The 115,343-nt window shown below is 69.7% G+C and carries 80 protein-coding genes (1 of these 80 running past the window's edge); 35 read left to right on the top strand and 45 right to left on the bottom strand.

Going from position 1 to position 115,343, the window contains the following annotated elements; translation table 11 throughout:
• Positions 1–1,590, bottom strand: partial view of a type I secretion system permease/ATPase gene (locus ACRWK7_RS16770; RefSeq protein WP_431857413.1) — the 5' portion only. 558 nt of this gene lie to the left of the window's left edge; 1,590 of the gene's 2,148 nt are visible here — the first part of the coding sequence; it begins with the start codon at positions 1,588–1,590; its stop codon lies beyond the left edge, outside the window.
• A 387-nt stretch (positions 1,591–1,977) separates the two neighbouring features.
• Between ACRWK7_RS16770 and ACRWK7_RS16765 the strand changes: the two genes are divergently transcribed.
• From ACRWK7_RS16765 to ACRWK7_RS16755, 3 genes are all read left to right on the top strand, one after another.
• Positions 1,978–3,231 (top strand): glycosyltransferase family 4 protein, encoded by a 1,254-nt coding sequence (locus tag ACRWK7_RS16765; protein ID WP_431857412.1) that lies wholly within the window; start codon positions 1,978–1,980, stop codon positions 3,229–3,231.
• Positions 3,232–3,378: 147 nt separating this feature from the next.
• Entirely contained in the window at positions 3,379–5,640 is a 2,262-nt protein-coding gene (locus ACRWK7_RS16760) for a S8 family serine peptidase (RefSeq protein WP_431857411.1), read from the top strand.
• A gap of 90 nt (positions 5,641–5,730) precedes the next feature.
• Entirely contained in the window at positions 5,731–6,588 is an 858-nt protein-coding gene (locus ACRWK7_RS16755) for a hypothetical protein (RefSeq protein WP_431857410.1), read from the top strand.
• A gap of 66 nt (positions 6,589–6,654) precedes the next feature.
• Here the strand turns inward: ACRWK7_RS16755 and ACRWK7_RS16750 are convergent, their stop codons facing one another.
• Positions 6,655–10,851, bottom strand: coding sequence for a DUF4347 domain-containing protein (locus ACRWK7_RS16750; RefSeq protein WP_431857409.1), 4,197 nt, complete (start codon positions 10,849–10,851; stop codon positions 6,655–6,657).
• A 658-nt stretch (positions 10,852–11,509) separates the two neighbouring features.
• Here ACRWK7_RS16750 and ACRWK7_RS16745 point away from each other — a divergent pair.
• Positions 11,510–12,727 carry a glycosyltransferase family 61 protein gene (locus ACRWK7_RS16745; protein WP_431857408.1) on the top strand — a complete coding sequence of 406 codons (1,218 nt, stop codon included), beginning with the start codon at positions 11,510–11,512 and terminating at the stop codon, positions 12,725–12,727.
• Here ACRWK7_RS16745 and ACRWK7_RS16740 read toward each other — a convergent pair.
• A complete protein-coding gene (locus ACRWK7_RS16740; RefSeq protein WP_431857407.1) occupies positions 12,612–14,138 on the bottom strand; it encodes a flippase in 1,527 nt (508 codons plus the stop codon). The two genes, ACRWK7_RS16745 and ACRWK7_RS16740, sit on opposite strands and share 116 nt — an antisense overlap.
• Before the next feature lie 398 nt (positions 14,139–14,536).
• Here ACRWK7_RS16740 and ACRWK7_RS16735 point away from each other — a divergent pair, with 398 nt between their 5' ends.
• Both ACRWK7_RS16735 and ACRWK7_RS16730 read left to right on the top strand, forming a co-directional pair.
• On the top strand, positions 14,537–16,084 hold the full coding sequence (locus tag ACRWK7_RS16735; RefSeq protein ID WP_431857406.1) for a matrixin family metalloprotease: 1,548 nt from the start codon (positions 14,537–14,539) through the stop codon (positions 16,082–16,084).
• Between the two features lie 133 nt (positions 16,085–16,217).
• Positions 16,218–18,893 (top strand): right-handed parallel beta-helix repeat-containing protein, encoded by a 2,676-nt coding sequence (locus ACRWK7_RS16730; protein ID WP_431857405.1) that lies wholly within the window; start codon positions 16,218–16,220, stop codon positions 18,891–18,893.
• Positions 18,894–18,911: 18 nt separating this feature from the next.
• Here ACRWK7_RS16730 and ACRWK7_RS16725 read toward each other — a convergent pair whose 3' ends face one another.
• The gene (locus ACRWK7_RS16725; protein WP_431857404.1) at positions 18,912–19,874 is read right to left on the bottom strand and encodes a glycosyltransferase family 2 protein; all 963 of its coding nucleotides are present in this window, start codon (positions 19,872–19,874) and stop codon (positions 18,912–18,914) included.
• A gap of 172 nt (positions 19,875–20,046) precedes the next feature.
• Between ACRWK7_RS16725 and ACRWK7_RS16720 the strand changes: the two genes are divergently transcribed.
• Positions 20,047–21,843: a beta strand repeat-containing protein gene (locus ACRWK7_RS16720; RefSeq protein WP_431857403.1), complete on the top strand. Its 1,797-nt coding sequence runs from the start codon at positions 20,047–20,049 to the stop codon at positions 21,841–21,843.
• An 11-nt stretch (positions 21,844–21,854) separates the two neighbouring features.
• Here the strand turns inward: ACRWK7_RS16720 and ACRWK7_RS16715 are convergent, their stop codons facing one another.
• On the bottom strand, positions 21,855–22,736 hold the full coding sequence (locus tag ACRWK7_RS16715; protein ID WP_431857402.1) for a hypothetical protein: 882 nt from the start codon (positions 22,734–22,736) through the stop codon (positions 21,855–21,857).
• A 217-nt stretch (positions 22,737–22,953) separates the two neighbouring features.
• Here ACRWK7_RS16715 and ACRWK7_RS16710 point away from each other — a divergent pair, with 217 nt between their 5' ends.
• Positions 22,954–24,534, top strand: a complete 1,581-nt coding sequence (locus ACRWK7_RS16710) for a hypothetical protein (protein WP_431857401.1) — start codon at positions 22,954–22,956, stop codon at positions 24,532–24,534.
• 200 nt (positions 24,535–24,734) lie between these two features.
• Here the strand turns inward: ACRWK7_RS16710 and ACRWK7_RS16705 are convergent, their stop codons facing one another.
• The 3 genes from ACRWK7_RS16705 to ACRWK7_RS16695 form a co-directional block, all read right to left on the bottom strand.
• Entirely contained in the window at positions 24,735–25,658 is a 924-nt protein-coding gene (locus ACRWK7_RS16705) for a class I SAM-dependent methyltransferase (RefSeq protein WP_431857400.1), read from the bottom strand.
• Positions 25,659–25,744: 86 nt separating this feature from the next.
• On the bottom strand, positions 25,745–26,314 hold the full coding sequence (locus tag ACRWK7_RS16700) for a CatB-related O-acetyltransferase (protein WP_431857399.1): 570 nt from the start codon (positions 26,312–26,314) through the stop codon (positions 25,745–25,747).
• An 88-nt stretch (positions 26,315–26,402) separates the two neighbouring features.
• Positions 26,403–27,293: a radical SAM protein gene (locus ACRWK7_RS16695; RefSeq protein WP_431857398.1), complete on the bottom strand. Its 891-nt coding sequence runs from the start codon at positions 27,291–27,293 to the stop codon at positions 26,403–26,405.
• 593 nt (positions 27,294–27,886) lie between these two features.
• Between ACRWK7_RS16695 and ACRWK7_RS16690 the strand changes: the two genes are divergently transcribed.
• From ACRWK7_RS16690 to ACRWK7_RS16655, 8 genes are all read left to right on the top strand, one after another.
• Entirely contained in the window at positions 27,887–28,336 is a 450-nt protein-coding gene (locus tag ACRWK7_RS16690) for a hypothetical protein (RefSeq protein WP_431857397.1), read from the top strand.
• A gap of 52 nt (positions 28,337–28,388) precedes the next feature.
• On the top strand, positions 28,389–31,133 hold the full coding sequence (locus ACRWK7_RS16685) for a M10 family metallopeptidase C-terminal domain-containing protein (RefSeq protein WP_431857396.1): 2,745 nt from the start codon (positions 28,389–28,391) through the stop codon (positions 31,131–31,133).
• 181 nt (positions 31,134–31,314) lie between these two features.
• Positions 31,315–32,754 (top strand): mannose-1-phosphate guanylyltransferase/mannose-6-phosphate isomerase, encoded by a 1,440-nt coding sequence (locus ACRWK7_RS16680; RefSeq protein WP_431857395.1) that lies wholly within the window; start codon positions 31,315–31,317, stop codon positions 32,752–32,754.
• A gap of 123 nt (positions 32,755–32,877) precedes the next feature.
• A complete protein-coding gene (locus tag ACRWK7_RS16675) occupies positions 32,878–33,222 on the top strand; it encodes a hypothetical protein (RefSeq protein ID WP_431857394.1) in 345 nt (114 codons plus the stop codon).
• Positions 33,223–33,235: 13 nt separating this feature from the next.
• Positions 33,236–35,407 (top strand): peptidase domain-containing ABC transporter, encoded by a 2,172-nt coding sequence (locus ACRWK7_RS16670; RefSeq protein ID WP_431857393.1) that lies wholly within the window; start codon positions 33,236–33,238, stop codon positions 35,405–35,407.
• 5 nt (positions 35,408–35,412) lie between these two features.
• Complete coding sequence (locus tag ACRWK7_RS16665; RefSeq protein ID WP_431857392.1) at positions 35,413–36,783, top strand: HlyD family type I secretion periplasmic adaptor subunit; 1,371 nt, start codon at positions 35,413–35,415, stop codon at positions 36,781–36,783.
• Positions 36,784–36,854: 71 nt separating this feature from the next.
• Positions 36,855–37,661 (top strand): hypothetical protein, encoded by an 807-nt coding sequence (locus tag ACRWK7_RS16660; protein ID WP_431857391.1) that lies wholly within the window; start codon positions 36,855–36,857, stop codon positions 37,659–37,661.
• A gap of 201 nt (positions 37,662–37,862) precedes the next feature.
• Complete coding sequence (locus tag ACRWK7_RS16655) at positions 37,863–38,822, top strand: class I SAM-dependent methyltransferase (protein ID WP_431857389.1); 960 nt, start codon at positions 37,863–37,865, stop codon at positions 38,820–38,822.
• Positions 38,823–38,846: 24 nt separating this feature from the next.
• Here ACRWK7_RS16655 and ACRWK7_RS16650 read toward each other — a convergent pair whose 3' ends face one another.
• From ACRWK7_RS16650 to ACRWK7_RS16615, 8 genes are all read right to left on the bottom strand, one after another.
• Positions 38,847–39,800 carry a UDP-glucuronic acid decarboxylase family protein gene (locus tag ACRWK7_RS16650; protein ID WP_431857388.1) on the bottom strand — a complete coding sequence of 318 codons (954 nt, stop codon included), beginning with the start codon at positions 39,798–39,800 and terminating at the stop codon, positions 38,847–38,849.
• 42 nt (positions 39,801–39,842) lie between these two features.
• A complete protein-coding gene (gene rfbA, locus ACRWK7_RS16645; protein WP_431857387.1) occupies positions 39,843–40,706 on the bottom strand; it encodes a glucose-1-phosphate thymidylyltransferase RfbA in 864 nt (287 codons plus the stop codon).
• A gap of 32 nt (positions 40,707–40,738) precedes the next feature.
• Positions 40,739–41,629 carry a dTDP-4-dehydrorhamnose reductase gene (gene rfbD, locus ACRWK7_RS16640; protein ID WP_431857386.1) on the bottom strand — a complete coding sequence of 297 codons (891 nt, stop codon included), beginning with the start codon at positions 41,627–41,629 and terminating at the stop codon, positions 40,739–40,741.
• On the bottom strand, positions 41,626–42,681 hold the full coding sequence (gene rfbB / locus ACRWK7_RS16635; RefSeq protein ID WP_431857385.1) for a dTDP-glucose 4,6-dehydratase: 1,056 nt from the start codon (positions 42,679–42,681) through the stop codon (positions 41,626–41,628). Before rfbB ends, rfbD begins: the two co-directional genes overlap by 4 nt.
• 30 nt (positions 42,682–42,711) lie before the next feature.
• On the bottom strand, positions 42,712–43,263 hold the full coding sequence (rfbC, locus tag ACRWK7_RS16630) for a dTDP-4-dehydrorhamnose 3,5-epimerase (protein ID WP_431857384.1): 552 nt from the start codon (positions 43,261–43,263) through the stop codon (positions 42,712–42,714).
• Positions 43,264–43,266: 3 nt separating this feature from the next.
• Positions 43,267–46,644 (bottom strand): glycosyltransferase, encoded by a 3,378-nt coding sequence (locus tag ACRWK7_RS16625; protein ID WP_431857383.1) that lies wholly within the window; start codon positions 46,642–46,644, stop codon positions 43,267–43,269.
• A gap of 240 nt (positions 46,645–46,884) precedes the next feature.
• Positions 46,885–48,258, bottom strand: a complete 1,374-nt coding sequence (locus tag ACRWK7_RS16620) for an ABC transporter ATP-binding protein (protein WP_431857382.1) — start codon at positions 48,256–48,258, stop codon at positions 46,885–46,887.
• Positions 48,248–49,066, bottom strand: coding sequence for an ABC transporter permease (locus ACRWK7_RS16615; RefSeq protein ID WP_431857381.1), 819 nt, complete (start codon positions 49,064–49,066; stop codon positions 48,248–48,250). The genes ACRWK7_RS16620 and ACRWK7_RS16615 overlap by 11 nt, the downstream gene beginning before the upstream one ends.
• Before the next feature lie 219 nt (positions 49,067–49,285).
• On the opposite strand from ACRWK7_RS16615, the gene ACRWK7_RS16610 reads away from it, so the two are divergent.
• The gene (locus tag ACRWK7_RS16610) at positions 49,286–51,700 is read left to right on the top strand and encodes a glycosyltransferase 61 family protein (protein WP_431857380.1); all 2,415 of its coding nucleotides are present in this window, start codon (positions 49,286–49,288) and stop codon (positions 51,698–51,700) included.
• A gap of 46 nt (positions 51,701–51,746) precedes the next feature.
• On the opposite strand, the gene galE is transcribed toward ACRWK7_RS16610, so the two are convergent.
• The 3 genes from galE to ACRWK7_RS16595 form a co-directional block, all read right to left on the bottom strand.
• Positions 51,747–52,739, bottom strand: a complete 993-nt coding sequence (galE, locus tag ACRWK7_RS16605) for a UDP-glucose 4-epimerase GalE (protein ID WP_431857379.1) — start codon at positions 52,737–52,739, stop codon at positions 51,747–51,749.
• A gap of 37 nt (positions 52,740–52,776) precedes the next feature.
• Positions 52,777–53,613: a hypothetical protein gene (locus ACRWK7_RS16600; protein WP_431857378.1), complete on the bottom strand. Its 837-nt coding sequence runs from the start codon at positions 53,611–53,613 to the stop codon at positions 52,777–52,779.
• A gap of 331 nt (positions 53,614–53,944) precedes the next feature.
• Positions 53,945–54,514, bottom strand: coding sequence for a methyltransferase domain-containing protein (locus ACRWK7_RS16595; protein WP_431857377.1), 570 nt, complete (start codon positions 54,512–54,514; stop codon positions 53,945–53,947).
• 170 nt (positions 54,515–54,684) lie between these two features.
• Here ACRWK7_RS16595 and ACRWK7_RS16590 point away from each other — a divergent pair, with 170 nt between their 5' ends.
• Positions 54,685–55,365 carry a class I SAM-dependent methyltransferase gene (locus ACRWK7_RS16590; protein ID WP_431857376.1) on the top strand — a complete coding sequence of 227 codons (681 nt, stop codon included), beginning with the start codon at positions 54,685–54,687 and terminating at the stop codon, positions 55,363–55,365.
• A gap of 16 nt (positions 55,366–55,381) precedes the next feature.
• On the opposite strand, the gene ACRWK7_RS16585 is transcribed toward ACRWK7_RS16590, so the two are convergent.
• Both ACRWK7_RS16585 and ACRWK7_RS16580 read right to left on the bottom strand, forming a co-directional pair.
• Entirely contained in the window at positions 55,382–57,808 is a 2,427-nt protein-coding gene (locus tag ACRWK7_RS16585; protein ID WP_431857375.1) for a beta strand repeat-containing protein, read from the bottom strand.
• Positions 57,809–57,917: 109 nt separating this feature from the next.
• Positions 57,918–58,622: an AbiV family abortive infection protein gene (locus ACRWK7_RS16580; RefSeq protein ID WP_431857373.1), complete on the bottom strand. Its 705-nt coding sequence runs from the start codon at positions 58,620–58,622 to the stop codon at positions 57,918–57,920.
• Positions 58,623–58,942: 320 nt separating this feature from the next.
• Between ACRWK7_RS16580 and ACRWK7_RS16575 the strand changes: the two genes are divergently transcribed.
• From ACRWK7_RS16575 to ACRWK7_RS16565, 3 genes are all read left to right on the top strand, one after another.
• Positions 58,943–59,983: a glycosyltransferase 61 family protein gene (locus tag ACRWK7_RS16575; protein ID WP_431857372.1), complete on the top strand. Its 1,041-nt coding sequence runs from the start codon at positions 58,943–58,945 to the stop codon at positions 59,981–59,983.
• A 111-nt stretch (positions 59,984–60,094) separates the two neighbouring features.
• Entirely contained in the window at positions 60,095–61,246 is a 1,152-nt protein-coding gene (locus ACRWK7_RS16570) for a class I SAM-dependent methyltransferase (RefSeq protein WP_431857371.1), read from the top strand.
• A gap of 103 nt (positions 61,247–61,349) precedes the next feature.
• A complete protein-coding gene (locus ACRWK7_RS16565) occupies positions 61,350–63,356 on the top strand; it encodes a tetratricopeptide repeat protein (protein WP_431857370.1) in 2,007 nt (668 codons plus the stop codon).
• A gap of 13 nt (positions 63,357–63,369) precedes the next feature.
• On the opposite strand, the gene ACRWK7_RS16560 is transcribed toward ACRWK7_RS16565, so the two are convergent.
• On the bottom strand, positions 63,370–64,275 hold the full coding sequence (locus ACRWK7_RS16560; protein ID WP_431857424.1) for a GDP-L-fucose synthase family protein: 906 nt from the start codon (positions 64,273–64,275) through the stop codon (positions 63,370–63,372).
• A 303-nt stretch (positions 64,276–64,578) separates the two neighbouring features.
• Between ACRWK7_RS16560 and ACRWK7_RS16555 the strand changes: the two genes are divergently transcribed.
• From ACRWK7_RS16555 to ACRWK7_RS16540, 4 genes are all read left to right on the top strand, one after another.
• Positions 64,579–65,049 carry a hypothetical protein gene (locus tag ACRWK7_RS16555; protein ID WP_431857369.1) on the top strand — a complete coding sequence of 157 codons (471 nt, stop codon included), beginning with the start codon at positions 64,579–64,581 and terminating at the stop codon, positions 65,047–65,049.
• Positions 65,050–65,124: 75 nt separating this feature from the next.
• Positions 65,125–66,297: a RuBisCO large subunit C-terminal-like domain-containing protein gene (locus ACRWK7_RS16550; protein ID WP_431857368.1), complete on the top strand. Its 1,173-nt coding sequence runs from the start codon at positions 65,125–65,127 to the stop codon at positions 66,295–66,297.
• A gap of 1 nt (position 66,298) precedes the next feature.
• Entirely contained in the window at positions 66,299–66,628 is a 330-nt protein-coding gene (locus ACRWK7_RS16545; RefSeq protein ID WP_431857367.1) for a hypothetical protein, read from the top strand.
• Positions 66,616–67,353, top strand: a complete 738-nt coding sequence (locus tag ACRWK7_RS16540; protein ID WP_431857366.1) for an NTP transferase domain-containing protein — start codon at positions 66,616–66,618, stop codon at positions 67,351–67,353. The genes ACRWK7_RS16545 and ACRWK7_RS16540 overlap by 13 nt, the downstream gene beginning before the upstream one ends.
• 190 nt (positions 67,354–67,543) lie before the next feature.
• Here ACRWK7_RS16540 and ACRWK7_RS16535 read toward each other — a convergent pair whose 3' ends face one another.
• The 11 genes from ACRWK7_RS16535 to ACRWK7_RS16485 form a co-directional block, all read right to left on the bottom strand.
• Positions 67,544–68,398, bottom strand: coding sequence for an FkbM family methyltransferase (locus ACRWK7_RS16535; protein ID WP_431857365.1), 855 nt, complete (start codon positions 68,396–68,398; stop codon positions 67,544–67,546).
• A 50-nt stretch (positions 68,399–68,448) separates the two neighbouring features.
• A complete protein-coding gene (locus tag ACRWK7_RS16530) occupies positions 68,449–69,423 on the bottom strand; it encodes an SDR family NAD(P)-dependent oxidoreductase (protein WP_431857364.1) in 975 nt (324 codons plus the stop codon).
• Positions 69,420–70,754 carry a class I SAM-dependent methyltransferase gene (locus ACRWK7_RS16525; protein WP_431857363.1) on the bottom strand — a complete coding sequence of 445 codons (1,335 nt, stop codon included), beginning with the start codon at positions 70,752–70,754 and terminating at the stop codon, positions 69,420–69,422. Before ACRWK7_RS16525 ends, ACRWK7_RS16530 begins: the two co-directional genes overlap by 4 nt.
• Positions 70,755–70,872: 118 nt before the next feature.
• Positions 70,873–73,596 (bottom strand): FkbM family methyltransferase, encoded by a 2,724-nt coding sequence (locus ACRWK7_RS16520; RefSeq protein WP_431857362.1) that lies wholly within the window; start codon positions 73,594–73,596, stop codon positions 70,873–70,875.
• 87 nt (positions 73,597–73,683) lie between these two features.
• Entirely contained in the window at positions 73,684–75,072 is a 1,389-nt protein-coding gene (locus tag ACRWK7_RS16515) for an FkbM family methyltransferase (RefSeq protein WP_431857361.1), read from the bottom strand.
• A 55-nt stretch (positions 75,073–75,127) separates the two neighbouring features.
• On the bottom strand, positions 75,128–75,994 hold the full coding sequence (locus ACRWK7_RS16510) for a hypothetical protein (RefSeq protein ID WP_431857360.1): 867 nt from the start codon (positions 75,992–75,994) through the stop codon (positions 75,128–75,130).
• A 41-nt stretch (positions 75,995–76,035) separates the two neighbouring features.
• On the bottom strand, positions 76,036–77,973 hold the full coding sequence (locus ACRWK7_RS16505; RefSeq protein ID WP_431857359.1) for a tetratricopeptide repeat protein: 1,938 nt from the start codon (positions 77,971–77,973) through the stop codon (positions 76,036–76,038).
• A 105-nt stretch (positions 77,974–78,078) separates the two neighbouring features.
• The gene (locus tag ACRWK7_RS16500) at positions 78,079–79,416 is read right to left on the bottom strand and encodes a tetratricopeptide repeat protein (RefSeq protein ID WP_431857358.1); all 1,338 of its coding nucleotides are present in this window, start codon (positions 79,414–79,416) and stop codon (positions 78,079–78,081) included.
• A gap of 80 nt (positions 79,417–79,496) precedes the next feature.
• A complete protein-coding gene (locus ACRWK7_RS16495; RefSeq protein WP_431857357.1) occupies positions 79,497–80,957 on the bottom strand; it encodes a tetratricopeptide repeat protein in 1,461 nt (486 codons plus the stop codon).
• Positions 80,954–82,360 (bottom strand): HlyD family type I secretion periplasmic adaptor subunit, encoded by a 1,407-nt coding sequence (locus ACRWK7_RS16490; RefSeq protein ID WP_431857356.1) that lies wholly within the window; start codon positions 82,358–82,360, stop codon positions 80,954–80,956. The genes ACRWK7_RS16495 and ACRWK7_RS16490 overlap by 4 nt, the downstream gene beginning before the upstream one ends.
• A complete protein-coding gene (locus ACRWK7_RS16485; RefSeq protein WP_431857355.1) occupies positions 82,357–84,522 on the bottom strand; it encodes a peptidase domain-containing ABC transporter in 2,166 nt (721 codons plus the stop codon). Before ACRWK7_RS16485 ends, ACRWK7_RS16490 begins: the two co-directional genes overlap by 4 nt.
• A gap of 619 nt (positions 84,523–85,141) precedes the next feature.
• On the opposite strand from ACRWK7_RS16485, the gene ACRWK7_RS16480 reads away from it, so the two are divergent.
• The 7 genes from ACRWK7_RS16480 (at position 85,142) to ACRWK7_RS16450 (ending at position 92,799) form a co-directional block, all read left to right on the top strand.
• Positions 85,142–85,438 carry a hypothetical protein gene (locus tag ACRWK7_RS16480; protein ID WP_431857354.1) on the top strand — a complete coding sequence of 99 codons (297 nt, stop codon included), beginning with the start codon at positions 85,142–85,144 and terminating at the stop codon, positions 85,436–85,438.
• Between the two features lie 120 nt (positions 85,439–85,558).
• Positions 85,559–87,415: an asparagine synthase (glutamine-hydrolyzing) gene (gene asnB, locus ACRWK7_RS16475; RefSeq protein ID WP_431857352.1), complete on the top strand. Its 1,857-nt coding sequence runs from the start codon at positions 85,559–85,561 to the stop codon at positions 87,413–87,415.
• Between the two features lie 23 nt (positions 87,416–87,438).
• On the top strand, positions 87,439–88,416 hold the full coding sequence (locus ACRWK7_RS16470) for a glycosyltransferase family 2 protein (RefSeq protein ID WP_431857351.1): 978 nt from the start codon (positions 87,439–87,441) through the stop codon (positions 88,414–88,416).
• Complete coding sequence (locus ACRWK7_RS16465) at positions 88,394–89,464, top strand: glycosyltransferase family 4 protein (protein WP_431857350.1); 1,071 nt, start codon at positions 88,394–88,396, stop codon at positions 89,462–89,464. The genes ACRWK7_RS16470 and ACRWK7_RS16465 overlap by 23 nt, the downstream gene beginning before the upstream one ends.
• Positions 89,465–89,583: 119 nt before the next feature.
• On the top strand, positions 89,584–90,375 hold the full coding sequence (locus ACRWK7_RS16460; protein ID WP_431857349.1) for a class I SAM-dependent methyltransferase: 792 nt from the start codon (positions 89,584–89,586) through the stop codon (positions 90,373–90,375).
• Positions 90,376–90,382: 7 nt separating this feature from the next.
• Complete coding sequence (locus ACRWK7_RS16455) at positions 90,383–91,663, top strand: WavE lipopolysaccharide synthesis family protein (RefSeq protein ID WP_431857347.1); 1,281 nt, start codon at positions 90,383–90,385, stop codon at positions 91,661–91,663.
• A gap of 236 nt (positions 91,664–91,899) precedes the next feature.
• Positions 91,900–92,799, top strand: a complete 900-nt coding sequence (locus ACRWK7_RS16450) for a methyltransferase domain-containing protein (protein WP_431857346.1) — start codon at positions 91,900–91,902, stop codon at positions 92,797–92,799.
• A gap of 66 nt (positions 92,800–92,865) precedes the next feature.
• On the opposite strand, the gene ACRWK7_RS16445 is transcribed toward ACRWK7_RS16450, so the two are convergent.
• The 4 genes from ACRWK7_RS16445 to ACRWK7_RS16430 all read right to left on the bottom strand — a co-directional run bounded on the left by ACRWK7_RS16445 (position 92,866) and on the right by ACRWK7_RS16430 (position 98,705).
• Positions 92,866–94,809 carry a tetratricopeptide repeat protein gene (locus ACRWK7_RS16445; protein WP_431857345.1) on the bottom strand — a complete coding sequence of 648 codons (1,944 nt, stop codon included), beginning with the start codon at positions 94,807–94,809 and terminating at the stop codon, positions 92,866–92,868.
• A 43-nt stretch (positions 94,810–94,852) separates the two neighbouring features.
• On the bottom strand, positions 94,853–96,142 hold the full coding sequence (locus ACRWK7_RS16440) for a nucleotide sugar dehydrogenase (protein ID WP_431857344.1): 1,290 nt from the start codon (positions 96,140–96,142) through the stop codon (positions 94,853–94,855).
• Positions 96,143–96,193: 51 nt separating this feature from the next.
• On the bottom strand, positions 96,194–97,375 hold the full coding sequence (locus ACRWK7_RS16435; protein WP_431857343.1) for a glycosyltransferase family 4 protein: 1,182 nt from the start codon (positions 97,373–97,375) through the stop codon (positions 96,194–96,196).
• A 178-nt stretch (positions 97,376–97,553) separates the two neighbouring features.
• Positions 97,554–98,705: a glycosyltransferase family 4 protein gene (locus ACRWK7_RS16430; protein WP_431857342.1), complete on the bottom strand. Its 1,152-nt coding sequence runs from the start codon at positions 98,703–98,705 to the stop codon at positions 97,554–97,556.
• 131 nt (positions 98,706–98,836) lie between these two features.
• Between ACRWK7_RS16430 and ACRWK7_RS16425 the strand changes: the two genes are divergently transcribed.
• Complete coding sequence (locus tag ACRWK7_RS16425) at positions 98,837–100,975, top strand: tetratricopeptide repeat protein (RefSeq protein ID WP_431857341.1); 2,139 nt, start codon at positions 98,837–98,839, stop codon at positions 100,973–100,975.
• On the opposite strand, the gene ACRWK7_RS16420 is transcribed toward ACRWK7_RS16425, so the two are convergent.
• Positions 100,954–101,673 carry a hypothetical protein gene (locus ACRWK7_RS16420; RefSeq protein ID WP_431857340.1) on the bottom strand — a complete coding sequence of 240 codons (720 nt, stop codon included), beginning with the start codon at positions 101,671–101,673 and terminating at the stop codon, positions 100,954–100,956. The genes ACRWK7_RS16425 and ACRWK7_RS16420 overlap by 22 nt on opposite strands.
• 191 nt (positions 101,674–101,864) lie before the next feature.
• Between ACRWK7_RS16420 and ACRWK7_RS16415 the strand changes: the two genes are divergently transcribed.
• Complete coding sequence (locus ACRWK7_RS16415) at positions 101,865–103,454, top strand: glycosyltransferase family 9 protein (protein ID WP_431857339.1); 1,590 nt, start codon at positions 101,865–101,867, stop codon at positions 103,452–103,454.
• On the top strand, positions 103,451–105,118 hold the full coding sequence (locus ACRWK7_RS16410) for a glycosyltransferase family 9 protein (protein ID WP_431857338.1): 1,668 nt from the start codon (positions 103,451–103,453) through the stop codon (positions 105,116–105,118). The genes ACRWK7_RS16415 and ACRWK7_RS16410 overlap by 4 nt, the downstream gene beginning before the upstream one ends.
• Here ACRWK7_RS16410 and ACRWK7_RS16405 read toward each other — a convergent pair.
• The 7 genes from ACRWK7_RS16405 to ACRWK7_RS16375 all read right to left on the bottom strand — a co-directional run.
• Positions 105,029–105,931: a methyltransferase domain-containing protein gene (locus ACRWK7_RS16405; RefSeq protein ID WP_431857337.1), complete on the bottom strand. Its 903-nt coding sequence runs from the start codon at positions 105,929–105,931 to the stop codon at positions 105,029–105,031. The two genes, ACRWK7_RS16410 and ACRWK7_RS16405, sit on opposite strands and share 90 nt — an antisense overlap.
• The gene (locus tag ACRWK7_RS16400) at positions 105,921–106,688 is read right to left on the bottom strand and encodes a class I SAM-dependent methyltransferase (protein WP_431857336.1); all 768 of its coding nucleotides are present in this window, start codon (positions 106,686–106,688) and stop codon (positions 105,921–105,923) included. Before ACRWK7_RS16400 ends, ACRWK7_RS16405 begins: the two co-directional genes overlap by 11 nt.
• A 31-nt stretch (positions 106,689–106,719) precedes the next feature.
• The gene (locus ACRWK7_RS16395; protein WP_431857335.1) at positions 106,720–108,627 is read right to left on the bottom strand and encodes a tetratricopeptide repeat protein; all 1,908 of its coding nucleotides are present in this window, start codon (positions 108,625–108,627) and stop codon (positions 106,720–106,722) included.
• A gap of 26 nt (positions 108,628–108,653) precedes the next feature.
• Positions 108,654–109,094, bottom strand: coding sequence for a hypothetical protein (locus tag ACRWK7_RS16390; RefSeq protein ID WP_431857334.1), 441 nt, complete (start codon positions 109,092–109,094; stop codon positions 108,654–108,656).
• A 42-nt stretch (positions 109,095–109,136) separates the two neighbouring features.
• On the bottom strand, positions 109,137–109,730 hold the full coding sequence (locus ACRWK7_RS16385; protein WP_431857333.1) for a D-sedoheptulose-7-phosphate isomerase: 594 nt from the start codon (positions 109,728–109,730) through the stop codon (positions 109,137–109,139).
• A 97-nt stretch (positions 109,731–109,827) separates the two neighbouring features.
• The gene (locus ACRWK7_RS16380; RefSeq protein ID WP_431857332.1) at positions 109,828–111,600 is read right to left on the bottom strand and encodes a tetratricopeptide repeat protein; all 1,773 of its coding nucleotides are present in this window, start codon (positions 111,598–111,600) and stop codon (positions 109,828–109,830) included.
• Positions 111,601–111,756: 156 nt separating this feature from the next.
• A partial coding sequence (locus ACRWK7_RS16375) for a beta strand repeat-containing protein (protein ID WP_431857331.1) occupies positions 111,757–115,343 on the bottom strand: 3,587 nt, incomplete at its 5' end.

Raw genomic sequence — 115,343 nt, 5'->3', positions numbered from 1 at the left:
GTCCACCAGGATGCGGCCCCGCTCCGGCACGTAGAAGCGTTGCAGCAGCTTCGACAGCGTGCTCTTGCCCGAGCCGGAGGAGCCGACGATGCCGACCACTTGGCCCGCCGGGATGTGCAGCGTCACGTCGCTCAGCGTCTCCGGCCCGTCGTGGCGGTAGCGGAAGGTGACGTGGTCGAAGACGACGTCGCCCTTGATCGCCGGCATGGCCCCGCGCCCGGCGATCTGCAAGGGCTCCGGCGCGGTGTTCAGGATGTCGCCGATGCGCTGCACCGACAGGCGCACCTGCTGGAAGTCCTGCCAGAGCTGGGCGATGCGCAGCACCGGTTGCGCCACGCGGCCGGCGAACATGTTGAAGGCGACCAGTTCGCCCACGGTCAGCGTGCCGTCGATGACCAGCTTCGCCCCCAGCCACAGCACGACCATGGTCGAGAACTTGGAGACGAACTGCACCGACTGGCTGGCGACGTTGGTCAGCACCCCGGCGCGGAAGCCGGAGCGCACGTAGGCGGCCAGCTGGTCCTCCCACTTGCGCTGCATGCGCGGCTCGACCGCCATCGCCTTGATGGTCTCCACGCTCGACACCGCCTCGACCAGGAAGCTCTGGTTCTCCGCGCCGCGGGCGAATTTTTCGTCGAGCCGGCGGCGCAGGATCGGCGTGGCGACCAGGCTGATGGCGACGTAGAGCGGGAACGACGCCGCCACCACCGCCGTCAGCACCGGGCTGTACAGCAGCATGACGCCCAGGAAGACCACGGTGAACAGCAGGTCCAGCACCAGCGTCATGGTCGAGCTGGTGAGGAAGTTGCGGATCGTCTCCAGTTCGCGCACGCGCGCCACGCTGTCGCCGACCCGGCGCGCGCCGAAATACCCCAGCGGCAACGACAAGAGGCGGCGGAACAGCTGCACGCCCAGCTCCACGTCGATGCGGTTGGCGGTGTGGGCGAAGGTGTAGGTGCGCAGGCCGCCCAGCACGCCCTCGAACACCATCACCGCGAACATGCCGAGGATGAGCACGTCGAGCGTGCTGGCGCTGTGGTGCACCAGCACCTTGTCGATGATCACCTGGAAGAACAGCGGCGAGACCAGCGCGAAGAGCTGCAGGAACAGCGAGGCGGCCAGCACCTCGCCGAGGATGCCGCGGTACTTCCACACGGCCGCGCCGAACCAGCCGATGTCGAAGCGCGGCACGCCCATGCCGAGCGTCCCCTTGCGCCCCAGGCACAGCAGCCGGCCGTCCCACAGCGGCTCGAAGGCGGCGCGGTCGAGGATCTTCGTTTGCCCGGACACCGCGTCGTGCACCAGCACCCGGTCGCGGCCGGCCTTGGCGAGCACCAGAAACGATCCGTTCGGCCCCGGCACCACGGCGGGCAGCGGGGTGCGCTCCAGGCGCTCCCAACTGGTCTTCACGACGCGCGCCTTGGCGCCGACCCGGCGCGCCTGACGGATCATGTCGCGCAGTTCGGCCCGTTCGCCGCCGCAGTCGTGGCGCATCGCCTCGTAGTCGGCCGGCACGCCCAGGATGCGCAGCGCGGCGGCCACGGCGGCAATGCCCGCGTCACGATCCGATTGGCCCGTTGTCTGTTCCATTGACACTTCCTGGCTGTCTGTCCGCGCACGACGCCGTCCCGTGCGCCCCACCGCAAGTAATGTCTGCGTCACCCGCAAATCTACCCCGTAAGATGGGTTAACTCCTCAGCCGCCCGATTGAAGTGGGGTGAAGCGCGGTCTGTGGAACGGCGAATATTCCGCGGAACATCTCCGAAAGGTCTTTTGGTCTATAGGGGGTAATACGAGACGCATCGGGCGGGAGACGGCGCGGCGGGGTGGAAAAGGTTCACCGTGAACCGGACACCGGGCGCGGCGTGCGGCCGCCGGCCTGCAATTTCGCTGTCAATCACCCGTAGGATCGCGCACAGTGTCGCCCGGTATCCGGCCGTGATTCCGATTATCCAAGGACCTGTACGGACCCGCGACATGAAGCTGCTTTTCGTTCACCAGAACACGCCCGGGCAGTACAAGCATCTGGCGCCGTACATGGCCTCCATCCCGGGGAACGAAGTCGTCTTCATCGGCAAGGCGAAGCGCGAGCTCACCAACGTGCTTTCCGTCGTCTACGCGCCGAGCCGCAAGCCGGCGAAGGAGACGCACCATTACCTGCGCGGCTTCGAGGATCAGGTGCTGCACGGACAGGCGGTGGCGCGCGTCGGGATCGACCTGCAGCGGCGGGGCTTCGTGCCCGACGTCATCTGCGCCCATCCCGGCTGGGGCGAAGCCCTGTTCCTCAAGGACGTCTTTCCATCCGCCAAGCTGCTGGCGTTCTGCGAATTCTTTTACCGCAGCCGCGGCTCGGACGTCGGCTTCGACCCGGCGCACGAACTGACCATCGACGCCGCCTGCCGCATCCGCTGCAAGAACGCCACCTTGCTGACCAGCCTCGACGCGGCGGACTGGGGGATCAGCCCGACCGAATGGCAGCGCAGCCAGCATCCGGACGGCCTGCATTCCAAAATCTCGGTGGTTCACGACGGCGTCGATACCGAGGTGTGCCGCCCCGACGAGAGCGCCACGGTGACGCTGCCGGACGGCCGCGTTCTGTCGCGCGCGGACGAGGTGGTGACCTACATCGCCCGCAACCTGGAGCCCTACCGCGGCTTCCCGACCTTCATGCGCGCCGCCGAGGAGATCTGCCGGCGCCGCCCCAACGCCCAGATCCTGGTCATCGGCGACGACGACGTCAGCTATGGCGCCCGCCCGACCGGCGCGCCCAACTGGCGCACGAAGATGCTGGAGGAGGTGCGGCTCGACCCCGCGCGCGTCCATTTCCTCGGCCGCGTGCCCTACACCATGTTCCTGCGCGTCGTGCAGGTGTCGCGCGCCCACATCTACCTGACCTATCCGTTCGTCCTGTCGTGGTCCATGCTGGAGGCGATGGCCTGCGGCGCGCTGATCATCGGTTCGAACACCCCGCCGGTCACCGAGGTGATCGAGGAGGGGCGCAACGGGCTCCTCGTGGACTTCTTCGATCCCAAGGGCGTGGCGGACCGTGTGGACGAGGCGCTCGATGCGCCGCACCGCTTCGAAGCGGTGCGCGCGGCGGCGCGGCGCACCGTTCTGGAGCGCTACGACCTGCGCTCGGTCTGCCTGCCGGCGCAGGTCCGCCTGATCGAGGACCTGTACGCCGGTCGGACGCCGCCGCTGCACCCGACCGTCGGCGTGCCGGTGCCCTGAGCGCGGGGCGGCGGCGCAACCGGTGGCATTTTAGCGATATTCAACTGATCACAACCCCGCGTCGGCCGACGCGGCAGGATGGCGGTCCGGCCGTCCGCCCGCGCTTGCGCGCGCGGAGGGCCCGTTCCACCAACCGGGCCACCGGCAATGATGTATCCCCAGTACAACGCGGACCGCTCCACCGTCGTGGTGGTCGATAGCGGCTGGTCTCCCGACTGGAACACCGGGACGCTGCTCTACCAGTACGACTTCAGCAACGGCGACGCCGACGCCCGCAGCGCGCAGGTGAACACGCACGGCTCGCTGGTCACGGCGACCGTGCTGAAGGACGTTCCGGCGGTCGATGTGATCGTGCTGAAGGTGTTCCCGGACAGCGGCGGCGGCACCGGCTACGCCCCCATCGAGCGGGCGCTGCAATGGGTGGTCGCAAACGCCCAGGCCTACAACGTGACGGCGGTCAACCTGTCGCTCGGCGGCGGCAACGTCACGGCGCCGGTGGTCACGCCGCTCAGCGACGAGTTCGCCCGGCTGGCCGGGATGGGCGTGCTGTGCACGGTCGCCGCCGGCAACGCCGGCAAGGGGGATGGCTATCCGGGCGTGTCCGAGATGGCCGCCGATCCGAACGTGCTGTGCGTGTCCGCCTCGACCGGAAGCGGCACGCTGGCCACGTGGTCGCAGCGCGCCCCCGGCCTGACCGACATCGCCGCCGACGGCACCGACATCGCGGTGACCAATCGCTATGGGGCGTCCTACACGGTCAACGGCACCTCCTTCGCCGCGCCGCAGGTCGCCGCCGCCGTCGCCCGGGCGCAGGACGCCGCGGTGCACCAGCTCGGCCGCCGGCTGACGCTGGGCGAGTTCACCGACCTCGCGCAGCGGACCGGGACGCCCCTGGCCGACCCGGCCTACCGGCAGCTCGACGCCGACGCGCTGATCGGCCGGATGGTCGCCACCTACACGACGGCGCCTGCCGGCAGCGCGGCGGCGGAGACGCTGGGCGGAACGGCGGGCAGCGATACGCTGGCCGGCCTGGGCGGCGACGACACCCTGGCGGGCGGCGCCGGCGACGACTTCCTGGACGGGGGCGACGGCGCCGACACCGCGGTGTTCACCGGCAACCGCGCCGACTACGCCATCGGCCGCTGGGGCGATCTGGTCTTGATCACCGACCGCGTCGGCGGGCGCGACGGCGGCGACCGCCTGCTCGGCGTCGAGTACGCCCGCTTCGCCGACACCCGGATCAGCCTGCGTGCCCCGGTGGTGGCCGCCGCCGGACGGGCGCTGACGCCCGGCGCCGCGCTGGCGGCGGCGGCCATGGTCTCCGCCAGCGACCCGGCCGGCGGTGCGCTGGACTCATACGAGTTCATCGACGGCGGCCCGGACGCCGCGAGCGGCGCTCTCACCGTGGGCGGCGGCCGGGTTGCGGCCGGACAGCCGGTGGCCGTGTCGGGCGCGGCGCTGTCGGGCGTCGTCTACACCGCCGGCACCGACGCCGGCACCCACCGCCTGTCGGTGCGCGCCTTCAACGGCGTCCTGTGGAGCGACTGGACGTCGTGGACGATGACGACCGCCGCGCCCGCGCCAACTCCAATGCCCACGCCGACGCTGGTGGCTCCGGCACCGCCCCCGGCGCCGACGCCAGCCCCGCCCACCACCGCCCCGACTCCCACGCCAACCCCGCCGCCCCCTTCCCCGGCTCCGGGGCCGGCGCAGCCCGGGCCGGACCTGCCGGCCGGCTTCGACGGGCTGGTCTATCTCGCCTCCAACCCGGACGTCGTCGCCGCCGTCGGCGCCGACGAGGGCGCGGCGCGGGCGCACTATCTCAGCTATGGACGCTTCGAGGGCCGCGCGGTGTCCGGGTTCGACGCCCTCGGCTACCTCGCCCGCAACCTGGACGTTGCCGACGCGCTCGGCACCGGTGCGCGGGGGGCGGCCGGCCACTACGTCGCCTACGGCCGTCTGGAGGGGCGGCGGAGCGACTTCGCGGCGTTCGGCTACCTCGCGTCCAACCCCGACCTCACCGCCGCCTTCGGCGCCGACCGCGTCGCCGGGCTCACCCATTACCTGACCTACGGACGTCGCGAGGGGCGCACGACGACCGGCTTCGACGCCATGAGCTATCTGGCCTGCAACGCGGACGTCGCCGTGGCGGTCGGCCCGGACCGCGAGCGGGCGGCGGAGCACTACCTCGCCTTCGGCCGCCGCGAAGGGCGCGCCACCCGCTTCGACGCCGGCGCCTACCTTGCCGCCAACCGCGACGTGGCGGCGGCCTGCGGCGCCGACCTCGCCGCGGCGGCCGAGCACTACGTCCGCTACGGCCGCGCCGAGGGCAGGCCGCTCACCTCCGCCGGGTTGGCGACGGAGCCGTTGCGTGCGGCGCCCTTCGGCCTGCTGGCCGCGGGCGGGTAACGGGCGCGGCGGGCCGAGTGCGGCAAAGTTTGCGGTTGAGTATTTTCGCGCGCTGCTGGATCTGAGGGGCATGACCAGCTGGATCGCGTCATGCCGATGATCCGGGGTGTTCTTCTTCTCGGGCTCCTGGCCCTGCTGCCCTGGTGGGTGTCCTGGGGCCTCGACCGCCTGGGGGTGCGGATTCCCGTCGCCGCGACGGTCTCCGGCTGGGTGAAGGGCCCGCCGGAGGAACGCCCGCCCGTCCGCCCGCCCGATTGGCGGGAGGAGCGCTATCTGGCGCGCAACCCCGATGTGGCGGCGGCCGTCCGCGCCGGCGCGGTGAGCAGCGGCTACGCGCACTACGTGGCCTTCGGCCAGGCCGAGGGGCGGGCCGGCGGCTTCGAGGCCGCCGCGCCGGCGCCTCCCCCGCCGGAGCCGCCGCCGGTGGCGGCCGTATCCCCGCCGGCGCCCGCCCCAGCCCCGGCTCCGGTCCCCGACCCGGTTCCGGCGGCCGTCGCGGCCGCACCTCCACCTCCGCCGGTGCCGCTGCACGCCCCCGTGCCCACGGTCAAGCCGCCGGTTCCCGTCGCCGCAGCGGCGGCCCCGCCGCCTGCGGCGCAGGTCTCCGCGATCCGGCTGGGAACCCACCAGGGCTTCACCCGCGTCGTGCTCGACGTGGACGTGCCGGTGCGCCTGGACCGGCCGTCGTCGGCGGCGGCGCGGTCCGTCGGCGTCGACCTGCCGAACGCCGCGTGGCGCGCCGCGCGGCAGGGGCAGCTGATCGAGCGGATGCTGGCCTATCGAGTCGAAAGCACCGGCGCGGGCGCCAGCCGCCTGATCCTGGACGCCGGGACGCCGGTCCAGGTGAAGTCGCTGTTCCTGCTGTCGCCGAAGGGCGAGCGCCGGCACCGCGTGGTGCTCGATCTCGTGCGCGCCGACACCGGCGGCCCGCTGCCGGCCAAGCGCTAGGAAAAAACGGCCGGCACTCTCGTGCCGGCCGTGTCCAGTCTTACCGTTCGCTTCGCTGGTGCGGGATCAGCCTCCCGTCTTGTGTTCGCTCGCGGCCGCCAGGTCCACCGAGGCCTGCGACCAGGAGTCCTGCACCGCCATGCCGGCCATGCCCTGGCCGCCGCCGGACAGTTCCGCCCCCATCATGGCCACCGACACCGGTGCGAGGTCGCCGTAGGCCATCTGGACGCGGCGGTCCTCGATGAACTGCAGCTCGATCTGCTCGGCGCTCATGCCCGGGAACGCCGCCTGCTGGGCGCTCGGGTTGAAGCCGTCGAGCGACCGCCCCTCCCTGTACCCGTACTCGACGTAGTGGCGGGCCGCCGCATGCTCGTCGGTGCCGAAGGCCAGGATCAGGTCCGGGTTGCTGGCGATGTAGCGCAGCGCGTCGAAATTGTCCGGGCTGCGGCCTTCGGTCGAGCCGTAGGTGAGGTAGTGCCGGGTCGCCGCGTCGGCGTCGGCGCCGTACGTCTGCAGCAGGTCCCCGTACGAGGCGAGGTAGCTGTACGGGTCGAAGGTCACCTGCCGACCCTCGGCCCGGCCCATCTCGATGTAGTGGCGGGCCGCCGCGTCGCCGTCGGTGCCGAAGGCCGCCGTCAGGTCCCGGTAGGACGCCGCGTAGGCCAGCGGATCGAAGGAGACGCTGCGCCCCTCGGCGCGGCCGTGCTCGATGAAGTGGCGCGACAGCGCGTCGCGGTTGGTGCCGAAGGCCGAGGCCAGGTCCGGGTAGGACGCGGCGTAGGCCAGCGGGTCGAAGCTCACCTGCCGCCCCTCGGCCTGCCCGTACTGCTGGTAGTGCCGCAGGCCGGCTTCAGCGTTCGCCCCGAGGCTCGCCGACAGGTCGGCGTACGAGGCGATGTAGGCCAGCGGGTCGAAGGGCGTCTGCGTCTCGATGGCCGGGGTGATCGGCGGCGACGGCGGATCCACCACCGGCGTGGTCGCCGGGGTCACCTCGAAGCTGACGCTCTGCTGCGACGTGCCGCCGCGGCCGTCGGAGACGGCGTAGATGAAGCCGCCCGCGTTGCCGGACCCGCCCGCCGCGGCGACGAAGCTCAGCCCGGCCAGATCGCCGACGGACAGCGCCGTCGTCCCGTCCACCGCGCTGCCGTCGGCGCGCAGAACCGTGCCGCCCGAGGGCAGGCCGAGGACGCGCACGCTCAGCGGGTCGCCGTCCGCGTCGGTGGGCACCCCGATGCCGAGCGGCATGGACGCGCCGGCCTGCACCGTGACCGTCTTGTCGGCCTCCACCGTGGGCGCGTGGTTCACCACCGGCGGCGGCGACGGGGGAGACGGCGGCGAGGGCGGCGAAGGCGGAGCCGGCGGGGTGGGATCCTGCGTGGCCGGCGGCGGCGGCGGCGGGGCCGCGTCGTCGTTGGTGATGACGCCGGTGGCGCTCGCCGTCGCGCCGAGGGTGGCGCCGGTGGCGTTCGAGAGGGTGACGGTGAAGCTCTCGTCGCTCTCGACCGCATTGTCGCCGGCGACCGACACCGTGATGGTCTTGGTGGTCTCGCCGTCGGCGAAGGTGACGGTGCCGCCCGGCAGCGTGCCGCCGAAGTCGGCCGCGTCGGCCGGGTTGGCGCCGGAACCGGCGACCGCCCACTGCGCCGTGGATTCGCCCGCCGTGTTTCCCGAGCGGGTGACGGTGAAGGCATACGCGGTGGTGGCGCCGGCCGTGCCCTCGGCGTGCGTCACCGTGCCGGCGGTCATGGCGATCTCGCCGGGCACCGGCGGCGCCTCGGCGTCGTCGTTGGTGATGACGCCCTGCGCGCTCGCCGTCGTGCCGAGGGTGGCGCCGGTGGCGTTCGACAGGGTGACGGTGAAGCCCTCGTCGCTCTCGACCGCGTTGTCGCCGGCGACCGACACCGTGATGGTCTTGGTGGTCTCGCCGTCGGCGAAGGTGACGGTGCCGCCCGGCAGCGTGCCGCCGAAGTCGGCGGCGTCGGCCGGGTTGGCGCCGGAACCGGCGGCCGCCCACTGCACCGTGGATGCGCCCGCCGTGTTGCCCGAGCGGGTGACGGTGAAGGCGTAGGCGGTGGTGGCGCCGGCCGCACCCTCGGCGTGCGTCACGGTGGCGCCGTCGATGGCGATCACGCCGGGGGCCGGCGGGGGCTCCCCCGCCTGGCCGGCGAAGCGGAAGTTGGCGGCGGTCAGGTCGGCCAGCTTGATGCCCGGCAGGATGATGCCGCTGGAGTAGTCATTGACCGGGTAGACGAACGTGCCGGTCTCGTCCTCCTGGGTGATCAGGTCGGCCATGCCGGTCAGCGCCGTGAAGGCCCGCAGGTCGATGACGTCGCCGCCGATCTGGAAGTCGGCGATGGTCGAGTAGCCGTTGCCCGGCCCGAAGACGAAGGTGTCGTTGCCGGTGCCGCCGGTCATGTAGTCGCTGCCGCCGGCCCCAATGATGGTGTCGTTGCCGGTGCCGCCGGCCAGCGCCTCGCTGGCCGTCGTGCCGGTGATCGTCTGGTTGCCGGTGCCGGTCGGATCACCGCCCGTGTTCCCACCGGGCTCACCACCCGTGTTCCCGCCGGTGTTCCCGCCATTATTGCCGCCGGCCGGCGGCGCGCCGCCGTAGCCGATGGCGTTGTTGGCGACCACGAACTGCGTGGTGTCGTAGGTGCCGGCCAGCGTCAGGGTCAGCGCGCCGGCACCGCTGCCGACGTGCAGCAGGGTGTTGCCGTTCGCCACCTCGGCGGTGACGTCGCCGGCGCCGATGGCCAGACCGGCGATGCGCAGCACGTCGCCGGCCTTCAGCCCGGTGACGCTGGTGAAGCCGGCGGCCTGCGCCGCGGTCATGGTAACGTCGTGGGCGTTGGCGCCGGTGAACGCCAGCGTCTCGACGCTGGTCAGCGTCATGCCGGTGATGTTGACCGCCGCCGAGGCCTGGGCGGTGTTGTACTCCCAGTCGGTCAGGTTGGCCGAGGAGATCTCCAGCGTGTCGGTGCCGACGCCGCCGTTGAAGCTCACCGTGCCGGCGTCGGCCTGGTTGACGATGACGTAGCGGTCATTGCCGGCCCCGCCGTCGATGATGTCGGACTGGGTTTCCGAATAGGTCCCGGCCACGTCCATGCCGGCGATGATGGTGTCGTCGCCGTCGCCGCCGTAGATGGTGTCCTGGCCCCAGTCGCCCTTCATCAGGTCGTTGCCGTCGCCGCCGTACATCACGTCGAGGCCGCCGCCGCCCGCCATCGAATCGTTGCCGCCGTCGCCGTACATCAGGTCGTTGTCGGCGCGCCCGTAGATCAGGTCGTCGCCGGCGCCGCCGTACTGGGTGTCGTCGCCGTCGCCGGCCTCCAGCGTGTCGTTGCCGGCGCTGCCGTGCTCGACGTCGTTGCCCGCATGGCCCCAGAACCACACCGCGTCGCTGCCGGCGGTCATGGTGTCGTCGTAGCCGGTGCCGATCCAGCGCTGGATGTTGACGAAGACGTCGCCGGCCGCGTCGCCGGTGCTGTTGCCCGGCGTGCCGAGGTCGAGCGTGATGCCCGCGGTGGAGTGCTCGTAGGTGGCGTTGTTGAAGCCGGCGCCGCCGACCAGGGTGTCGGCGCCCGCACCGCCTTCCAGCACGTCGCCGGCCTGGCCGTCGACGATCAGGCCGTCGTTGCCGCCGGCCACCAGCGAGTCGTTGCCGGCGCCGCCCATCAGGAAGTCGTGGCCGGTGCCGCCGATGATGGTGTCGTTGCCGCCCTGGCCGTCGATGGTGTTGCCGGTGTCGTCGCCGACGATGGAGTCGTTGCCGTTCGTCGGGGTGCCGGTGTAGGCCAGCAGGTGCGGCCACGCCGGTGCGCCGGCAAACGGAGACGAGGCGTGCACGGCGGCGGTCGCGACGTCGAGCGTCCAGCGCCCGCCGAGGGCGGCGTCGCCCACCGGGTGCGAGGCGGCCGCGACCCGCGCGCCGGTCGCCGCGGCCAGACGGTCGAGGAAGCGGCATCCGGCCTCGCCGGCGCCGACGCGGCAGGCGTGGATGAGGATCTCGGTTCCCGCGGCGTCCGGCCAGGAGCGATCGGCCAGCGAGGCGGCGTCGAGCGGGTTCGCGCCCAGCAGCACGCGGCCCGGCTCGCCGTGCGCGAGGATGTGCAGGGCGGCCGGCCGTTCGGCGAGCGCGGCGGCGAGGACGGCGTGCGCGTCCTCGGTGGCGGAAACCATGATGGTGCGAATGCCCGGACGCTGCTGCGCGGCCAGGACCTCGACGTCCTCGAGACCGACATCGACGATCAGTATTTCGCGCACTTCTCTGTCTCCTTTTGCGATGTCGCCGGCCATCAAAGGGCTCGGGCAAGAACGGGTCGGTACCGGCCAGAAAAGACGGCCGGAACGACGGCTGATTTCACCAATGAAGCGAAGTTGGTGTGGCTAATTTGGCAAATGATCCGCCGGCCACAATCCGAAATTTCGGGCTATCGGCCGCGCTGCCCAAGAGTAATGCTGCCAGTAAATTCGGATGATTCGACGGTGTTCTTTATGCTTCTTGATTAATCGTCGGTATCGGCTGGTTAAGCTGAGATGATGAGCGGCCTCCGCCGCCTGGAGGGAACGGCGATCCGGAATCGCTCCGTACGCTGCGGAGGTGTTGGCCGGCGCACCTCCACCGCATGCCCGTTCGGCGCGGGCCGCCGTCGAGTTCGGCCGAGGCCGGCCGGGCGCTCTAGGCCGAACAGGGGGCGTCGCCCGCCCATAAGGAGTTGCGGTGACACCCTGCGTCCGCCCGCGCCGCCCGGCCGTCGTACCCACCCCGCCGGGAAAGCCCGGCTGAGCGGGGCACCGATGCCCCGGACCCGGTAGACGGTTCGGGGGCGCGCCAGGGAGGGCAAGCCGTTTGCGCCGATTGCCCCCGGCGGTCGCCCTACCCATCCTGGGAAGCGCACTTCCGTTGGATTGGAACGGCGGCATGACGCACGGCGACAGACCCTCGAAGACCTTTCACGGCGGCGCTGCCGGCGTGACGGCGACCTATGCGACCATCGAGCAGTGCGGCACCCGCCTCGCGCAGCTGGCCGCGCCGGTCCGACTGCCGCCGGGGTACGGCGCCGCAGCCCTCGACCCGGCCCTTTTCCGGCTGCGGAACGTGGTGGCCCTGCCGCTTCCCGGCGACTGGCGCTTCCTCACGCAGGACGGCCGTCTCGTCCTGGGCGGCGTGTCCGTGTGGCCGGGCAAGCCGGCGTGGGCCGTCAACCCCGCCGCGCCGGTGGAGGAGCGGGTGTTTCGCGTCGCGCTGCCGGAACCGCTGGCCGAGATCGAGGAGGAGTACCTGTGGCTCGGCGGCCCGTCACCGGCCAACTACTATCATTGGGTCATCGACACCCTGCCCCGCCTGCTGGCCTTCCGGTCGTGCGCGGAGCTATGGCGGCGCCCGCTGCTGGTCGGCGCCGCGTGCGTCCGGTACATGGCGGAAGCGTTCGATCTGCTCGCGGTGCCGGCCGGCGACCTGCGGCCGCTGGCGCGGCCGGTCCGGTTGCGCAGCGTGTGCGTGGTGTCGAACCTGTCGAGCTATGGCCACATCCACCCGGTGGCCATCGCCGCGCTGCGCCACGCCTTCCTGCCGCTCGCCGGGGAGACGGCTGGGCCGTCGCGCCGCATCCTGGTGCTGCGCCGCGACGCCGGGCGCCGGCGCCTGCTGAACGAGGACGAGGTGGCGCGGTGGGCGGCGGCGCGCGGGTTCGAGGCGGTGTCGCTGTCGGGAATGGGCTTTCTGGAGCAGATCCGGCTTTTCCGTCAGGCACGGATCGTTCTTGGCGCCCACGGGGCGGGGCTCACCAACCTCGTCTGGGCCCAGCCGGGCGGCTGCGCGCTCGTCGAGATGGCCCCGGATGCCCCCAGCCTGAACCACTTCGAGCGGCTGGCGGCGCGGATGGCCCTGCCCTACCGGCGTGTGGTGTCGGGCCGCACGCTGCGGCGCGGCGACCGCGACGGCGACTTTCTGGTCGGGTGCGACGCGCTGGACCGCGCGCTCGCCGCCGTCGAGGCGGCGGTGGAGGCGCCGCGGGGCGCCGTCATCGGCCGGCGTGGTCGCCCGCTCCGGGAACGGCCGACGGCAGGAAATAGCGGGCCGCCACCGGCGAGCAGCGTTGCCACAGCCACCGCATCCCGTCCTCGTGGCGCAGCTTGAGCAGCCGCGAGCCGACGGTGACGATGCTGCCGGCAACGGCGAAAAACCGCACCGCGGCGCCGGTCTCGCCGCCGATGGCGAGGCCGAGGGCGACCGCGGCGCCCGATAGCCCGACCGTCCAGCCGATGGTCACCGCGGCCGAGCGGGTGTTCGGCGCCAGCGTCGGCAGCATCAGCAGCAGAAGCAGCAGGTCGGCCCCGGTCCGCAGGCTCCAGGCGATGGCGGCGCCCATCGGGCCGTACAGGGCGACGAGCGCCCAGAGCACGCCCAGGTAGACCGGCAGCTCGATCAGCTGGAGCTTGGCGGTCACGTCCACGCGCCCGATCCCCTGGATCAGGGCGTGCGGCACGAAGGCCACGGCGTTGAAGAGGACGCCCAGCGCCAGGACCGCCAGGATCGGTCCGCCCTGCGCGGCGAACGTGGGACCGAGCCACAGCTCGAGCGCCGCGCCGCCGCTCACCACGACGGCGGCCTGCACCACCAGGAAGACGCCGAAGATGGCATAGCCGCCCGCCGTCAGGATGCGCCCGAGCGCCTGCGGGTTCCTGGCGAAGAGCCCCGCGACGATGGGGAACAGCACGGCCGACAGCGCGCCGGGGATGAACAGCAGGCGCGACAGGACCTCCAGCGTCGTGGTGTAGAACACCACCGTCGCGGCCGGCACGAGGCTCGCCAGGATGAAGCGGTCGCCGTACACCATCACCGGCCCGGTGAGATTGTTGAGCATCATCCACCCCCCCATCCTGAACAGGGGGCGCAGCGGCACACGCGGGTACCGGGACGGGGACAGGAGATCGGGCATGACCCGGAGGCACAGCCAGCCGAACGCCAGCAGCCCCAGCACGCGGCCGAAGGCGATCGCCGCGATGATCCACACCAGGCTGCCGGAGAAGGGCAGCACGCACAGCGGGCTCAGGTAGTTCATCACCCCGACCACCATGCGCACCAGATTGACCGGGCGGAACTGCTGATACGCCTCCAGCATGCCGCGCAGGGCGGCTGAGACCAGCGCCACGGGCACGATGAGGCCGACGATCATCAGGCTCGTGCGGATCTCCCCGGCGGCGGCGCCGGGCGTGTGGAGGACGTAGTCGGTCAAGGGGCCGGCCGCCGCGACGACGACCCCTCCGGTGACCAGCCCCAGCACGGCCATGACGCCAAGCGCCGGCCCGGCGATGCCGATGTCGCCGGCCCCGTCCAGACGGCTGCGCCGCTCGGCCAGGATCTGCACAAGCGACCGCACGAGCCCGAGGTCGAGCAACGACAGGTAGCCGAGCAACGCCCAGATCAGCGTCAGGAAGCCGAAGTGCTCCAGGCCGATCGTCGCGATCATCCAGGGAATCGACAGCAAGGCGGCGGCCATCGGCAGCCCCTCGCCAAGCAAATTCCAAATCGTGTTGCGGAGCAACATCAGCAGCCGCTCACGTGCGAGGGTTCCGATGGCGCCGCAAGGGCAGCACTCCAGGCCCAAGGGCCAATGAGCGCGTTCGGTTGACGCACGGGAGCCGACCTCACGACGAGTAGGGTTACATGCAGAAGCGTAGCTTGGTTCTAGCAGTTATATGGCATTTAGCAAATGGCGAGTTCTATTTGCGGTGCAGCATTTGGCGGCTCCCGTATCGCCCGACGCGTGCATTTCGGGGCCGCCGGGCGGAACGGCGGCCCTGGGCGAAAGTTGGGACATGAGCCGAAAGCGGCCATCCGTCGGCGCCCGCCGTGCAACCGACGCACCCCGGAGGCGTTCTACTGCCATCGCCGGCGCGCCCGCGCCGCCGGCCGGAGTTCCCTTTCGGAGAGAGCACGCGCGCGATGGCCGATCTTCCCTACTACGTGTCCGCCCTGCTGACCGCGAACGCCGCCCACTGGGGACCGGGCGGGACGGTGGTCGGGAGCGACCGGGCCGGCCAGCCGGCCACCGTCCGCTTCGGCTTCCCAAGCAGCGCCGCCGGGCTGACCGGCAGCGATGCCGCCGGCTTCGCGCCGATGACCGAGACGCAGAAGACCGCCGTCCGGCAGGCGCTGACGGCGTGGGCGTCGGTGGCGAACCTGGGCTTCGTCGAAACGGCGGACGCATCGTCCGCGGAGATCCGCTACGTCACCAACCGGCAGGGCGGCTCCTCGGCCGCCTACACCTACTACCCCGGGCCGGCGCCCGGCGGCGGCGTGTTCCTCGCCAACGACGTTCCGGCCAACGCCGCGCCCACGCCCGGCAGCTACGCCTTCCTGACGCTGCTGCACGAGACCGGTCACGCTCTCGGCCTCAAGCACCCCGGCAACTACGACGCCCGGCTCAACGCTTCGGAGGGGCCGTTCCTGCCGGCCGCCGAGGACAACCGCGCCTTCAGCGTCATGTCCTACAACCGCGGCCCGCTGCCGCCGACCGTCATGCCGGCCGGACCGTCCATCGACGACGTCGCGGCCATCCAGTACCTGTACGGCGCCAACATGGCCACCGCCCCCGGCAACGACGCCTACGCGCTGGAGCCCGGCCGTTACCGCACCGTCTGGGACCCCAACGGGATCAACGCGCTCGACGCCGGCGCCCTCTCCGCCCCGGTCAGCCTCGACCTGCGCGCGGGCGCGCTCAGCACGGTCGACGGGACGCCGGTCCTCGGGCTGGCGCACGGCACCCGGGTGCAGCGCGCCACCGGCGGCAGCGGCGACGACACGCTGGTCCCCAACCGCCTGGGCGACGCGCTGGACGGCGGCGGCGGTGTCAACGTCGCGGTGTTCGACCGGCCCCGCGGCGAGGTCGCGCTGCTGCGCACCGAGACCGGCGCCGTCGTGGCCGCCGCGGCGGAGGGCGGCACCGTGCTGACCAACGTGCAGCGCGCCCAGTTCACCGACGGCATGATGACGGAGCTGCAGGCCGCCGTCCTCGATCCCTTCGACACGCTGCGCTACCTGTGCAGCAACCCCGACCTGGCCCTCGCCTTCGGCGCGGACGGCCACGCGGCCACGGCGCACTACCTGGAGCACGGCGTGTTCGAGGCGCGCGCGCTCACCAGCTTCGACCCGTACCGCTACGTCGCCGGCTACCCGGACCTGATCGCCGCGATCGGTCCGAACGTCCAGGCCGCGGAGGTCCATTACCTCTCCGACGGCGTGCGCGAGGGGCGCACGCCCGCCGGCTTCGACCCGAACGCCTACCTCGCCGCCAACCCCGACCTACAGGCGGCGTTCGGCGCCAACCTGCAGGCGGCGGAGGTCCACTACATCGAGCACGGCTACCGCGAAGGCCGGCTGACCGCCGTGGCCGCCGCCGCTCCGCTCGCGGGCGGCGATCCGATCCTGCCCGGCGGCGGGATGCGCAGCGACCCGCTGGTGACCATGGCCGGGTTCCTGCCGACCGGATAGGCGGGCGGTCCGCCTCCGGGCGCCGTGATCCCAATTTTGTCACGGCGATGTAAACAATTCGCCGAAAAATCGCCGGATATCCTGTGCGTCGCGACCCGTCCGCCGGTCGTTTCGAAGCACAGGCATTCCATCGATGACCCAGGCGAGCAGCGCAGCCTTCTTCGTCTCCCCCAACGGAAACGATTCCTGGTCCGGCCGGCTGGCGGCGCCGAACGCCGACGGCACCGACGGCCCCTTCGCCACGCTGGCGCGGGCACGCGACGCCATGCGCGGCTCCGACGTCAAGGTCACCTATCTGCGCGGCGGCACTTTCCAGCTCGCGTCCACGCTCGAACTGGGCGGGGCCGACAGCGGGGTGGCCTTCTACGCCTTTCCCGGCGAAACGCCGGTGATCAGCGGCGGCGAGCGCGTCGGCGGCTTCGTGGACGAGGGCGGCGGCCGCTACTCGGCGGCGGTGTCGCGCGCCACCGGGCTCGACCTGTCGATCGGCGGTGTGCGCCAGACGGTGGCGCAGAGCGGCGACGTGACCCCCGGCGACCCGCGCTCGGGCTGGCTGGTCCTCGACCAGGCGGCGTCCGGCCCGAGCACGACGGCGATCCGCTGGCGCGACGGCGACGTCGACCCGGCCGTCCTGCAGGCGGGCCTGAAGATCCAGACCTTCAGCACCGACCGTCTGGCCGACAGCATCGTCGACGTGCGCGCCATCGACGCCGCCAGCCGGACCATCAGCTTCCAGCAGGCGGTCTGGTACGCGCCGAAGACCGGCGGCACCTACCGCCTGCTCAACGCTCCCAACCTGATCCGCGACGCGGGCGAGTTCGCGTGGCGGGCGTCGGACGGCCGCCTCGTGGTCAAGCCGTCGGATCCCGGCGCGCTGCTGGCGCAGGGCGCCGTGGTGGCGCGGCTCGGCACGCTGGTGGCGCTCAACGGCGCCAGCGGCGTCACGCTGTCCGGGCTGACCTTCGCCGACGGCGTCTACACCGGCGCGGCACTCACCCTGACCGGCGGCGGCGGCAACGCGATCACCGGCAACCGCTTCGTCAACGTCGGCACCGCTGTGCGGCTGGCCGGCTCCTCAGGCAACAGCCTGCTCGGCAACCGGATGGAGCAGCTCGGCGCCAGCGGCGTCGAGCTGACCCCCGGCAGCAACGCCAACCGCGTCGAGTCCAACATCATCCGCGACATCGGCCGGGTTTCCAAATACGTCGGCGGCGTGATGGCGTCCGGCGCGGCCGACAACGTCATCGCCCACAACGACATCGCCGGCAGCCCGCGCTACGGCATCTCGTTCAAGAACTGGGACGGCAACACCGTCAACACCGGCAATCAGGTGCTCTACAACCGCATCTCCAGCACGCTGCAGGAGACCGGCGACGGCGCCGCGATCGAAGTGCTCGGCCGCTCCAACGTCGACACCCGCATGCTGATCCAGGGCAACTGGATCGACGGGGTGGGCGGGCTGGGCACCGACGGCAACGGGGGCTGGTACAACCGCCACAAGAGCTTCGGCATCTACCTCGACGACCAAGCCAACGGCGTCACCGTGCGCGACAACTTCATCCGCGACACCGGCTGGGCCAGCGTCTTCGTGCACGGCGGCGACAACAACACCATCGACAACAACATCGCCGTCACCGCCAACCCCGGCGAGCGCTTCATCCGCCTGGAATGGCAGCCGAACGCCGGCGACGCCGGCCGGCTGTCCAACAACGTCGTGACGCGCAACGCCGTCCAGACCAGCGCCGGCAACGACTACTGGACGCTGCTGACGCCCGGCAGCTTCCAGCTCGACGGCAACGTGCTGAGCGGCGGGCGCGCCTACGGCGGCGGCGACCGCGTTGCCGACCCCGGCTTCCTCGACGCCGGCGGCGGCAACTACGCGCTGCGCGCCGGCGGCCTGGCCCTGGCCATGGGGCTGCACGACCTGGCGTGGGCGAACATGGGCGTGCAGTGGGCGGGGCCGTCCATCCCCACGCCGCAGGTTCCGCCGGCGCCCGTGGCGCCCGGCCCGGCCACACCGGGCGACCCGGCGGGACTGAACGCGGCGCTCGCCAGCTTCGACGCGCTCTCCTATCTGGCCGTCAACCCGGACCTCGCCGCCGCCTTCGGCACCGACACGCAGGCCGCCCGGCAGCACTTCATCGCCTACGGCTACCGGGAGGGCCGCGGCACCTCCTTCGACGGCCTCGGCTATCTCGCCTCCTACGCCGATCTGGCGGCCGCGTTCGGCACCGACACCGCCGCCGCCGCGCGCCACTACATCGGCAACGGCCGGGCGGAGGGGCGGGCCATCCGCTTCGACGGCTACGCCTACCTCGCCACCTACCCCGACCTGATGGCGGCGTTCGGCGCCGACGCAGGCGCGGCGACGCTGCACTACATCCGCTACGGCCGCGCGGAGGGGCGCGGCATCGGCTTCGACGCCTACGGCTATCTCGCCTCGAACGGCGACCTGGCGGTGGCGTTCGGCACCGACGCCGCCGCCGCCGCGCGCCATTACGTCACCTTCGGCCAGCGCGAGGGCCGCGCGACGCACAGCTTCGACGCGCTGCGCTATCTCGCCTCGAACCGCGACCTCGCGGCGGTGTTCGGCACCGACGCGACGGCGGCGGAGCTGCATTACCTGCGCTATGGGCGGAGCGAAGGGCGCACGGCGACGGCGTTCGACGCGGGGCGCTATCTCGCCGCCTACCCGGATCTGGCCTCCGCCTTCGGCGGCGACCAGGGGGCGGCGACCCGGCATTTCCTGGAGTACGGCCGCGCCGAGGGCCGCACCGCCGGCTTCGCCGCGCTCGCCGGCCCGGCCTGACCGCCGGGAGGCGGCGCCTCAGAGGCGCCGCTTGACGGCCATCGGGCTCCAGGTGATGACCCGCATCAGGGCGGCCAGGGTGACGTTGCGCGACGCCTGGATGGCGCGGCGCTGCCTCAGCACCTCCGGCAGGCCGCCGATGGCGTCGCGCATGGCGCGCTCGGCGGTGCCGGGATTCGACCACCGCCAGCGGAACAGCGCGAAGTAGCCCATGGCTGCGGCGTGCAGCGGCACCACCAGGACGATCAGCGGAAACGGAACGTTCTTGATCAGCGTCCAGACGATGTTCCGGATGCCGTGGTACAGCGAGAAGTCGCCGTACCGCTTGCTGACGCCCGAACCGACGTGGTGCACGACGGCGTCGCCGACCTGGAGGCAGCGCGCGCCGCGCAGGCGCATGCGGAAGCCCAGATCGATGTCCTCGCAGTAGCAGAAGAACCGCTCGTCGAAGCCGCCGACCTCCTCGAACAGCGCGCGCCGGTACATCGCGGCGGCGGCGCAGGGCGAGAACACCTCGCCGGTGAAGTAGGGCCGCCGCCCGGCGCGGCCGCAGCCGGCCCGCCACGCCAGCCCGAAGATCGAATAGCGGTCCCCCTCGCCGTCGAGCAGCGACGGGTCGGCGGCCGAAAGCTGCGTCGAGCCGAACATGGCGACGCCCGGATTCGCCGCGGCCGCGGCGTGCAGCCGCTCCAGCCAGTCGGGTTCGGGGAAGGCGTCGGGGTTGAGCGTGACCAGCCACGGCGCCTGGGCGCCACGGGCGCCGAGGTTGTTGCCGGCGGCGAAGCCGACGTTCTCGCTCAGCGCGACCAGCGTGAAGCGCGCGTCGTCCGGCATCGCCACGCGGTCGAGGTCCTGCGACGCGTTGTCGACCACCACCACCTCGAAGTCGGTCGCGGTCTGCGCCAGCAGTGCGGCGAGACAGCGGTTCAGGTAGTCTGCGCAGTTGTGGCTGACGATGATGATGCGGCAACGCGGTGTCACGTCGGGATTCCGGCGGGCAGGGAGTCAGGCGTGCCCCGTGGCACGGCGGCAGAGCATACCGGCATGACCTTCGCCTTGTCATCAGCCGGACGGCGGATATTAGTTGGTTTTAAGCATTTTGTTGCTACGGTGCGGCCTTTGCTCGCCCCGGCCACCCTGGAGTTTTTGGGACATGTCTGACCGTGACCTGCCGCCGTCGTTCGCCGCGACCGCCGCCCTGACGCCGGAGGCGGTCGCCGACGGGACGACGGGTGTCATGACCCTGGGCAACGCCGGCAACACGGTGATTCTGTCCACCATATCGACCCTCGTCGGCGGCGCCGGAACCGACCAGATCACCCTGTCCGGCACCGGCAACACCATCCTGGTGAGCGCCGTCGAGGTGCTGTTCGGCGGGGCGGGCAGCGACGTGGTCTTTCTGGCCAGCAGCGGCGCCACGACCACCGTGGAAGGGGTCGAGATCCTGGTCGGCGGCAGCGGCGCCGAAGCCGTCACGCTGGGCACGGGCGGCCAGACCATGCTGCTGCGCGGGCTGAGCACCCTCACCGGCGGGCTTGGGTCGGACGTGGTGTTCATCGGCGACACCGGGACCACGATGGGCATCCAGTCGGCGGTGGAAATCCTGGTCGGCGGCGCCGGCACCGACATGATCGCGCTGGCCGGCGGCGGCAGCACCATGCTGCTGCGCGGCCTGGAAACCCTGTCCGGCGGCGCCGGCACCGACATCATCACCATCGGCGACACCGGCACGACCATGATGGTGAACCTGCTGGAAACGCTCGTCGGCGGTGCTGGAAGCGACGTGATCTTCTTCGGGTCGGGCGGCGCCACCACCGTGGTGGAGGGCGTGGAGATCCTCGTCGGCGGCAGCGCGGCGGAGACCGTGACGCTTGGCGCCGCCGGCGGGCAGACGGTGCTGCTGCGCGGGTTGAACACGCTCATTGGGGGGGCGGGCTCGGACTTGGTGTTCATCGGCGACACCGGGACCACGATGGCGCTGGAAACCGCCGTGGAAATCCTCGTCGGCGGCGCCGGGACCGACCTGATCAGCCTGGGCGCGGGGGGCGGCACCGTCCTGCTGCGCGGCCTGGAGACGCTGGCGGGCGGCGCCGGCACCGACGTCATCACCATCGGCAACACCGGCACGACCATGCTGGTGAGCGGCCTGGACGTGCTGGTGGGCGGCACGGCGAGCGACCTTATCTTCACCAGCGGTTCGGGGGCTCTGCTCCTCGACCGCGTCGAGATCATCGTCGGCGGGACGGGAACCGACGTGGTGTCGCTGGCGACGGGAGGCCAGACGATCCTCCTGCGTGGGCTGGAGACGCTCGTCGGGTCCGCCGACAAGGACGTGATCACCCTTGGCGACACCGGCACGACCATGGCCGTGGCAGCCCTGGACACGCTGATCGGCGGCGCCGCCGCCGACGCGATCACGCTCACCAGCGGAACGGTCCGGTTCTGGGGCAGCACCGGCGCGGACACCCTCGCGCTGACCGCCACCGTCGCGACGGACGTGGTGATCTACAACTCGGACAGCGAAGGCGGCGTGATCGGCGCCGTCACCGGAAACGACGTGGTCTCGGGCTTCCAGGCCGGCACCGACCAGATCATCATCGCCAGCAGCTTCCGCAGCCTGGTGGACCGTGACGGGAACGGCTCCTTCGCGATCGCGTCCCGCGCCGCCAACGCCGTCGACATGGGCTCGGACGAGGTCGTCATCGTCACCACGGCGGCGGCGGCCCTGGCGGATGCCGGCTTCGCCGGCGTGCGCGCCGCCATCGGGACCCTGGTCAATCCGAAAACCGGCGCGTCGTTGCTCGTCTTCGCCAGCGACGGCGCCAACACGGGCATGTACGTCGCCACCGACATCAACGGCAACGCCTCCATCGGCGCCGACGAGATCAAGATGGTGACGCTGTTCAGCGGCACCGCCACCATGAACGCGCTGTCGATCGTGCCGGGATAGACGGTCGGGGGTCACGAACCCGCGAAGGTGATCCAGGAAGGCGACACGCTGGTCTGCCCGATCAGCACCACGTGCGCCGGGGCATTCGGCGCCGGGCCGGTCGCCATGCTGTAGGTGATCCCGGCCCCTTCGGCGCCGGTCGAGACGGTCAGGTCGGCCAGGGTCAGCCCGGCCGGGAAGCGGAGGACGTCCACCCCCGGCTCGAAGTCGGTGACGATGTCGCGGTCGTTGAAGTAGGTCGGCACGCTGAATTCGAAGACGTCCGCCCCGGCGCCGCCGGACAGCGTGTCGCTGCCGCCGCCGCCGCCCAGCGTGTCGTCGCCGCTGCCGGCCTCGATGCGGTCGTCCGCCCCCATGAAGGACCCGGCGAAGTAGCCGGAGCCGCCGAACAGGCTGTCGTTGCCGCCCGCCCCCATCAGCGCGAAGGGGATGCGGTTCCAGCTGGTGTAGCGGTCGTCGCCGTCGCTGCCGTGGTAGAGGATCCGGGTGTTCATCGGCCGGTCCTCCTGCCGGCCGAACAGCGCGTAGTGCTGCCAGCCGGTTGCGAATTCGCCGCGCGCCACCGCCGCCGCGACGTCCGGGTTTGCCGACAGGTAGGCGCTCTCGGTGGCGAAGGTCGTGAAGCCGACCAGCCCCGGCGAGCGGCCCTCGTGCTGGCCGAAGGCGATCCAGTGGTCGTAGCCGGAGGCCACCCGCCCGACCGCCTTCGCCGCGGCCACGTCGGCGTTCAGCGCCAGGTAGCCGGACTCGTCGAACGCCGCGTTCGGCGAACGCCCCTCGAAGCGTCCGTGGCGCTCGTAGTGCTCGTCCGGATGCAGGCGGTAGTACGGGTCGGCCGCCACGTCGGCGTAGGTCTGCAGGTAATAGGGCGCGTCGAAGAGGCTGGTGGTCATCGAAGGCTCCGGTACTGGCCTGCCGTTCGGCCATTCTAGCCCCGCGCGCAACCCGGACGGCATGCCGCGTCGGCATACCACGGCACCAAAAGTTGCGTCCCCAACAGGTCGGCGCGTCGGCGCGGACGGCATAACACCTATTTCAGGGTGCGGCCGGCGCGGTTGTCGGCTACCTTCGGGTGTTCGATCCGGGAGCAACCTCAGAAGGCCGCCCACCGTGCAATACGTCTACCGTTTCTGGAACGCCACGACCGGCGGGCACTTCTACACGCGCGACACCGCGGAACGGAACAGCATCCTCGCCAACCTGCCGAGCTTCCGCTACGAGGGCGTCGCCTACGGCGTGCCGGAGGCGACGAGCACCACGGTGTGGCGGTTCTACCGGATGGACACCGGGACGCACTTCTACACCGCCAGCGTCGAGGAACGGGACCAGATCAACCGCACGCTCGGCCATCTCTACCGGTACGAGGGGGCGGCGTTCGACGCGTCGTCCACGGCGTACTCCGGAGCGCCGCAGGCGGTCTACCGCTTCTACAACACGCGCAACGGCACGCATTTCTTCACCGCCTCGGACGCCGAGCGCGAGGCGGTGGCGCGCACCCTGCCGGAGTTCCGCTACGAGGGCATCGCCTACTACGCGCCCAGCCCGCCGACCCGCCCCTTCACGCCCGGCCCGTTCGCCGAGGCCTGGTACCTCTCGGCCTACCCCGACGTGGCCGCGGCGGTGCAGGCCGGCCTGACCACCGCGCTCGGTCACTACATGGCGTTCGGCGAGGCGGAGGGGCGCCTGCGGCACGCGCCGACGTCGCTCGCCGGCAACGACGTGGTGACGAGCGCCTACAGCGCGCCAGGCTATGGCGACGCGGTCAACGGCGGGGAAGGCAACGACACGCTGAGCGGCGGCGACGGCGACGACCGCCTGTACGGCGAGACCGGCAACGACACGCTCTACGGCCAGCAGGCGGACAACCTGAACGGCGGCTCCGGCGACGACACCTACTACATCTCGTCGCCCAACGCGGTGGCGGCCGAGGCCGCCGACGGCGGAACCGACACGCTGTGGCTGAGCGTCACCAGCTACGCGCTGCCCCGCAACGTCGAGTATGTCCGCCTCAACTTCGACAACAGCTGGGTCACCACCACCACGCGGATCTCCCTGAGCGGCAACGAGCAGGCCAACTGGGTCGGCACGATCGGCTCCGCCGACGCCCCGATGTCCTACCTGGACGCCGTCCCGCAGCTCGTCGAGATCCACGGCGGGGCGGGCAACGACACGCTGAACGGCGGGCGCGGCGACACCCTGCTGTACGGCGACGCGGGCGACGACCTGCTGACCGCCGGCGCCTGGCAGGCGCGCTCCGGCATCGCCGGGGTGGCGTCCGGCAACGACACGCTGGCGGGCGGCGCCGGCAACGACACCATCGAGGCCTCCAACGGCAGCGACGTGCTGACCGGCGACGCCGGCAACGACACCTTCCTCTTCGACCTGGCGACGAACCGGGTGCGCAACGGCACGCTGGCCTATCCGTACCTCGTCGGCAGCTCGCTCATCACCGATTTCACGCCCGGCGAGGACGTCATCCGCATCCGCGGCACCAACCTGACGGCGCAGCAGGTCTACGACCGCTTCCAGAGCTCCCCCTCGCCGACGCGGACCTGGAGCACCGCGCTGCGCGCCACCTTCACCTACGCGGATTTCACCGCGCCGAACACGGAAGCCAACTTCGACATCGTCCTGGACGGCCTGTCGCGCAGCAGCCTGTCGGCCGGCTCGTTCGTCGTCTCGTCGAGCTGACGCGCCCTACCCCGCCGCCGGCCGGCAGCAGTGGCGGCCAGCAAGCACGGCAGCCAACGGGCGCTGCCGTGCTCGGAGGTGTTTCGCCCCCGGCCTGTTGGTGCCGGTCGCTCCCGGATCGCCTGAAATGGGCCGCTGATCACCGGCCATCGACCTAAAAACAGCGGCTTCGTTAAGATTGCACTCGGTCAGGCGTGGTTTCAGCCGCACCAGTCGACCAAGCCGGTTCCCGACCAGTGCCCGAAGGACGTGACGTCGAGCTTTGGACGGTCCAGCTGGTGCCAGATATCCACCATGTTCAGCAGCTTGGTGTCGTCGAACATGATGATCGGCTTCGTCTTGAACGTGACACTGTCCAGCAGGGCTAGGAGGCTCTTCTCGGTATGATGGTCCTTCGGACCGTCAATGAAGATAAAGTCGGCTTGTTCGATCAGCGCCCGGTGCTCCTCGAACTTTGCCGGCCGCGAGAGGTCAGCCAGGATCTGCGTCGTGTGCTTCCCAGCAAAGTCGGACTCACACAGCCAGCTGTTATCGATCTTACGCCAATCGACGATGTCGAACGTGAAGACTCGCCCGTCCGCCGGCATATTCTCGGCCATTACGAGCGTCGCCATCCCCGTGAAGGTGCCGATCTCGATAGCGATCCTGGGCTTCAGTACCTGGAGCAGCCCAACGATGAGCGCGTAATGCTCCCCCGGCCAGAACCGGTACCACCGCTCGCCATTGACTTGCCGGGCATCCAGACTGTCGAAGCGGGCGCGGCGGGCGAGCGGAAAGGCGCTCATCACCAGATCGAGGAGCCGGTCGTTCGGGCGCCCCCGCTCGTCGTTCGTGCTGACGAGGTATCCCGGCTGCTTGTGCCCGGACGGAAGATCGCGCTCCAGCCGGAACATGTGCGTCAGAGCGTCGACAAGCCCCGGCGGCACGGGTTCGCCGGGGAAGGTGAATCGCAGTGCGCTCCGCAGGACCTCCAACTTGCCGTTGATCTCACGCAGGCGGGATTCGGCTACGGGCTGCGACGGCGCGACGGTGAGGACGCTGCGGAAGATCTCTGTCGCAATAGCGAAACGTCCGGCGTTCTCGTGCTCGAACGCTATCTTCAGCGCATCTTCGAGGGTGTACATGCGGCGGCCTTGCTCGGAGTGGCGGGCAACGCAGAAACGCGCGCCCCGCGATATCGGACCTCTCTACAATAGCCCGTCGGTCCAGGTCAAACCGGAGTGGAGGGGCCGTGGTCGAGGGCGGACAGTCTGGAATGGTGCAAGGCGTAGAGCGCGTCAACGTCACCTGAGCAAAGGATTTTTGTGTGCTTTTCGATTTCCGGGTCTGGCCAATCCCACCAGCGGATCTCGGATAATTTCCGGACGTCTTCGGCCGGGAAGCGCAGCCCCCTGTCTACGGCAGGGTTGCCAGCGGCAATATGATACGGCTCGACATTGCGGGAGACGACTGCCTTGGATGCGATCACCGCGCCGTCACCGATCGTGACGCCCGACATGATGGTGGCGCCGATGCCGATCCACACGTCGTTCCCAATGACGACGTTACCACGCGTGCTGGGATGGCCGGTAATATCGGTAGCGCTTTTCCAGGTATCATTAAATGCCATGAACGGATAGGTCGATATCCAATCAACCCGATGATTTCCGCCCAAGTATATTTCGACATAACCTATGGAGCAAAATTTCCCAATCAAAACCTTCGCGTTTTCACCCCAGGTCTTAATCTCTAAATTGCCGTAGGAGTGAGCTCCTACATGACCGCGCACCACGCCATTCATAACCAAATCTCGTGGGGCGGCACTTGGTGAGATGCTTAAAATCATTTTTGGTATCTACCAAAACACAACGCATGATTTAAATTTATTGTCAGCTTGACAGGACAATATTTCCATTTGTTACCGATGCGCGCGCGTACGGAATGTTCATTTTCTGGATAGACTTGACGAGCCACGCCCACTCATCTTCGCCGATAATTGATTTTTCTTTCCATTCCTCATCAGCAATATAGTTGATTGGTTCATATGGACGTCGGACTTCATGACTAGTGCCAGGAAACATTTCTTGAGCATCATGGATCAACGCCGGTATTTCCCTCAGGTTTTGCCGAAGGACAACGGTCGTTAACAAGACATTGTTGCGCCCCGCTTCTTTGATCTTCGCGCTTAAAGCGCGAATGTTGTGCTCGAAGAAGTCGAACTTGGCGTTAACACGAATTTCCTCGAAATGAAGTTTCGACAAGCTGTCGATCGAAATGCGGATGTGGTCGATGCCCGCGGCGACAATCCTCTCGAAGAACTCATCCTTCAACTTCCGCACAGCGAAATTGGACGTAAAGGAGGCGCGGCGGCGCACGTGCTCCGGCAGGCTTTCCACAAGGTCTATGAACTCAGGGTGCAGAAGGGGCTCCATACGGCACGAGAGACCGAAGCTGTTGTTCCCAAACAGCGGAAGCAAGCTCACATACTTGTCGAGTTCCCGCAGAGTCATGCGCTTGGACGTCGCGATGGACCAATCCGGATTGATGCAGTGGCGGCACCGAAGATTGCAATTGTTCGTAACGTCGCCGAACACAATGTAAGGGTAAAGATCATCGCCCGGCTCGACCCGCTCAATTGCAGCCAGCTGCTCCCGGATGAAGGAAATCGGATCTTCCAGGGGCACTAGGTCAAACCAGCCCTCGTTGCTTTGTTCCGAAAGCCGTTCGATTTTAGCACGGCAAGCCGCATCAACGTACACATATCTGCTGGAGACGCGCATCGACCGACTCATCGTTTGAAACGCGAGCGCTGTGGCCCGCCAGGTGGTGGCGCAGGCACACTTGTGCATTGGAGAATATTCGCAATGCAAGCCCTTTCGCGCACACTCATCCAAGAGGAGGGCGGAGTCGCCAAATCCGGAAGCAGAATGGAACCTGACGCAATCTCCGGTCTGGTGAGATGGCAACGCGCGTAAACAGTCGTCGTCCTCGGCGGCGGCATCGCCCCATCGAAGCGTTGCCCCGAACCGGTCCAGAAAATGTCACAGCGGCCGCGCATGCCCAGCCCGTCATCAGCGGGCTCGCCCCAATTGCTCATTGACGCTGCACGGACTGATTCGTAGAATTTTGCGCGCATTGTCAGCGACAACAGAGATTCTTGAAAATTCTTGCAACACCCGGCTGTTGGGTTTGATTTGACCGTAGATTCCGTAGGCGAACGGACGCGCGGGTCGTGAATCGGCTCAAGGCAGGCTAGGAACGCACGGTCGCTATGGATGCTCTCCAGCGTTTTTATTTCACCCATTTCAGGACTTTTTTGCGATACTGCGGCGCCTTTCTGGCAACCATGCTCTTCCTCACGCAGGCCGCGGCGATGTCTCCGGTTCTTTTCTTTCGACAGGTGGAGCGCGTCGGCGTCCTGTGCACCGTCGACGCGGAGCCGGCGGCGGCCCACGCCGCGCCGGCCGCCGACCGGCTGTGCGACGCCGCCCGCGCGGTGCTTGCGTCACTGCTGGGCGCGGATGGTCCGCCCGTGCTGACGCTGACGCCCAATGACGAACGGATCGCCGACCCGGCGACGCTGGTGGTCCTCCTGCACGCCCAGACGCGCACCGCCGCGGTGCCCGGCGCCGCCGACGCGGCGGTGACGGCGCTGGCCGCGACACTTCATCGCAGCCGCCCGGACCTCGGTGCACCGCCCTTCTTCCTGACCCCGCCCGAGGCGGTCGTCGCCGCAGGCGGCCCGGCCCCGCCCGACACCGTCGACGGAGCGCTGCGCCGCCTGCTGGCCGGCGTCGCCCGGCCGCTCCGGGCCAACCCATGACCCGCCTTTTCCGCCGCACGACCGCACGAGCAGGCGCAATGGAGATCCCGCGATGACGACGCCCGCCGACGCCCCGGCCGACAGCCCCGCCGGCTCCGGCTGCCGGTGCGCCCTGTGTTCGGGCCAAGCCGCCCTGGGCCCCGCCGCCTGGGACGGCGGGACCGCGCCCGCAGCCGCGGCGTCCGACCTGCCCTATTACATCGCGGCCCTGCTGCCGACCGGCGCGCCGAAGTGGGGCACGGCCACGGCCGGCACGGCGGCGGCGGTGACCTTCAGCTTCATGGAAGCCGCGCCGTCCTACGCTGGCACCGACGACCGCAACGGGTTCGCCCCGATGTCCACGGCGCAGCGCGCCGCGGTGCGCCAGGCGCTCGCCGCGTGGGCGGAGGTCGCCAACATCACCTTCACAGAGGTCGCCGACGCCGGTTCCGGCGGCCTCGTCCGCTTCGGCACCAACCGGCAGAACGGGACGTCCGTCGGCTACGCCTACTATCCCAGCCCGCACTTCGCCGCGGCGGGCGACGTCTACATCGCCAACGACTCGGCGGGCAACACGAACCCGCCGCCCGGGTCCTACGGCTTCAAGACGCTGCTGCACGAGATCGGCCACGCGCTCGGCCTGAAGCACCCCGGCGACTACAACGCAGGCGGCGGCGGCACCGAAGGGCCGTACCTGCCCTCGGCCGAGGACAACTACCAGTACACGCAGATGGCCTACAACAGCCATCCGACGCTGGGCTATTCCGGCCTGTCCATAGTGCCGGCGCTGTACGACGTGGCGGCCATCCAATACCTGTACGGCGCCAACACGCAGACCCGGACGGGCAACGACGCCTACGCCTTCAACAACACGGCGGCGGCGTTCAGCAGCACCATCTGGGACGCCGGCGGCAGCGACACCATCGACGCCAGCCAGCAGACGCTGGGCGCCACCATCGACCTGCGCGCCGGCGCCTTCAGCTCGATCGGCACCAACGGAGCGGGCGAGCTGGCGGTGCACAACGTCGCCATCGCCTACGGCGTGACCATCGAGAACGCGGTCGGCGGCGCGGGCGGCGACACCCTGATCGGCAACGCGTCGGCCAACATCCTGATCGGCGGCGGCGGCGACGACACCCTGACCGGCGGTGCGGGCAACGACACGCTGGACGGCGGCCCCGGCATCGACACCGCCGTCTATTCCGGGCCGCGCGGCGCCTACGACATCACCCGCTCGGGCAGCAGCTTCATCATCACCCACGCCGGCGGCAGCGACGCCATCGACACGGTGACCAGCGTCGAATACCTCCAGTTCGCCGACCGCCGCGTCGGCCTGCGCCCGCCCACCGTCGCGCCGGCCACGGTGTCGGTGGTGATCGGCGCGTCCGTGCTGGGCTCGTCGCTGTTCACGGTGTCCGATCCCGACGGCGCGGCGATCACCGCCTACGAGCTGGTCGACACCACGAGCGGCGGCGGCTACTTCTCGCTCAACGGCAACCAGCACGCCGCCGCGGCGACCCTTCCGGTGTCCGCCGCCAGCCTGCCCGACCTCCGCTTCGTCGGGGGCGCGGCCGAGGGCTCCGACCAGATCTCCGTGCGCGCCTACAACGGAACGGTGTGGAGTGAGTGGACGAGCTGGAGCGTCGCCACCAAGCGGCCGAACCAGGCGCCCGTGCTGCAGGCCGACAAGGCCGTGTCCCTCCAGGAGGGGGCGCCGACCACGTCCCTGGCGATCCCGCTGCCGGTCGACCCGGACGGCGACGCGATGACCGTGACGCTCCTCGGCCTGCCGAACGGCGGCACGGTGCGCCTGTCCAGCGGCGCCGCCGTCACCGCCGGGACCCACCTGTCGGTCGGCGACCTCAGCGGGCTGACCTTCACGCCGGGCAACGGCTTCGCCGGCGCCGCGGGCGGCTTCGCCTACAGCGTGTCGGATGGCAAGGGCGGCGTGGCGCAGCAGTCGGTGTCGCTCAGCGTGATCTCGCTCGCCTCGCAGCTGGCGACCTTCGACCCGCTGGTCTACCTCGCCAGCAACCCCGACCTGATCGCCGCGTACGGCAACAACGCCGCCGCCGCCCGGCAGCACTTCATCTCCAACGGCCGCTTCGAGGGGCGCGGGGCCGGCAGCTTCGACCCCTACGCCTATTTGGCCCTCAACGAGGACGTGGCCACCGTGTTCGGCATCAGCCGGGAGGCCGGGCTGAACCACTACATCCAGTACGGCTACCGCGAGCACCGGCCGTCCACCGGCTTCAGCGCGACGGCCTACCTCGCCGCCAACCCGGACCTGGCGAGCGTCTTCGGCACCGATCAGGCGGCGGCGGTGCGGCACTACCTGCAGTTCGGCCGGCGCGAGGGGCGCAGCACGAGCTTCGACGCGCTGGGCTATCTGGCGGCGAACCCCGACCTGGCGGACGCGTTCGGGGCCAACGAGACCGCGGCGCTCAACCACTACCTGCAATACGGCCTGCGCGAGGGGCGCAGCGCCAGCTTCGACGCGGCGTCGTACCTCGCGGCCAACAGCGACCTCATCCCGGTGCTGGGAACCAGCACGGTCGCGGCGGAACGGCACTACATCCAGTACGGGCGGCGCGAGGGGCGCAGCGCGGTGTTCGATGCCCAGTCCTATCTGGCGAGCAATCCGGACGTGGCGAGCGTCGTCGGCTCCAACATGGCGGCCGCGACGCTCCACTACATCCAGTACGGCTTCGCCGAGCGGCGCACCGTGACCCGGACCCGGCCGAGTTCGGCCATGATGGAGCCGCTGGCGGCCGGTTCTCCGTCGTCCGCCTTCGGCATGCTGGCCGGCGCCGCCTGAGCGGCGGCCCCGGCAAATTCGCACGGCCCGCCGCGGTCCGGCTTGTGGCGAACGAGGACGGCGGTTATAGGTTCTCTTCCTAAACAACGGGTCCGGCCGGCCGGCCAGCGACCGCGGGCGCACACGCGCGGGCTTCCGGAACCGGGGGCGGCGCCGGGCGTCCGTTTGGGGTGAGAGAATCATGAGCGCTGTTGCCGTTAGCCAGAAAATCCTGCCGGTTCTCCTGTCCGGTGGCGCGGGGTCCCGTCTGTGGCCGATGTCGCGGGAGCTTTATCCCAAGCAGCTCCTGAACCTGTGCTCCGACCGGTCGATGCTCCAGGACACGGCGCTGCGGGTGACCGATCCGGCGGCGTTCGATCCACCGCTGGTCATCTGCAACCAGGAACACCGCTTCGTCATCGCCGAGCAGCTGCGGCAGGCCGGCGTGCCGTTCCGCAACATCGTGCTCGAGCCGGTCGGCCGCAACACCGCCGCGGCGTGCGCCGTCGCCGCCCTTATGGCGGCCGAGCAGGACCCCGACACGCTGCTCCTGGTGCTGCCGGCCGATCACCTGATCCGCGACATGCCGGCGTTCCGCCGCGCGGTCGATGCCGCCGCCGCCGCCGCGCGGTCCGGCCACCTCGTCACCTTCGGCATCGCCCCGACCGGGCCGGAGACGGGATACGGCTACATCCACAAGGGCGCGGCGCTGCCCGGCCTGGACGGGGTCTTCGCGGTCGCGGCGTTCGTCGAGAAGCCGGCGCGCGAGGTGGCCGAGGGGTACGTCGCCGGGGGCCAGCACGCCTGGAACAGCGGCATGTTCCTGTTCTCCGCCGGGCGCCTGCTGGCCGAGATGGAGCGGCACGCCCCGGCCGTGGTCGAGGCCTGCCGGGACGCGCTGGCCGCCGGCCAGTCCGACCTCGACTTCTTCCGCCTCGACGCCGGCGCCTTCGCACGGGCGCCGAACATCTCGGTGGATTACGCGGTCATGGAACGGACCTCCACCGCGGCGGTCGTCCCGTGCGACCTCGGCTGGACCGACGTGGGCGCCTGGCCGGCGCTGTGGGAGGTCGGTGCCAAGGACGCCGACGGCAACGTCGCCATCGGCGACGTGGTCATGGAAGGCGCGCGCAACTGCTATGTGCGCAGCGAGGGACACCTGGCCGCCGTGGTGGGGCTGGAGGACGCCGTCGTCGTCGTCGCCGAGGACGCGGTCCTGGTCACCAGCAAGGACCAGGCGCAGAACGTCAAGCGGATCGTCGAGCGGCTCAAGAAGGACGGCCGGAGCGAGCCGGTGAGCCACCGCAAGGTGCACCGCCCGTGGGGCGCCTTCCAGTCGGTCCACGCCGGCGACCGCTTCCAGGTCAAGCTCCTGTCCATCGCGCCGGGCGCCCGGCTGTCGTTGCAGAAGCACTACCACCGCGCCGAGCACTGGGTGGTGGTGAACGGCACCGCGCTGGTCACCCGCGGCGACGAGCAGGTCATGGTCTACGAGAACCAGTCCATCTACATCCCGATCGGCACGGTCCACCGCCTGGAGAATCCCGGCAAGGTGCCGCTCAACATCATCGAGGTGCAGTCGGGGTCCTACCTCGGCGAGGACGACATCGTCCGCCTCGAGGACTCGTACGGCCGCGGTTGAGGTGACGGCCGGGTCTGTGTCTCTTTTGGATCAACACCGGCCCGGCATGGCCTGAACGGCCGATTTGAGGTACAAGCTCCCGACGATGGAGGCCGATGCGCCTCCCCCTTGCCGAGAGCCATCATGAGCCCTGTTCCTCCCATCCTGACGGAACCCCAGGTTCCCGAGGTCTTTGCCGACGGCGTCCTCGACGTCGGGTTCGGCAACGGCATGGTCCGTATCGATCTGTTCAGCCTGTCGGCCGTGCACAAGGACGAGCAAGGCCAGCCGCTGCCGGTGATCCGCCAGCGGGTGGTGATGAGCCTGCACGGCTTCCTCAGCAGCCTCGCCGCGATGGACGGCATGCGCCAGCGCCTGGAGGCGGCGGGCGTCCTGGTGCCGGCCGCCGCGGCCCAGGGTCAGGGCGCGGCCGCGGCCGGCCGGCCGGCGGAACCGCCCAAGGCGCCGACCTCGCCCAATTTCGCCTGACACCGGCCGCGCCATGTCCGAAGCCCTCGCCCGCCCCGTCCCGGAACCGGAGGCGCCGCCGCCGGAGACGGCGCTGCAATGCCTGATGCTGGTGGCGCGGCACCACGCCGTGCGCACCTCGCCGGCGGCGCTGCGCCAAGCCCTTCCCGCCGACGGGCGCGAGCCGACGGCGGCGGAGCTGGTGCGCGCCGCGGCCGGCGTCGGCTTCAAGGCGACGGTGCGCCGCCTCGACTGGGACGATCTGGCGGCGCTGCCGGCGGTCTTCCCGCTGCTGGCGCGGCTGAACAACGGCAACACCGTCATCCTGGTGGGCATCGACCGCGCGGCCGGCATGGCCGGCGTCGTCGATCCGCTGGCCGACCGGCCGGGGGTCATCGACGTGCCGCGCGACACCTTCGCCGGCCGCTGGAGCGGCGAGATCATCTTCCTCAAGCCGCGGCACGGGCTCGCCGACCCCAACCAGCCGTTCGGGCTGCGCTGGTTCCTGCCGGAGATCCTGCGCCAGGGCCACGCCTTCCGCGACGTCGTCGTGGCGGCGCTGGTGCTGCACGCGCTGGCGCTGCTGGTGCCGGTCTACTTCCAGATCGTCATCGACAAGGTGCTGGTGCACGAGGCGCTGACCACGCTGCAGGTGCTGACCATCGGCGTGCTGACCGCCCTGCTGTTCGAGGCGGTGTTCCGCTTCCTGCGCCAGTTCATCCTGCTGTCGGCCGCCAACAAGATCGATATCCGGCTCCTCAACCGCACCTTCGGCCACTTGCTCGACCTGCCGATCACCTTCTTCGACGCCACCTCGGCCGGCGTCACCGTGCGCCACATGCAGCAGGTCGAGCGCATCCGCGAGTTCCTCACCGGCAACCTGTTCTCCACCGCGCTGGACAGCCTGGTGCTGCTGGTCTTCCTGCCCTTCCTGTTCTCCTATTCGGTCAAGCTGACGCTGATCACGCTGCTGTTCGCGGCGCTGATCGCCGGCGTGGTGGTGGGGCTGGTGCCGGTGTACCGGGCCCGCCTGCGCGAGCTGTACAACGCCGACGCCGAGCGGCAGGCCATGCTGGTGGAAACCATCCACGGCATGCAGACGGTGAAATCCTCGGCGCTGGAGCCGCAGCAGCGCCGGCTGTGGGACCGCCGGGCGGCGCGCGCGGTGACCACCCACTACCGGGTCGGCCGCATCTCGATCACCGCCCGCGCGATCACCGAGTTCCTGGAGAAGGCGATGATGGTGGCGGTGGTCGCCGTCGGCGCCTTCGACGTCTTCGACCGTGAACTGACGGTTGGCGCTCTGATCGCCTTCCAGATGCTGTCGGGCCGCGTGGTGACGCCGCTGGTGCAGATCGTCTCGCTGATCCACCAGTACCAGGAGACGGCGCTGTCCGTGCGCATGCTGGGCGAGGTTATGAACCACCCGGCCGAGCCGCGGCGCGAGGGCACCGGCGCCTGTCCGCGCCTGACCGGCCGCATCGAGATCTCCGACGTCGGCTTCCGCTATTCCCGCAACCGTCCGCCGGCGCTGGAGGGGCTGTCGCTGTCCGTCGCCGCCGGCTCGGTGGTCGGCGTGGTCGGGCGCAGCGGTTCGGGCAAGAGCACGCTGATGCGCCTGCTTCAGGGCTTCTATCCGCTGCAGGACGGCCACATCCGCTACGACGGGGTCGACATCCGCGAACTCGACCTCGGCTACCTGCGCCGCTCCATCGGCGTGGTGTTGCAGGAGAACTTCCTGTTCCGCGGCAGCATCCGCGACAACATCGCGGTCACCCGCATGGAGGCCTCGCCCGAGGAGATCATCGAGGCGGCGCGGCTGGCCGGCGCGCACGACTTCATCCAGGACCTGCCCGAGGGCTACGACACGCTGATCGAGGAAGGGGCGAGCAACCTGTCCGGCGGGCAGAAGCAGCGCATCGCCATCGCCCGCGCGCTGCTGCCGCAGCCGCGCATCCTGATCCTCGACGAGGCGACCTCGGCGCTCGATCCCGACAGCGAGGCGGTGGTGATGACCAACCTGCGGCGCATCGCCCGCGGCCGCACCGTGCTGATGGTGACGCACCGGCTCTCCACCCTGACCGGCTGCGACACCATCGCCTTGCTGGAGAAGGGCCGGTTGTCCGACCTGGCGCCGCACGGCGTGCTGCTGGAACGCTGCGCCGAGTACCGGCACCTCTGGCAACAACAGAACCGGCAGCGGTGACGCCCATGGCCTGGCCGACCCTCCTGTCCCGCCGCTCGCGCCTCCCCGCCGGCTTCGCCGTCGATTACCTGCCGGATGGCGAGGCCATCGAGCTGACGCCGATGCACTGGACGGCGCGCTCGACGCTCTACGTGCTGGCGGCGCTGCTGGCGGCGGCGGTGCTGTGGGCGGCGCTGGCGCAGGTCGACCGGCTGGTCTCCGCCGGCGGCCGGCTGGTTACCACGGCACCCCTGGTGATGGCGCAGCCGCTGGAGACCGCGGTGATCCGCTCCATCGACGTGGAGGTCGGCGATCTGGTGCGCGCCGGCGACCGGCTGGCCACACTCGACCCGACCTTCGCGGCGGCCGACCTCGCCGACCTCGCGGCCCGGCTGGCGAGCGTCGAGGCGCACCTCGGCCGCCTGCGCGCCGAACTGGACGGCGGCGCCTTCGACCCCGCCGGCCGCGGGCCGGACGCCGTCATGCAGGCGTCCATCCTCGAGCGCCGGCGCGCCGAGTACCGCTCCCGGCTGTCCCAGCTCGACGAGCGCGCGGCCCAGCTGCAGGCCGGGCTCGCCACCAGCCGCAAGGCGCAGGCCGGGCTGGCCGAGCGGCTCGCCGTCATCGAGGAGGTGGAGGGCATCCGCCGCCAGCTGCACGAGAAGCAGACCGGGTCGCGCCTGACCTACCTGGAGGCCCGCAACGAGCGGCTGCGCATGCGCGACGAGCTGGCCAACCTCAAGGACCGCGAACGCGAGGCGGAGCACGAGCTGAAGGGCGTGCAGGCCGAGCGCGCCGCCTTCATGGACGAGTGGCGCCGCAAGACCGCCGAGGAGCTGGTCGAACAGCAGCGCCAGCGCGCCACCCTGGTCGAGCAGATCGCCAAGGCCGAGCGCCGCCGCTCGCTGGTCACCTTGACGGCGCCGGTCGATGCGGTGGTGCTGGAGGTGGCCAAGCGCTCCGTCGGATCGGTCATCAAGGAGGCCGAGCCGCTGGTCACCCTGGTCCCGGCGGCGGTGCCGCTTGAGGTCGAGGTGGAGATCCCGTCGCGCGACGTCGGCCTGGTGCGCACCGGCGATCCCGTCCGCGTCAAGCTCGATGCCTTCCCCTTCCAGCGCCACGGCACGCTGAGCGGCGAGGTGCGCACCATCAGCGCCGACGCCTTCCAGCGCGAGAGCCAACCTGAGGGCAAGGGTGGCGCCAAGGCGGGCGGCGAGGCGGTCTTCCGCGCCCGCGTGCGGCTGACGGCGACCCGTCTGGAGGGGGTGCCGGAGGGCACGCGGCTCAGCCCGGGCATGCTGTCGACGGCGGAGATCCGCATCGGCACCCGCTCGGTGCTGTCCTATTTCCTCTACCCGGTGATCCGCGCGCTGGACGAGAGCATCCGCGAGCCCTGACGCGGCGGCCGGGCTTGTCTGGCCGCCCCCGCCGTCGTACAGCTTCCCTCCCCGAGAGCAGGGATGCAGCGATGTCCGGACACGCCCCCATGCGCAGCCACGTCGATCAGCGGCTGCGGCAGTTGCTCGAAAGCGACGCCCCCAACGAGAAGCGGTCCTACGACCTGCTGCTGCTGGGCGCCGCCTACCGCATGGAGATCCTGAAGGCGGTGCTGGTCGAGCGCACCCAGCGGGTCGTCGCCGGCGGCCCCTTCGCCGGCATGCGCCTGCTCGACGAGGTTTCGGATGGGTGTTACCTGCCGAAGCTCATGGGAACCTACGAGGGCGCGCTGCACCTCCACTTCGATGCCGCCTGCACGCGCGGATACGACGCCGTCGTCAACATCGGCTGCGCCGAGGGCTATTACGCCGTCGGCTTCGCCCGGCGTCTTCCGCAGGCGCAGGTCCATGCTTACGACATCGACCCGAACGCGCGTCGCCTGTGCGCGAACATGGCGCGCCTGAACGGGGTGGGCGAGCGGCTGCACATCGCCGACCGTTTCGACGGCGCCATGTTCGCCGGGTTCGCCGGCAAGCGGACGCTCGTCGTCTGCGACATCGAAGGAGGCGAGGTCGACCTGATCCGGCCCGACCTTTTTCCGGCGCTGCGCGGGATGGATCTGATCATGGAACTGCACGACTGGGGCGGCAACCCGGCGTCCACCATCGTGCCGCCGCGCTTCGCCGCGACGCATGAGGTCGTCGTGCTGGACGGCCGCTCCCGCGCCGGAAGGCTTCCGGACGCTCTGAGCACGCTCAGCGAGCTGGACCAGATGGTCGTGACGTGGGAAGGCCGTAGGGAGCAGACCCCCTGGGCCGTCATGACGGCCCGCGCGTAAGCGCGCCCCCACGTCCGCCGTATTATGGCGATTGGCCGGGGAGCGGGTGTGCGCTCGGCACTATGTGCTATGCAGCAAAGCCGGCTGGAGTCCATGCCGTCCGAGCACTTAGGTTGCGGGGGAGCGCACGCTCGGCCCCCTGCGGTTGCCGCCGTTCCGGCCCGCCCCGCCCCGCCCCGCAACCCCGGATGCATCGCGCGCATGATTTCCTTGCCACTGGCCCTGGTCCTGCCCTGGGGCATCCTCGACACCGCGCAGATCGACCCGCTGGGGCTCGTGCGCCTCGTCGGCTGGTCGCAGCAGCCGACCTGGACCATCGAGCCGCCGCGCCTCGCGCTGGATGACCGGGCGCTGCAGCACACCGCGGCCTACCGCTTCGCCCGGCCCGACGTGCCGCCCGGTGATGGACAGCTGGTGCCGCAGGCGGGGCTCGTGCTCGAATACCGGCTGGTCGACGGCTTCGGCGGCGATCCGCAGGCGCTGACGAGCGTGAGGATCGGCGATCGCGACTTCCCGCTCGACGCCCGGGTCGGCTTCGTGGAGCCGCATTACGGCACCCTCTTCGACACGGAGAGGGTCCTCACCCGCGACGACATCTACGGCTTCGGGCCGCCCAACCCCGAGGCGGACCCCGAGGTGGCGGAGCTGGTCGCCGGCACCGAAGGGCCGGTGCTCGACTTCGGCTGCGGCAGCGGCGCGCTGGTCCGGGCCATGCGCGGGCGCGGCCTGGACGCCCGGGGGCTGGAGATCGACCGCGAACCGGTCCGGCAGGCTCTGAGGCCGGATGTGGCGCCTTACGTCACGCTCTACGCGGGTGATTTTCCCAGCCCGTACGGGAGCGGGGCCTTCGACACCGTGATCGCGTCGGAGGTGCTGGAGCACATCCCGGACCACGCGGCGGCCATCTCGGAGATGGCGCGCCTGACGCGGCGGCGGCTGATCCTGACGGTGCCGGACATCGCCGCCATCCCGCTGGGCACCCGCCACCGTCTGGTGCCGTGGCACCTGCTGGAATCGACGCACGTCAACTTCTTCAACCAGCGGAGCCTCGGCCGCGCGCTGGCGCCCTTCTTCCCGAAGGTGGAGTTCGGCCGCATCTCGCCGTGCGCGCTGAACGACACGGCCTTCTACGTCAGCCTCGTCGCGGTCTGCAGCAAATAGCCGCAGCCGTCGCCGGACCCGGCGTCAGGCGAAGAAGCGGTTGCGGAAGTAGGCGATGGTCCGTCCCAGCCCGTCTTCCAGCGGCACCCTCGGCTCCCAGTTCAGCAGGGCCTTGGCCTTGGTGATGTCCGGGCGGCGCTGCTTGGGGTCGTCCTGGGGCAGCGGCCGGTGCTCGATGCGCGAGGCGGAGCGGGTCAGGCGGATCACCATCTCCGCCAGCTCGATCATGGTGAACTCGCCGGGGTTGCCGAGGTTCAGCGGACCGGTGACCCCGGCCGGCGCCGCCATGAAGCGCAGGAAACCCTCGATCAGGTCGTCGACGTAGCAGAAGGAGCGGGTCTGGCTGCCGTCGCCGTAGACGGTGATCGGCTCGCCCTTCAGCGCCTGCATGATGAAGTTGGACACCACGCGCCCGTCGTTGGGGTGCATGCGCGGTCCGTAGGTGTTGAAGATGCGGATGACCTTGATCGGCAGCCTGTGTTGGCGGTGGTAGTCGAAGAACAGCGTCTCTGCGCAGCGCTTGCCCTCGTCGTAGCAGGCGCGCGGGCCGATGGTGTTGACGTTGCCCCAGTACTCCTCCGGCTGCGGGTGGACGGCGGGATCGCCGTACACCTCCGAGGTCGAGGCCTGGAAGATCTTCGCGTTCAGCCGCTTGGCCAGCCCCAGCATGTTGATGGCGCCGTGCACCGACGTCTTGGTCGTCTGCACCGGGTCGTGCTGGTAGTGGATCGGCGAGGCCGGGCAGGCGAGGTTGTAGATCTCGTCCACCTCGACGTAGAGCGGAAACGTCACGTCGTGCCGCATCAGCTCGAAATGCGGGTTGCCCAGCAGGTGGGCGACGTTGTCGCGGCTTCCGGTGAAATAGTTGTCGGCGCACAGGACGTCGCAGTCCTGCTCCAGCAGGCGCTCGCACAGATGCGATCCGAGGAAGCCGGCGCCGCCGGTGACGAGGACGCGCTTCTTGTTGAGAGCCCGCATGGAGACCTGTCCTGCCTTGGTGGATCGTGGCCGCGGCCGAACTCAGTCGAGCAGACCGAGCAGATAGCGGCCGTAGTCGTTCTTCTTGAGCGGTTCAGCGAGGCGGCGCACCTGTTCGGCGTCGATCCAGCCGGCGTGGTAGGCGATCTCCTCCGGGCAGGCGATCTGCAGGCCCTGGCGGTTCTGCACGGTGCGGACGAACTCCGCCGCCTCCAGCAGGCTGTCGTGCGTGCCGGTGTCGAACCAGCCGTAGCCGCGGCCCATCTGCTCGACCTCGAGCTTGCCCATCGCCAGATAGGCGGCGTTGACCGAGGTGATCTCCAGCTCGCGGCGCGCCGACGGCTTCACCGCCGCCGCGATGTCCAGCACCTGGTTGTCGTAGAAGTACAACCCCGTCACCGCCCACTTGGAACGCGGGTTGGCCGGCTTCTCCTCGATGCTGAGCGCGCGGCCCTGGGCGTCGAACTCGACGACGCCGTAGCGCTCCGGGTCGCGCACGGCGTAGGCGAAGACGCGGGCGCCGCTCGCCTTCTCGCCGGCCGAGCGCAGCAGGTTGGTCAGGCCGTGGCCGTAGAAGAGGTTATCGCCGAGCACCAGCGCGCAGCTGTCGTTGCCGACGAAGTCGCGGCCGATGATGAAGGCCTGCGCCAGCCCGTCGGGCGAGGGCTGCACGGCGTAGGTCAGGTTGATGCCCCACTGCGCCCCGTCGCCCAGCACCGTCTGGAACAGCGGCTGGTCCTGGGGCGTGGTGATGATCAGGATGTCCTTGATGCCCGCCAGCATCAGCGTGCTGAGCGGGAAATAGATCATCGGCTTGTCGTAGATCGGCAGCAGCTGCTTGCTGATCGCCCGGGTCACCGGGTAGAGCCGCGTGCCGGAACCGCCGGCCAGGATGATGCCCTTCATGGTCGCGTCGCCTGCTGAGCGTTTCTTTGGGTTTACGATGCCGTCGCCGGGGAGAGCAGCGCGTCGAGCACGCGCTCCAGGCTGTCCCCCCAGCGGGGAGGCTCGATGCCGAAGACGGCGCGGATCTTGGCGCAGTCCAGGCGCGAGTTGGCCGGGCGGCGGGCCGGGGTGGGGTAATCGGCGGTGCCGATCGCCTTCAGGCGCGGCCGGCGGCCGGTCTCCCGCTCCAGGCGCTGGAAGATGCGGTCGGCGAAGCCGTGCCACGTGGTCTCGCCGGCGCCGGTGAAGTGGTAGGTGCCCCAAACGCCGGCGGGATCGCTGTCGATGCGACGCGCGATGGCGACGATGGCGTCGGCGATGTCGGCGGCGGCGGTCGGCGCGCCGTGCTGGTCGGCGACCACGCCCAGCTCCTCGCGCTCACGCCCGAGGCGCAGCATGGTCTTCACGAAGTTGGCGCCGTGCACGGCGTAGACCCACGAGGTGCGCAGGATGACGTGCTGCGGCAGCGCCGTGCGCACCGCCGCCTCGCCGGCCTCCTTGCTGGCGCCGTAGACGCCGAGCGGGCGGACCGGGTCCTCCTCGGTGTAGGGGCCGGGCTTGCTGCCGTCGAAGACGTAGTCGGTGGAGATGTGGATGAGCGGGATGCCGCGCGCCGCGCAGGCCGCCGCCAGCCGGCCCGGGCCGTCGCGGTTGACCGTGAAGGCGGCGTCCCGGTCGCTCTCCGCCTTGTCCACGGCGGTGTAGGCGGTGGCGTTGACCACCAGGTCGGGGGCGTGCGCCGCGACCGCCGCCTCGACGGTCTCGGGCCGCAGCATGTCGATGTCCGGGCGGGAGAGCCCGACGAGGGCGCTGTCCTGGGGCCAGGCCGCGCGCATCAGCGCGTCGCCGACCTGACCGCTGGTGCCGAGGATCAGGACCTTCATGCCACCTCGAGCCCCAGACGCTCGCCGCGGTAGGACCCGTTCAGGATGGCCTGCCACCAGTCGCGGTTGCCCAGGTACCATTCGACGGTCTTGCGCAGGCCGGTCTCGAAGGTCTCCTGCGGCGTCCAGCCCAGCTCGCGGGTGATCTTGCCGGCGTCGATGGCGTAGCGCTTGTCGTGGCCGGGGCGGTCGGCGACGAAGGTGATCAGCCGCTCGTGCGGCGCGCCGGCGGGGTTCATCTCGTCCAGCAGGGCGCAGAGCGTGCGAACCACCTCGAGGTTGGTGCGCTCGTTGTTGCCGCCGATGTTGTAGCTCTCGCCGATGCGGCCCTTCTCCAGCACGAGGCGCAGCGCGCGGGCGTGATCCTCGACGTACAGCCAGTCGCGCACGTTGTCGCCCTTGCCGTACACCGGCAGCGGCTCGCCCTTGAGACCCTTGAGGATCATCAGCGGGATGAGCTTTTCCGGGAAATGGTACGGGCCGTAGTTGTTCGAGCAGTTGGTCAGCACGACCGGCAGCCCGTAGGTCTCGTGCCACGCCCGCACCAGATGGTCCGAGGAGGCCTTGCTGGCCGAATAGGGCGAGTTCGGGCTGTACGGCGTGGTCTCGGTGAAGAAGCCCTCGTCGCCCAGCGAGCCGAACACCTCGTCGGTGGAGATGTGGTGGAAGCGGAAGGCGGCGCGCTGCTCGGCCGGCAGCGACAGCCAGTAGCCGCGCGCGGCCTCCAGCAGGCGGAAGGTGCCGACCACGTTGGTCTGGATGAACTCGCCCGGCCCGTCGATGGAGCGGTCGACGTGCGATTCCGCCGCCAGGTGCATGACGGCGTCCGGCTTGTGCTGGGCGAAGACGCGCTTCAGCGCCTCGCCGTCGCAGATGTCCACCTTCTCGAAGACGTAGCGCGGGTTGCCCTCGGCGCCCGGGATCGACGCGAGGTTGGCCGCGTAGGTCAGCTTGTCCAGGTTGACGACGAAGGCGTCGGTCTCGGCCAGAAGCTGACGGACGACGGCGGAGCCGATGAATCCGGCCCCGCCGGTGACGACGATACGCTTCATCAGAATACCTTTGCCCCTGTCAGATCCACATCAGAACACGTCGGTCAGGTCGGCGAGGCGCGGCGCCTTGCGGTCCTTGTCCGAGAGCTGGGCCTTGTCGGCGGCGACCGGCCATTCGATGCCCAGCTCCGGGTCGTTCCACAAGAGGCCGCGGTCATGCTCGGCCGAATAGAAGTTGGTCACCTTGTAGATGACTTCGGTGTCCGGTTCCAGTGTGCAGAATCCGTGCGCAAAGCCGATCGGCACCAGGATCTGGTTCCAATCCTTGGCGCTGATCACCGCGCTGACGTGCCGGCCGAAGGTGGGCGAGCCCCGGCGGATGTCCACGGCGACGTCGAGGATCGCCCCCTTCACCACGCGCACCAGCTTGTCCTGGGCGAACGGCGGCAGCTGGAAGTGCAGGCCGCGCACGGTGCCCACCTCGGCCGACAGCGACTGGTTGTCCTGCACGAAGTCGTAGTGCAGGCCGGCGGCCTCGAACGCGCGCTTGCTGTAGGTCTCCGAGAAGAAGCCGCGGTGGTCGCCGAACTTCTTCGGGCGGATGATCTTGACGTCGGGAATGGCCAGTTCGGTGACTTCCATGGGTCAGGCGCTTTCCTTCTGAAGCCAGGGCCGCACGACGCGCGGCGGGAAGGCCAGCCCGAAGTCGGCGGCCTCCAGCGTCAGGTTGGGGTTGTAGAACGGATCCTCGATCAGCGCCTTGCCCCAGCGGCCGTGCATGTAGCGGATCTCGCGCATGAAGCGGGCGATCTTGTCGGGCGCCATGTCGGACCCGCGCGAGGCGGATTCCAGGTGGTACAGCTCGGCGTGCGGCGTCCACACCAGGAAATAGCCCTTCTCGCGGATGCGCAGGCACAGGTCGACGTCGTTGAAGGCGACGGCGAGGTTCTCCTCGTCCAGCCCGTCGACCTCGTCGAACACCGCCCGGCGCATGATCAGGCAGGCGGCGGTGACGCAGGACATGTTCTGCACCAGGCGCAGCCGGCCGAAATGGCCGGGATGCTCGCGCGGCAGGTTCTTGTGGATGTGGTTGGCGACGCCGTTGATGCCGGTCACCACGCCGGCGTGCTGGATGGTGTCGTCGCCGTAGTACAGCTTGGCGCCGACCGCGCCCACCTCCGGGCGCACCGCGTGGCTGACCATCTCCTTCAGCCAGCCGGGCTCGATCACCTTGATGTCGTTGTTGATCAGGCCGATCAGCTCGCCCCGGGCGTGCTGGACGCCGTAGTTGTTGATGGCCGAGAAGTTGAACGGCCCCTCGTAGCGCAGCACCTTGACCCGCTCGCGGCCTTCCAGCGACGCGAAGTAGGCGAGCGTCTCCGCCTCCTCGCTGTTGTTGTCGAGGATCAGCACTTCCAGGTTCGGGTAGTCGGTCTCGCCGAGCAGCCCTTCGACGCACTGGCGCAGCAGGTCCAGCTTGTCGCGCGTCGGCACGATCAGCGAGACCAGCGGCGCCGGGTCCGGCATCGGGTAGGTGATGCGCGAGTACCACTCCGCCCCCGGCGCGGCGCCGACCCTGGCCGGCACGCCGATGCGGTCGAAATGGTCTTGCAGCGCGCGCCGCGCGGCGTCCGTCGCGGTCGGCAGCGCCACCGTCGAGAAGGACGAGGACGCCGAGAAGACGCGCCAGTGGTAGAGGATCATCGGGATGTGGCGGATGCGCGTCCGGTCGGTCTTCTCGACCGCGCGCAGCACCAGATCGTAGTCCTGGCTGCCCTCGTAGCCGACGCGGAAGCCGCCGATCGCCTCCAGCAGCGTCCGGCGGAACACGCCCAGGTGGCTGACCATGTTCTGCCCGCAGAACAGGTCGGGGTTCCAGTCCGACTTGAAGTACGGGTCGTAGCGCCGGCCGTTCTCGTCGATCTTGTCCTCGTCGGAGTAGATCACGTCGGCGTCGGGGTGCCGGACGATCTCCTCCGCGACCACGTACAGGGCGTGCGGCGGCAGCTCGTCGTCGTGGTCCATGAGGGCGACGAAGGTGCCGGTCGCCAGCTCCAGCGCGGTGTTGCTGGCCGCCGAGATGTGGCCGTTGGTCTCGCGCCGCACCCATTTGATGCGCGCGTCGCGGCCGGCGTATTCCTCCAGCACGCGGGCGACGTGCGGCGCGGTGGACGCGTCGTCGGCGATGCACAGCTCCCAGTCGGGATAGAGCTGCTCCAGCACCGTGTCGATGGCGCGGCGCAGGTAGGGCTCCGGCGTGTTGTAGACCGGCATGACGACCGAGATCATCGGGCGCTGCGGCATCCGCGCGATCGACGCCGCGATGGCCTGGCGGTCCGCCGGGGTCAGGGTGTCGTACAGGCCGACCCAGGTGTCGTAGTCGGCGGTCACGTTGCTGGGCAGCAGGCCGTGCAGCAGGCGCGCCTTGGCCGCCCCCCAGCCGTGCCGGCGCAGGTAGTCGAGGCCGCGCCCGGTCTGGCCGCGGTACTGCTGCAGCGCGCGCTGCAGCACCTGGACCTTGCCGATCTCGTGGATCGTCAGCTCCTCGATGACGAAGCTGGCCGGCCGGTCGGTGGGGTCGAGGCGCAGGGCCTTGGCGTCGTTCGGCAGCAGGACCAGCGTCTCGGCGCTGCCCTCCAGCAGCGGCGGCAGGCGGATGATCCCGCCCTCGCCGAAGCCGGCACCGCAATCGACGTAGAGCAGCGGCGACAGCGGCACCGACGAGTCGGCGACGCGGTAGGAGACCACGCACCAGCCGGTCGGGCAGCGCCCCTGGTCGGAGACGAGGCGGAGCGCCGGGTCGACACCGGTGCTCTCGAAGCCGCGCCCCTGGACGACGACGTCGTGCATCGGCTCCAGCGCCATGCGGTGCCGGCGCGAGCGGTGGTAGCGGCGCAGCGACTGCACCAGCCGCCCCAGCTTGCGCACCGGCGCCGACACCTTCCAGGAGGTCGAGCTGTACAGGCCGCGCAGCCGCTCGTCGCGGTTGCGGATCACCGCGTCCTGCTCGGCGTTGGCGCCGCGCAGCGCCTCGATCTCGCCCTGGAGGATGAGGATGTCGCGGTCGCGCGCCGCGATGGCCTGCTCGCGGTCCCGCTGCACCGCCTGGAGGTCGAGGATGATCTGGTCGCGCGACGCGACTCCGCCCTGGAGTATGGCGATGTCGCGGTCGCGCTCGGCGACCGTGGTCATCACGCTGCGGATCTCGTCGACCTTGCCGCGCACCGCCTCGTGCAGGCCGGCGATCTCGCCCTGAAGGGCCAGGATGTGGTCGGCGCGTGCCTGCGCCTGCTGGGTCTCGATCACCCCGCTGCCCAGCCGGTCGAAGAAGGCGCGGATCTCGTGCTCGCGCTCGCCGCCACGGGCGTCGAAGAGCCACTGCGCCGCCTCCGGCAGCTCGCCGCCGACGCCGAGCACGCCCAGGCCGTTGGAGTGCAGGAACCCGAAGGACGGGTAGGCGGCCGACAGCTCGTCCCACAGCTTCCAGACGCCGAAGTCGTCCTTGCGCACGTTGCTGTCGTGGAACAGCACGACCCCGCGCGGGCTCATCTTCGGCAGCCACGTCTCGAAATCGTGGCGCACGGCGTCATAGGTGTGCAGGCCGTCGATGTGCAGCAGATCGACGCTGCCGGGCGAGAAGTGCCCGGCGGCCTCGTCGAAGGTCATGCGCAGCATGCGCGAGAACGCCCCGTAGCGCAGGTCGTGGAAGTCCGCGAGCCTCCGGTACACCTCGTCGCCGTAATAGCCGGCCTGCGGGTCGCCCTGCCAGGTGTCCACGGCGTAGCACGCGGTGCCGGTGCCAAGCTGCTTCACCGCCTGGCAGAAGGCCGAGTAGGAGTTGCCGGTGTGCGTGCCCAGCTCGACGAAGGTCTGCGGGCGCAGCGCCTCGATGCTCCACAGCGCGAAGGGCGTGTGCCCGAGCCACGACGGCGGCGCCGTGATGAGATCCGGGGTGAGGAAGCTGATGGGTCGGCAGAGACGGCTGAGCGTGTCGGATCCCGGGTCCTTCAAAAACGAATCCACCTGTCGCCTCTTGCTCTGTCTGGCACGGCGCGGCGCGCGCCCGTGCCCGCCCGCCGTGCTGCTGTATTCGGAGCCCCGATCGCCCAGGGCACGGCGCGCCGTCTTAGCCTGTGCATCTGACCGGCTGCAATGGCCGCACGCCGTTCGCATGACGGCGACAGACATACGCTGAGCATTTATGGAATGCAAGCCGCTGTCCCGGCCGCCGCTCCGCGGACCGGAGCTGCTGCGCGCCGCGTCCTATCGCCGTCCGGCTCCAGCCGGGCTGACGGCTTGCCCGGAGCCGGTCTCCAGCGAGATCGCCAGCATGGGGATACCGACGAGGCCGCGGACGACATGGCTGGCGTGCACCTTGAAGAACAGCGCGTCGTCAATCCAGTGGTGCTGCACGTGGTCGGTCTGCGTCCCCTCGGCCACGGCCACCGTGACGGAGAAGTCGCCGCTCGGCAGGTACGGCATCTGGAAGCGGAAGCGGGCGGCGAAGTCCTGCCCCGCCGGCACGGTGATCGTGTCGAGCTGATAGGTGAGGTAGGTGTTGTCGCCGAACAGGTTCTGGCCGAGCTTGTCCTTGACGTAGAAGCCGACGATCGGCCGGTGCACGTCCTGCTCGGCGCGGCAGGTCACCTTCAGCGTGATGACCTCGCCGCCTTCCAGCACCGCCAGCCGCTGCTCGGAGGCGTCCAGCAGCTCGACGCCCAGGATGCTGGCGCCGCGCTGGCCGAACCACGGGCCGGCGTCGTTGAAGTCGAACAGCTCGATGGCGTTGCGGTGCTCGGACGCCTTCAGCAGCTCAGCGCGGGCGTCCTCGACCGGCTGCTCCGGCGGCGGGGTGCGGCGGCTGCCGCCGATCCGGAAGGTGCTGGAGGTGTCGCGCTCGGCGTAGAGGTCGGCGAGGTAGTCGTGGCAGACGTCCTTGGCCGGGCCGATGGCGCGCACCGACCCGTTGTCGAGCCACACCACCCGGTCGCATAGGTTCACCACCTGTCCGGTGTCGTGCGACACGAAGAACAGCGTGCCGCGCTCCTTGAAGCGGTGGATGAAGCGCATGCACTTTTGCGTGAAGGCAGCGTCGCCGACGGCCAGGATCTCGTCCACGATCATAATGTCGGCGTCCACGTGCGCCGCGACCGCGAAGGCGAGGCGGGCGTACATGCCGCTGGAATAGAGCTTGACCGGCTGTTCGATGAAGTCGCCGATGCCGGCGAACTCGGTGATGGCGGCGTAGCGCTGGGATATCTGCTCGTTGGACAGGCCGAGCACCGAGGCGGCGAGGTAGACGTTCTCACGCCCGGTGAACTCGGGATTGAAGCCGGCCCCCAGCTCCAAGAGCGCGGCGACGCGCCCGGTGACGGCGATGCGGCCCGTGGTCGGCGTCAGCGTGCCGCACAGCAGCTGTAGGAAGGTCGACTTGCCGGAGCCGTTGCGGCCGATCAGCCCGACGGTCTCCCCCTTGCGCACGCTCAGCGACACGTCCTTGAGCGCCCAGTACTCGTCGTAGTACTTGCGCCGGCCACGGACCAGCATCTGCTTCAGCCGGTCCTGCGGGCGCTTGAAGATGGCGTAGGCCTTGCCCAGCCCTTCGGCGTCGATGACGATCTCCGGTTCAGACGACATCGGCGAAGCCCCTGCGGGTCTTCATGAACCACGCGTAGCCGAGCCAGGCCACGCCCCAGGCGGCGAGCGTGGCGACCCCCCACTCCAGCGGCGCGGGCACCCGGCCCCAGAACAGCAGGTCCTTGGACTGCTCCAGAATCGGCGTCAGCGGGTTGAGGTGGATGAGGCCGCGGAAGCGCTCGGGCACCGCGGTCAGCGGATAGAAGATCGGGCTGAGGAACATCAGGACGGTCACCGCGACGCCGACCACCTGCCGGATGTCGCGCAGGAAGACGCCGGCCGACGCCAGGAACCAGGAGATCCCCAGCGTCATCAGGCACAACGGAAGCAGCACCAGCGGCAGCAGCAGCACCGTGAGGGGCGGCAGGCCGAGCGCCGCCGCGTAGAAGACCAGCAGGATGGCGAAGCCGATCGCCGCGTTGAACAGCGCCACCACCAGCGTGACCAGCGGCAGGATCTCCAGCGGGAAGACGACCTTCTTGATGTAGCTGACGTTCTCCAGGAGCAGGCCGGGCGCCCGGTTCACGCCGTCGGAGAAGACGGTGAACAGCACCAAGCCGGAGAACAGCAGCAGCGCGAACTCCACGCTGCCGGTGCCGGCCGCGCCCCAGCGGGCCTGGAACACCACGGTGAAGACGAAGGTATACACCGCGAGCATCAGCAACGGGTTGATCACCGCCCAGACGATGCCCAGGACGGAGCCGCGGTAGCGCGCGTCGATCTCGCGCCTGGCAAGGCGCAGGATGAGGCTGCGGTGCCGCCACGCTGTCCGGAAAAGCGCCAGGGGACCGGCACCGGAATCCGCCACACCTGGCCTAGAAGTCTGCGATTCCAGCAACTTAGAATAATCCCCCGCTTCGGCCGGCCGACCATAGCGCCCGCCCCTGCCCCGTTCAAGCGAAACCGCCGGGCGGTGCCGTGGCCGAAGCACTCCCCGCCGCCGCATCCGCACTGCGCCGTTGAACCGTTGAGGGGGGGCGAATAGAGTGGCGCCCACCTTTCGTTCCGGCCGCCCAGCGCTGTTCCTATGATCCCTGACGACGCCCCACCGCAACGGCCGCAAGCCGCGGACGATCCGCACCGTGCCGGCCAGCTGGCGGAAACCGCGGAACACTGCGCGGCCGTCCTGGCCACCGAACCGGAGAACGCCGCCGCGCTCTACCGGATGGGGACGCTGGCCTGGCAGCACGGCCGTCATTTTGAGGCGGCGACGCGGCTGTCGCGCGCCGTATCGCTCGACCCCGAGATCCCGGACGGCCACACGCAGCTTCTGCGCCTGCTGGAAGTGTTCCTCGCCAGCGCCGAAGCCGAGCGCGCCCGCGGCGGCCTCGACCGGTGCGCCGCGCTCTACGCCTTCGTCCTCGAGCGCAAGGTGACGTCGATCTGCGCCTGTGTGGTGCGCGAGTGGTATCCGCTCGCCGCGGCGGACGGCCTCAAGCAGGCGCTTCAGCGCGTCGAGCAGGCGGTGCGCGAGGCGCGGGAGCGCGGCGCGCCTCTGCCGGACGCCGATCGCCTGCAGGGGTTGATCGATCTGGAACTCGGCCGCCCGCGACAGGGCACGCGGCTCCTGCAGGCGGTGGCCGACCGCGGGATCGCCGACGCGGAGCAGCAGCAGGCCATCGGCCTGATCCTGCTCGCCCACAAGCAGTACGATGAGGCCATCGCGCTGCTCCGCCGCGCGCTCGTCCTGGAGCCGGGGCGGGTGGACGCCTGCCACGGGATCGGCAAGGCGTTCTACCGGCTGGGTCGTTTCGGCCGATCAGCGGCGGCGTTGGAGCGGACGGTCGCGATCAGCCCGCGCCACGCGGCGGCGTGGGTCGATCTCGGCTACGCACGGCACGCCCAGCGCCGGCACGACGACGCCGTCGCCAGTTTCGACGCCGCGCTGCGCTGGCATCCGACGTCGGCTTGGGCGGTGCTGGGCATCGCGGCGGTGCATCTGGTGCGAGGCGCACAAACGCAGGCGGCGGAGGCGTTCGAGCGGGCCAAAGCGCTGGCGCCGGCGCTGGCGGAGCCCTACATCGGCCTTGGCAGCCTTCTGATCGGCACCGACCGCGGCCGGGCTCTGTCCTTCTTCACAGAAAGCGTCAATCGCAAGTTCGGCCAGCAGCATTCGCCGCTGCCCCGCGGGCCGGGGATGTACGAATCGCTCCGCGGCTATTTCGACGCGCTCTACGGCGTGCTCGCCGAGGCCGCGCGGTCGCTGCCGCCGGCGGTCGAACCGGCGGTGCGCGAGATCGGCGGCGACACCTTTGCGGACCATCAGCCGGTGGTCGGGCGCCTGACGCCGTTCGCCGCGGTGCCGAACGACGGACGCTTCCACCCGCGCGACCCGGCCGGCCGGATCTCCACCCTGCGGCTGGAGCCCGCGCGGGTGATCCCCCTGGCGCCGCCCTTCAACTACGAGCCGGAGGTCCACGACAGCCGCTTCTACGAATGCGTGATGCTCCAGATCGCCGAGCGGGTTTACGAAAGGGCCGCCTGGCACCAGCGTTACCCGTTCCCGCGCTACGCCGGGTCGGAAGGCGTGTTCCTGTCGCGCATCGACGGCTGCCGCTTCCGCAACGCGTGTTCGCTGTACTCCACCGCGGGCGACTTCTTCGAGGAGTCCCGGCTGTTCGACGAGGGGTTCCTGCCCTCCGGAAGCGGCAGCCTCGGGTTCCGTTGGGATGAGGACCGCTACCGCATCCGCATGCCGCATCCGCCATCGCGGATCATGGCGCCGCACAACGTGCTGGGTGGCATGCACGCCCACCACTACGCGTCCTGGCTGGTGTGCATCGCCGCGAAGCTGCACATCTACCAGACGCATGAGGAGACGCGCGACCATCCCTTCGTGCTGAACCGGCGCGTCTACGAGGAAGCCCGCTTCGCCCGCGAGATCCTCGAAGCCTTCGGCGTCCCGCGCGAGCGGCTGCTGCTGGTCGGCAACGGGACCTTCGAACTGGACCGTGCCTATTGTGCCTCCACCACCGAGTGGTACTATTCCCCGTTCGGGACCGAGGCGGTGCGCCGGCGGCTGCTGGAGGCCTACGGCATCCCCGAGAAGCCGCGCGGATCGAGGATCTTCTACGTGTCCCGCCGTGACGCCTACGCCCGGCAGATCCTGAACGAGGACGAGATTATCGAGTACCTGTCGCGCTACGGCGTGACGGTGGTGACGAATTCCGAGCTGTCCGTCCGCGAGATCGCCGAACTGTTCTCGGACGCGCGCTGCGTCATCGGCGCCGCCGGGGCCGGGCTGGCCAACGTCCTGTTCTCGCCGCCGGGGACGACGGTCATCGATCTCACCAACGACACCATGATCGAACCGATGTACTGGATGATGTGCACCCAGCTCAGGCACCGCTACGGCATCTTGATCGAGGATCGGCTGAACCGGCTCGGCGACTACGTGGTGCCGCTAAGCCGGTTCAGGGCGCTGTTCGAGGCGATCGCCTGACCGGCCGCTCGGGAGCGCGCGGCTGGCCTGTCCCGGATGCCTCGGATCACACGTCTACAGCCTGGTCGCCGGCACCGGTGTGCCAGTCCCAGGCCGTGCGGACGATGTCGTCGATGCCGCGGTAGCGCGGTCGCCAGCCGAGCACCGCGTTGGCGTGGCCGGCGTTCGCCACCAAACTGGGCGGATCACCGGGCCGCCGCGCGGCGTGCGCGACCGGCACCCGGCGACCGGAAACGCGCCCCACCGCGGCAAGCAACTCCAGCACCGAGGTGCCAACCCCGGTGCCCAGGTTGACCGCCTCCCCGGAGTGTCCGGATTCCAACCGCTCCATGGCCGCGCAGTGCGCCTCGGCGAGGTCCCAGACATGCACGTAGTCCCGCACCGCCGATCCGTCGGGTGTGTCGTAGTCGGTGCCCAGCACTTGAAACCGGGGAATGCGCCCGCGTGCCGCCTGAATCGCCAGCGGCACCGCGTGCGGCTCCGGATCGTGGCGCTCCCCGATCTCGCCCTCGGGGTCGGCACCGGCGGCGTTGAAATAGCGCACGATTAACGGGCGCGTGCCATAGGCGGCGGCGAAGTCGCGCAGCATGCTCTCGACCATGAGCTTGCTGCGGCCGTAGGGGTTGATGGGCCGCTGCGGATCGGTTTCCTCAATGAGCGGCCGGACCGGCAGACCGTAGGTGGCGCAGGTGCTGGAGAAGACGATGCGCTCCACCCCGGCGTCGCGCATGGCTTCCAGCAGCGACAGCGTGCCGACCACATTGTTGCGGTAGTACAGCCCCGGATCGCCAGTCGATTCCCCGACATAGGCCAGGGCCGCGAAGTGGAAGACGCCGTCCGGCCGCCAGCGGTGCAAAACCTCGCGCAGGCGCGCGGCGTCGTTCAGGTCCCCCTCTTCGAGCGGCCCCCACCGCACCGCGCCGCGATGGCCGCGCGACAGATTGTCGTATGTGACGGGGCGATGACCGCGCCGTGCCAGCAACTTGCAGATATGGCTGCCGATGTAGCCCGCGCCGCCGGTGACTAGGAATGTTGCCATCGTTGTATCGAATCGCTGCCGGATGTCGTGGACGAGGTCAGACCGGCCCGCCCCCGACCTTTCCGATGTGCGTCTGGTAGCGGTCGATGTTCTGGCGCAGCGTCACCGGAAAGCGCTCGTCCACCGGCCACAGCTCCCAGCGATACCCGGAGCGGTCGAACAGGTCGGCCCCCCGGCGGATCAGATCGTCGACGTCGATGCTCTGCAGAAAGCTATCGACGTTGAATTCCTGATGGGAGAAGTTGCGCAGCTTGTTGACGACGTGCGCCGTGTTGCCGATGTAGGAGAAGTGCCAGCCGGCGTTGTCGATCGCCCCCACCTGCCCGTCGAAGGCGCCCGACGCCGCCTTGGCGTGGATGCCGAAGCGGGAGTCGCGGATCTTCTGCGGTGAGGTCTGCGCCACCACGGGCTGCTTCGCCGCAATTGCCCAGACCATGTGTTGTTCCGGCCCCGCCACGTTGACGTAGTTGAGCCGGAAGTACGAGAACTGCAGACGCATTCCGACCAGCAAGCGCGGATCGTTGCGCAGGTCCCGAAGGCACTCGCGCCGGATGATCTCATCGACGTCCGCGATGATGATGGTGTCTTCAGCCGTGGTATCCGCAAGACCACGCGCAATCGCGTTGCGCTGAAAAAACTCCATCTGCCACGAATCGGCGCCAGCGGGCATGTCATCAACGACGACGTGTATGATCTTGTCGGCGAAGCGTTGGAATCTTGAACGGTTGTCGGCGTAGTACAAAGGCTTCGGAACATGCATATGCGTTTCCGTCGCCTCGACGATCACGAATTTATCAACGTAATCATATGTCTCTTCAAGTTGCAGCTCAAGGATATCGAGCTCATTGAAAAAGATGAAGCAGTTGTAAATCATTGCTTCCGATTACCTCTGCGGCCGCACGCGATTCCGCACGCCGAAGCACCGCAATCCCTTCAGCGCGCCTAAAGTGGTGTGGCGTATCAGTTCGCGCCTGGGCTGTCAAGAAGAGCCAATTCCCAGCGGCGGGGGAAAGACGAAGGCGCCCACCCACGAAGGATTCGGTCTGTCCGGTCTTAAAATTATTACAGCGTGCCAGGACAATGTCCGCCGCGGCTGATTGTCAATACTATCCCAAGCGCTTCCGGGCGAACCGATCGAAATCCAACGCGACGGCCCTGCGCGTCCGCCGGCACCCCGCGCGCCGCCGGGGTGCCGGGGACCGGCGTTACGCGCGCTTGAACTTGCGGGCGAATGCCCACACCACCAGCGGCAGTTCCGGCTCGTTGCGCAGGGAGTGCTGCTCCGGGTCGTACCACGCCCAGTCGTCGAGATTGGCCATCAGGCAGTCCCGGTTGCCCCACGACCCGGTCTCGATGTCCTGCGCGGCGAAGCCCGCCTCCTGCAGCAGCAGCCTCAGGCCGGCCTCCGTCCAGCGCCAGTAGTCACCCGGCGCGTCGTGAATCTTCAGCAGGAACGGCGTGCTCAGCACCAGATGCCCGCCCTCGGCCAGCGAGTTGTAGATGTTGCGTACCGCCGCCGCCGGCGACTGCACGTGCTCCAGCACCTGCTCGATGAAGATGATGTCGAACGGCTTCTGGCCCTTGTCCTCGTAGACAAGCGCCGACTTGCAGACGTCGTAGTTGGGATAGCCGGTGGGGAAGTGGAGCTTGAAGGGCAGGTGCGCCCACGCCCGCCCGGAAATCTCCAGCGCGGCCAGGCGCGGGTGGTCCAGCTTGTTGACGTATGCCTCGACCGCCCGATTCATCACCACCCGGCACCAGTGTTCACGTCGCATCGGGAAAAGGCTCCGCCTAGGATCAGGGGTGGGCGTCAGGGTCCGGCGTCTTTTAGAACAATCCGACCAATCCGGCAATCGGGGATGCTGGCCGCTCTTGCGTTGCGTTTGCCGGCCGATGTGCCTATCAACGGACCCCAAACACGGAGAGAGCGGGCGAGGGATCCGGCATGGGTGCGGTGCTGTTGGAAGGCGAGCGGGGCGACACCGAATCCTGCCTGGAGTACTTCAACACACTGCGGGTCGATCGCGGCGCGCGGATCCTGGACATCGGATGCCGGTACGGCAGCCTGTTGCAGAACTTCCATCTGGCCGGCTACGCCGACGTGCACGGCGTCGATGTCGATGCCGCCGCGGTCGCGCGCGGCGCGGCGGCATACCCCGAACTCGCGGGACGCCTGCACGCCTACGACGGCACCCACCTTCCCTTCCAGGAGGGCAGCTTCGACGCCATCACCATGTTCGACGTGATCGAGCACATCGGCCCGATCGACGAGTACCTGAAAAACGTGCGCCGCCTCCTGCGGCCGGGCGGCCTGTTCATCTTCCAGACGCCGAACATCCTGATCGACGTGCCGTACTGGGTGCTGGCGCTGCGCCTGTTCAACCGGGAGAAGCTGGCTTGGCTGTTCCGCGAGCACTGCTCGCTGCAGACCTACCCGAGTCTCAAGCGCCTCCTGCGCGGAGCCGGCTTCACCGACATCCGCATCGAGAAGAACCGCAGCGACACCGAGTTCAAGAAGGAATACGTGCGCAAGACGCTCGGCCCCGTCGGCCTCGCCATCTTGCACGCCTCCAACCACTTCCCGATGGTGCTGTACCCTAATTTCTGGGGCCACGCGCGCGGCTGAACCGGCCCGGGCCGGTTCAGCCGAACACGACGTCGGTCGACGCCACGCCGGGGGCGGCGCTGAACACGCCCAGCAGGCGGATGTCGGTCGGCGCCAACAGCCCGTCGCCGTTGGCATCGGTGACCAGGTACATGCCGGTGCTGGCGCCGTTGTTGGCCAGCACCAGGACGCTCGCGTTGGCGGACGAGCCGACCAGCGTGCCGATGGCCGCGCTGACGCTGGAGAGGCTGGTGTCGTTGAGCGCCGCCGTCGCCGTGGTCAGCCGCACCACCTCGTCGCTGCCCATGGTGATGGCGTTGGAGGCGCGCGAGGCCGCCTGGACCGTCCCGTCGCCGTTGCGGTCGAGCAGCGTGCGCAGGGCGCTCGCCACCACCACCCGGTCGGTGCCGGTCTGGAAGTTGGCGATCTGGCTGAAGCCGCCGGTGGCGCCCGTTGCGACGGCGGTGGGGCTGCCGAACACCACCAGGTCGGTGGCGTTGCCGCTCGCCAGCGTCAGTTGGCTTCCGCCGTTCGAGCCGGTCTCGAAGCGGATGATGCCGCTGAGCACCGTCGCCACGTCGACCCCAGCGCCGCCGACCAGCGTGTCGACGCCGCTGAGCACCATGGTGGAGCCGGCCGAGGTGGCGTAGAGCACGTCCACGCCCGCGCTGCCGGTCAGCGTCTCAATGCCCGACAAGGTGAGCGTCGTCGTCCCGTTCAGCGTGACCACGTCGCGGCCGGTGCCGCCCGACAGCGTCTCCAGCAGGCGGACGGCGACGGTGTTGCCGGCGTTGCCGAGCGTCACCAGATCGGTGCCCGCCCCGCCGTTCAGCAGCTCGACAGCGCCGCCCACCGTCATCGTCGTGCCGGTGTCGCCGATGACGAGCACGTCGTTGCCGGCGCCGCCGGTCAGCAGGTCGATGCCGCGCACCGTCAGCGTGGCGCCCGAGGTTCCCAGCGTGACGTTCTCCGCGCCCGCGTCGCCCACCAGGATCTCCACCCCGGTCAGCGTCAGCGTGCCGCCCGCCGCAGCGACAAAGAGCACGTCGGTGCCGGCGCCGCCGATCACCGTCTCCAGCGCGCTCAGGACCATCGTGGTGCCGGTGTCGCCGATGGTCACCACGTCGGTGGCGGCGCTGCCGGCCAGCGTCTCCAGGCCGCGCAGCAGGGTGGTGCTGCCCGCGCCCCCCAGCGTGATCGCGTCGGTACCGGCGCCGCCGACCAGAATCTCGACGCTGCCAACCACCGTCATGGTGGTACCGGTGTCGCCGGTAATCACCAGGTCGGCGGCGGTGCCGCCGGTCAGCACGTCGATGCCGCGCACCGTCACGGTGGAGCCGGAGTTGCCCAGCTCGACCTGGTCGTGGCCGGCGCCGCCGACAAGGATCTCCAGACCGCTCACCACCAGCGACACCCCGGCGGCGGCGGTGAGGATCACGTCGGTGCCGGCGCCGCCGGCCAGAGTCTCGATGGCGCCGGCGGTCATCGTCGTGCCGGTGTTGCCGATGACGACGATGTCGGTGCCGCTGCCGCCCGTCAGCACCTCCAGCCCGCGCAGCAGGATCGTGTTGCCACCGGCCGCCAGCGTGACCGCGTCGGTGCCGGCGCCGCCGACCACGATGTCCACCGCGGTGCCCAGCGTCATGGTGGTGCCGGTGTCGCCGGTGATGACCAGATCGGCGCCGGCGCCCCCGATGACCAGATCGACCCCGCGCACGGTCACCGTGTTTCCAGCCGCGCCCAGCGTCAGGTCGTCAACCCCCGCCCCGCCGACGACGATCTCGACGCCGGTCACCGCCATCGTGCCGCCCGTGGCCGCCGTGAACAGAACGTCGAATCCCGCGCCGCCGGTCACAGCCTCCAGCGCGCCCACCATCGCCGTGAGGCCGGCGTCGCCGATGGTCACCACGTCGGTGCCGGCGCCGCCGGTCAGGGTTTCCAGGGCGCGCGCTAGGATCGAGTTGCCCGCCGTGCCCAGCGTGATCGTGTCCGTTCCGGCGCCGCCGGTCAGCGATTCCACCGCACCGCCGACCGTCAGCGTCGTGCCGGTGTCGCCGATGACGATGAGGTCGGTGCCGACGCTGCCGGTCAGCAGCTCGACACCGCGCACGGTCAGCGTGTTGCCGGCGGTTTCGAGCGTCGCGACATCGGTGCCGGACCCGCCGACCAGGATCTCCACAGCCTCGACCCGCAGGGTGCTGCCGGCGTCGGCGACGAAGGCGACGTCCGCGCCGGCGCTGCCGGCCAGCGTCTCGACTGCGGAGATGAGCGTGGTGCCGGACACGTAGCCGAGCACCACCACGTCGGTACCCGCGCCGCCGAAGATGGTGTCGGCCACGGTGATCACGGTAACCGAATTGCCGCTGTCCGCCAGTTGCACCAGATGGCCGCCCACGACGGCCGTCGTGGCGCCGACCGCGCGGTTGGGGCCGGTGGCGGAACGTTCGTCGATCTGAGTCGGCACGGCAGTGATTTCCTTCAAGCAGCTCCAACCCTGGGATGACGGCTGCGGCGGAGCCTGTCAAGGCGGCGCCGCGCGCCGGGCCGGCCGCCGGAAGGCGTTGCGGCCGTAGTCAGCCGGCGCGGCTGCGCTGAAGCAGGCCGGCCAGCGTTTCGCGGCCGGACAGGATGCGCTGCAGATCGTCCGGTGCCGGCGCGACCAGCCCGGCGCGCTCCATGGCGGCCGCCCAAGACACCAGCGCGGAGGCCATCGCCGGGGTGTTCCAGACCGGGCCGAGGTGCTCGATCCACAGATCGATCTCGCGCTCTGTCACCTCCTTGATCTGCGACAGCAGCTCGGCGACGCGCACCAGCTCGACCGCAACCTCGGGCGTGATCACCTCGTCCGGCGACGACCAGGCGCCCTTGCTGACGCATTCCGTGTAGAGCGCCAGCTTCTTGACGGTGTCGAGCAGCGCCGTGTGTTCGCTGTTCTGGTCGGCGGCGGTGACCACGTCGCTGAACCGCCCACCCGTGCGCTTGAGCGAATCGAGCACCAGCCATGCGCCGTTCTTCGCCCGGTGGCGGTGGTAGTCGCGCCAGACGGCCTGCAGCTCCTCGTCGGTGCGGGCGAAGGGAAGGGCGCGCAGGATCGAGACCTTGCCGGCCTCCTCGATGGCCAGCACCGCCATCAGCGCCGCCGAGGGATAGCGCTTCAACGACAGCATCAGCTTGGCGTCGGTGGCGAGTCGATGGGCATTACGCCGAGCTGCGTTGATGCCGTCGGCAAGCTCCTTCGACGTCAGCGACCCTCTGTAATGGCTGAGCCCTGCAGGCATCAACGCGTCCCTATAATGCGGAGGCCGACGCCCCCCGTGAGAATAGCAAGGTTTCGGGAATCTGCACACTGCAACTAAGAAGCGGCACAAGAAAACTCCGGCGCAGCCGGATATCGGCCTTCGGCGGCCAGCGAAATCAACGCGACGACGCCGTTGGGCCGGCCATCGCCGAGGCTGCGCAGCGGTGCGCCGATTCGCGGTCCGGCTGTACGGCCGCGCCGGACGGGCGGACGCCGCGCCGACGCCTCTTGTGGAAAGACCACGATCCCGGCATTGATCACCAGGATCCGACACGTCCGACAAGGGAAAAGTCCACGGTCATGCACGACAGCACCGGCGGCGGCCGCGCGCCGATCATCCTGCACGGCGATCAGGCGGAGCGCATGCCTTATCGGCTGTTCCGCTTGGCGCAGGTCGAGCGGCGCGCCGACCAGGGGCTCGCCGTCGCGTTCGGCGAGGCGCTCGCGTTCCCCGGTGCCGTGCCGGACATCGCGCTGTGGCGCGAGGTGACCTTCCTTGTTCATGACCCGCGCTTCATCGGCCACTACTTCCATTTCATGGAGATCTTCCTGGCGCTGCACGCCTTCCAGCGGGCGTTCCTGCCCGAGGCAGCGGTGCACAGGATCGTCTTCACCAGCGACAACTGGACGAATCCGGCGCAGCACAACATCCAGCGCGCCCTGCTGACCGCCGCCTACCCGCAGGCGGAGGTGGTCTCCCCGGCCACTCTGACCCCGGGCGAGCTTCGGAACGTCGTGCTGATCGACCGCACCCTGGCGGTGACCGGCATCAACAAGTTCCTCGAGCCGGTGCTGCCGATCGCCAGCGCCTGGACGCGGGACTTCGTGGAGACGATCCACCGCCACGTCTCGGCCGATCCCCGGCCGCGCCCGGCCGGCGGCACGGCGCCGCGCGCGGTCTATGTGAAGCGCAACCCGCCGCGCTGCCTGTCCGCCGGCCTGGAGGCGGCGGTGCTGGCGGCGCTGCGCGACGCCGGTATCCGGGTCGATGCCGTGGACTACGCCGCCCTGCCCTGGGACGAGCAGGTGCGAGTCACCGCCGGCTACGACCTCATGGTTGGCGTGCACGGCAATGGCCTGACCAACATGCTCTGGCTGCCGCCGCACGCCGCGGTGCTGGAGATCTTCCCGGCGGGCGCCCACCATTACGACTACCAGATCCTGGCGGAGCTGAAGCGGCACACCTACTTCGGCATCGAAGGGCACGCGGACGGCTACGTATTCCGCGAGCACAGCCGGCACGGCGACGCCTTCGGCCACGGCGCCGACAACAACCGGGAGATCACCGATCTGCCCTGGGCGGCGGTGGCTCGCTTCATAGAGACCGTCCGGCCCGACTGACCGACCGGAAGCGGGCGGACGGCCGGGAAAAGTCCGTCGCGGTCGCCCGGCACCGCCGCTATCTTACCGCTTCCGTCCCTAGCCCCTTTCCGCCGTCCAAGGTCCGTCACCATGCAGCTCACCCTTCCCGAGGCGCTCGCTCTCGCCGACACCCACCTCACCGCGGGGCGGGCCGCCGAAGCCAAGGGGCTGTACGCCCGCATCCTCGATGCGGCCCCCGGGGACCCGACCGCGCCGCGCCGGCTGGGCGTCATTCTGGCCGGCGAAGGCGACGCCGCCGCAGCCGCCGAGCTGCTCGGCCGGGCGGTGCGGAACGAGCCAAACGACGCCGCAGCCCACCGCGACCTCGCCGCCGCCCTCGACGCCTGCGGGCGCGCGGCCGAGGCCCGGGCCAGCCGGCAACGGGCACACTGGCTGCTCGACGCGGCGAAGGGCCTGCCCGGCGACGACGCCCCGGCCTGCCGGCTGTGCGGCGGGGCGACGCGGTTCCGCATGTTCCGGACGGTGCGCGGCCGGCACGTCACCGGCTACTTCCTGTGCGGGGCCTGCGGGTCGCTGCAGACGGAAGCGCCGCACTGGCTCGAGGAGGCCTATGCCCACACCACCGTCGGCCCCGACTACGGGATCTGCCGGCGCACCCTGCAGCTGGTGATCGAGTGCTTCGGACTGTTCACCCTGCTGCAGCTCGACGGTCGGCGGACCTTCGTCGATTTCGGGGGCGGCAACGGCCTGTTCACGCGGATGATGCGCGACCGCGGCTTCAACATGCTGTCCTACGACAAGTACCAGGCGCCGTTCTACAGCGACGTCTACGTCGTGCCCGACTACGCTGCGGCGAAGCCCGACGTCGTCACCGCCTTCGAAGTGTTCGAGCACCTGCCCAACCCCGGCGCCGACATCGACGCGCTGATGGCGGGGCGGCCGGACCTCGTTGTGTTCACCACCGACACCTTCGACGGTCAGGGCCCGGACTGGGGGTACCTGGCGCCGGAGACCGGGCAGCACGTCTTCTTCTACGGCCGCGCCGCGTTCGCGTGGATCGCCGAGCGGTACGGCATGGAGTTCTGCGACCTCGGCCTGCTGAAGGTGCTGGCCAGCCAGCGTCTGGTTGAGGAGCGGCAGGCCGCCGGCGTCTCCTTCGACGCGGTGTGCGCCCGCGCCGCCGACCGCGCGGCGTTCGTCCCCTACGCCACCGGGCTGTTCGCCAACGAGCAGATGCGCTGGCAGCAGGCGTGGGTTTCCACGATGACCCCGCCGCCATGACCCCGCGGCGGCGCGGCCGGGGCCGGCGGAAGCGGTTGTCGGGCCGCGAGCCCCCGACTATGATCCGCCACCTTTCCTATGCCACCGCCCCGGCCGCACGACCATGACCCTCAACGAGGCGTACCAGCTCGCTTTCCAGCATCATCGGGCTGGCCGGCACACCGATGCCGTCGGAGTCTGTAAGGCCATCCTGCGGAGCGTGCCGGAGCAGAAGGAGACGCTGCTGCTGCTCGGCGTGACCGAGTTCCTTCTCGGCAACCCGGATGTGGCCGGCGCTGCGCTCGTCCGCGCGCTGTCCATCGACCCCGGATTCAACGAAGCCCTGGTCAACCTCGCCTCGGTTCGGCAGCGCCAGGGTCGCCTCGGCGACGCCGTCGCCATGCTGTCGCGGGCGATCGGCCTCAAGCCTTCGCCCGAGGCCTACCTCAACCGCGGCTCCGCGCTGCACAGCGGCGGCAACCGCGACGCCGCCGCCGAAGACTTCACGCAGGCCATCGAGCTGCGGCCCGACGACACGATGGCGCTCAACAACCTGGGCATGATCATGCGCGACCGCGGCTATGTCGGCCGCGCCGTGGCGCTGCACCGGCGCGCTATCGCCGTTTCCCCGGAGTTCGCGGTGGCCTGGCGCGATCTGGCACACGCGCTGCGCGAGGCCGGGCGGCTGGCCGGGGCGGTGGGCGCCTACGCGCGATCCATCGCCCTCGACCCGACCAGCACCGAAACCAAGAGCTATCACCTGTTCGCCAAGCAGGCGGTGTGCGACTGGAACGGCTACGAGGCGCTGGTGCGCGAGACGGGCGACATCATCGACCACGACCGCGGCATCGTGCTGCCGCTGGCCATCCTGTCCATCGAGACCACCGCCGCGCAGCAGCTCCGCGCCGCGCGACATTTCTTTCGCACGCTGGTGAAGGCCCCACCCCATCTCGCCCGGCCGGTGCCAACGGCACCGTCGGCGGCCGACGGACGGCTGCGCATCGCCTACTTCTCGGCCGACTTCCACGAGCACGCCACGGCCTATCTGGCCGCCGAGATGTTCGAGCTGCACGACCGCACGCGCTTCAGCACCTTCGCCTATTCCTTCGGCCAGGACGACGGCAGCCCGATGCGCCGCCGCCTGATCGCGGCGTTCGACACCTTCCGCGACATCCGCAGCGTCGGCATCGACCAGGTCCGCCGGCTGATGGCCGAGGACGGCATCGACATCCTGGTCGACCTGAAGGGCTACACGAAGCAGAGCCGCCTCGACCTGCTGTCGTGCCGGCTGGCCCCGGTGCAGGTGGCCTATCTCGGCTTCCCGGGCACCATCGGCAGCGACTGCATGGACTACATCGTCGGCGACCGGTTCGTGACGCCGCTTGAGCACCAGCACCACTTCAGCGAGCGCATCGTGGTGATGCCCGACGCATACCAGATCAACGACCGCCACCGCCCGCTGAACGGCCGCGTGCCGAGCCGGGCGGAGTGCGGGCTGCCGGAAGACGGGTTCGTCTTCAGCGCCTTCAACACGACCTACAAGATGTCGCCGCGGATGTTCGGCGCCTGGATGCGGCTGCTGGGCCGGTTGCCGAACAGCGTGCTGTGGCTGTTCGAGGCGAACGCCGACGCCGTCGGCAATCTCCGCCGCGCGGCGGCGGCGCACGGCATCGACCCGGCGCGCGTCGTCTTCGCGCCGAAGCGGCCGCTGGCCGACCATCTCGCCCGCTACCGGGTGGCTGACCTGGCGCTGGACAGCTATCCCTACACGGGCCACACCACGACGTCCGACGCGCTGTGGATGGGGCTGCCGACGGTGACGCTGATCGGCGACACCTTCGCCTCCCGCGTCGCCGCCAGCCTGCTGAGCGCCGCCAGGATGGACGAGCTGATCACCACCTCGCTCGCCGACTACGAGGCCCTCGCCCTGAGCCTCGCCCACCAGCCGGAGCGGCTGGCAGCGCTGCGCCGCCAGCTGGAGGAGACGCGCCTGAGCGTGCCGCTGTTCGACAGCCGGCGCTTCACCCGCCACCTGGAGCGGGCGTACACGACGATGTGGGACATCCACCGTTCCGGCCGGCCGCCGCAGCCGTTTGCGGTGGAGCCGCTGCCGCCCGGCACGCCGGCGTGAGGCGGCGGGCCGGTCAGGCGCCGCGCAGGCGCCCGGCGCGCAGGTTCTCGACGTACCAGGAATAGGTGCGGGCGAAGCCCTCGCGTAGGCTGGTCGGGGCGCGCCAGCCCAATTCCGTCATGCGGCTGACGTCCATCAGCTTGCGCGGCGTGCCGTCCGGCTTCGTGGAATCGAAGCGGAACTCACCCGTGTAGCCGATGATGTCGGCCAGCGTCCGGGCCAGATCGCGGATGCTGATCTCCTCGCCGGTGCCGACGTTGATGTGCTCCTCGCCGGAGTAGTGCTTGGCGACGAAGACCAAGCCGTCGGCCAGATCATCGACGAACAGGAACTCGCGCAGCGGCGTGCCGGTGCCCCAGAGATCGACCGTGGCGGCGCCGGTCTCCTTGGCATGGTGGATCTTCGCCAGCAGCGCGGCGGCGACATGCCCCTGCGCGAGGTCGAAGTTGTCGCCGGCGCCGTACAGGTTGGTCGGCATCGCCGACACAAAGTCGCAGCCATACTGCCGCCGGTACGCCTGACACAGCTTGATGCCGGCGATCTTGGCGATGGCGTACCACTGGTTGGTCGGCTCCAGCGGCCCGGTGAGCAGCATGTCCTCGGTCATCGGCTGCGGCGCGAGGCGCGGGTAGATGCAGGAGGAGCCGAGGAAGACCAGCTTCTTCACGCCGCTGCGGTGGGCGGCGTTGATGACGTTGGTCTCGATGACGAGGTTGTCGTAGAGGAATTCCGCCGGGCGGCTGCTGTTGGCGTGGATGCCGCCCACCGTCGCCGCGGCGACGAAGACAACGTCGGGGCGCGCCTGCGCCATCCAGTCCTCGACGTCCGCCTGGCGGATCAGGTTCAGCTGCTCCCGCCCGACGGTCAGGATCTCGCAGTTCTCCCGTTCCAGGCGACGCACGATGGCCGATCCCGCCATGCCGCGATGGCCGGCGACCCAGACGCGCTTGCCTTCCAACGAGAACAAGGGTTGCTTCTCCACCGCGGCATTCGCCTCTGTCTATGTTCGCACCGCACATTCTCCTAGCACCTTGCAGCGAGCCCGGTCCAGAGCCGCATGCACACCGGGCGCGTGTCCCTGGGCGGACCGGAGACCGTGCACTCTGCCATTGACTCGCGACGGCGCCTCGCGGAAAGTGTCGCCGCGACCGGACACCTCGAAAGTGGAATGCGCACGCGCGCCACGCAGCACGCCTGCGGAGCGGTCGAGGGATCTGCAAGAGTGGAACTGATGAAAGTCTATTCGCACCGGGGCAACCTTTCGGGCAAGAGCCCCCGCGAGAACGAACCGGCCTTTATCCGGGAATGCATCGCCCGGGGGTTCCACGTCGAAGTCGATCTCTGGTGCGTGGACGGCGCTTGGTTCCTCGGGCACGACGACCCCACGCACCCCATCGATCTGGCCGAGTTCGACCGCGAAGAGGTCATCTTCCACCTGAAGTCGCCGCATGTCCCACCGCTGCGGCACGCCGATGCCTTCGCCATCGACAACGATCGCTACGTGCTGACGCTGCGCGGCTTGCTGTGGACGAACTACGGACAGCCGGCCACCGCCCAGAGCGTCATGTGTGCTCCCGAGCTGGTTGGCGACTCCCGCCCGCTGGAGGATTTTGTCCGATCGATACAACACCAAGCCGCTGGCATTTGCACCGATTATCCTTTAATCGTCCGCTCGGTGCTGGCGCGCGTCTGACCGATCGAGGCGGCGCGGCCCGAGGCAGGCCCTGCGCCACTCTGCCCCTCTTGTACTTGATGGTGAGAGAAGTCTATGTCCAACTCCGGAATCTACCGCGCTACGCGCAACAACGACGTTGTCGCCACCTTCAAGATCAAGAGCAACAACCTCGAGAAGGCGGCCGAAGCCATCGCCATCGGGCAGTCGATCGGCAACCCCAACGTCCGCCTGGACAGCGAAACCGATGAGATGTGGCAGCGCTACGGCTGCGAGATCCGCTCGCTGAAGGACGAGGGCGGCGGCTACGGCACCGCGGTGATCGGCTTCCCGGCGGGCAACTTCACCGACGGGTCGTTCACGCACCTGCTGATGTGCCTGATGGGCGGCCAGATGGACATCGACCTGCTGAGCGAGTGCCGTCTGGAGGATCTGGAGCTGCCGGCGTCCATCGTCGCGCAGTACCGCGGGCCGAAGAACGGCATCGAAGGCATCCGCCAGTACCTGGGCGCCTACGACCGCCCGCTGATCGGCGGCATCGTCAAGCCGAAGACCGGCATCACGATCCAGCAGCTGGTCGACATGTGCAAGCAGATGGCCGACGGCGGCGTCGACTTCATCAAGGAGGACGAGATCCTCGGCGAGATCGCCCTCTGCCCGTTCGAGGCGCGCGTCGAGGCGGTGGTCCGTGCGCTGGAGCACTACAAGGTCATCTTCTGCCCCTGCATCACCAGCCCGATCCACCGGCTGCCGGAGGTCGTGGGCGTTCTGAACAAGCACGGCTGCTCGGGCTTCCACTACAACATCTGGGGTGGGCTCGACGCCTACCAGTACGTCGTGCAGCTCGGCGACAACCTCTTCGCCCACTACCAAAAGTCGGGCGACCGGGTGATCACCGAGGGCGCGTTCTCCATCGCCTTCACCGTGTGGTGCAAGCTGGTCCGGCTGGCCGGGGCCGACTTCATCCACGCCGGCATGGTCGGCGGCTACCTGGACGAGCCGAAGGACGTCATGGCCAAGCGCATGGACGTGCTGCGCGGCCCGATGCACGGGCTCAAGGGCCTGATGCCCAGCCTGTCGTGCGGCGCCACCCCGGGCATGGTCGAGGGTCTGGTGGACCTGTTCGGCTACGACATCATGGTCAGCTCCGGCGGCGCCATCCACGGTCACCCGATGGGTTCGCTGGCCGGCGCCAAGGCGTTCCGCGACGCCGCCGAGGGCCGCAGCTCGCGCGAGCTGGAGGTTGCCATCGACAAGTGGGGCCGCTGACGTGGACGTCCGCCGCATCGAGGACTTCACCGGAGGCTGGTTCGTCGGCAACTTCGAACCCTCGCTCCTGCGCACCCCCGACTTCGAGGTGGGCCTGAAGATCCACCACCGCGACGAGTACATCGCGCCGCACATCCACCACCATGTGACGGAGTACAACCTGCTCGTCCGCGGCTCGATGCGCGTCAACGGCTGCGAGCTGACGGAAGGCGACCTGTTCATCCTGCACAAGGGCGAACGGGTCGACGCCGAAGTCCTGACCGATCAGGCGCACGTCGTCGTCGTCAAGGTCCCGTCGATCCCCTCCGATAAGACGCTATGCGAACCGTAGTCATCCCCATGGCCGGCCGCGGCAGCCGGTTCAAGAGCATCCACGACACCAAGGTGCTCTATCCGGTGCCGACGACGAACGAACCGATGTTCGTCCACGCGGTGCGCAATCTCGGCTTCGGTTTCGATCGCCTGATCCTGGTCTGTCTGCGACAGCACGAGGTGCCGCCGGTCGCGCGGGAGCACCTCGGCTCGACCACGGACCTGCACTGCGTCGAGATCGACGCCGTCACCGGCGGCCCGATGGAGACGGTCCTCAAGGCGCGCACGCTGCTGGAGGCCACCCCGGACAGCGAAGTGGTGGTGTGCAACGCCGACCAGGTCATGGTGTGGCCGGGCGACTGGGCGCTGGACTGGTTCCGGGCCCGGGGCGCGGAAGGCGGCATCCCGACGGTGCAACGCCAGACGCTGCGCCACTCCTACGTCGGGCTCGATCCGGCGGTGCCGCATAAGGTGGTGTCGGTGCGCGAGAAGGAGCGCATCTCCGACCGGGCGACCATCGGCATCTATTGGTTCCGCCGGGCCGCCGGCCTGCTGGACGCCGCCGATCGCATGATCGCCGCGAACGACCGCGCGCCCAACGGCGAGTTCTACGTCGGGCCGGCGTACAACCACCTCGACGGGCTGATCCTCGAGTACCCGCTCTGCGAGTTCTGGTCGGTTGGCGAGCCGGAGAACCTGCAGGCGTACCTGGACCGCGACTATGCCCGCGGTGCCCGCGACTGATACCGCCGAGCAACTGCAATAACTGCCCGGGCCTCTCCCGGCCACGACGGTTTGGAGACGTGTCGCGCGGGGGATCGTCTGACCGGCGGCTCCCGTTTGCCATGGCGTCGTAGGATCGACTCCGGCGGGGGCCGCCTGCGTACCCGTCAGGTCGCTCTGCGCCCCATGACGGCGGCGTACCGGCTCCCCCTCACGCTCCGCAATTCTGCGAATTGAAGCGGTCGATATAGCGTTGCAGCAGGCTTGTGTTGTTGCGCTGGTCCAGCGCGTGCAGAAGGTATCCGGTGAAATCGTAGGACCCGTAGACGTCGTGCATGATGCAGGCGGTCTTCAGCAGATCGCCGTCGCTCATCTGCCCGACGCTGTGAAAATTGCGGGCGAACACGGCGGCTTCCGCGTAGATCACCTGACTGCCCTTGGCGAACAGGTCGCCGTTGAAGACCATCGGCTTCATCTGCCGGCTGAAGACATCGATGAACTTATGTAACAGAAAGCCGTGTCCACGCAGGAACACGTCGATATCGGAATAGAGGGGCTGCGACGCGTAGATCGGTATGAACTCCACCTCCGTGTGGATCACCAGCGTGTTGGACAGGATCCGCCCGGCACCACGCAGCACGTCGAGTTCGGCGCCCTGCACGTCGATCTTCAGGAAATCGACCGCTCCAATCTCGGCCACGTCGTCCAGTCGGACGGTGTCGACCTCTTCGGTGGCGACGACAGGCAGGTCCATCCTCTGAAAGCAGCTCAGCACGCCGTCGTCCGGGCGGTAGAGCGACGAGGTGAACGGGTTCTGCGTCGCGTGGAAGACCCGCCGACTGCCGTCACCGACGAACTGTGGAAAGTATTTGCGCCCGCGCGGCGCGTCGGCGTTACGTTGCCGGCACTTCTCCTGGTTCGGCTCGAAGCCGAAGACCGTCACGTTCTCATAGGCAAGCAGCGCGTGGTATGGGTCCGTGCCCGGCCCCAGGTCCGCCGCGCCGATGTCGACGATGGCGAAGGACGGGCGCAGGCCATCCGGAACGATGTCGAGAAGCTTGAACATGGTCTTTCCCTGTTCCTCGGGGTCCGCCGCGGCACCCTCGCCTTTGGCGCTCACAGCCCTGCGCAATCGGCAACCACCATCCGACGGATCACCTCTGTGATGGGGACGCGGGGCGTCCAGCCGAGGCGCGCGGCGATTTTCGCCGGATTGGCACGGACCGCCGGTCCGGCGCGGTCGGCGTCCCAGGTCACGTGGCGGGTCCAATCCAGCCCAACGGCCGCGAAGGCGGCTTCGGCCAGCGCACGGACCGGCACGAGGGTACCGGAGCCGACCACATAGTCGCCGGGCTCCGCGGCCTCTCCCATGCGCAGGAGGGCGTCGGTCACCTCGTCGGCACAGCTCCAGTCTGCGAGCGCGCCGATGTTGCGCAGGTGCAGGCATTCGGAGGTTTCGCCCCCCGCGCGCGCGATCCGCGCCGCCGCGCGGGTGATCTTGCGGCTGACGAAGCTCTCCGGACGGCGATGCGATTCGTGGTTGAAGAGAATGGCGGTGCTTCCGTGAAGACCATGGCGGTCGCGCATGAAACGGATGGCCTCGGCGGACCAATGCTTGGTCATCCCGTACCAGTTCACGGGATCCCGCGGGCTCTCCTCGTCGATCACGCGGCCCTCCGGGCCGGCGTCGGCGTCCGAGGGACGGTACATATGGCTGGACGCCGTGTAGACCAGCCGCGCCTTCGGTGCATGGGCCAGGATGGCCTGGATCAGGTGCGTGGTGGCCTGGAAATTGACGGCCGTCATCGCGCGCCACATCTCGGGCGCAGCCGCGAGCGGGGCTTCCGAAGCGTGATGGACCGCAGCGACATGAAACACGAGATCCGGCCGGGTGCGCGCCACCACCGCGTCGATGGCCGCCGGATCGGTCAGGTCGATCCCGAGCAGGTCAACACCCGCCGGCGCCGCGTCTTCTGCCCGCTCCGGCCGCACCAAGCCGATGACCCGCTCCCCCTGCGCGGCCAGCCGTGTGGCCAAAACGACGCCGTCCTGACCAAGCGCTCCCGTGATCAGCGCCGTCCTGCCGGTCACGCCGCGGTCTTTCCCAGCGCCGTGGATTGCAGAACGCCGTCCTTGCCGACGATCTCGAAGCGCGGCAGCGGGAACACCAAATGTCCACCGGCCTCGAGGAATGCCGCCTCGCGGCGGACGATCTCGTCGCGGAAGTGCCAGGGGAACACCAGCAGAAAGTCGGGCCGCCGGGCGCGTCCCTCGTCCTCGGAAATGATGGGAATGCGGGAACCCGGCGTCACCAGCCCGCACTTCGGGGCGTAGCGCTCAAGGATGGCCGGCAGCTCGCGCGTGGTCACGCCGCAGTATTGCAGGATCACGTTGCCCTTGGTCGAGGCGCCGTAGCCCAGCACCACCTTGCCCTCCGCGAGGCGGAAGAAATCGCGGACCACATCGCGGTGATGGCTGATCCGCTCGGCGAAGGTCAAGTGGGGAGCCGCGCTGTCCAGGCCGCTGCGCGCCTCCTCGGCCAGCAACGCGGCGATCGCCCGTTCGGACTCCGGCGCCGGGCGGCGCGGTCCATGCCTTGGGGTGAGCTGAACGCGGAAGCTGCCACCGTTCACGTCGTTGGTGGAGGCATCGAGAATCCGAAGATCGGCGCGCTCCGCCATCCAGGCGATCTGCGTCAACCCGTAATAGGTCAGATGCTCGTGGCAGATGGTGTCGTAGGTCAGCTCGCTCAGCATGAGCGGCATGTAAGACTGTTCCATCTCCCAAATGCCGTCGTCGGCGAGCAGCGCCCGGACCTCCCGCATGAACTGCACGGGGTCCGGCAGGTCGTAGAACATGGCGATGGAGGTGACGATCTTCAGCTTGGCGCCGCCCAGCAACGGGCGGACCCGGTCGGCGCTGAAGAAATCGATCACCAGTTCGATGTCCGGCGGCAGGCTGCCGACGAAAGGCCCGCTCGACGGGTCGATCCCGATGCGCCGCAGCCCCATCCCGTCGTAGCAGCGCAGCAGCGTGCCGTCGTTGCAGCCGATGTCGAGCACCACGTCGCCAGCGGCCGGCGCGGCGCGCTCGACCAGCGCATGGGCCTTTGCATGGAGGTGCCGGCGCATGGTTTCCGTAACGGAGGAACGGTAGCCGTACCGCTCCCCGAACATCTCGGACTGCTCGTAGTCGTGGCTGAGCTGCAGCGTGCCGCAGGCCGCGCCGTCCGCGGCGGCCGAGCGGTCGCACATCACCAGGGCGAGGGGGCCGGACGGGGGATCCTTCTCGTCCGGCCGGGGGAACCGCCCGGTAAGGCTGTGCTCCCCCAGATCGAGGATAGGAACCAACGCCGGATTTCCGCAGACGCGGCAGCACGAGATCGGGGTGGCGTTCGATGCGGCGCCAAGCGGAAAGGACATCAGAAAGGTACCTGCACCACGAAGTTCCTGTGGGACCGACGCCGGATCTTATACGGTCCGGGCACGCCCGAGGCAAGCGGCCACAGGGCGTGCGGCGATCTCCCGGCGCGTGGCGCCGTCACCCGCCGGAGCCCCGCTCGCCACCCGGCAAGAAGCTCTCGACGAGCCCGAGGAGAAGCGCCGGCAGCAGCGCATCGTCGCGACGGAAGAAAATAATGTTCCCGAACACCGCGCCGGCCTTGTTCGGCCGCGGCTCCTCGAAGGTCACCGCGATGACGCGGTACTCCCACACCCCCTTGCGGAAGTTCCCGTCATCCTCGCAACTGAAGATCATGGCGTCATAGCCGCGTTCGGCCATGGCGCGGATGCCTTCCGCGATCTCCGCCCGGCTCTGTCCGGCATACATGTCGCCGAACTCCACCATGACCAGCCGCGGCGGAAGCGCCGCAAAATCGTGACCGTTCAGGACCGTGAAATCGAAGCCTTCAGCATCGACCTTGAGAAGGTCGATCCGGGACATCCCTTCGGACCGGGCGAGGTCCGCAAGCCGGGTTGCCGGCAGGACCACCGTCTGCAAGGTCGGCGCATAGGGCGAGGGGCCGAGGCCGGACAGGCCGACGGCGGTGCGGTGGTAGGTGACGCTGTTGACCGGCGCGTCCACGGCGACCATGGCGTGGTGATGCGCGCGGCCGGAGAACTCCGCGGTCAGGGCCGACAGGCTCGCTTCGCAGGAGGCGTCGGGCTCCAGCATGTGGCCGCTCCACCCGTCCAGGAGGAAAGGCCGCGCGAAGTCTCCGACACAGGCACCGACATCGACCAGCAGCCTTCCTCCCTCCACGTCACCCAGCGCTTTGAAATAGGGAAGGAGCAACAAGGGAATGAGCTTGGTGTCGCTGAGCGTATTCAGCCACGGACTGCGTCCGGCCGCCAGCCGGGCGACCAAGTCCGTCAGGGCGCTCCGGGTGCGCGCCGGTTCGGCCATGCGGCGGCGGAACCGCTCGGCGTACCCGTCGATCATCATTTGGCAGGCGTCGAGGAAACGGCCGGCATAGGCGGTGCAATCGGTGAATGCCCGGTTCGTCGCCGCACTGGCGCGGATGCGGCGGCGGGCGGTCTCCTGCGCCGGCGCGGAGGATCCCAGACGCACGGCCGCCTCCACGTACGCCTCCTCGTCGCGCGCCACCATGTCACCCAGACCAATGTCGCGCAGCATGCAGGCGGCGATGGACCCACGGAAGTTGGGAGCATCGCGCACCACAACCGGAACGCCGACCTCCAGCGGGTCGATCATGGAACAGGCGCCGCCGAAGGGAAAGCTGTCGAGGTAAACGTCGGCGATCCCGATCAGCCGCTGGACGTCCGCGCGCTGCGGCAGGCGCCGAACGATCCTGACGCGCGCCGGGTCAACGCCACACGCTCTCATCTGCACTCTCAGCAGATCCTCGAGGATGTCTTCCTGGTAGTTCGGCCGCCAGTTCGGATTGAACGGCGCCAGGAGCAGGACGGCCTTGGGCACCCGACACAGGATGCGCGCCCAGAGCTGAACCAGCTCGGCATTGATCTTCATATAATTGGCGGTGGAGATGAAGATCGGGGCGTCATGCGGGATCTGGAGGTCGTCGCGGCCGACGGACACCGACCCCGGGCTCTGGTCGAGCCCGAAGGCATAGTAGGTGCAAAGTCCCGGCAGCCGGTACAGCGTTTCGGTGCAGTGCTGCGCGTAGTCGGGGCCGACGTTGTCCTCGCCCAGCAGGTAATAGTCGTGCTGGGTGAAGCCGGGCGACACCGGCGAGGCGGCGCCGGTCACCTGCACGCGCGCCAGCCGGCACATCGACAGGAAGGTGCTTTCGCCGTACACCGCGCAGTTGCTGGCAAACAGCATCAGATCAAGGTCGTGCGCACGGATCCAGGCCACGCGCGTGTTGACTGCGCCACGCGGCACATGAACGATACGCACCCCGGTCCGCTCGACCGTTTCGCGCAGCCCCGGGTCGACCACCTCAGTGAGCAGGAACAGCGTGACGTCGAAGCGCCGTCCCAGTTCCGGCGACAGATGCGCGATCAGGTAAAGGGGTTCCGGGCCCGCATAGAGGCTGTTCAGCAGCAGCCCGACGCGCGGCCGCGGCCGCGCCGTCGGTGCAAACCCGTGGCTGACCGGTAACCCCACCCGCAACGCCGTGACCTCAATAATCTCGGCCCAGCGCCGGAACGCGGCGGTCGGGTCACCGTCGGTGAAGTAGAGCGCCTCCATGCGGGCTTCGTTGCGGAACTGTTCGCCCAGCCGCTGCGCCTCCGGCAGCGGATCGGTGACCACCGCGTCGTACACGCGCTCGATCACCGCCAGCGCCCGTTCCGCGTACCGCTCGCGCTCGCCGACCCGGCGGAAGAGCGGCGGGTTCCTCAGCAGGAAGCTGAGCCAGATTTCCCGCAGCCAGCCGGGAACCGCGGAGAACGGTGGCGGCGGCGGCAGGTCGTGGGCCTGCATCGTCGTCATGGCGGCGAGGAGCACGCCGGCGGTCGGCACCTCGGTGGCGAACCAGCGCTCGAGCAGCTCCGTCTGGAAGGCCGTGTCGGTCTGCGCCGTCAGCGGTGGCGAGGTGGCAAGGCGGCGCACCAACGCCAGGTCGCCGTCGTTGAGCGAGGTCACCGCTCCAGCCGGAACCGACAGGAAGATGCGGCCGCACCTCAGGCGGAGCGCGTCATCTTCGGCCTTCGGCTGGTTGTCGGGTTCGCGCAACGTGATGAACTGCGATGATACTTTCACGAAACCTTCCAGCCCGGATCCAAGGAGCAGACGATCCGCTCCGCTGACCGGGGAGTGTAGCGGCATCGCGATTCCCATGAAAGACCGGTGCCCCGAGACCTCGCGCGAAAACGGAGGCCGTCGCCGGTCCGGAGGGAGCAACCGACCGGGGGCCGGGGCGGCGCCCTACGAGGCCACCTTCCGCGACAACTCCCGCCGGACAAAGAGTACGTTTCCCTCGCCATTGAACGGGAGCAGTTCCCGTTCGACGACAAAACCACGCTCCCCCAGCCAGCGCGCGACTTCCTCGTACGTGCACGAGCCGTCGAACGCCATCCCGGTCTTCGACACTTCGGCGTAGACCGCCCGCACCGAAGCAATGAGATCGCCAGCGCTCTGGAGCGCCATCAGTTCGGCTCCCTCCATGTCCAGCCACAGAAGATCGAGGCGCGTGATGCCGTTTCGCTCCGCCCAGGCGCTGAGCGGCATGGCCGGCACGGTGTTGGCCTCGAACTCGTCCTGTCTCGATGTCTCCGGGCGGAGCATGGTGTTCCGCCCGATCGTGTCCTTGTAGATGTAGAACGTCGCCTCGCCTTCGGCTTCGGAAATGGCGAAGTTGAACGTCCTGACGTTTGGGCAGCCCCGCGTGGCTTCCAGCAGCACGGCGTATTCACGCCTGGACGCCTCCACCGAATACACCATGCCCTTGGGAAACAGGGAGGCCAGCTCGACGCTGTCGTGCCCGTCGGCGGCGCCGCATTCGAAGATCGCGGCATCCTCCGGCAAGTAGGAAAGAAAATCCTCCTTCAGGATATGCCCGTGGACATTGGCATAGACGATGTCCGCTTGGCGGGGCAGCGGCAGGTCCGGGTCGACATGGTAGCCACGTTGCGCCAGCGGATGCGTCGGATCGTCGATGCCCTTCAGGCAGTCGATCACGGCTCGGTAATGGGCCTCGGACCTTGCCGTATCGCCAAGCCTGGCGAACTCCTCCGCCTTGCCGATCGTGAAGCCGACGGCATTGCACAGGTTCAGATGAAAGTCGGCCGAATACGGCAGCTCCATGTTGACCTGGGCCAGAAGCTCCAGGCTCCGCAACGCGTCGCCTTGGTGCTTGAGCACCAATCCCAGGAGATGGCGCGCATTGCGATTGCCCGGATCCAGCCGCAGGACGGCTTCGTAGCCGTCCTTGGCCGCTTGCAGCTGGCCGCCGCGATGAAGCATCATGGGCTCCCGCAGCATTGACATGAGCGCCGCGTTCAGGCCCGCTCTTGCCTGCTGGTCCTCCGGAAGATTGCGCACCACAGCCGCGAGGATGCTCGCCGCGTCGTGAACCCGCCCGGTGCGGGCCAGCATGTCGGCCCGCGAGTAGACCTCCACCACCATCCTTCGGAACGTCGCCGTCCGGCAATCCCGTGCCGGATCCATCCTGAGCGACGCGGCGACCCCGTCCACGGCCTCCCCGAGCAGCCCGGCGTCGTACGCGACCAAGCCTGCGAGGAAATGCGCGTACGGGTCGTCCGATGCCGCACCCGCACACGCAACCAACAGGGAGCGGAGCGAAGGCGTGTCCATCGCGCTTCCGGGATCAGGCATAGGGCGGCATCCTTTAGGGCTGTGACGATCCGCATCACGGACCAGGGCTAGCGCTGCGAACCGGCAGCGTGCCGGCGGCTTCGCGCAGGAACTCCGCCTGCGAGCGGCCGGAGAAGACGCGGAACGCCTCCTCTTCGAGGGCGCGGCGGCGGGCGTCGTCGGCGACGAGGGCGCAGCAGGCCTCGACCAAGCGGTTGTAGGGCGCCACCGCCGCCGCCGTGCGGAAGTCCGGCTCGACGTCGCCGTCGTCGGCGGCCTCGATCACGGTCGCCTTGCGGTTGGACAGAAGGAAGCTGGTCCGAACGATCTCGAAGATCTGGGCATCGTAGTAATTCACGTTCAGCACCACCTTGGCGCGGGCAATGTAGCCGTCGCGCTCGGCGCCGAACATGCGGTGGAGCACGGCGACATTCAGCCCGCGCTCCTTGAGGGCCTGCAGCACCGCGATACGCCGCGGGCTGAGCGAGCCGTAGAAGACCACGTCGATGTCCTGCGCCGGCGCTTGCGGAATGCGCGTCAGGCCCGGCGAATAGCCCACGCGGATCCACTGCGCGCTGGCGTTGATGCCGCGCTCGCGCAGCCACGCGATGTTCGTCCGGCTGTAGTCCCACACGGTGTGGCCGCCGAGCTTGGCGAGATAGGTCGGCGTGATGTGCGGCGCGGCGCCGAGCTGCTCCAGGTTGAAGATGACCGCGTCCGCCGGCACCGGCGCCCAGTTGCCGAGCTGGTGGCCGCCCATGATGATGGTCGGCACTCCCGGAATCAGCGCGTCGGGCACCACGGTGGGGGCGAAGCCCAACTCGGCAAGGCCGTGTCGCAGGGACTCGGCGACCTCGTCGACCGGCGTGTTGATGACGCTGATGCAGACCGGCTGCCGGTGCGTCGGGGGACCATCGGCCATCGTGACCTCACGGGCGGTTCGGGTCGCCGGCCGGGGCCGGTTCAGGGATTGCGCACCAGCCAGTCATGCCACATCGTCCGATACGCCGCCTCGACCGAGCGCGCGAAGCCGGCGTAATCGGTCAGCGACGACTTCTCGAGCCGGGCCCGCATGTTCCGGCGCAGGTCGGCGACCCGCGCGGTGTCGGCGGCCAGCGCCACGGCGCGCTCGATGTAGCCGGCCTCATCGTCGGCGATCAGATCGGTGAGGCCGCACTGGGTGAGCAGGCTGGCACCGACGCGGGCGACATGGCCGACGCCGGTGCGCGTCACCACCGGCACGCCCATCCACAGCGCCTCGCAGGTCGTCGTGGTGCCGTTGTAGGGAAACGGATCCAGCCCGATGTCGATGCGGTCGTACGCGCGCAGGTGATTGGTGACCGGGTCGATGCGCGGCAGCAGCTCCACCCGGCCGGCCGCCACCCCGGCGTCGGCGAACATGCGGACGTAGCGGTCGCGCGTGAAGGCATCGCCGAGCTGCCGCCCCTTCAGGACGAGCCGCGCGGTCGGCACCCGGCGCAGAATCTCCGCCCAGACGCGGACGACGTCCGGCGACACCTTGGAGATGTTGTTGAAGGACCCGAACGTGATGTGGCCCGAGGTGAGCACCGGCGGCACCTCGTTCACCTCGGCCGAGATGACCGGCTGGAACACCAGGAAGCCCCGCGGCAGGCGGCACAGCCGCTCGGTGTACCATTGGTCGTGCGCGTCGGGCGGGTCGGCGACGGCGTCGGTGAACCGGTAGTCGATCTGCTTAAGCCCGGTGGTGTTCGGATAACCCAGCCACGTCACCTGGATCGGCGCCGGCCGGCGCGCGAAAAGCAGGAGCCGGTTGTCGCCCGTGTGCCCGGCGAGATCGACCAAGATGTCGATCCCGTCCTGACGGACGATCTGCGCCGCCGCGTCCTCGTCCATCCCGACCAGCGAGCGCCAGCGGTCGGCCAGCGCCTGGAAACGCCCGGTGGTGGCGTCCCGACGCCGCGAGGTGGCGTAGCACACCACCTCGACCGCCGCGCGGTCGTGGGCGCGGATCAGCGGCTCGCTGAAATACGCGCAGGAATGCGTGCAGAAGTCGGGGGAGACGTAGCCGATCCGCAGGCGCCGGTCCGGCGAGCGATCGACCGGCCGGGCGGGAACCGCCGGCACCACCGGATCGGCGTGCCGCTCGCCCCAGCCGACATGCAGACGGTGCACCTGATCAGCGGGCACGTTCGGCATGTAGTTCAGCGCGAAAAGCAGGTTCGAGTGCATCGGCACCTCTTTCGGATGCTTCGCCAGCCCCTGCTGGAGCACGCTGACCGCTTCCTCCAGGCGTCCCTGTTCCTTCAGCGCCTCGCCCAGGTTGTTGAACGGCGCCGCGAGGTCGGGTCGCAGGCGCAGCGCCTTGAGGAAATGGTCGACCGCGGTCTCGAGTTCGGCCTGCTCCTTGTGCAGGTCGCCCTTGTTGGCGAGCGCCTCGCCCATGTCCGGGTTGACCGTGAGCGCATGCTGGTAGGCGGCCATGGCGCCCTTGCGGTCACCCAGCGCACGCAGGCAGTTGCCCAGGTTGAACAGCGCGTCCGTATAATCCGGCCTCAGCGCGATCGCCCGCTTGAGGCGCGCCGCGGCGGCTTCGGCGCGGTCGGTGTCGGCGAACAGGCAGCCGAGGTTGCTGTGGAAATGGGCTTCCCCCGGGTGCCGCGCGATGGCCCGCGCGTAGCAGGCGGCCGCCTCGTCGAAGCGGCGCGTCGCCTTGAGCAGCACCGCAAGGTTGTTCAGCGCGTGCGGGTGGTCCGGAAGGGCCGCCAGGACAGCGTTGTAGCCGGCTTCGGCGTCGGCGATCCGACCGGCCTTGTGCGCCTGGAACGCATCCTGGAACCGCGCGTCGACGGCTGCCGGGCTCGCCGGCGCTCCGGCACGGTGGACGGGCTGGCGGTGGTGGGCCTGTCTGCTGGTCTTCATGCGCATGTCTGGTCGTACAGCCTTCCGCCGCGACCGCGCGGAGCCGGAGCTAGGGTGACGGTCGATAGCAATGTCAAAGACCGCTTGGCAAGCCCTTTCGCGCCGTCAAACCGCGCCATTCCGACGCTGCGCGGCCAAATCGGCCAGCGCGCGATGGGCCTGCGCGAACACCGGGGTCCAGTCCTCCTCGATTCCCTGGCGGAACAGCCGCATGGAGGGATACCACGGCGTGCGGTCGCCCTCGTGGCCATAGATCCAGTAGGGCACGTACTGCACAAGGTTCCAAATCGGCTTGCCGAGCGAGCCGGCGAGGTGGGCGACCGAGCTGTCGGTCATCATCACCAGATCGAGCCGTTCGATCGCCGCCGCGGTGTCGCCGAAATCCTCGAACATCGGGCCGAGCGGCGTGACCAGCGCGGTGGTGCCGAGCTCAGCGAGCTGGGATTCCGGTGGCCCCTTCTGCAGGCTGTAGAGGCGCACGCCCGGAATCCCAGCGAAGCGCAGGAACTGGTCCAGCCCGGTGGCGCGCCGCGCGTTGTCGGCGAAGGTCACCCGGCCGGACCACACGATGCCGACCTTCAAGGCGCCGTCGTCGGGGCCGACCATCCGCGCCGCCTTCTCGCGCGACGCGCCCGGCACCGTGATGCGGACCGGGGCGGGCACGCTGTCGTAACGGGTGCCGAGCAGCATCGGCAGGCTCATCAGCGACGCCTGCACGTCGTAATGCGGGAAGGGCGCGCCCGCCGGTACGAACTCGTCGGCGCCGACGTCGGCCAGGATGCGACGCAGCTCGGGGTGGCACTCCATCACCACCCGTCCGCCCTTCGCCTTCACCAGCGGGACGTACCGCGCGGCCAGCAGCGTGTCGCCGAACCCCTGCTCGGTGGACAGGAAGATGGTGCGCCCCTCCAGCGGTCCGCCGTCCCACGGGGTACCGGGGGCGATGCGGTTGCGGTAGGACGGGATGCCGCGGCGGGCCTCGTAATCCTCCAGCCCGCGGGCGTACCGACCGACCTGCAGGCAGGAGAGCGAACGCTCCCAGAGCAGCTGCGCGTTGTCCGGATCGAGCCGCAACGCACGCTCCAGGACGGCGAGCGCTGCGGTGAAACGGCCGGCCTTGCGCAGGCCGATCGCGTAGTTGAAGGCGAGCGACAGGGAGTCCGGGGTCAGCGTGTAGGCGCGCTCGTGCGCCGCGACGGCGAGGTCGTGCTGGCCCATCTCCGTGAGAACGTTGCCCAGGTTCGACCAGACGGCACCATTCTCCGGCTCCGTCCCGAGGCCGCGGCGGTGGCAGGCCGCAGCCGCGTGCATTTTGCCGGTGCGGCGGAGCAGCACACCGAGCGTGCTCCAGGCGCCGCCGTTGTGCGGGTCCGCCGTCAGCAGGCGCTCCACGAACGGGATGTCGATCACCGTCTGCGCTTGGGAACCGTCCGCGCTCACCATCCTTCTCCCTTCGTGTGCTGGGACCGGGAGGGCTTAGCGCAAAGCTCCGCCGGGCGCAAAGCCTTCCACACGCCGCGCTCTCACCCGGCGTGCTGGCCGGCGGTCGGCGCGCGCAGGCGCAGGCCCAGTTCCGACGCCTTGCGGATGTCGTCGGAGGACAGCTTCTCGGCGATGGCGTTGAGGCTCGCCGTCACCTGGTTCAGGTCCTCGCCGGGCTGCAGCGTCGACGCCGCCTGGCTGAACCACGTGTAGGCGTGGATGAGATCCTGCGGCACGCCGCGACCGTCGGCGTAGAGCTGGCCGAGGCGCATCTGCGCGATGGGGTTGCCCTGCGCGGCCGCCTTCTGCAGCCAGTAGGCCGCTTCCTCGGCGTTCTGCGGCACGCCCTGGCCGTTGGCGTAGCTGACGCCGAGGTTGAGCTGGGCGGTGACGTTGCCCTGCTCCGCCGCCTTGCGGTACCACACCACGGCTTCCGAGTAGTCCTGCTGCACGCCCTGGCCGTTGCTGTAGAGCAGCCCGAGGTTGACCTGCGCGGCGACGTTGCCGGCGTTGGCGGCCTTGCGGTACCAGATCACCGCCTCGGCGTAGTCCGAGCGCCCGGCCACGCCGTTGGCGAAGATGAAGCCGAGGTTGAACTGCGCCGACGTGTTGCCCTGCTCGGCCGCCTTGCGGAACCACTCGATGACCTTGGCGTAGTCGCGCGGCACGCCCTGGCCGTTGGCGTACATCAGGCCCAGGTTGACCTGCGCGGCGGCGTTGCCCTGCTCGGCCGCGGCGCTGTACCAGCGCAGCGCCGCCTCGTAGTCGCGCGGCACGCCCTGGCCGTTGGCGTACATCAGCCCGAGGTTGACCTGGGCGACGACGTGCCCCTGCTGGGCCGCCGCCTCGTAATGGTGCAGCGCCTTGACATGGTCCTGCGGCACCACCTCGCCCAGAGCGTACAGGCTGCCGAGGTGGTAGTGCGCGGTCGGATTGTCCTGCTCGACGGCGCGGCCGAGCCACACCAGTCCCGCCTCCACGTCGCGCGGCATGCCTTGGCCGAGGATCATCATCATGCCGAGGTTGACCTGCGCCGGGGCGAAGCCCTGCTCGGCCGCCTTGCCGAACCACGCCAGCGCCTGCTCCAGGTCGGGTGATACGCCGAGGCCGTTGGGGTGCAGCAGCTCCAGGTTCGCCTGCGCGGCGGTCGGGTTGATCCCGCTCGCCCGGCGGAACCAGCGCACCGCCTGCACGTGGTCGTTCGGCGCGCCCTGCCCCGTCGAGTACAGCAGGCCGAGCTGGAACTGCGCCTCGGCGTGGTTCTGCTCCGCCGCCTTGCGCAGCCACATGGCGGCGTCGCCGACGTCACGGATGACCCCGACGCCGTTCAGGTACATGAGGCCGAGACGGAACTCCGCCTCCGCCTTGCCGGCCTCGGCCAGCGGCCGCAGCTCCGCGAGCGCCGTGGGGAAGTCGCCCTTGTGGAAGGCGTCCAGGCCGGCCTGGAGGTCGCCGCGGCGGGGCCGCGACGTGCCGGCCGACTTCAGGAAGCGGAAGATCATGGTTCGCGCATGCTTTCGTTGAGGCCGCGCAGGATCGGCCGCAGGAAGTAGGACATCACGCTGCGCTGGCCCACCTTGATCTCGGCGTTCAGCGTCATGCCCGGGATCAGGCGGAAGTTGTCCGGCACGTTGCGCAGGTCGACCGACGTCAGCTCGATCCGGGTCTTGTAGTAGGCCCCGGCGGGCGCGTCGGGGCGCTGCTGGTTGTCCTGGAAGGTGTCGGAGCTGATTACCTTCACCACGCCCTCGGCCATGCCGTGTTCCTGGTAGATGTAGGCGTCCAGCTTGATCTGCACCGGGTCGCCGACGGCGACGTAGCCGATCTGCTTGGCGTCGATCATGCCCTCGATCTCCAGCGGGCTGTCGAGCGGCACCAGCTTGATGAAGGGCTCGGCGTCCTTGATGATCGAGCCGACGGAGCGCTGCGCGATCTCCAGCACCACGGCGTCGACCGGCGTCTCCAGACGGATCATGTCCTGGCGGCGGCGCGCCTTGACCAGCTGTTCGGTCAGGCCGTCGCGCTCGTTGCGCTTGGTGACCAGCTCCTCGATGACCTTGCGGTCCCACTCGCGGCTGAACACGTCGCGCTCGGCCTGGACGGCCTCCAGCTCGTGCCGGTTCTGCAGGATGGCGCTCTCGGCGATGCTCAGGTTGCGCTCGACCTCGATGCGCGAGTCCCGGGCGATCAGCGAGTTCAGGCGGCTGCCGGTCTGGCTCTTCTCGAGCTCGAGGCGCATGGACTCCACCTCGTTCAGCACCTTCAGGCGCTGCGTCAGATGGTTCCGCTCCTGCTCGCGCGAGGCGATGTTGGCCTTGGCGCGGGCGATGCGCTCGTCGAACAGGCGCATCTGCGCCTTCAGCTGGGTCAGCCGCTCGGTCCAGATCGCCTGCTGCAGCATGGCATAATCGAAGCGGCTGCCGGCATCCGGGGTGTAGGGACGGTTCTGCTGCTCCGCCTCCAGCCGGGCGACGGCGGCGTCGAGGCTGGCGATCTTCGCCTCGATCTGCTCGACGTCGGCCTGGGCGAAGGTCGGGTCCATGGTGGCGAGCACCGTGCCGGCCTTCACGACGTCGCCGACCTTCACCTCGATGGAGCGGACGATGGCCGCCTCCAGGGGCTGGACGATGACGTTGGGCGCGATCGAGACGATCTTGCCGCGCGCGCTGACGATGCGGTCGATCTGCGCCGTCACCGCCCAGACGATGGCGAACAGCATCAGCGCCCCCATCACCCACAGCGTGGCGCGGGCGCGGAAGGGCTCCGGGCGCGTGTCGATCTCGACCGTGTCGAGCTGGAACTCGTTGACGACCTTGGTGAGCTGCGCCTTGTCCATCGGCGGCCGCTGCTGGGCGACCACCTCCTTGCGGATCGGCTTGATGACGGCAAGCGGTTGGCCACTCACGCCGCGACTCCCTTCACATGCCGGTTCTGCTGGTTCCACAGGTGCTGGTAGATGTCGCACCGGTCGAGCAGTTCATGATGGCGCCCCATGTCCACCGCCTTGCCGCGCTCCAGCACCATGATGGCGTTGGCCGGCACGAGCGAGGACAGCCGGTGCGAGATGATGATGAGCGTGCGGCCCTGGGCGATGCTCATCAGGTTGGCCTGCACGATGGCCTCGCTCTCGGCGTCCAGCGCGCTGGTCGCCTCGTCGAGGATGAGGATCGGCGGATCGCGCAGCAGCGCGCGGGCGATCGCCAGACGCTGGCGCTGGCCGCCCGACAGGTTGGCCGAGCCCTCTTCCAGCATGGTGTCGAAGCCGCGCGGCAGGCGCTCGATGAACTCGTCCGCGCCGGCCAGCCGCGCCGCCCGCATGATCTCCTCCATCGACGCGTTCGGCTTGCCGGCGGCGATGTTCTCGCGGATCGAGCCGCGGAACAGGAAGTTCTCCTGCAGCACCACGCCGATGTTCGAGCGCAGGTGGTCGAGGTCGATCTCGCGCAGGTCGTGCCCGTCGATCTTGATCAGGCCCTCCTGCGGGTTGTGCAGGCCCTGCAGCAGGCGGGTGACCGTGGTCTTGCCCGAGCCGGACCGGCCCATGATGCCGAAGATCGTGCCTTCGGGAACCGTGAAGGTGACGTCGTCGAGCGCCGGGCTGGAGCCGGGGTTGTAGCGGAAGCGGATGTTCTGGAACTCGACCCGGCCCTTGAACGGCGTGCGCAGGCCGCGGCCCGTGCGGCCCTGCTCGCTCTTCTCGTTCATGATGGTGCCGAGCATGGCGACCGACAGCGACACCTCCTGGAACTGCTGGATCAGCTGCGTCAACTGGATCAGCGGGCCGGTGACGCGGCCGGTGATGATGTTGAAGGCGATCAGCGCGCCGATCATCATCTCGCCCTCCAGGACCAGATAGGCGCCGACGCCCATCACGGTCATGAACATCAGCTTCTCCAGCGGGCCGGTGAGGGCCTGGAGCAGGATGACCAGCTTGGCGACGTTGAAGCGCACGGTGACGGTCTGGGCGACGCGGGCGTCCCACAGCTTGCGCTGGCGCGCGTCGAGCGCGAGCGACTTCACGGTGCGCATGCCCTGGATGTTCTCGACCAGGAACGACTGCTGGCGCGCTTCCGTCTCGTACACGCTGGTCAGGCGGCGGCGGATGATCGGGATCGTTGAGGCCGCGCTGACGCAGATCAGCAGCGTGAACACCATGACGATCGCCGCGAGCACCGGGCTGTAGAAGAACAGCAGCGGGATGAACACCAGCAGCGCCGCCGCATCCAGCATGGTCATGAAGACCTGCCCGGTCAGGAAGCCGCGGATGCGGTCCGTCTGGTACATGTTCTTCAGGATGATGCCGGCCGAGCTGCGCTCGAAGAAGTCGATCGGCAGGCTGATCAGCTTGTTGAAGACCTTGGTGTTGATGCGCGCGTCGATCTTGTTGGTGGCGAACAGCACCATGTACTGGCGCAGATAGGAGAACACCGTCTCGAACAGGATGACGAACACCATGCCGCCGACGAGGACGTAGAGCGTCCCGAGGCTGTGGTGCACCAGCACCTTGTCGATCACCAGCTGCGTGAACACCGGCATGGCCATGGCCAGCGCGGTCAGCAGGATGGAGGCGATGCCGATGTCGCGGAAGATGCGGACCTGGCGCAGGATCTCCGGCAGGAACCAGAGCAGGTTGAAGGGGCGCTCCTCGCCATCCTTCCCGTGCTGCTTCTTGAGGAAGACGGCGTGGCCGTCCCACGCGCCCATCAGGCGCGCCTCGTCCAGCATCAGCACGCCGGCGTCCTCAGCCAGCGGGTCCTGAAGCAGGGCGAGCCGGGTGCCGGCGCGGGTGGCGCCGCCGACGAGCAGCATCGAGTTGCCGTTCCTGAGGCGCAGGATCACCGGGAAGGCGTCGTTCAGCCCGAAGAGGTCATCCCAGCCCAGCGTCACCGCCTTAGCCTTCAGCCCGATCTCGCGCGCCATGCGGACCAGGAACGGCTCCTGCGGCTCCTCGTTGCCCAGCACGAAGTCGTGGATGAGGCGCTCGGGAGAGGTGTCGATGCCGTGATGGCGGGCGACCGTGGCCAGACAGCGGACCGCGGTATGGGCACAGGCTGCTTCCACACTCATGCTTCGATATTCCCGTAAATCCGATGGGTCCGGTCGCTGCGCGACGGTGCCGGCCTGTCCGCCGCCCGCGCCTCGGTCTGGGCCACACTGTTCGTACCTTCCAGGACGCACCTTCCGGTTCGACCGATGGCAGCCGCCATTTATAGACGGCGAACCTGTTCAAGAGGGGATGGGGAAAAAAGTCCAGCAAAAATTCGCGGTCGAACGCCGCGGGATCAGCCGCACGCGCGCACTCCATCTCCTGTCGCCGGCCCCGGCGCCCCCCGGCGCGGCCGCTTCCCTGCGGGCGGCGCAACCTACCCTTCTTTCCCCCTGGAGTCACGGGTTTCTCATGGCCCGCGCTGCAACCCCAGGCCGCTGCGCCGCCGCCGGCCGAGGAGTGGATTGCACATCGCGGGCGACGCCGATATGATCCCGCCGCTTTTGTCGCCTGGCCTGCCCAGGCGGAACGTTTCGTGACTGCCCGAGAAGGTTTCATGCGCAGCGTGCGAGGGAAGGTTCAGGGCGCCGGCCGCACCGGCCGGGCATGCCCTGCGGCACTATGGCCGTGCCGGCTTCCCCTGACGGCGGCAGCGCGCTAGAACAAGCAACCCAAAACGGTTTTCCTGGAGATTGAACGATGGCGGACGGTACCGTTGACTACTACGCGATGGTCGAGGAGGCTTGGCAGCTCAGCGACGCCGCGCGCGACTACGTGAAGAACGCGGGTCGCGAGGTCGACAATGGGGAACTGTGGGAAAAGGTCTTCGCGCCGTCGCCGCTGATCGATGTCGAGCGCACCCAGCGCGAGGGCGGCAACCCGCTCGCCAAGATCTTCTTCAAGAATCCGTACGGCCTCCAGTACCGCCAGGACCACAAGGACTGGATCCCGTTCCGCCACGGCGCGCTCGATCCCGCCTACCTCAAGATCGACTGACGGTCGCGCCGGAATGCCCGCATCGCCGCGCCTGCCGGCCGGTGCGGGCCTGTTGGACGCGCGGAGACCGTCGACACTCGGCCGGTCATGGTGATGGCCGGGTGGCCACGGGAGGGTTGAATGTGCGGCTTGGCTGGGTTCGTCGGACCAGGCGGTGAGCGGGCGCTCGCCGCCATGACCGCGGCCATCGTCCACCGCGGCCCCGATGACGAAGGCGTCTACCACGACGCGCGGTTCGGCACCGACATCCGGCTCGGCTTCCGCCGCCTGTCCATCGTCGACCTGACGGGCGGCCATCAGCCCATGGAGACGGCCGACGGCGATCTCGCCGTCGTCTTCAACGGCGAGATCTACAACGCGCCCGAGTTGCGCGCCCAGCTCGAGCAGGCCGGCGCCCGGTTCCGCACCGACCATTCCGACACCGAAGTGCTGCTGCACGGCTGGCGGGCGTGGGGCGAGGGGCTCCTCGACCGCCTGAACGGCATGTTCGCGTTCGTCCTGTACGACCGCATGGCGGGGCGGCTGTTCTTCGCCCGCGACCGATTCGGCAAGAAGCCGTTCTACTACGCCGAGACGGCGGACGGCATCGTCTTCGCCTCGGAGGCGACCGCCGTGCTGGCGCACCCCGGGGTGTCCGCCGCCATCGACCGGCTGGGGATCGCGAAGTACTTCGCGTACGGCTACGTGCCGGGGCCGCGGACGCTGCACGCCGGCGTGCGCAAGCTGCCGGGCGGCCACGCCGCGGCGTACGATCTGACGGAGCGCCGGCTGACCGTCCGCCGCTACTGGGCGTACCGCATGGTGGTGGACGATCCGCCGCCGGGCACCCCGGAGAGCTGGGCGGAGCAGCTGCGCGACCTGCTCGGGAAGGCGGTCGAGCGCCGCCTGATGGCCGACGTGCCGCTTGGCTTTTTCCTGTCCGGCGGCATCGACTCGACGGCGGTGGTGGCGCTGGCGGCGCAGCGGCGCGACCCGTCCTCGCTGAAGACCTTCACCATCGGCTTCAACGAACCGAGCTACGACGAGTCCGGCCAGGCGGCGGCGACGGCGGCGCATTACGGCACCGAGCACCGCTGCCGGATGCTCGACCTCGACCTGGCGGCGGAGACGCTGCCGGGGCTGCTCGCCCGCATGGACGACCCGATCGCCGACCCGTCGATCCTGCCCACGCACCTGCTGTCCCGCTTCACCCGCGAGCACGTGACGGTGGCGCTGTCCGGCGACGGCGGCGACGAGCTGTTCGCCGGGTACGACACCTTCGACGCGCTCCGCCCGGCGCGCCTCTACCGGGCGCTGATGCCGGGACCGATGCACCGGCTGGCCGAGGCGGCGGCGCACCGCCTGCCGCGCTCCGACCGCAACATGAGCTTCGACTTCAAGCTGCGCCGCGCGCTGCGCGGGCTGGGCCACGCGCCGCACCACTGGATGCCGGCGTGGCTGGGTCCGGCGTCGGTGCAGGAGCTGTCGCAGCTCATGGGCAGCCGCTTCACCGCCGACGAGCTGTACGGCGAGGCCGAGGAGCTGTGGCGGACCAGCACCAGCCGCAACGACATCGACCGCTCGCTGGAGTTCTACGGCCGCTACTATCTCGGCGAGAACCTGCTGATCAAGGCCGACCGCGCCAGCATGCTGACCTCGCTGGAGGTGCGCTCGCCCTTCCTCGACCGCGACGTCGTCGACTTCGTGACGCGGCTGCCGGTGTCGACCAAGCTGCGCCGCGGCGTGCGCAAGTGGATCCTGAAGCGGGCGATGGAGCCGTTGATCCCCACCGAGGTGCTGAACCGCCCGAAGAAGGGCTTCGGCATCCCGCTCAGCCGCTGGCTGCGCCATCTGCCGCCGCCGCCGCGCGCCGCCGCCGAGGGCCTCGGCCTCGACGCCGGCTGGCTGGAGCGCCGCTGGGACGAGCACCGCCACGGCCGCGCCGACCACCGCGGCCTGCTGTGGTCGTGGACGGCGCTCGCCGCCGTCGCGGCATGACCGGCGCCGCCGGGGGCGCCCGGATGCCGACGCTCGACATCGTCATCGTCAACTGGAACGCCGGCGACCTGCTGCGGCAGTGCATCGCCTCCATCCCCGCGGCGCTGACCGGCGGCATCGCGCTGGAGCGCGTCGTGGTGGTGGACAACGCGTCGCACGACGGCTCGGCCGACGGCCTGCCGGCGGACGGGCTGCCGCTGACCGTCTTGCGCAACGCCGCCAACCGCGGCTTCGCCGCCGCCTGCAACCAGGGCGCCGCCGGCTCGCGCGCCGATCTCCTGCTGTTCCTCAACCCGGACACCCGCCTGTCGGCGGCGTCGCTGGCGCCGGCCGTCGCCTTCCTGGCCGACCCGGCCAACGCCGGCGTCGGCGCCCTCGGCGCCCGGCTGGTGGACGAGCAGGGCCGGACGCAGCGCAGCTGCGCGCGTGAGCCGACGCCGGGGCGGCTGGTCGCGCAGAGCCTCGGGCTCGACCGCGTGGCGCCGCGCCTGTTCCCGCCGCACTTCATGACCGAGTGGGATCACGCCGACACCCGCGACGTCGACCAGGTGATGGGCGCCTTCCTGATGATCCGCCGCGCGCTGTTCGAGGCCGTCGGCCGCTTCGACGAGCGCTACTTCGTCTATTTCGACGACGCCGACCTGTGCGTGGGCGTGCGGCGCGCCGGGCACCGCGTGGTGCATTTCGCCGGGGCCGAGGCGTACCACCGCGGCTGCGGCACCACCGATCGGGTCAAGGACGTCCGCCTGTTCTATGTGCAGCGCAGCCGGCTGCTGTACGTCGCCAAGCACCACGGCGCCGCGGCGGCGCTCGCCGTGCTGGCGGTGGCGCTGCTGGTCGAGCCCGCCGTCCGCCTGGCGCTGGCCGCGTCCCGCCGCTCGGCGGCCGACGCGCGCATGGTGTTGAGCGGCACGCGGATGCTGTGGGGCGACCTCGCCTCCGTGCTGCCGAAGCTGCTGACCGGCCGGGTGGACCGCGATGCCGTCCGTCCTTCTGCTTAGCCGCTACGACCGGCTGGGGGCGTCGAGCCGGCTGCGCCTGCTGGACTTCGCCGCCCCGCTGGCGCGCGCCGGCATCACGGTGACGCCCGCGCCGCTGTTCGACGACGACTACCTGCGCGACCTCTACGCCGGCCGGCGCACCCCGGCGTGGCGGATCGCCGCCGCCTATGCGCGGCGGCTGCGCACGCTGCTGGGGGCGGGCCGCTTCGACCTGGTGTGGCTGGAGAAGGAAGCGCTGCCCTGGCTGCCCGGCGCGGCCGAGACGCGGCTGCTGGGGCGCGTCCCCTACGTCATGGACATCGACGACGCCTGGTACCTGCGCTACGCCGAGCACCGCGCCGCGCCGGTGCGCCGGCTGCTCGGCGGCAAGTTCGACGCGCTGGCGCGCGGCAGCCGCATGGTGATCGCCGGCAACGGCCACCTTGCCGCCTGGGCGCGGGGCGCCGGCGCGCCGGAGGTGCGGATCGTCCCGACGGTGATCGACCTCGACCGCTACCCGCCGCCGGTGGCGCCGCCGCCGCACCGGCCGGTGACGGTGGGCTGGATGGGCACGCGCTCGACCGCGCCGTACCTGGAGATGGTCGCCGAACCGCTGGCGCGGCTGGCGGGCGAGGCGCGGCTGCAGGTAATCGGCGCCGACGGCGTGGCGCTGCCCGGTGTCGAAGTGGCGTGCGCGCCGTGGACCGAGGACGGAGAGGTGGCCGGCCTTTCCCGCTTCGACATCGGGATCATGCCGCTGGCCGACGGCCCGTGGGAGCGCGGCAAGTGCGGCTACAAGCTGATCCAGTACATGGCCGCCGGCCGGCCGGTGGTCGCCTCGCCGGTCGGCGTCAACACCGAGATCGTGCGGCACGGCGAAACCGGCTTCCTGGCGTCGACCGCCGACGAGTGGGCGGCGGCGCTGGCGGCGCTGGCCGCCGACCCGGACCTGCGCGCCCGGATGGGCGCGGCCGGGCGCCGGGTGGTGGAGGAACGCTACACGACCCAGGCCGTCCTGCCCGCGCTGGCGGACGCCCTGCGCAGCGCGGCGGGGCGCCCCCCCGCATGATGCGTGGCAGCAAGACCATTGTCGGTCCCGACCGTACCGGGGTTGACCAGCAGGCCCGGCTCCGTTAGGGAACCCACAGCGACCTCGCCGTGGCCGCCCCGGAGAAAGAGAGCACCCGCGTGACCGACACCCCCTACGATCCGAACTTCTACGCCGTGCAGTCCGGCGGTTCGTACCGGTCCGCCCGCAAGATCGTGCCGCTGGTGCTCGAATGGACCGGCGCCCGGTCGGTGCTCGACGTCGGCTGCGGCGTCGGCACCTTCCTGCGGGTGTTCACCGAGCAGGGCGTGACCGACGTGCAGGGGATCGACGGCGACTATGTGCCGCGCGACCGCCTGCTCATCGACCCGGCGCGCTTCCGCGGCCACGACCTCGCCACCCCCTTCGACTTCGGGCGGCGCTTCGACTTGGTGTCGTCGCTGGAGGTGGCCGAGCACTTACCGGACGAGCGCGCCGACGGCTTCGTCGAGGCGCTGTGCCGGCATGGCGACGTCGTCCTGTTCTCCGCCGCCATTCCCGAGCAGGGCGGCACCCACCACGTCAACGAGCGCTGGCCGAGCTACTGGATCCCCAAGTTCGCGGCGCGCGGCTACCGCGTCCTCGACGCCGTGCGGCCGGAGATCTGGAACGACGGCGAGGTGGAATACTGGTACCGCCAGAACTGCCTGATCTTCGCCAACGACGCCGGCCTGATCGCGGCGCCACGGCTTGCGGCTCTGGAGCGCGCGGGGCGGCTGTGGGCGGCGGCGGACCTGGTGCACCCCGCCATGTTTGCCTCAAAGGCCCGCGAGGCCAGCCAGCTGCCGGTCGCCCGCGCTATCCAGGCGACTCTGGAGCGGCTCTGCAACGAAGGCGGCGCCTACAGTTTCTCCCGCAATCCCGACGGGACCATTGCCATCGTCCGCCGGTGAGCGCTCGATGATCGCCGCCAGCGACATCACGGTCGTGGTCCAGGGGCCCTGGCACGACGACCAGACTCCCGAGTGCCTCGCCAGCATCGCGCGCGTACTGCCGGGCGCCGAGGTGATCCTCTCGGTCTGGAAGGCGCCGCCGGCCTTCGCGGCGCACGACGCCGCGGCCGACGCCGTGCTGCTCAACCGCGACCCGGGCGCCATCGACATCAAGGGCGTGCTGAGCCCGGAGGTGGAGCGGCGCACCAACATCGCTTTGTCCAACTTCAACCGCCAACTCGTCTCGACCCGCAATGGGCTAGCGTTGGCGCAACGTCCCTACGCGCTGAAGCTGCGCACCGACATGGTGCTGGAGCACGCCGGCTTCCTCACCCACTTCGACGCCTTCCGGGGTATCGGCGGGCCGCTGCGCGCGTTCGCGGAGCGCATCGTCACCACCAACGCCCGCAGCCCGCGCCGGTCGTTCTGCATGTTCGTGCAGGACTTCTGCTCGTTCGGTCGCACCGACGACATGCGCACCCTGTGGACCGCTCCGCCGTTTCCCTCGCGCGAGGAGCTCCTGGCCATGCCGATGGCCGAGCGCGAGGCCCGCGTGCTGGCGCCCGAGCAGCAGCTCGTCCTTTCGGCGCTGCGCACCCGCCACGACGTCGCCATGGAGAACGCGCTCGATGCCACGCCCGAGCTGGTCGACCAGAGCGAGCAGGCGATCGCCGGCAACTTCGTCTGCCTGGACCCGCGACGCTACGGCGTCCGCACGCTGAAGCCGTCGCTCGCCTGGGTCAACGAGCCCGGCGACATCCGCCTGAGCTGGCTGTGGATGCTCAAGGCCAGCTATGCGGAGTTTCTGTCCTGGTGCCGCCGCCACTGCGGTGCGGCTATCGACCCGCTGATCGCCGCTTGCCCCGAGTACGAGGCGGAAATGGTCGACCTCGGCCGCAAGGCGACGCTCATCACCGCCGGGCGCGACCTCGATCCCAACGCGCTGTTCCTGGAGGCGCAGCGCGCCCACAACAACGGACGGTTGGAGGAAGCGCAGAACGGCTATGTGACGCTGCTGCGGGCCAACGTGAAGCACCCGCAGATCTACCATCTGTTCGGCGTCCTGCAGCTCCAGCGAGGCGAGGTGGAACTCGGTGTCGCCACGCTCGAGCAGGCGGCGCACAGCGCGCCGGAGTTCCTTCCTTCCTGCGAGGCGCTCGCCGCGCATTTCCAGGCTGCTGGCGACGCCGGAGCCGCCGCGCTCTGGCGCGGCGAGGCGGAGCGCCGGCGCGCGCCCTCTCGTCGCTGAAGCGGGTGGCCGTCAGGTGCCGGTTCGGCGCTGCGGAACCCTGCCCGCGCCATGGCGGTCTATCGATCCAACAGATGAGCACGTTGCCGTAGCCGGGGGAAAGGGTTGGCCGAAATGCTCGTTGAAGCCGGCCAATCAGCCTCGTATAACGCCCAGGTCTGTACGGCGTTCCATGCCACATCATGGCAAAGCATGTGCGCAGAAGTAGATTTGCTCAGGTTCCGGTTGGGACCAGCATGGTGCAGTTCCCGCCTCCCTGGCCCAAAGCCGAAGGATATCACCGCATGTGGACTAGAGACGATATTGCCCGACTGCAGTTGCGCTTTGGGCTGTCCTACCATGTTGCGTTTGCCCAAGAGGCACAGCTTCGGGTAGGACTCGCAGGCAAACGTGTACTTGAGGTCGGTGGCAGTCTTCCTCGCGAGTTTGCTTTGGATTTCCTCGGCGCATCCAGTTGGATTGCCGTTGAGGAGACACAGTATTGGGATGAAGTTGCACGAGCTGACGCAGCCGCCAACAAATCGTGGTCTAGCGCCGTACCTCTATCGGACGTGTCACCAGACGAACTTGATCAAAGATATACGGTCCTCACGGGACGGATCGAGCAATCGCCGTCGGTTTTCAATAATTACTTCGACGTGGCATTTTCGATTGCTGCCTTTGAGCACATCGATCGCTTGCCCACGGCATTAGATGCGATCTATAGGTCGCTACGCCCCGGCGGCACTTTGTTCTCCATGTTTTCACCTGTGTGGTCATCGTCGATCGGCCATCATCTTCCGGTCTTGCAAGATGCTGACGGCAAGGTGTTTGACCAGAGCCTTATTCCGCCATGGGGCCATCTCCTGATGCGACCATCCGAAATGCATCAGCACCTTCGCCGACACACCGATGCCGTCACCGCAGGCGAGGTCGTCTATTATATTTATAATTCTCCTCATATCAACCGGCTGTTTGTCGAGGATTATCTACTTTATGTGTCGAACAGCCAATTCAAAGTGTCACAATTTTCCGTTACGTTTGCCGAGCACATCGACGCTTCCCTGCAGAAGCGCCTTGAGCATCTTCATCCCGGCCGCACGCACTTTGCCACCCAAGGCATTTGTCTGGTCTTGAAACGCCCAGAAAACGCATAACAGCAGCGCGGCAGAAGCGGTAAATCTGAAATACGTCACAATTGGAAGCCACCGCTTCGCCGGCGTTCAGATCCGGCCTGATTTCTTCTCCCAGATCCAACCGAGCGCCTCGTATTTCTGCCGATTGGCTTGGATCTCCTTGGGAAAGCTGGAATCTACGGGGACAAAATGCCCCTCCAGCTGCTGCGCGGTAATCTGGAGGTCGCCGTTTTCCAGCTTCTCACGCACCTCTTCCCTGGTCGGCATGCGGTCGAGTAGTTCAAGGTGGCAGAAGTTCTGAAGCTTGCGCCAGACCGCATCCACGCCACCGATCCACGAAAAGTGCCATCCCGCCTCAGGAATGACCGGAACGATGTGGTGAGCCGATCGGAGCAGAAGATGGCGCCCCAAGTTGATCCCCAGCTTGCGCGCCATGCCAATCGGCAGAATCACTGGCCGGACGAACGGTTGATAGGATTCGAAGTTGATGAAGTAGTTGTAGCTGCTCACCGACAGGCCGTTGAGCCGGCCAGCGAGGAAGTCGTCGCCGGCGATGCGTCGCACCAGCTCAGGCCGGGGAATCTCATCAACGTCGGCGATTATCAGCAGATCGCAGTCGTCTGCCGCGGCGAGCCCGTCACCGATACTGGTGCGTTGGTAGGATTCTTGTTCCCAGGGCACGCCGATGCGGCGCTCCGATGCGACCACGTGGACGATGCGATCGGCGAAGGCGGCAAACCGGTCACGGTTGTTCCAGAATACCAGCTCCTTCGGTTGGCCCTGGTGAGTCCAAGGTGATTCCACGATGACGAACCGATCAACCGCGCCGTCCAACACATTTAGCCGCAGCTCAAGGATGTCCAGTTCGTTCGAGAACATGAAGCCATCCCACACCCGGCGTTGCTTTCGAGCGGCGGCGGCCGGCACCCGGCTGGGAACGCCCGCATAGCTTGGTTCGGCGTTCAGGAGCCGCCAATACCTCGCATCGGCACGCCGGCATTCCATCACCACCCATTCCGGATTGGCTTTCTCGATGGGGATGCCGGGGGTCTTCAGGCTTTCCTGCCAGTCCCACAACAGCGCATCGAGAGCAGCGGCGATGTCGTCGCGATCCGGACGAGACGCGACGGCGTGCGCGTAATGCTGGCTGGCAGCCTGCTGGTCGCCCGCCTCTAGCCGCGCGCGCGCGCGGGCGACCTCCTGTTCAGCGTAGGCGACATTGACCGGGAGATCCGCGATGGGCCGGCCCAGCAGCCGTGTGCACTTGGCGGCATTGGCAAGCAGCCGTGGGCCAACCGTCACGTTGTCGAGAACGGCTTGGCGGGTCTGCGCGTCGCGCAGCGGCGACTGGAAGGCCTCCAACGCCTCTTCGACCCGCCCAAGATCGAACAGCGCATAGCCCCGCTGCAACTCGTAGCTCGCGCGTATTCCCCCGAGCCGAATGGCCCGACCGATGGCTCGCTCCGCTGCCTGCGGCCGGCCGAACGACAGCTCGGTGAGGCACTGGAGGTAATAAAGGGCCGGATTGGTGGGATCGACCCGGATCGCCCAGGGCAGGGTGCGGGCACAGTCTCCCCACTGCCCGAGCACGGCGCATATATCGGGAAGCCGGGACGCCGGCAGCGTCAGGTCGGGCTGAAGCCGCAGCGCCTGCCGGAACATGCGCGCCGAGTCTGTGATGCGGCCGAGCCCGATCAGCCGTTCCCCGCCGCGTTCGTAAAGGCCGGCGTCCTCCGGGCTAAGGGCGACCGCCCAACGCAGCGCAGCGAGAGCCGCGTCGCGACGTCCGGCCTGCGCGTTCCGTGATGACCACGTCTCCAGCGCATCGGCTGCCTGCCGGGCAAGCTGGTGCGCCACATCGGCGCGCCCCAGCCGCTCCGCCGCCATAGCCGCGATGAGGATAGCCGCCGGGTGCTCGCCCGTTCGCGACAGCGCCTCTCGGCAGGCGACGATCGCCGCGTGCCAGTCCCCCGCTCGCAGCAGGCGGAATGCGGACTCTAGACCGGCGGAGAGGGGGAGCGTATCGGACATGTTCGGACGGTACTCCATCAACTGACTGATACGTGATCCACGTTCACAGCCGCCACAACTCCACACCGTCCGGCACGGCGTGCCGGTCGAGCGCCGCCTTGATGTCGACGACAAGGCCGCGGCCATTCTTCAGGCACCCGGCGACCAGCGGCCAGCCGGCGCGCGCGTACTCCTCGTGCGCCACGGCGAGCACCACCGCGTCGGCCGGCGGCTGGGCGCCCAGGTCGGCGAGCCGCAGCCCGTACTCCGCCTCCACCTCGGCCGGGTCGGCGACCGGGTCGTGCACGGACACCGGGATGCCGAAGGCCTCGATCTCGCGGACGATGTCGATGACCTTGGTGTTGCGGATGTCCGGGACGTTTTCCTTGAAGGTCAGGCCCAGCACGGCGACGCGCAGGTCGTCGCGCGAGCGAGCGCCGCGCAGGATGCGCTTGACCGTCTCGCGCGCCACATAGGCACCCATCGCGTCGTTGGTGCGCCGCCCGGCGAGGATGACCTGCGGGTGGTGGCCGATCTGCTCGGCCCGGTGGGTCAGGTAATAGGGGTCGACGCCGATGCAGTGGCCGCCGACCAGACCCGGGACGAACTTGAGGAAGTTCCACTTGGTCCCGGCGGCGGCCAGCACGTCCTGCGTGTCGATGCCGAGCCGGTGGCAGATCATCGCCAGTTCGTTCATCAGCGCGATGTTGAGGTCGCGCTGGGTGTTCTCCATGACCTTGGCGGCCTCGGCGACGGCGATCGCCGGCGCCCGGTGGATCCCCGCCTCGACCACGCTGCCGTAGACCTCCGCCACCACGTCCAGCGCCGCCGGGTCGGACGCGGCGACCACCTTGACGATGCTCTCGAAACGGTGGACGCGGTCGCCGGGGTTGATCCGCTCCGGCGAATAGGCGACGGCGAAGTCGCGCCCGAGCGTCAGGCCCGACTCCGCCTCCAGCACCGGCACGCAGATCTCCTCGGTGGCGCCGGGGAAGACCGTGGATTCGTAGACGACGATGTCGCCGCGCTTGAGCTGCCCGCCCACCGTGCGGGTCGCCGCCAGCAGCGCGCCGAAGTCCGGGCGCAGCGCCTCGTTGATCGGCGTCGGCACGGTGACGATGTGGAAATCCGCCCGGCGCAGGTCCGCCGGGTCGGTGGTGAAGGCGAGGCTCGCTTCGGCCAGCGCGTCCGGCGACACTTCGCCGGTGTGGTCGGTTCCGGCGCGCAGTTCGGCGATGCGCTTGGGCGCGATGTCGAAGGCGACCACCGGATAGCCGCGGCGGCCGAACGCGACCGCGACCGGCAGCCCGACATAGCCGAGCCCGATGACCGAGATGTGGCGGGGGGAGCGCATCGGCGCGGTCCTCACAAGGAAAGGGCGGCGCACCGGCGCCGCCACGGGTGCTTACGCCACGGCGTTGACGAAGGCCTTGGCGAACTCGCGCCACGTCCGTTCGCCCAGGATGAACTGCTGGGCGCGGGCCGCCCGCTCGCGCGCGGCCGTGCGATCGCTGTAGAGCGACTCCAGCCGCTCGACCAGTTCGTCCACCGAGGACTCGCCCCAGCCCTCGCGGCTGCCGTCGCTGTCGGGCACCGGGGTCTGCTGGTCCAGCGTCAGGACCAGGTCGCCGGCGACGCGGTCGCTGCGCAGCAGGTCCATGTGGCCGGTGTTGGCCGACAGGATCGTCGGCACGCCGCAGGCCATCGCCTCCATCGCCACCAGGTTGGTCGCCCCCTCGCAGCGGTTGGGAAAGACCGCGGCGTGGCATTCCGCCAGCACGCCGGCGATCTGGTTGCGGCCGAGGAAGCCGAGGTCGACGAAGGCGTCGTCCGGCACGCCGTTGGCCACCGCCCAGTCGCGGATGCGCAGACGCCCGTCCTCGCCGATGGTCGGCGCCACCTTCGTGTGGGAGGATTCCGAGATGCTCATCGCGGTGTGCGGCCAGGCGTTGTGCCAGGCGGTGATCAGCAGCGCGTCCGGATGGCGCTGATGGAAGCGCCGGAAGGCCGCGAGCACGATGTCCTGCGACTTGCGGAACTCCATCTTGCCGCCGGAAAAGACGACGAAGCGGTCGCCGAAGCGCTTGGTCGCCGGCAGGGCCACCATCTCGCTGGGGTCGACGCCCTGCAGGGCGACGCCGACGTTGGTGAACCCCCGGTCCTCGAGAAGACGGCGGTTGTACGCGGAGTGGACGACGAGCTTGTCGTAGCTGCGCGCCCGCGCCAGCACCTCGTCGTCAAAGCGGGTCTCCTCGTAGGCGATGACGCCGACGTTGCGCGTGCCGCGGAACTGCGTCGAGGCCGGGCCAGCGACGAAGCCGTTGCCGAGCGCGTGCAGCACGTTGAAGTTCTGCAGCACCAGCGTCTTGCCGCCGTGTTGCCTGGACAGGGCGTCGGCCTGGGCGAAGCCGGCCTCCAGTCCCTGGAGCTTGGCGCGGTTCTCCGGGCGCAGCGTGCCCATGGCCGGCTTGATCAGCAGCAGCGGCGGCGCCCCGATGTCCGCGAGGTAAAGGCAGGTGTGCACCCCCACGAGGCCCCAGCCGTGGACCTCGGTGAGTTGCCAAGTCAAAGCCAACTGCTGCGTCACGATGTCCCCTTCCTCGCCCCGGCCATACGCCCCGGCGACAGGACGGGCGCACGCGCACGGGCGCACAGCGGGCGAACGCCGGTGCATCGGTCGCACCTCGGTCGCGCGCGGCAACCTACCGGGGTTGCCCGGCCGCTTCAATAGGCATATGCGCGCTGCCGACCGGAGGCGCAAAGGCCTAGGACGTTGCCCTGTGCCGGACCGGCTCGCCCCCGGCGTCGAGCATGGAGCGGATCAACCATTCCCACTCCTGCGCCCGCAAGGACCAGCGGTTGGCCGCCGAATAGGCGACCTGGAGCGGCAGAAGGTCTGGCAGCAGGCGCCCGCTCTTCCACAGCGCGATCTCGCTGCACAGCAGGTCGGTGAAGTTGGCGCAGTGGCTGGTCCGGTCGACGCTGGGCGGGTGCAGCGCGGCGAAGCCGGCCGCGGTCTCCGACAGGGCGCCGAGGTCGTGCGTCACCACGCGGCAGCCGGCGGCCATGGCCTCCATCGCCGAGATGCAGGCCGTCTCCTCGACGATGCAGGGATAGACCAGGAAGGCCGTCCGGGTCAGCCGTTGCGCCAAGTCGGCCTGCGACACCGACCCGACGTGCGCCACTCCCGGCACGCCGAGGAAGGGGGCAAGGATGGGATCGGCGGAGATCTCCGTCGTGCGGCCGGCCTGAGGGCCGCAATACACGGCCAGTTCCACCTCCGGATGGCGGACGCGGACGCGTGGGAAGATGTGCTGGAGCAAGGCCAGCCCACGGGTCGCCGAACTGGCGTAGGCCATGGTGATGCGCCCGCCCGACAGCGCCGTCTTGCGGGCGAACACGTCCGGCTCACCGGCGAACAGGGTCTCGAACAGCGGGCTGGTGGCGTTGCGGATGACGCGCACCCGCTCCTCGGGCAGGCCGTGCTCCTGGAGGTAGCCGCGCGCCTGCCAGTGGCTGACCATCACGAAGGCGTCCCACACCGACGCCAGCGCCGGATCGGCCAGGGCCTGCCCCGCGGGCTGCGCCGCCGAGAGATGACACCACATCAGGAAGCGGCTGCGCCGGCTGAAGAACTTGTGGAAACGGCCGATCATGTAATTGTCGGCCGACGTGTTCACCACGACCGCGTCGAAATCGAAGCTGGTATCGCCGGGCAGCCGGCGGAAGTTCTGGCAGGAAACGCCGCGGTACCAGCCGGGAGCTGAGGTGTCGTTCCACAGGTGGACGTCGTGCCCGCGCGCCGCCAGCGCCTCGGCCAGATAGCAGGTCGCCGCCTGGGTTCCGCCCATCGGTTCCGCGTAGGGCGACGCGGCGTTGTAATCGGCTTCGACGGGATCGATGAAACACAGTCTCATGCGCCCTTGTAACCACCGCCGGACGGCCGGTCAATCGGCCCCGGAACCGGCGATTCTTGTTCCCTTCCAGCGGTCGGGCCGATATACCGCCGGGACGCATTCCTGTCCTTCCGACCGGGCACCATCCAGACATGGCGACACTCCAGGAAGCCCTCGATCTCGCGCTCCAGCACCACCGTGCCGGCCGTCTCGACGAGGCGGACGCGCTCTATCGCCGCATCCTCGACGCCGTGCCCGGCCACACCGACGCGCTCCACCTGCTCGGCCTGCTTCGCCTGAGCCGCGGCGACGCGGCCGGCGCCGCCGACCTGATCGGGCAGGCGGTGGAGCGCAGCCCGGCGGTCGGTCAACTGCGCTTCAACCTGGGGAACGCGCTGAGCGGCGCCGGACGGGCGGAGGCCGCGGCCGAGCAGTACGCCGCCGCCACGCGCCTGCTTCCGGACTTCGCGCCGGCCTTCGCAGCGCTGGGGCAGGTTCTGGCCGGCCTCGGCCGGCCGGCGGAGGCGCTGCCGGCCTTCGCCCGCTGGGCCGCACTCGACGGCGGCGATCCAAACCTGTTCGTCCAGGCCGCCAACCTGCACCTGGGCCTCGGCCGCATCGACGCGGCCGTCACCGCCTACACCCGCGTCGTCGCGCTGGCGCCGGCGACGTGCGGGGTCCTGATGACGCTGGCCCGCCTGCTCTTGCAGGCGAACCGCTTCGCTGAGGCGACCCGGCTGCTGCGCCGCGCCGTCCGGCTCGACCCCGGCAGCGCCGAGGCGCACGACGAACTCGGCCGGGTGCTGGAGGCGCTGCGCGTGTGGGACGAGGCGGCCGACGCGCTGTCCGTGGCGGCGCGCCTGCGTGCCGGCGACGCGCCGCTGCGGCACCGGCTGGGCATGGCGATGCGCCATGCCAACCGCGACGGCGCGGCGGCCGAGGCGTTCCGCGCCATTCCAGCCGCGGCCGACGCCAGGGGCGAGGCCGCCTACCAGCTCGGCCTGATCGAGCGGCAGGACGGGCGGCTGGACGCGGCCGAGGCCGCCTTCCGCGAGGCGCTGGCCCGGTATCCCCAGCACGCTCCGGCGCAATTCCACCTCGGTCTGACGCTGAAGCTGCTCGGCCGCGACCGGGAGGCCTTCGCCGACCCCAGCGGCTTCGGCGAGGCGCATGCGGATCTCGCCGCCCGTCTGGTGCGCGAGGATCGCCTGAAGGACGCCTCGGCGCACTTCCACGAGGCCCTGCTGTTCCGCCCGGACCTTGAGTCCGCGCGGCGCGGCCTGCTCGACGTCCTCAAGGAGCGCCGGCGCCGGTGCGACCCCGCGGTGCTGTCCCACAAGGAGCACACCGACGAGTGGGGCAACATCGAGCTCTACGCCGCCATGGACGCATACAACCGCGCGCTGCTTGCCGAGCCGCGGTTGGTCGGCGTTCCCCCGTCCGCCGCCGGCGCCGAGCCCCCCCGCCGGCCGCGCGTGTTCGACGGGTTCACCTTCTACAACGAACTCGACCTTCTGGAGCTGCGGTTCGAGGAACTGTACGACCACGTCGATGCCTTCGTCGTGGTCGAGGCGCCCTGGACGTTCCAGGGCAAGCCGAAGCCGCTGATCTTCCAGGACAACGCGGCGCGGTTCGCGCGCTTCGCCGACAAGATCGTGCAGGTCGTCGCCGGGGACGGCAGCGGCCCGTCCCCGTGGGACCGCGAGAAGGTGCAGCGCGACGCGATCATGCAGGGCCTGCTGGGCCGTGCGGCGCCAGACGACGTGGTGTTCATCGGCGACGTCGATGAGATCCCGCGCCGCCGGACGGTGGAGGCCATCCGCGACAACCCGGTGCTGGCCACGCGCCTCAACCGGCTGTCGGTGGACTATTACTGCGGCTTCCTCGACTTCGAGTGCAATTACAAGTGGCACAAGCCGATCGCCCTGCCCTACCGGCTGCTGGAGGCGCTCGGCCCCGACCTCACGCGGTTCCTGGCGATCGCCAAGTACGGCACGCTGCTCTACGACTGCGGCTGGCACTTCTCGTGGCTGGGCGGCATCGAGAAGGTGATCGGCAAGCTGACCTCCTACGCGCACAGCGAATACACGCGCCTCGCCGATGAGGATCCGCGGCGCCTGCGCGCGGCGCTGCGTTCCGGCCAGGGCATCTTCGGTCTGATGGACTCCGCGCACGGCTACGGCGGCGAGTTCCAGGTGGTGCCGCTGGACGGCGGTTTCCCCGACACGGTGCGGGCCGACCCGGAGCGCTACCGCCGGCTCGGCTGGTTCTACGACTGCTGGACCGACTGATTCTCGCCGGTGTACAGGGTCACGCACTGCATCACCGCGTTCGGCGTCCCGGCGTAGTAGGCGTTGGCGTCCAGCACGCCCTGCGGCACGTCGTCGTAGTCGTGCCAGATCTTGAGCGGCCCGAAGAACGACTTCTGCCAGCGCGGCCGGAAGTTCCAGTTGGGCGGCAGCGCCGCCGGCAGGAAGCCGGTGTCGTCCACCGCCTTGGCAAAGCCCGCCTGGTCGTTGAAATCCATGCGGCCCACCACCTTGCGGCCCGGAGGCACGTGGTAGAAGGAGCTGTCGATGGCCGGCGCCAGCTCCCGCCAGCGGTCGAAGAGCGGCTTCGCCTTCCGTGCGAAGAAGAGGACGCCGGTGTTGTATTCGATGAGATCGCCCGACAGGCCTTGGTAACGCCCCGCCCACGGGCATTCGCAGATCGCGCACGCCACGCCGTAGCGCTCCGCCTGCGCGAATCCGAAGTCGAGCCGGCCCAGCACCACCGTATCGGAGTCGAGGAACAGCGTCGTCTCGAACGGTGAGAGGTCGAACATGCGCGACTTCTCGAGCAGCCCCTTGTACGGGTCGAGGTCGGCCGGGAGCGTGACCACCTGGATCGGCAGCTCGGAATGATGCGCCTTGACCGATTGGATGGAGCGCTGCAGCAAGCCCTTCAGCGCCTCGCCCCAGACAATATAGAGAATGCCGCGACCGCTCATCGCCTGCCCCTTCACCAACAGAACCGTGGACCGAGCCGGGGCCGCAAGGTAAAGGCAATCGGGGCGGTTGCGCCAAGCCTTTTCGCACGGCCATTTCCGGGTGCGGCGTTTACGCCCTCGCAGTTTCCCGGCCCTATGCTACACAGCGCCGGCGGCGGATGCGCGACGCCGCATTCTGGGGAACCGCGTCCGTGGACAGCACCGCCGCACTGCATGCCGCCGTCGCCCGCCATCGGGAAGGCCGTCTCGCCGAGGCCGGCCGCCTGTACCGCCGCGTGCTCGCCGATGACCCGGTGCAGGCGGACGCTCTCCAGTTGCTCGGGCTGGTGGCACGCGCCGCGGGAATGGCGGACGACGCAGCGCGGCTCATGCGGCGCTGCCTGCGTATTGCGCCGCTGCACGTCGGCACCTTGCTGAACCTCGCCCGTCAGGCGGTCGAGCGCGACCAGTGCGTCGCCGCGATCCGCCCGCTGGCGGCGGCGACCGCCGTCCAGCCGGAGCGCGGCGACGCCGAAGCCCTGCTCGGCCGGGTCCTGCTGCGCAGCGAGCGGTGCGACCACGCGGCGTGCATGCTGCGGCGGGCCTGCCGGCTGATGCCCGACAACGCCGACACCCGCCACGCGCTGAGCGTCGCGCTGAACCACAACATGGTCGCCGCGTTCGACGAGGCCTTGCGGCACGCCGTCGCCGCCGTAGCGCTCGCGCCCGGCAACGCGGCCCATCACCTTCAGCTCGCCTTCGTGCGCAGCGAATTGGGGGAGCATCATCGGGCGAACGCCGACGCGCGCCGCGCCCTCGCCATCGACCCGACCCTCGACTGGGCGAAGCACGCCCTCGGCATCGGGCTGCTGTCGCTCGGCCACCTGCGGGAGGGGCTGGCGTTCTACGAGCACCGGCTGAGCAACATCGGCTTCCGCGGGACGCTGCCGCAGCTACATCCGTGGGACGGACGGCCGCTTCCCGACGGCACGCTGCTGCTGCACGCCGAAGGCGGGTTCGGCGATTCGATCCAGTTCCTGCGCTACGCCACGGCGGCGGCCCGGCTGTGCCGTGAGGTCGTGGTGGTCTGCCCGAAGCCGCTGGAACGGCTGCTCGCCGCTGCGCCGGGCGCCGAAGCCATCGTCTTCAACCCGCCGGAGATGCCGCAGGCGGGCGCCAAGGCGCTGTTCCTCAGCCTGCCGCACCTGTTCGGCGGCCGGCCGGAGACGATTCCCCGGGACACGCCCTATCTCCGCACCGACCCGGCCCTGGTGGACCGCTGGGCGGAGCGGCTGCGCGGGGTGGACGGGCTGCGCATCGGCGTGTGCTGGAGCAACGGCACCCCATCGCGCCCGGCGGACCCGCGACGCTCCGCGCCGGTGTCGCAGGTGCTGCGGCTGGCCGACGTGCCGGGCGTGCGCCTGGTCAGCCTGCACGTCGCCGACAGCCCGGACAAGCGCGTGCCGCCCACGCACGCCGGCCGCATCCTGCAGTTCGACGACCTCGACCAGGGGCCGCACGCCCTGACCGACACCGCCGCGCTGATGATGAACCTGGACCTCGTGGTCACCATCGACACCGCGGTCGCCCACCTCGCCGGGGCGCTCGGCCGGCCGGTGTGGCTGGCACTCGCCAATCGGGCCTGCTGGCGCTGGATGGACGACCGGGAGACGACGTGCTGGTACCCGACCATGCGCATCGTCCGGCAGGAGCGCCCGCGTGACTGGGACGAGGTGTTCACGCGGATCGCGGCGGCGCTCCGCCGGGAAGCCACCGGCCGCCGCGGCGAGGCCCGGAAGTGACCGGGGACGTCGGCGAACTCCTGCGCCGGGGCGTCGAGCATCACCGGTCGGGGCGCCCCATCGATGCGGCGCGGCTCTATTGCCTCGCGCTCATGCACCAGCCGGCCGAGCACAACGCCTTGCATCTGCTGGGACTGCTGCTGAAGGACCGCGGCCATGCCGACCATGGCCTCCGCCTGATCGGGCACGCCTTGCGCGTGGCGCCGGCCCAGCTCCCAGCGCTGGTCAACGCGGCGCGCGTGCACGTTCTGAACGAGCGACCAGCGGCGGCTCTGCCGTTGCTCAAGGCGGCCGCGGCCGTGGCGCCCGACCATGCCGAGGCGTTGCTGCTGCTCGGCCGCGCCTGGTACGCCGGCGGCCAGCCCGACGACCACCGGGCGGCCCTGCGCATCTTCCTGCGGGTGTGCCGGCTGGCACCCGGGCAAGCGGCCGGGTGGGTGTGCGCCGCCCATCCGATGATCGAATTCGAACGCGATTTCGCCCGGGCCAAGCGGCACGCCGCCGTGGCCATCGCCCTGGAGCCGGCCGACCCGGCGGCCCTCACAGAGCGGGCGTCGGCCCGCAGCGAGCTGGGCAACCATCGGGGTGCCCTCCGTGACGCCGGCCGCGCTCTGCGCATCAACGCGGACACCCCCTTCGCCGGGTACGTCGCCGGTTTCAGCCGGCTGTGCCTGGGCGACTGGAACGGCGGCCTGCCGGGCCTGGAACAGCGGGTCAGCCGGCTGCGCCTGCCGGCCCGCCATCCCGAGCTGGAGGTCTGGGACGGCCGTCCGCTCGACGGCGAGACAGCGCTCGTGCTCTTCGAAGAGGCGGGGCTCGGCGACACCCTCCAGTTCGTCCGGTACCTGCCGGCCGTGCGGCGGCTGTGCCGCAACGTGGTGGTGGTGTGCCGGGCCGGCGTGGAATGGATCGTCCGGCAGGTGCCGGGAAGCGAGGGAATCGCCGTCAATCCGCCACAGCTTCCCGCGCGGGGCCGTAAGGCACTTTTCATGAGCCTGCCGTTGCTGCTGGGCGCCGCGCCCGACCGGCCCGGCGCGCCGGTGCCATACGTGGCCGCGCCCGCGGCGGACACCGCCCACTGGGCCGGCCGGCTGCGCGGCGTGAACGGCTTCCGGGTCGGCATCGTCTGGGACAACAGCGCGCCGGACCGTCCCGCGGACATCATGCGGGTCCTTCCCTTCCCTGCGTTCGAGCGGCTGGCGGCGGTTCCCGGCGTCCGGCTGGTCAGCCTGCAGAAGGCCGACACGCCGCAGAAGCGGGTGCCCGAGCACGCCGTGGACCGCGTCGTCCAGCTGCCGCCGGACTACGACGCGGGACCGGACGCGATGCGCGACGCCGCTGCGGTCGTCGCGAACCTCGACCTCGTGATCACCATGGACAGTGGCATCGCGCACCTCGCCGGCGCCATGGGCCGGCCGGTCTGGCTGGTGCTCGCGCACCGCGCCTGCTGGCGGTGGATGGACGACCGGGAGACGACGCCCTGGTACCCAACGATGCGCGTCTTCCGGCAGGAGCGCCCGGGCGACTGGGATGGGGTGTTCACGCGGATCGCGGCGGCGCTGACCGACGCCGCGTCAGGGCGCGCGCTTGCGGGCGTGCAGGATGATCGGCGTTTCCCAGTGCAGGCGCCGGCCGACGCGGAGCACGAGTTCCAGCAGGCCTGAGCGGTGCACCAGCCGGGCGATGCGCTTGACCGTCGCCAGCGCCGCCCATTCGCTGAACGCCAGCGTCCGCAGGCGCTGCTCGAACACGTCCCAGCCCCAGTCCAGCACCTCCATGGTGCCGGCGTGGCGGGCCATCCAGCGCTCCATCCGGCCGCGGTCGACGAGGTTGAGGGTGTCCACGTAGGCGGGATCGCGGCCCAGCAGCCGCACGTACGCCTTGGCCAGCCACGCCGGCATGCGCGGCAGCCACAGAATACCGTAATGCCCCTCCCACCATGAGCCGTAGTTGGGAACCACGAACAGCAGCTGGCCCCCGGGCTTGAGCACGCGCACCGCTTCGTCGATCACCGCCTGGGGATCGCGCACGTGCTCCAGCACGTTGGAGGAGTAGACGACGTCGAAGCTGGCGTCGGGGAACGGCAGGGCCTCGCCCGGCGCTTCGGCGATAGCGTCCTGCGGCAGGCCGTAATGGTCAAGCAGGCGGCGCGCCACGTCGAGGGTGGCGCCGTACTCGCCGGCGCTCGGCTCGACGCCCCACAGGTCGAGGCCGTGCGCCACGCGCCCACGCACCACCAGCATGCCGCATCCCGAGCCGACCTCGAGGATCCGCTTGCCCCGGAGATCGGCGATGCGCCGCATCTCGGCCACCTGCTCGTCGGCGCGGGCTTCCGACAACATGTCGCGCGCGACTTGGTCGGCCGGGATGCGGGTCACCCCGCCGGTGAAGCCGGTGGCGACGTGCACGGCCGCCAGCCGGCGGGCGAGGTCCGCCCAGTCGGGCGGCGGCCGCAGCCCGGCGTCCTCAGCCGCCATGCTTGACGGCCCGGACGACGAAGATCGTGGCGCTCTTCATCCGGCCCAGCCGGTCCTGGATGCACTCGGCCTCGAAGCCGTTGCGGTGGAACAGCTCGACGATCTCCTCGATGGAGTAGAAGGTCTTGTAGGGCGGGTAGTACCAGTCCTCGACCTGGGCCTGGATCGACACGTTGTCGGCACGGCGGTTGATCTCCTGCCCCTTCAGGCGACAGGCGACGTGCGTCAGCGCGGTGAAGAAGTCGCACACCAGCTGCTTGCGCCGCGGCCCGTTCATGAAGGTGCGGCAGAAGTGGCGCACCGCCTCGTGCACCGGCGACAGCCAGGTCTTGAGGTACAGCCCCAGGTACACCACGCCGCCGGGCTTGGTGGCGTTCATCAGGTTGTGCATCACCTTGATGGGGTCGGGCGCCATCATCGCCACGCCCCAGCACCAGACCAGATCAAACCCGGAGATCGCCGGGTCCAGCGTCTGCAGGTCCTGGTGGTGGTGGGTGATGTTGGCGCGGCCGAAAGCCTTGGCCTGCTGCCGGGCGGTGGCGAGGCTGTCGGTCGAGATGTCGACCGCCGTCACCTCGTCGGCCAGTTCGGAGAGCACCACCGAGCAGATGCCGTGCCCGCACCCGGCGTCGAGCGCCCGCCCGACGTGGCGCTCGGCGATGGTCTCCAGCATGTACTTCTTGGTTTCCTCGTAGATCGGCACGAACTTCGGCCAGAACGAGTCGTAGAATTCCTTGGTGGCAACGTCGATCGTCATCGGCCTTGATCCTCTGGTAATCCCGTCCGCGTCACACCCAGGGGGCGAAGGGCCGGATGCGGCGGGTCCGCATGTCCGGTTCGACGAACAGGCGGGCTGTGGTGTTGAGCCGGGCGGCCAGCATGCTGTAGCCGCTGGCGGCGCTGATTCCGACCACGTCGGCGTTCATCAGGACATGAAAATCCTGGAGATAGTCGAGCCCCGGCCACGCCGGCACCACGTCGGGGCGCGCCAGCGGCCGGAACTCGGCGAAGTCGTGGCGCACGCCCTCCAGGTCGTCGCTGGCCACGTAGAGCACCGGGTCCTCCAGCGTCGGCCACAGCTCGCGCAGCCACTCCACGTACGACGCCGTCTCGGTGATCGGGTACTTGTACTGGATGAAGTCGCCGCGACGGATGTGCACCGCCACCACGGTCCGGCCGCGCGCGCGCAGCGCCGCCATGGCCGGATCGAGGAAGGGGCGCCAGAGCGCGCGCGGCTTCAGCCAGGACTGCACGCGCTCGCGGTATTCCTCCTTGTGCTCGAAGAGGAACAGAGGCGAGAGGATGTCGCAGTCGGCAATGGGCGGGTGCCCGGCCGTTCCGGTCACCAGGCGGTTGATGATCCGGCGCGGGAAATACAGCGGCGACAGCGGCCCGGACTGCGGCGGGTCGTCGAGGTCGAAATAGTAGCCGCCGACCCAGTCCGGCGTCTCCACCACATAGCCGTACTTCTCGGCGTACAGGCGGATCATGACGTACTCGAGCGCGTTGTGCGCGAAGCGTCCGTGGGTGGCCAGCGTCGACGAGGTGATGCGCGGCCGGGCCGGATCCGGGTTGGCAGCCCGCTCCAGCGTCGCGCCCAGCTCCTCGAGCGTGCTGCGGAAGGCGGCGATGGACTTGACGGTGAAGAAGCGGCTGTTGTCACCGGTGACGCGGGCGAGCAGCGCGCTTGCCGTCGTCGCGCGGCCAGCGGCCAGCTCGACGGTGGCCAGCGCCGTGCGGCATTCGCCTGGATGCGCACGCCCGGTGCCGAGAGGCTGCTGCTCCAGTTGCTGGAAGAACGCGCGCGCCTCCTCAAGCCGCCCGTCCTCGATCATCAGCGAGGCGAGCAGGTCGAGCGCCGACGCGATGTCGCCGCCCGGTGCGAACAGCGACCGCCGCAGCATGACCTCCGCCTCCGCGCGGCGGCCGAGCTGGAGCAGGATCATGCCGGCCCGCGCCAGCCCGCCGTTCAGACCCAGCTCCGCCGCCCGCGTGTAGGCATCGAACGCCGGCAGCAGCTGGCCGAGGGCGTGCAGACCGTTGCCGAGGTTGTAGTACAGCTCGGGCGAGTCCGGGCGCAGCGCCAGACCTCGGCGGAAGCACGCGACAGCGCTGGCGCGGTCGCCCTGTTCGACCAGCGCGTTGCCCAGGCTCATGTGCCCCGCGGCGAAGTCCGGGCGCAGGCGGATCGCCTGCCGGTAGCTGTCGATGGCTTCGTCCAGCCGTTCGGTCTGGCGCAAGGCGATGCCGAGATCATGGTAGGTCTCCGCCCGGCCCGGCTGCAGGCGCGCTGTGTGCCGCAGTGCCGTGACCGCCTCCGCCCAATGATCCGGACCGCCCTGCCCGCACAGCATGCTGCCGAGGCTCGATTGTGCCGGCAGGAAGGCCGGATCGACGACGATCGCACGGCGGTAGGCCGCCGCGGCATCCTCGAAGCGCCCCGCCGCCAGCAGCGCGTTGGCGTAGTTGTTGTGAACGTGGGTGAAGCTGGGGTCGATGCTCAGCGACCGGCCGATGAGCGCGACCGCCTCAGCCAGATTTCCCTTCTGCCGGTGCGCCACGCCGGCCAGATGCAGCGCGTTGATGTTCCTCGCGTCGACGTCGAGGATGCGCCGGTACAGCTCCAGCGCCGCGTCGAGACGACCGGCGTTGTGATGCTCGACGGCAATGGCCAGGGCCTGTTCGATGGTCGCCATGGGTTCCTCTGGGCGCGTGCGGCGGGTCAATGCGGCGGCAGGGCGGACACCCGGTCCACCATGCGCAGGAGTCCCTGCGACAGTCGCACGATGGCGGGGGATGCGATGAACAGTTCCTTGAGCGCCCGTTCCTCGCCGAACTTCAGCACGAACCCGTTGGGATTGAAGATGACCGCGATTCGGGCCACGTCGGACAGCACGTGCTGGGTCCGGCCCTGGAACACGGCGTCCAGCAGGGCGCGGGCGAAATCGCGGGCGTCGTCCAGGTCCAGCACCGCCAGCCGTGTGTCCAGGCGCGTTTCGTTGAACAGGAACACGGCGTCCAGCCGCACGCCCCCGTCGGCATCCTCGCTGACGGCGATGTGCGTCAGGAACTTGCCGTCCGGGAACAGGACGGTGCGGTCGTCCGCCTCGACGTTGATCACCAGCCGGCTGCGCGCGGCAATGGCGGAGGACAGATCGTTCATGACTGGCTTCGTGTCGTGGGGAGACGCCGCCACGCCGGCCGGTCAAGCACCGGCCAGTCGCGCTTCGACGTGCTCGCAGATGTAGTGATAGAGGCAGATGTGCGCCTGCTGGATCAGCGGCGTGCTGCGCGACGGCACCGCGAGCAGGACGTCGGACAGCGAGGCCAGCTTGCCGCCGCCTTCGCCGGTCAGCGCGATGGTGCCAACACCCAGCGACCGCGCCATCTCGAACGCCGCCACCACGTTCGGCGAGTTGCCGGAGGTGCTGAGGCCGAGGAGAACGCCGCCGCTCCGGCCGTAGGCCTCAACCTGCCGCGAGAACACAGTCTCGTAGGAGTAGTCGTTGGCCCAGGCGGTCAGCGTGGCGGCACCGGACACCAGGCTGATCGCCTTCAGCCCCCGGCGATTCTTGAGGAAGCGGCCGACCAGCTCGCCCGTGATGTGCTCGGCGTCGGCGGCAGAGCCGCCGTTGCCGCACACCAGCAGCGGGCGGTCCGCGCCGAGCGCATCGACGATGCGGTCGATGGCCTGCTCGACCAGCCCATGGTCGAACGCGTCGCGGGTGCGCTCCAGGACGGCGATGGACTGATCGAGGTAGGCGCCCAGGGCGGAGCGGCCGGAGGATGAGTGTTCCATGATGACGGCTGGAGCGCGGTTGTTGAGGCGGCCCCGACATTGCCAACCGGCCGGGCTCGCTTCAATGGAAATATTCCGTTCGGGGGCGGGCGCGCCGTTACAACGCGCCGGCATCGCGCAGCACGGCGAGCAGGCGCTCCGTCGCCTGGCTCCAGGTGAAGCGCTGGAGCAGGCGCGTGCGGGCATCCTTCGGCGGGCCGTCGCAGCCATCGAGAATGCTCCGGATCACGGCGGCGGCCGCCTGTTCGTCCGGCTCCCACCAGTCGAGCCCGTGGAACGGCGGCCAGGGGTCGGTGCTGTAGGGAAGGTGCGCCGGGCCGACCGCGCACGGGATCATGTGCGCGACCTCGTCGTCGAGGTATTCGAGGTAAGCGCTGTTGCGCGGCGCCACGAGTTGCAGCCCCATCGCCCCTGCCTTCGACATCGGCAGGTCCCAGCCCTCGCCGTGCGACAGGCTGACGTAATGGGTCGCCATGCGGAACAGCGCGGTCATGCCCTCCTCGTCGAACGCCTGGTCGAGGACGACGATCGGCGCCGCCTGCTCGCGCCGCCGGCCCACCGCGGCCTCAGTCTGCGCGAACAGCTCCTCGATGCCAGCCCTCGTCTTCGGGTTGCCCTTGCCGAGCTTGAGGACCAGGACCGCGTCGTCCGCCGCCTGCGTGCTGGTCAGCCAGACCCGCAGCAGGCCGTCGACGTTCTTGCGCGGCAGGAAGTCCGATACGTTGAGAAACCGGCGCCGGTAGTCGGTGACGCGGCGGCCGTCGCGTGCCGCGAAGGTCAGCGACGGGCCGTCCGGCATCTGGGCATCGACGCCAAGCGGGCAGACGCGCAGGCGATCGGCCGGGTATCCCGCGTCGACCCAGGCCACGCGCGAGGATTCAGCCGGCACGATCACCGTCTCGAACCGCTGGCACAACCGGCCCCAGGCCGGCGGAATTCGCGTTCCCTCGAACATCGAGAACAGCACGGTGGGCAGGCCCGGCACCGGCTCGACCGCCGGCGGGACGAGAAAATGCAACGCCGCGCGCGCCCGCACCGGCGGCGGAACCGGGCCGTTCTCCCAGGTCTCGCCTCCGAACAGGCCGATGAGATCCAGCGGAACGCGACGGGCGAGAAGCTGCGCGACATACCGGTTGGTCATGTGGGCGTAGCCGCTGACCCCGGAGAAGTGCCCGCGGACGACGAGCCCCGGCACTGCTCCGGCGTCGTGTCGCGCTGCGGCGGCCCGGCTGTAGCGTGCCGACCGCACAAGCGCGTGGCCCGCATCCGGATGGCCGGGATCGAGCTGTAGCGAGCGGCGGAACTCCACCTCGGCTTCCGACGGAGTCCCGAGGTTGAACCGGCTGGTCCCGAGAAGACGGTAGACACCGGCATCGGCGGGGTCGAGCGCCAGGGTGTTGCGCAGCAGCCCGACCGCCGCGGGAAGCGAGCCGGCGGCGAGCTGAAGCACCGCGGCGTTGCCGTGCTCCTGAGCCGAGTGGGGCTGCAGCCGGACGGCTCGGCGCGCCGGCACCGTGGCGCCATCGATGTCGCCGACCAGTTGCATGACCACGCCAAGCCGGCTGTACGCGCCGACGTGCGTCGGCTGCAGTGCGATCAGGCGGCGGAGGGTCCCGGCCGCGGCGCCGGCCCGTCCGAGGGCCTGCTGGACAACCCCGAGGTTCAGCAGGACGTCGTGCGCGTCCGGCCGTCCCCTCAGCGCAGCGGTGAAGGCCGTGGCGGCGCCGTTGAGGTCACCGCGCTGGAACAGCAGCACACCTAGGAGATTGGTGGCGGCGAAATTGGATGGATCGGTGCGCAGGGCCGCCACGCAGGCCGCCTGCGCCTCGGCGAGCCGGCCGGCGCCGTGATGGTGGAGGGCCTGCGTCAACAGATCGGTCATGCGGGTCATCCGGAGCGGGGGGCGCCCAGCTATATCGACATTCGGCCGAATCGGCAATTCCCGCGCCCGGGTCGCAAAGACCGGGACCAAAAAAAAGGGGCGCTCCCGTAGGAGCGCCCCCCGTTTGCTGAGCGATCAGATCGATCAGCCGAAGACCACATCGCTGGTGGCGATGGTGGTGTTGCCGTTGAAGATACCGAGCAGCTTGATCTCCGTCGCCGCCGTCACCTGGCCATCGCCGTTGGTGTCGGTGACGAGGTAGGCGCCGGTGTTGGTGCCGTTGTTGGCGAGCACCATCACGTTCGCACCAGCCGTCGAGTTGGTGAGCGTGCCGATGGCCGTGGCCACACCCGACAGATCGGTCAGGCTGGACACCGCCGTCGTCAGACGGCTCACCTCGTCGGTCGCCAGGTTGATCGCGCCGGTCGCCCGAGCCGCACCCTGAACCGTACCGTCACCGTTACGGTCGAGGAGCGTGCGCAGGGCACCCGTCAGGACCAGCTGGTCGGTACCCGACTGGAAGTTGGAGATCTGGTTCGCCCCGGTCGTGCTGCCGGCCGCCACGAACGTGGAGGAGGCGAGCACCACCTGATCGACACCATTGCCGGACGCCAGCGTGAGCTGAGCGTTGCCGGCGGAGCCGACCTCGAAGCGGACCGTACCGCCGGTCACCGTCACCAGATCCGAGCCCGTGCCGCCGATGATCGTCTCGACGTTGGACACGGAGAAGGTGTTGCCGGTGTTGCCCAGCGTCACCAGGTCCGAACCCGTGCCGCCGATCAGCGTCTCGACGCCGCGCAGCGTGGTGGTCACGCCGCTGGAGCCGAAGGACACCACGTCGGTGCCGGTGCCGCCGACCAGGATCTCGACGCCGCCGGTCAGCGACATGGTGTTGCCGGTGTCACCCAGGAACACCCAGTCGGTGCCGGTGCCGCCCTGCAGGGTATCGACACCGCGGATCGTGATCGTGTTGCCCGAGGCGTCCAGCGCGATGCTGTCCGTACCCGAACCGCCGACCAGGATCTCGACCCCACGGACCGCCATCGTCGTGCCCGTGGTCGCCGTGAAGATCACGTCGGACCCGGTGCCGCCGATCAGCGACTCAAGCCCGCTGACAACCATCGTCGTACCGGTGTTGCCGGTCGTGATGACGTCGCTGCCGGAGCCGCCCGTCAGCGTCTCGAGGCCACGGAGCAGAACCGTGTTGCCCGAGGTGCCGAGGGTGATGTTGTCGGTACCCGCACCGCCGATCAGGATCTCGACGCTGCCCGCAACGGTGAAGCTGTTGCCGGTATCGCCGAGGAACACGAGGTCGCTGCTCGCACCGCCGCTCAGCGTATCGACGCCACGCACCGTGATGGTGCTGCCCGAGCTGCTGAGGGTGACGTTGTCGGAGCCGGTGCCGCCGACCAGGATCTCCACCGCGCCGACCAGCAGCGAGCTGCCGTTCGAGTCGGTGAAGATGATGTCGGAGCCCGCGCCGCCGGTCAGCGTCTCGAGGGCCGAGATCAGCGTGGTCGTGCCGGTGTCGCCGATCGTCACCACGTCGGAGCCCGAGCCGCCGAGCAGCGTCTCGACCCCGCGCAGCAGGACCGTGGTCCCCGACGTGCCGATGCCGACCACGTCGGTGCCGGAGCCGCCGACCAGGATCTCGACCGCCGAGATCTGCATCGTCGTACCGGTGTCGCCGGTGATCACCAGGTCGGAGCCCGCGCCGCCCGTCAGCGTCTCGAGCCCGCGCACCGTGACGGTGTTGCCGGAGCTCGCCAGGCTGACGATGTCGGTGCCGGCACCGCCGACCAGGATGTCGATCGCGCCGACCTGCGTCGTCACACCCGCGCTGGCGACGAACAGCACGTCCGTGCCGGTGCCGCCCAGCAGCGTCTCGACGCCGGAGATGATCGCCGTCGCGCCGGCCGAGCCGATGGTGACGACGTCCACACCCGCGCCGCCGGTCAGCGTCTCGAGGCCCGTGACCACCAGCGTGGCGCCGGCAGCCGCGGTGACGATGACGTCGGTACCCGTGCCGCCCACCAGCGTCTCAACCGCGGACACCAGGCTGGTCATGCCGGTGTTGCCGAGGGTGATGATGTCGGTGCCCGCACCGCCGGTCAGCGTCTCGATGCCGCGGACCGTGGTGGTGGCGCCCGTCGCGCCGATGGTGACGACGTCGGAGCCCGCGCCGCCGACCAGGATCTCGAGGCCCTGGACGAGCAGCGAGGAACCGGCCGTGGAGGTGAACACCACGTCGGAGCCCGCGCCACCGGTGAGCGTCTCCAGACCCGAGACCAGCAGGGTGGCGCCGGCGCTCGTCGTCGCGACGACGTCGGCACCGGAACCGCCGAGCAGGGTCTCGAGCGCCGACAGGACCAGCGTCACACCCGACGAGCTCGTCGAGATGATGTCGGTGCCCGCACCGCCGCTCAGCGTCTCGAGGCCGACCACCTGCATGGTGGTGCCCGTGTCGCCGACGGTGATGATGTCGGTGCCCGCGCCACCCGTCAGGGTCTCGAGGCCACGGACCGTGGTGGTGTTGCCGGTCGCATCGAGGGTGACGATGTCGGAACCCGCACCGCCGACCAGGATCTCCAGGCCGCGCACCAGCGTCGTGTTGCCGGACGTGCCGAGGAGGATGACGTCGGTGCCGTTGCCGCCGACCAGCGTCTCGATGTTGACCAGGACCGCGGTCACACCCGTGCTGCCGATGGTGACGAGATCCGTCCCGGCGCCGCCGGTCAGGGTCTCGACGCCACGCACCAGGATGGTGTTGCCCGAAGCCGCCAGGGTGGCGACATCGACGCCCGCACCGCCGAGCAGCGTCTCGACGTTCGTCAGCGTGACGGAACCGCCCGCGCTGCCGATGGTCACGACGTCGGTGCCCGCACCGCCGACCAGCGTCTCGAGCAGCGACACCACGAGGGTGTTGCCGGCCGTGTCGAGGGTGATGACGTCGGTGCCCGCACCGCCCGTCAGCGTCTCGACCGAGATCACCGTGAAGGTGGCGCCGGTGTCGCCGATGGTCACGACGTCGGTGCCGACGCCGCCGGTCAGGGTCTCGATGCCACGCAGCAGGATGCTGTTGCCAGCGCTGCCGAGCGTGACGACGTCGGACCCCGCGCCGCCGACCAGGATTTCCACGTTCGAGACGAACGTGGTGGCACCCGCGCTGCCGAGCGTGACCACGTCGGTCGAAGCAGAGCCGGTCAGCGTCTCAGCCAGCGACAGGGTGATGGTCGCACCCGCGGAGCCGATGACGATGGTGTCGGTACCCGCACCGCCGGTGATCTGCTCGAGCAGCGAGACCACCGTGGTGGAGCCGAGCGAGCCGACGCTGATGACGTCGGTGGCCGCACCGCCAACCAGGGTCTCGAGGCCGGACACCTGCATGGTGGTGCCGGTGTCGCCGATGGTGATGACATCGGCGCCGGTGCCGCCGACCAGGGTCTCCAGACCGCGGACCGTCGTCGTGTTGCCCGTGTTGTCGAGCGTGACGACGTCGGAGCCGGTGCCGCCGACCAGGATCTCCAGGCCGCGGACGACCAGGCTGTTGCCGCTGTTGCTGACGAAGACGATGTCGGTGCCCGCACCGCCGGCCAGCGTCTCGACACCCGACACCAGGGCGGTGACGCCCGCGGAGCCGATGGTGATGAGATCCGTGCCGCCGCTGCCGGTCAGCGTCTCGAGCAGCGACACCACCGTGGTGTTGCCCGAACCGCCCGACAGGCTGACGA

The organism is Azospirillum sp. (assembly GCF_050789165.1).
The sequence above is the reverse complement of the archived record's forward strand: the minus strand, read 5'-3'. Positions and strand labels throughout refer to the sequence as shown.

Bases quoted from the DNA above. Each gene is read 5' to 3' on its own strand.
- ACRWK7_RS16445 (WP_431857345.1), bottom strand. From the start codon at position 94,809: ATGTCCGATACGCTCCCCCTCTCCGCCGGTCTAGAGTCCGCATTCCGC.
- ACRWK7_RS16385 (WP_431857333.1), bottom strand. From the start codon at position 109,730: ATGGAACACTCATCCTCCGGCCGCTCCGCCCTGGGCGCCTACCTCGAT.
- galE (WP_431857379.1), bottom strand. From the start codon at position 52,739: ATGGCAACATTCCTAGTCACCGGCGGCGCGGGCTACATCGGCAGCCAT.
- ACRWK7_RS16390 (WP_431857334.1), bottom strand. From the start codon at position 109,094: ATGAACGATCTGTCCTCCGCCATTGCCGCGCGCAGCCGGCTGGTGATC.
- ACRWK7_RS16740 (WP_431857407.1), bottom strand. From the start codon at position 14,138: ATGTTGCTCCGCAACACGATTTGGAATTTGCTTGGCGAGGGGCTGCCG.
- ACRWK7_RS16540 (WP_431857366.1), top strand. From the start codon at position 66,616: ATGCGAACCGTAGTCATCCCCATGGCCGGCCGCGGCAGCCGGTTCAAG.
- ACRWK7_RS16595 (WP_431857377.1), bottom strand. From the start codon at position 54,514: ATGCGACGTGAACACTGGTGCCGGGTGGTGATGAATCGGGCGGTCGAG.
- ACRWK7_RS16675 (WP_431857394.1), top strand. From the start codon at position 32,878: ATGAGCCCTGTTCCTCCCATCCTGACGGAACCCCAGGTTCCCGAGGTC.
- ACRWK7_RS16520 (WP_431857362.1), bottom strand. From the start codon at position 73,596: ATGGGAATCGCGATGCCGCTACACTCCCCGGTCAGCGGAGCGGATCGT.
- ACRWK7_RS16600 (WP_431857378.1), bottom strand. From the start codon at position 53,613: ATGATTTACAACTGCTTCATCTTTTTCAATGAGCTCGATATCCTTGAG.
- ACRWK7_RS16455 (WP_431857347.1), top strand. From the start codon at position 90,383: ATGATCGCCGCCAGCGACATCACGGTCGTGGTCCAGGGGCCCTGGCAC.
- ACRWK7_RS16610 (WP_431857380.1), top strand. From the start codon at position 49,286: ATGATCCCTGACGACGCCCCACCGCAACGGCCGCAAGCCGCGGACGAT.
- ACRWK7_RS16590 (WP_431857376.1), top strand. From the start codon at position 54,685: ATGGGTGCGGTGCTGTTGGAAGGCGAGCGGGGCGACACCGAATCCTGC.
- ACRWK7_RS16495 (WP_431857357.1), bottom strand. From the start codon at position 80,957: ATGATCTTCCGCTTCCTGAAGTCGGCCGGCACGTCGCGGCCCCGCCGC.
- rfbC (WP_431857384.1), bottom strand. From the start codon at position 43,263: ATGGAAGTCACCGAACTGGCCATTCCCGACGTCAAGATCATCCGCCCG.
- ACRWK7_RS16575 (WP_431857372.1), top strand. From the start codon at position 58,943: ATGCACGACAGCACCGGCGGCGGCCGCGCGCCGATCATCCTGCACGGC.
- ACRWK7_RS16665 (WP_431857392.1), top strand. From the start codon at position 35,413: ATGGCCTGGCCGACCCTCCTGTCCCGCCGCTCGCGCCTCCCCGCCGGC.
- ACRWK7_RS16465 (WP_431857350.1), top strand. From the start codon at position 88,394: ATGCCGTCCGTCCTTCTGCTTAGCCGCTACGACCGGCTGGGGGCGTCG.
- rfbB (WP_431857385.1), bottom strand. From the start codon at position 42,681: ATGAAGCGTATCGTCGTCACCGGCGGGGCCGGATTCATCGGCTCCGCC.
- asnB (WP_431857352.1), top strand. From the start codon at position 85,559: ATGTGCGGCTTGGCTGGGTTCGTCGGACCAGGCGGTGAGCGGGCGCTC.
- ACRWK7_RS16430 (WP_431857342.1), bottom strand. From the start codon at position 98,705: ATGAGACTGTGTTTCATCGATCCCGTCGAAGCCGATTACAACGCCGCG.
- ACRWK7_RS16620 (WP_431857382.1), bottom strand. From the start codon at position 48,258: ATGTCGTCTGAACCGGAGATCGTCATCGACGCCGAAGGGCTGGGCAAG.
- ACRWK7_RS16670 (WP_431857393.1), top strand. From the start codon at position 33,236: ATGTCCGAAGCCCTCGCCCGCCCCGTCCCGGAACCGGAGGCGCCGCCG.
- ACRWK7_RS16535 (WP_431857365.1), bottom strand. From the start codon at position 68,398: ATGTTCAAGCTTCTCGACATCGTTCCGGATGGCCTGCGCCCGTCCTTC.
- ACRWK7_RS16765 (WP_431857412.1), top strand. From the start codon at position 1,978: ATGAAGCTGCTTTTCGTTCACCAGAACACGCCCGGGCAGTACAAGCAT.
- ACRWK7_RS16695 (WP_431857398.1), bottom strand. From the start codon at position 27,293: ATGCGCGTCTCCAGCAGATATGTGTACGTTGATGCGGCTTGCCGTGCT.
- ACRWK7_RS16700 (WP_431857399.1), bottom strand. From the start codon at position 26,314: ATGAATGGCGTGGTGCGCGGTCATGTAGGAGCTCACTCCTACGGCAAT.
- ACRWK7_RS16735 (WP_431857406.1), top strand. From the start codon at position 14,537: ATGGCCGATCTTCCCTACTACGTGTCCGCCCTGCTGACCGCGAACGCC.
- ACRWK7_RS16440 (WP_431857344.1), bottom strand. From the start codon at position 96,142: ATGCGCTCCCCCCGCCACATCTCGGTCATCGGGCTCGGCTATGTCGGG.
- ACRWK7_RS16450 (WP_431857346.1), top strand. From the start codon at position 91,900: ATGGTGCAGTTCCCGCCTCCCTGGCCCAAAGCCGAAGGATATCACCGC.
- ACRWK7_RS16395 (WP_431857335.1), bottom strand. From the start codon at position 108,627: ATGGCGACCATCGAACAGGCCCTGGCCATTGCCGTCGAGCATCACAAC.
- ACRWK7_RS16505 (WP_431857359.1), bottom strand. From the start codon at position 77,973: ATGAAGACCAGCAGACAGGCCCACCACCGCCAGCCCGTCCACCGTGCC.
- ACRWK7_RS16755 (WP_431857410.1), top strand. From the start codon at position 5,731: ATGCCGATGATCCGGGGTGTTCTTCTTCTCGGGCTCCTGGCCCTGCTG.
- ACRWK7_RS16500 (WP_431857358.1), bottom strand. From the start codon at position 79,416: ATGGTGAGCGCGGACGGTTCCCAAGCGCAGACGGTGATCGACATCCCG.
- ACRWK7_RS16420 (WP_431857340.1), bottom strand. From the start codon at position 101,673: ATGAGCGGTCGCGGCATTCTCTATATTGTCTGGGGCGAGGCGCTGAAG.
- ACRWK7_RS16745 (WP_431857408.1), top strand. From the start codon at position 11,510: ATGACGCACGGCGACAGACCCTCGAAGACCTTTCACGGCGGCGCTGCC.
- ACRWK7_RS16480 (WP_431857354.1), top strand. From the start codon at position 85,142: ATGGCGGACGGTACCGTTGACTACTACGCGATGGTCGAGGAGGCTTGG.
- ACRWK7_RS16715 (WP_431857402.1), bottom strand. From the start codon at position 22,736: ATGACCACCAGCCTCTTCGACGCGCCCTATTACCTGCAGACCTACGCC.
- ACRWK7_RS16680 (WP_431857395.1), top strand. From the start codon at position 31,315: ATGAGCGCTGTTGCCGTTAGCCAGAAAATCCTGCCGGTTCTCCTGTCC.
- ACRWK7_RS16550 (WP_431857368.1), top strand. From the start codon at position 65,125: ATGTCCAACTCCGGAATCTACCGCGCTACGCGCAACAACGACGTTGTC.
- ACRWK7_RS16650 (WP_431857388.1), bottom strand. From the start codon at position 39,800: ATGCGGGCTCTCAACAAGAAGCGCGTCCTCGTCACCGGCGGCGCCGGC.
- ACRWK7_RS16720 (WP_431857403.1), top strand. From the start codon at position 20,047: ATGTCTGACCGTGACCTGCCGCCGTCGTTCGCCGCGACCGCCGCCCTG.
- ACRWK7_RS16425 (WP_431857341.1), top strand. From the start codon at position 98,837: ATGGCGACACTCCAGGAAGCCCTCGATCTCGCGCTCCAGCACCACCGT.
- ACRWK7_RS16485 (WP_431857355.1), bottom strand. From the start codon at position 84,522: ATGAGTGTGGAAGCAGCCTGTGCCCATACCGCGGTCCGCTGTCTGGCC.
- ACRWK7_RS16470 (WP_431857351.1), top strand. From the start codon at position 87,439: ATGCCGACGCTCGACATCGTCATCGTCAACTGGAACGCCGGCGACCTG.
- ACRWK7_RS16515 (WP_431857361.1), bottom strand. From the start codon at position 75,072: ATGGACACGCCTTCGCTCCGCTCCCTGTTGGTTGCGTGTGCGGGTGCG.
- ACRWK7_RS16580 (WP_431857373.1), bottom strand. From the start codon at position 58,622: ATGCCTGCAGGGCTCAGCCATTACAGAGGGTCGCTGACGTCGAAGGAG.
- ACRWK7_RS16400 (WP_431857336.1), bottom strand. From the start codon at position 106,688: ATGACGATCGACGTTGCCACCAAGGAATTCTACGACTCGTTCTGGCCG.
- ACRWK7_RS16655 (WP_431857389.1), top strand. From the start codon at position 37,863: ATGATTTCCTTGCCACTGGCCCTGGTCCTGCCCTGGGGCATCCTCGAC.
- ACRWK7_RS16510 (WP_431857360.1), bottom strand. From the start codon at position 75,994: ATGGCCGATGGTCCCCCGACGCACCGGCAGCCGGTCTGCATCAGCGTC.
- rfbA (WP_431857387.1), bottom strand. From the start codon at position 40,706: ATGAAGGGCATCATCCTGGCCGGCGGTTCCGGCACGCGGCTCTACCCG.
- ACRWK7_RS16525 (WP_431857363.1), bottom strand. From the start codon at position 70,754: ATGTCCTTTCCGCTTGGCGCCGCATCGAACGCCACCCCGATCTCGTGC.
- ACRWK7_RS16565 (WP_431857370.1), top strand. From the start codon at position 61,350: ATGACCCTCAACGAGGCGTACCAGCTCGCTTTCCAGCATCATCGGGCT.
- rfbD (WP_431857386.1), bottom strand. From the start codon at position 41,629: ATGAAGGTCCTGATCCTCGGCACCAGCGGTCAGGTCGGCGACGCGCTG.
- ACRWK7_RS16730 (WP_431857405.1), top strand. From the start codon at position 16,218: ATGACCCAGGCGAGCAGCGCAGCCTTCTTCGTCTCCCCCAACGGAAAC.
- ACRWK7_RS16760 (WP_431857411.1), top strand. From the start codon at position 3,379: ATGATGTATCCCCAGTACAACGCGGACCGCTCCACCGTCGTGGTGGTC.
- ACRWK7_RS16570 (WP_431857371.1), top strand. From the start codon at position 60,095: ATGCAGCTCACCCTTCCCGAGGCGCTCGCTCTCGCCGACACCCACCTC.
- ACRWK7_RS16405 (WP_431857337.1), bottom strand. From the start codon at position 105,931: ATGGCGGCTGAGGACGCCGGGCTGCGGCCGCCGCCCGACTGGGCGGAC.
- ACRWK7_RS16685 (WP_431857396.1), top strand. From the start codon at position 28,389: ATGACGACGCCCGCCGACGCCCCGGCCGACAGCCCCGCCGGCTCCGGC.
- ACRWK7_RS16690 (WP_431857397.1), top strand. From the start codon at position 27,887: ATGTCTCCGGTTCTTTTCTTTCGACAGGTGGAGCGCGTCGGCGTCCTG.
- ACRWK7_RS16660 (WP_431857391.1), top strand. From the start codon at position 36,855: ATGTCCGGACACGCCCCCATGCGCAGCCACGTCGATCAGCGGCTGCGG.
- ACRWK7_RS16560 (WP_431857424.1), bottom strand. From the start codon at position 64,275: ATGGCGGGATCGGCCATCGTGCGTCGCCTGGAACGGGAGAACTGCGAG.
- ACRWK7_RS16705 (WP_431857400.1), bottom strand. From the start codon at position 25,658: ATGTACACCCTCGAAGATGCGCTGAAGATAGCGTTCGAGCACGAGAAC.